The following is a 104,144-nucleotide window of genomic DNA, read 5'->3' as shown; positions in this document are numbered from 1 at the left end:
GTAGGGGCGGCATTTATGCCGTCCTGGTCACGTTCCGCACCTAACCCGCATCGCATTAATACGACAGGGTCGCATTAATGCGACCCCTACGGGGACATCTGTAGGGGCGGCATTAATGCCGCCCTGGTCACGTTCCGCACCTAACCCGCATCGCATTAATACGACAGGGTCGCATTAATGCGACCCCTACGGGGGCATCTGTAGGGGCGGCATTTATGCCGCCCTTGTCACGTTCCGCACCTAACCCGCATCGCATCAAAATGAAAATTATGGTTTTTTTATCGGATTACAGGGTGTCAGAAGCAGTAACAATTTCTTGCAATAGTAATCTAAATGAGTATATTTCTCATTTGCTTTCTTAGCTATGCCTGCTCCAAGTGACCGGCAGGGTGCGCTGACAGATAAACTAAAATGAGAATTAAGGATGGCTATGTCTTCTAAACCGATGCGCGTCCGCGCTGCGGCTGCAACGGCACAACCTGCGCTGAAAATGTCATTGCTGGCGATGCTGATTGCAGCCGGTGTTGCACAGGCGGCGGAACAGACCCTGATGGTGGAAAACAGCGCGTCTGACGTGGAAAATCAGAACGATCGGGATTACAGCATACCGGTAACGCGCGCAGGCACAAAAATGGCGCTGACGGCGCGCGACATTCCTCAGTCGGTATCGCTTATCAGTAAACAGCGTATGGCCGATCAGCAGCTGCAGTCGCTGAATGATGTTCTGTCCAACACTACCGGTATCAGGGGTGTTTCGGCGGATATGGATCGTACCAGTTACTACTCGCGCGGCTTTCTCATTGACAACTATATGGTAGACGGGATCCCGACCGCGTTTGCATCACGCTGGAATCTGGGTGATGCCCAGACCGACATGGCGCTTTATGAGCGGGTCGAGGTGGTGCGCGGCGCGACCGGGTTACTCACCGGGCCCGGGAATCCTTCTGCGTCGATTAATATGGTACGTAAGCACGCTGACAGTAAAACCCCTACCGGATCGCTGGAAGCGAGCTACGGCAGCTGGAATAAACAGCGCTATGTTGCCGATCTCTCTGCGCCGCTCACCCCTGAGGGTAACGTGCGCGGGCGCGTAGTAGCTGGTTATGAGGATAAAAACAGCTTTATTGAACGCTACGGTTTTGAGAAAAAATTCATTTATGGCGTGATAGACGCCGATCTGACTGAGAGCACCACGCTTTCCGCGGGCTACGAATTTACGCAGGTCGATACCGATTCGCCGATGTGGGGTGGGGCGCCGCGCTGGTATACCGATGGCAGCCAGACGCATCTGCGTCGCGGCTATAACACTCAACCGGAGTGGGCTTACAACAATAAAGAGAACCGCAAGGTTTTCGTCAATCTGCAGCAGAATTTTGATAACGGCTGGAACATTACGCTCAACGGCACGCATAACGAAATGCTGCTGGACAGTAAGCAGATCTATCTCGACGGCTATTTCAATAAGGTGACCGGCGCAGGCAGCTCTGCCTACGCGAATTATCCGGTCATCGGCGGAACCGGTTATAACACCGGCAAGCGCAAAGTGGATGCGGTAGATGCCTTTGCCAGCGGCCCTTATGAGCTGCTGGGACGCCAGCATCAGCTGATGCTGGGGGTTAACTACAGTCGTCAGGATAATAAATATTACAGCGCCTGGACCAACATCTCCTCTGCTGAACTGGGTAACTTTAACGACTTCAACGGCAACTATCCGGAGCCTGACTGGTCGCCGCGCGAACCTGCCACGGACAGCCAGCTGGTGCGGCAAAAATCGGTCTATATGGCTACGCGCCTGACGCTCGCCGATCCGCTGCATCTGATTGTCGGGGCGCGATATACCAACTGGAACCGTCAGGGCATTACCTCTGAACTGGAAGAGAACAATACCACGCCGTATGGCGGTCTTATCTGGGACATCAATGACGCCTGGTCAGCGTTTGCCAGCTATACCTCGGTCTTTCAGCCGCAGGATAATCTGGATGCCAGCGGCAGTTTCCTGACGCCAGTTGTCGGTAAAAACTATGAGACCGGGGTTAAATCGGACTGGTTTGATAGCCGTCTGACCACCACGATCTCTCTGTTCCGAACCGAGCTGGATAATGCGCCGGTTGATACCGGACGTTTCAGCGAGAGCGGAAGCGCTATTTATGAAACCACCGATGGCGTTGTCAGCCGCGGCGTTGAATTTGAGATCAACGGTGCGCTGACGGATAACTGGCAGATGACGTTTGGCGGTACGACCTACATAGCAAAAGACAGCAAGGGTGAGGCCTATAACTCCCAGCTGCCCCGTACCTCTTTCAATCTCTTTACGCACTATCGCCTGCCTCAGTTCGATAAACTGACGCTGGGCGGCGGCGTTAACTGGCAGTCAAAGACCTGGAAAGATATCGGCGGACCTGAAGGTAACGGAACCTGGCGTGTGCGTCAGGGAAGTTATGCGCTGGTGGACCTGTTTGCCCGCTACGACGTGACAAAAAATCTCTCCCTGCAGGCCAACCTGAAAAACCTGTTTGATAAAGAGTATGACGAGAATGTGGGCAGCAGCGGCATCGTGTATGGCGAACCGCGCAGTTACTCGGTAACGGCGAGTTACCGCTTCTGATCCCGGCAGGCGCGTTCTGAACGCGCCTCTTCTCCTCAGGCGGCTAATGGTTTATACCCATCGCACTCTGCTCTCCTCTTAGGCTAAAGTGCATTCAGGCTGAATAGATTTTTTAATCTCCGGACAAAGTAACGCACCTTACTGTTTAACGCGGTTATGCATTGATGCGCCTCTTTTGCGTACATCACAGGCGGTCGCATGTATAGGCGTCCGGTTATGAATCAGGTCTGCAGGGTGCGCCTTCGTTTAATGGCATGATAATTAAGAATAATATCCACCATATTTACACTCTCCAGCCCGTTATTAAGGATTGTATCTCTGTCTGGTATCAGATAATGCCAGGCTGGCTAATGTTATCAACGTTAATCAAAAGACGATTTAATAGTCGTTAATTTCAATTGATTGATAATGTCCGCTATGCATTCAGACAGGGAATTTTTAATTAGCAGGCTATAAGTTAGTGCGCTTATTTTAATATCTGCCGTAAAAATAATTAATATAAAATAACATGCTGAAATGATTTTCGGGGAATAATCCGAATAACCAATATGAAGGCTAATAAAGCATTATACTCGTCGGGCGATCTGCAATTTTTAACTTTTTGAATGCCGGGTTTGTAGTGCTTAAAGTTTATGGCCGGAGTATAAAATGAAAATCATCATTAGCGGCAAGGGATATCCCGAAAAAAGAAATATTGTTACTGATGTTAAGAAAACGTATATCGATTTTCACTCCAGAAATATCTGGACGTATATTAATGCGTTTCGTGGGAAAATTCTGAAACGCAATAAGCTGTTTATATTTTCCGCTCCGCTATGGTCAGCCGGTAGCGAAAAAAAGGTAGTTCATCTCTTTAATGAAGTGGCAACCAGCCGCGAGCGCTGGGTGTCAACCTTTGAAACCGAGCTGCCGCGGGTATTGCCGGTACCGGGCGTCGCCAAAACAGCTAATCCGCTGTTAAAAAAGCTGATGTACTATGTTGCAGCACCGGAATGTGCCGGCATTATCGCCATCTCAGAGGCAACGCGAAAAATTGAGCTGAAACTGCTGGACGCTTTTCCCATTGAGCGGGAAGCGATTAGCGACAAACTGCACGTGCTGCATCCGCCGCAGCCGGTGCTCTATGAGGGCGGACGCACGCCAGCGGCCGATAAAATGATCTTCACCTTTGTCGGTAATGAGTTCTACCGCAAAGGCGGAGCCGAAGTGGTAATGGCTTTCTCCGAACTGATGGACGAGGGTGTGATATCAGCTGGCCAGATCGGCGTTAACCTGATCGGCGACATTAAAAAGCAGCATAATATTGCGCATCGTGAGTGGCAGGACGATGCCGCTTTCCATCATCAAATTGAAACCCTGATAGCTGAGCGCTCCGTATTCACCCATCATACTGCATTGTCTAATGATGAGGTGATGCAGCTGCTGCGTGAAACGCATGTCGGATTGCTGCCGACCTGGCAGGATACCTATGGCTTCTCCGTGCTGGAAATGCAGGCGTGCGGCTGTCCGGTGATTACCACTAACGTCCGGGCGCTTCCGGAAATTAATCCGGCTCAGAGCGGCTGGCTTATCAACTGTCCGCTCAACGATATGTTTGAACTGAATGTGGATACGCTGGCGGAGAAAATGGCGCTGCGCATATTAATTGTGTCGCAGCTCAAGGCACATATTAAGGCGATACTTGAAGACCGGATGCGCGTGGCTGATTATTCAGCGGCAGCCGTAAACAGGATCCGTCAGCACCACGATCCGGATAAATTTAACCGCGCGCTCTCTGCCATTTATGGCGCAAAAGATACGCATGGTTCATTTGATCGCAGTGAAGCAGGCGCACTCAAACGCTCTTAATCTTTATCCGACAGCTATTCTTTTTTTAATCTGACTCCTGCAGCTGCTGCAGGAGTTTTTTTATTTCTGTTCCGGCCAGCCGGGTGATATGCGCAAAACAGCAATAGAACTAACAATATGATGTTTTACGTAACGGAATCATAGCCTGCAAACTAAACGCCATATTCATCAGGACAAGGACAGGGCGTATGTCTTACCAATTAAGCGTGCTCGATAAGTCGCCGGTTGCGGCAGGAGAAAATGCGACACAGGCGCTGGCGCGCTCGCTAAAACTGGCGCAGCGGGCTGAGAGCTGGGGCTATAAGCGCTTCTGGGTCGCAGAACATCATAACAGCGAGCAGCTGGCCAGTCCGTCACCTGAATTGCTTATCGCCTGGATCGCCGCGCAGACGCGCACCATACGCGTCGGCTCTGGCGGCGTCATGCTGCAGCACTACAGTCCCTATAAAGTTGCAGAGAACTTTAATCTGCTGTCATCGCTGGCACCGGATCGCATCGATCTCGGCGTCGGTAAAGCGCCCGGCGGTTTGCCGCTTTCAACGCGGGCGCTTCAGCTCGGGGTTAACCCGGCTGAAAAAGGCAGTTTTGCTGAACAGCTGGCGCTTCTCGATAGCTGGCTGAACGCATCTCCCTCCGCTGACGAAGAGACGCTGCGCGCCACGCCACAGTCACCGCACCCCGCCAGCCGGTTTCTGCTGGGTGCAAGCGAAGCAAGCGCCGGGCTGGCCGCAGAGCTGGGCTGGCAGCTGGTGTTCGCTGCGCACCATAACGGCGATCCGCAGCTGATGGCGCGTGTTCTGCAGCACTATCATGCCCACAGCCGCGGCGACCGTGCGCTGGTAGCGGTTCAGGTGGTTGTGGCGGATTCGCCGGCAGAGGCTGAACTGCTTACCGATGCGCTGCGTCTTTATCACGTCAGCGTGAGAAATGGCCCGGCGGTTAACGTTGCCAGTCTGGAACAGGCTGAACGTTACGTACGCCAGGGAGGATACGCGGATTACGTCATAGAGCCGCGCACGCCGTCACTGCTAAAGGGCACGGCTGCACAGGTGCATGCTCAGCTGGAGTCGATGCATCATCGCTACGGCATTGACGAATTTATTATCGATACGCCACTCGCTGACGAAGCCGCCCGGTTTAAATCCCTGGAACTGCTGGCCACCGCGCGACTGGTTGCGGCCTGAGGATAGCGTAATGATCCGCTCCGCTTTTCTTATCTGCTGCTCATTCTGGCATCGCTGCGAGCGATGTTGCCCGGCACCGATCTGATTCTGCCTGCATAACAACGTTTACCTTTTTCGCCCGGCAACCTCTGCGCTGCCGACGGCTCTGCTTTGTCAGGAGTTTATAATGAGTAAAAGAGAATTACGTCTCGGTACGATATTACACGGCGCGTCAGGCAATATGTCCGCCTGGCGGCATCCGGCTGCGCAGGCTGACGCCAGCATCAGTTTTGACTACGCCAGAAAAATTGCGCGCAAGGCGGAAGCGGGCAAACTCGATTTTCTGTTTGTCGCTGACGGTCTCTATATCAATGAAAAATCGATTCCGCACTTCCTCAATCGCTTTGAACCGCTGACGCTGCTCTCAGCGCTGGCGGCGGTCACAGAGCATCTTGGCCTGGTTGGCACCGTCTCAACCTCTTATAGCGATCCTTTTACCATCGCCCGGCAGTTCGCCAGCCTCGACCATCTCAGCGGCGGCCGTGCCGGCTGGAACGTTGTGACCTCGCCGCTGGAAGGATCGGCCAAAAATTTCTCGCGTCAGCAGCATCCGGAACACGCGCTGCGTTACCGGATTGCGGATGAGTATTTGCAGGTGGTGAAAGGCCTGTGGGATTCCTGGGAAGAGGGCGCCTTTGTACGCGACAAGCGCAGCGGTCAGTTTTTCGATCCGGCCAAGCTGCATACGCCCGATCACCGCGGCGATTTCTTTCAGGTGCAGGGGCCGCTGAATATTGAGCGTACGCCGCAGGGGCGACCGATCATTTTCCAGGCGGGCGCCTCCGGAGACGGACGGCGGCTGGCCGCGCGCCATGCGGATGCGATTTTTACCCACCATGCGACCCTGGAAGAGGCGCAGGCGTTCTGGCGCGATGTTAAACAGCAGCTGGCCGAAAACGGACGCGCCGCGGATGACCTCCATATCTTTCAGGGCGTCAGCGTGATCGTCGGTGACGATGCCGCAGATGTTGAGCAGCAGTATCAGGCTACCGCACAGCTGGTCTCAGTGCCGGATGCGCTTAATTATCTGGGGCGGTTCTTTGACCACCATGATTTCTCACGCTACCCGCTGGATGAACCTTTCCCAGAACTGGGTGATATCGGTCAGAACAGCTTCCGCAGCACCACCGATGAAATAAAACGCAACGCCCGCGTGCGCGGTCAGACGCTGCGCCAGGCCGCGCTGGAAGCGGCCACGCCGCGGCCGCTGTTTCACGGCACGCCAGAACAGGTCGCCGATGGCCTGCAGCACTGGTTTGAACAGAAAGCTGCTGACGGTTTCATTATCCAGGGCGGAACGCCCGACACGTTTGAACGCTTTGTCGATCGGGTTATCCCGCTGTTGCAGGCGCGCGGACTAAGCCGGCGCGACTATCCGGGCACCACGCTGCGCGCCAGTCTGGGTCTGCAGACCCCCGAAAATCAGTTCACATCATAATAACGATCAGGATGAATGCTATGCAGAAAAAATCATTGATAGCGCTGCTGTTACTGGGGCTAAGCAGCGCTGCCGGGGCGGAAAACGTCGCCGTTAACGGGCAGCAGGTCAGCGTGGAGGCGAATAAGACGCCCATTAACACTGCAAAAAATGCAGCGGCTATCGCGCAGATCCCGGCCGGACACCGGTTTGCTGTACCTGGCGCGTTTACCGTGGCGGTGGCCGCCCTTAATTCCCCTCCGCTTACGCTGTTCAGCGACGACAACAAAACGCTGCTTGGCAGCGAAGTGGATATGGCGCGTCTGGTGGCGGACAGCCTCGGCCTGAAGCTCAACGTCGTGCCAACCTCCTGGGAAGACTGGCCGCTCGGCGTGGCGTCCGGCAAATATGACGCGGCGATCACCAACGTAACCGTCACAAAAGGGCGCAAAGAGCGTTTTGATTTTGCCACCTACCGCAAAGACTCACTGGGCTTTTATGTGAAAAAGAGCAGCCCAATCGTTTCGCTCAGCAAAGCAGAAGATATTGCCGGCCTGCGCATTATTGTTGGCTCCGGGACCAATCAGGAAGCGATCTTACTGGCGTGGGATCAGGAAAACCGCGCAAAGGGCCTGAAGCCGTTTATCCCGGTTTATACCAAAGATGACGCAGCGCAGACGCTTTCACTGCAGGCCGGACGTGCGGATGCTTACTTTGGCCCCAACGTCATCGGCGCCTGGAAAGCGGCGCTCAACGGGCAGACCAGGCTGGTGGGCAGCGTGGACGGCGGCTGGCCTAAAGCGGCGCACATTGCAGTGACGGTGAAAAAAGATGGCGGGCTGGTGCAGCCAGTCAATACGGCGCTTAACGGCGTGATACAAAACGGCGACTACGACAAGGTGCTGAATCGCTGGGGCGAAGGCATTGAGCGGCTCGACCGCTCGGAAATCAATCCACCGGGCCTGGGCGACTAAGGGGGCAATATGCATTTTTTTCGTGACGTTTCACCCGCAGCGGCAGAGCTGCAGCCGATTATTACCGGCCTGTTTGGTGAATATGCTGCCCGCTATGGCGACTATTTCAGCAGCCAGAATGAGGTGGAGCAGGATGAGTGGTTTCTGCCTGCGCAGGGAGGCCTGTTTATTGTACTGGAGCGGGATGGCGAAATTATCGCCATGGGCGCCTACAAGCGCTTTGACGCACAGACGGCGGAACTGAAACGCATCTGGACGCGCTCCGATCTGCGCCGTCAGGGCCTGGCACTACTGATCCTGCAGGAGCTGGAGCGTCGTGCGCTGCGCGCCGGCTATCAGCGTGTCTGGCTGACCACCGGCTTTCGTCAGCCGGAGGCGGTGCGCCTCTATATCGGCCACGGCTATCAGCCGCAGTTTGCCCTGCTGGAAGATATGGAGATCTACGGCCGGCCGCCGCACGACGGCCGCCTGCGCTTTCTGAAGATAATTGATGTCCACGCTGCGGCACAGGCGAGCTGAGGAGCCGAAAATGAGTGAGACGCAAAAACTGACCGTGGTGCCGGCACGCTATCCGGCGCGCAGCCTGGGCGCCGTGGCGGCGCTGTTTATTCTGGCAGCGGTGGTGGATTCCATCGCGTTCAATCCGCGCTGGGAGTGGGGGGTATTTGCGCGCTGGTTTTTTGCCCCGGTGATCCTGAATGGCCTGGGTCAGACGCTGCTGCTGACGCTGGCGGGCACCGTACTGAGTCTGATTTTCGGCGGTCTGCTGGCGCTGGCCCGGCTCTCCTCCTCGTGGCTGCTGAGTACGCTGGCGTTTGGCTATATCTGGCTGTTCCGCTCGCTGCCGCTGATTGTAGTACTGATCATTCTCTATAACTTCTCCTACCTCTATGACACGTTATCGCTGGGGATCCCGTTTACGCCCTGGTCGTGGGGTCACTTCCAGACCATTAATGTGCTGGGCCAGTTTCCGGCCGCGGTGATTGGCCTGACGCTGGTGCAGAGCGCCTATAGCGCAGAGATTATCCGCGGCGGGTTCCTCGGCGTGGACCAGGGGCAGTTTGAGGCGGCGTCAGCGCTGGGACTCTCTTCTGCGCGCCGGACCTTCCGCATCATCCTGCCGCAGGCACTGCGCGCGATCATTCCAACCACCTTCAATGAAATCATCAGCCTGGCCAAAGGGACGTCGATGGTTTACGTGCTGGCGATGCCAGAGCTGTTTTACACCATTCAGATGATCTACAACCGCACTCAGCAGGTGATCCCGCTGCTGATGGTGGGCGCCGCCTGGTATCTGATTATCACAACGGTACTGTCGCTGTTGCAGCACAGCGTTGAACGCTCGCTGGCGCGCAGCGTAACCCGCGAGCCGCAGCCATCGCGCTGGCGGCAGTGGCGTAATCGTTATTCAACCCCTGCTGTTATTGAGGAGCGCTCTCATGTCCGAAGCCATTGATTATCGCCCGTCCTATGCTGCCGGGGCGGTTACCATCACCGGCGTCAGCAAGTCGTTTGGTAAACACAAAGCGCTGGACGCGGTCTCGCTGTCGCTGGCGCCGGGATCCGTAACGGTTATTCTCGGGCCTTCCGGTTCGGGTAAGTCAACGCTGCTGCGCACCATCAATCACCTGGAGCGGGTCGATGAGGGCTTTATTCAGATTGATGATGACTATATCGGTTATCAGCGCCGCGGCGATAAACTCTATGAGCTTAAAGAGCGGGCAATACTGCGTCAGCGGGTCAACGTCGGCTACGTTTTTCAGAACTTCAATCTTTTTCCGCACCTGACCGTGCTGGAAAACCTGATTGAAGCGCCGATCGCACATCGTCAGCTTACGCGACGTGCGGCGATTGAACGCGCCGGTGAGCTGCTGGACACGGTGGGACTGCGGCATAAAGCTGACGCCTGGCCGCGCCATCTTTCGGGTGGTCAGCAGCAGCGTATCGCGATTGCGCGTGCGCTGATGCTCAATCCGCGCGTAATGCTGTTTGATGAGCCGACGTCGGCACTGGATCCGGAGCTGGTGGGTGAGGTTCTGGACGTCATTAAAAAGCTGGCGCGCTCCGGCACCACGCTGGTGATTGTGACGCATGAGATTGGCTTTGCGCGTGAAGTGGCAGACAACGTGGTGTTTATGGTTGACGGCCGCGTGGTTGAGCAGGGCAGCAGCGTGCAGGTGCTGAATCAGCCACGCCACGAGCGCACCCGACGTTTTCTGGCCCGGGTGCTGTGATGAAGCGGTTCATCCTGACGCTGGTGGCATCCGGCCTGCTGTTTTCAGCCGCGCAGGGCGCGGCGCTGGATGCGGCTAATAATGAAACGGCGATTCATATCGCCGCCGATCCGCAGGCGATAGCCAGAATTCCGGCGAACTATGCGTTTGTTCACCCCGGCTTTCTGACGGTCGCAACCAGCGCCACTAACTCACCGCCCATCGGATTATGGGCGTCAGATAACAAAACGCTGATTGGCAGCGATCCCGATATGGCGCGACTTCTGGCTGAAAGTCTGGGCCTTACGCTAAAGCTGGTGCCCGCCTCGTGGGAGGAGTGGCCGCTGGGCATCAGCGCCGGACGCTATGATGTTGCCATGTTTAATATCGCCGTGACCGAGGAGCGTAAACGCAAATTTGACTTTGCCACCTATCGGGCTGACAACCACGCCTTTGCCGTACGGAAAGGGAGTCCCATCTCTGCGATTACCGGACGTCAGGATGTCGCGGGCAGGCGTATCATTGTCGGGTCCGGTACTAATCAGGAGAAGATCCTGCTGGGCTGGGATGCGAAAAACCGCCAGGAGGGATTAGCGCCGGTGCAGCCTGTCTATCTTAATGATGACGCTTCTGCCACGCTCGCGCTGTTGTCCGGACGCGCCGATGCCACCTTTGGCCCGCAGGCGGTGGCGGCGTGGAAAGCGGCGTCGCGCGGGCAAACAGCGGTTGTTGGTCACGGCCCGTATCGGGCATGGGTGGCCGTCACAACCAAAAAGGGTAACGGGCTGGCCCCGGCGCTGCAGCAGGCGGTTAATCATGCCATCGCCAGCGGACAGTATCAGCAGGTACTGACGCGCTGGGGAGAGCAGGATGAGGCGGTAGCGCAGTCGCAGATCAATCCGCCGGGCATCGTTTATCAGTAAAGACGGGTCGCACTGCGGCCCCGTTTTTCACCCTGATATTTTTTCACCCAGCTTATCACCTCTGCCGCTGGCAGAGGCCGGGCAAAGTAATAGCCCTGGAAGAACTGGCATCCGCGACTGCGCAGGTAGTGAAACATCTCTTCACTTTCAACGCCTTCAGCCAGCACGTTCAGCCCCATTTCGCGCGTCAGCTCAATGGTTTTATGCACCACAATAGCGGCAGATTCATTTTCAAAAATGTGCATAATCAGCGACTTGTCAATTTTAATATCATCAATCGAAAAATCGCTGAGCGATTTCAGCGAAGAGTAACCGACGCCAAAATCATCGATCGCCCATTTTACGCCGAGCTGGCTGAAGTGCGCGATAACAGAGCTGATATGCTGCTGATCGTAGATAAAGGTGCTTTCGGTGATCTCAAATTTAAGCCGCTGTGGCTGGATCCTGTAACGCGAGAGCAGCAGCAGAGTTTCAGCGGTAAAGTCGCGATGCATTAGCTGCAGAGGACTGATATTGACAGAAAACACCAGGCTGTCGCCGTGCCGGAGACTCTCCCAGGCAGCCATATGCTGCAGCGTGCGCTCCATAACCCATCGGCCAATCTCAATCATCAGGCCACTCTTTTCCGCTACCGGGATAAAAACGTCCGGTGAAATAAATCCTTTAACCGGATGTTTCCAGCGCAGCAGAGCTTCAAATCCGATCAGATGTTTACCGGCATCCACTTGCGGCTGAAAATAGAGTTCGAGCTGATCCTGGCTGACAGCGGCAGAGAGTTCGCGCTTTATCAGGTCAGTTTCAGAGTAATCGCCGCGAAAGGTCAGCGCGGTCAACAGCAGAGAAAGTACGGGCACGATACAGTTAACAATGTATAAACTGGCTTCCGCCGGCAGCGCAAAATGAAACGATCCCTGCTGCCAGGTCAGGCCGGTCAGGGTAAAAATGAGGTAACAGGCGAGGCAGATTAGCGGAAATATTTTGCTGAGATAGCGCGGCTGCTGCCGCAGGACGAGTGCCGAGCCGATGGTCAGCGCGATCAGATAATTACACGCAGAAGGTTTAACGGCAGGATGGTCATTGTCCAGCAGCAGCAGAGCTGTAATGATAAACAGCAGCGCATGCGTGACGATCGCCAGATGCCGCTGCAGTTTGCCGTGAAAGGCAACGGCGCAGATATAGAGACCCAGCGCCACGCCCAGATAGTAGAGCGACGGTATTGCTGGCGAACGGCTATGGGCGTTAAGCAGCGCCATATAAATGCCTGAGGTAGTGCTGGCCACCCCCGCAATCAGCAGCGTAAAGCGCAGCTTCTTTTCTGCGCTCTCTCCCTTCAGGCTAAAGGGCAAATTACGTACACGCGAATAGCCCGCAGTCAAAAACGCGATCATCACTCTGCTCTGTAATTGATTAGTTTTATTGTATTCAGGAGCGCTATCTTAGTGCTAAGCGAGACGGCTGTCACAGCGCTTTTTCTGCACGTTGATCTGCTCCGGAGATTTGACATTAGAGATGATATTTATGCGTGGCGGGGGGTTATCGCGCAACTTTTCACGGAAGCGAACCGCTATCTGCCTGCGCTAAATTGCGCGCGCGGTTGTTCCTTCTGCCGGTCACAGAGTAGAATCACTCCCGGCACAGGCGGATGTGCTAAATATAACAACAGGCGGAAAACAGCCGGATCACCTCACTAATGCAGTTTAACCCTACTTAACATTACTGGTTGCAATGAAAATTCGTTTCTTATCGGCTAACGAGCTCAAACTTTCTGAAGTGCGTACCATCCTTGAACCGGTAGGAGTGGAAGTGGTGCCTATCGCGCGGCGGATTGAGGAGATCCAGACGGAAAATGAGGTTGAACTGGTACGCGATAAGCTCACCAAAGCGTTTTCCATTATCGGGCGGCCGCTGTTTGTCGAGCATACCGGCCTGTTTCTGGACGGGCTTAACGGTCTGCCAGCCGGACTGACGCGCATCTTCTGGAGCCGGCTCAATGCCGATCGCTTTACCAAACTGGTACGCGGCCTTGATACGCCCTGCGTGACGGCAAAAACCGTGCTGGGGTATTGCGATGGTCGCAAGATGTATCAGTTTGAAGGACAGCTGCGCGGTCGCATTGCACCAGAGCCGGCCGGGCCGCAGGAGTTTCAGTGGGACTGCGTGTTTATCCCGGAAGGGTATACGCAGACCTTTGCTGAAATGGGCGATCTAAAGAATGAGATCTCCAATCGGCGCCTGGCGCTGGATCGCTTTGCCGCCTTTCTCAAAACCGCGCGGGGTTATGTATGAAGCCTGAACTCAAACGCGCCTACGATGCCGGTAAACTGATCCTGTTTGCCGGTGCCGGCATCTCCCGCAATCTTGGCCTGCCGGAGTGGCACGAACTGATTGCCCATCTGGCAAAAGAGCTGGGCTACGATCCGAAAATATTCAACACCTACGGGACACACCTGTCGCTGGCGGAGTATTACAAGCAGCGCAAAGGCTCACTGGGGCCGCTGCGCAGCTGGATGGATCGCGAGTGGCACCGGCCCGATATCGATGTGCGCAGCTCCGAAATCCATACCATGATCACCCAGGGTAATTTTTCGCGCATCTACACCACCAATTACGATCGCTGGCTGGAGATGGCTCACGAGGCGCACAACGTCCCCTATAGCAAAGTGGCTAACGCCGCCGATCTCGTCTCACTCACTGAAGATAAGCGCCACATCATTAAACTTCACGGCGATTTCGATGACGATACCTCGATTGTGCTGGATGAGAGCAGCTATTTTGAACGTCTCTATTTTGATTCCCCACTGGATATCAAACTGACGCACGACGTGATGGGTAACTCGGTGCTGTTTGTTGGCTACAGCATAAGCGATTTCAACATCCGCCTGCTGTTCTACCGGCTGACTAAAATGTGGGGACGAACCGGACTCGCAACGGCCCGGCCTAAATCGTATCTTTTTACCAATCGCAATAATCCGGTGGCTAAAGAGGTACTGGGGCAGTGGGGAATTGAGATGATTGTCTCGGAAGAGGATGACCCACGAAAAGCGCTGGCCACCTTTCTGGAGGAATTGCTTGCCTGAAACGCGGGCAGACTTGCTCATCGCTGCATAACAGAATATACTGTATATAAATACAGTTAATGAGGTGCATCATGGCAGTCGAAACCAAATATGTTGTAGTCAGAAAAGGTGAAGAGAAGATGACGTTTGCCAGTAAAAAAGATGCCGATGCCTGGGATAAGATGCTCGATATGGCAGATGCCTTTACCGACTGGCTGCAGCAGATCAAGCCAGAGCTGGCGGATGCGGAAGCGGAAACCTGGGGCATGCTGCTGGCAGAGCAGAAAGACGCGGTACAGCATATTCTGCGCACCAGCAAACTGCCTGATGCGGCGGCAGACAAAGACGTTAAATCTGACGTGAAAGAGAGTGATTCTGCCCCTGAAAAAAAGGTGCGCGCGGTTAAAGCGGCCTGATCGTTGTGATGCACCCCGGCGCCGTCTTCCTGACGGCGTTTTGCTGTCGCCTTACTCACCTTTGCTACTTTCTGATTAAGCCTGAAAAAGCCCGGCATGCGGGCCATTTTATCAGTGTGAAAAGAGTGAAAAGGTTCCCGAGTAGTAGCTCACCATCCAGACAACATAAACCAGCCACACCAGTAAAAAACCGGTTAACCCCATTTTACCTGTCATTGTATGCTCCTGTAATCGTAAGGGCGGAAAGCCTGCAGGAGATACGTTGACAGCAGTTGCGCACAAAGTTCTTGCGCCAGATCAACCCGCCAGTGAAATACCTAATTAATCCCCAGGGGCGGCATTTATATGCCAGGGTCGCATAAATGCGACCCCTACGAGCGTTTCTGTAGGGGCGGCATTTATGCCGCCCTGGTCACGTTCTGCACCCAACCCGCACCGCATCAATACGCCAGGGTCGCATGAATGCGACCCCTACGGGCGTTTCTGTAGGGGCGGCATTTATGCCGCCCTGGTCATGTTCCGCACCTAACCCGCACCGCATTAATACGCCAGGGTCGCATAAATGCGACCCCTACGGGCGTTTCTGTAGGGGCGGCATTTATGCCGCCCTGGTCACGTTCTGCACCCAACCCGCACCGCATCAATACGCCAGGGTCGCATAAATGCGACCCCTACGGGCGTTTCTGTAGGGGCGGCATTTATGCCGCCCTGGTCATGTTCTGTACCCAACCCGCACCGCATTAATACGCCAGGGTCGCATTAATGCGACCCCTACGGGCGTTTCTGTAGGGGCGGCATTTATGCCGCCCTGGTCATGTTCTGCACCCAACCCGCACCGCATCAATACGCCAGGGTCGCATTAATGCGACCCCTACGGGCATCGATATTGATTATTTTTTAATCCGGGTGCGGATGCCATCAAGTTCAGCACGGTTGAGCCGATAGAGTGATAAAGGATCGCTGGTGGCCCAGGATGTGGCGCAATTATTGCTCTGATTTGCCAACCCCAGGAGCGCCATCATGGCCACAAAAGCAATTATAACGCGAAAAATGCGTACCCGTACTCAGATGCTGCTGACGGGCGCGGTCACAATTACCCTTGGTTTTGCTATCACCATCGGCGTGCTCAGCCGGCAATCCAGCAGAGAACAGAAGTCGCTGGCGGAAAACTATCTGCAGCAGATTGCGCAGAGTCAGGCATTGCAGATTCAGCAGGAGCTGAGTTACGCGCGCGATGTGGCGCATAATCTGGGACATAGCCTGATTGCGCTGCCGGCGGCAGGGATCAGCGATCGGAAGGTGGCGGACCAGCTTCTTATCTCCACTCTGCGTGACAACCCCGATTACCTCTCCATCTCTGTGATATTTGAACAAAATGCGTTTGATGGCCGCGATGCGGAGTTTGCCAGCCAGCCAGGTGCGGCGCCTCAGGGGCGCTATGCCTACTTTGTCGATCGCGACGACAGCGGCAGCTTCAGGCTGCATCCTCTGGCCTCCATGCTGACGCCGGGCCAGGGCGATTACTATCTGCTGCCGCAGAAAAGCCGTAAGGATACGCTGATTGAACCCTACAGCTACGCCTACAATGGCGTACCTGTGTTGCTCACATCTGTGGCCACTCCCATCATCAGCCAGGGCAAACTCTGGGGCGTAGTGACCTCTGATATCTCACTGGCGGCGCTGCAGGCGCGCGTTAATAAGATCAGGCCCTGGGAGGGCAGTGGCTATGCGATGCTGCTCTCCAGCGGTGGCCGGGTGGTTTCCTATCCGGACCAGACGCAAACCGCGAAACCCTGGCAGGGAGAAACGCATGGGTTCAGCCGTGCCGTTACTGAACAGCATGACGCCATACTGGGGGAAGCGGCGCTGATAACATGGCAGCCAGTGACTATCGGCAGCAGCGACCAGCACTGGTATCTGGGTGTCGTTGCACCGGTGAGCAAAGTGATGGCGGCGGCGCACCGCCAGCTGATGCACGCGCTGATACTGATGCTCATCAGCATCGTTGCCGTGAGTGTGCTGCTGGGATGGGTGTTCAGCCGGAAAGTGCTTAAGCCGATTGGCGGCGAGCCGGCCGAAGCCAAGGCTATTGCGCTGGCGGTGGCCGGCGGCAGACTTGATAACGCGATTCCGCTGGTGTCACAGGATCGCAGCAGCCTGTTTTACGCGCTGCATACAATGCAGACGCAGCTGCGCGATATGGCAAGCCAGATTCAGGACGCCAGCGCATCAGTGCGGCAAGGCGCGGGCGAAATCGCCAGCGGCAACCTCGATCTTGCATCGCGAACCGAAGAGCAGGCGGCTGCGCTGGAGCAGACCGCGGCCAGTATGGAGCAGATTACCGCTACGGTGAAACACAACGCGGCAAATGCGCATCAGGCAACTACGCTGACAGAAAATGCCACGCATATTGCCAGCCGCGGCGAAACACTGGTGGGTGAAGTGGTGCAGACGATGGCGCAGATAGATAACAGCGCGAAAAAGATCGGCGACATTACTGCCATTATCAACAGCATCGCATTTCAGACGAATATTCTGGCGCTCAACGCGGCGGTGGAAGCTGCACGTGCCGGCGAGCAGGGGCGTGGCTTTGCCGTCGTGGCCTCTGAGGTTCGTAATCTGGCGCAGCGCAGCGCCAGCGCGGTGAAAGAGATTGCTGCGCTGATCGAGGAGTCCGGGGAGCGCGTCAGCAGCGGCGTCGGGCTGGTTCAGCGTGCCGGTAAAACCATGACTGAAATGACACAGGCGGTAAACTCCGTGCGCAATATTATCGATGAAATTGTTATCGCATCTGATGAACAGGCGCGCGGCATTAGCCAGGTGACCATTGCAGTGAATGAGATGGATAGCGCTACGCAGCAGAATGCGGCGCTGGTTCAGCAGATGTCGGCAGCAGCAAGCTCACTGGAAGATCAGGCGGCGCAGCTCGCTCACACCGCCGCACGTTTCACATTAAGCTGACTGACGCAGCCCGGCCGCGTGCCGGGCTGCCGTTAGCGCGGCTTGCGCGAAGGCATCATGCGCAGCAGCGTATTGTCCTTAAACAGATAATGATGCGCCAGCGCCGCCAGCGCGTGCAGGCCGATTAACCAGTAACCCAGCGGTACCAGCGTTTCATGCCACTCAATCAGCGTATCGGCCAGGTCGGGATCGGGCGCGGCGCTGACCGGCATCGAAATACCAAATAGCCACCAGTCGCGGCCAAGCCAGAATCGGGAGAGAATGCCCAGCACCGGCAGGGTAATAAACAGCAGGTAGATTGCCAGATGAGTAAGGTGTGCCAGGCCGGTCTGCCAGTGGGCGGGCTTCGGCACAATAGCCGGCGTGCGATGGCGAAACCGCATCACCAGACGCGACAGCATCAGCAGCAGCACGCAGCTGCCAGCAGAGAAGTGCGTCACCACCATAAAGAGACGCTGCCAGGAGCCGCGCGGCGCCAGGCCGCGAAACTCCATCGTGCAATAAGCGAGAACAATCAAAATAAATGTCAGCCAGTGAAGCAGAATCTGCGCGGGGGCATATTTTGTGCTCATTATTCCATTCCATTCGGTACGAAGCGGTAGCGCTACAATAGCCGAAAGCAGAGTGAAAAAAATGCTCTTTCTGCGTCATTGCTGCCTGAAACTCAGCGCCGGGCGACCTGTTGCGCCTCATTGCCTGACTTACCGGCCGCCGCAAGCTCACTGTTGAAATGTGCGGTCAGAACGGAGTAGGTCTCCTCAGCTTTCATACGATAGAGCTGTTCAGAGGGATGAATACAGTCAGGTGACATCAGCGACTGCCACTCTTTCATTTGCAGAATACGCTGATACTGGCGTGCCAGCGGCAGCGACTCGGCGCGCGCCAGTGCGTCCAGCTTCGTGACATAAGGCGCAACGTTCCACTTTTTTGCCCCGCCACAAATCGGGTGCGGCTCCTGCAATACCACCTGTTTACCCTCTTCGCGGGCAATCGCGATCAGCTCCGTCATCACTTTAGTATACTGATCCGGGCTGACAATATATTTCGCTTCGGTATCTTTGAAATGAAAGTGTCGCGCATCGTTGGTTGCGAAGTTAAGCAGGATTATTTTAGCGGGCGAGCGCTGCATCTCTTCACGCCAGCTTTTATTCTTTTTATAGAAGTATTTCGGGTGCAATAAATCCATTGCCTGTGCAGAGGCTGCGCCCTTATTTACCACGCGGATGCCCGGGCCATACTTTTCGCCAAGCCACTTATTTATCAGGGCAATCTCATTGTCTTTGATGTTGATGTTATGTTGTTTGCCATTCTCTCTGACTGCCATTGCGCCCAGCGTACTTGAACCACCGTAAGCTTCAATAATAAAGTTATTACTGGTATCAGGCGTCGTTGCCCATGCGGTATTTTGCAGGATAAATCCGGTAACCAATAATGAAGCAAAACGAATCAGTGAATAAGGCATAGCAAATTTCCCGCCTGGTGAGGCTCAATAATATTTAATGGATCGAATAATTAAAACGTAAAATGTAACCATAACAGCTGTGACGCAGGTCATACAATCTTAAAGCATCAGTGAAAAATCAAAATCAGGTTAATTCTTAAACTCTGGTAATAACGCTGTGAAATTATTTGTCTAATCAGCATGATGTGCATAGTGACTATAAAATATTCTGGACCTGATTTCAGGAGGGGTACAGGGGACTGCTCTGGAGTCTCAGGATGACCACGCTAACCATTTTTATGATTTTCACCTGTCAGGCCAGGATGTAGGAAAAGCGCTCAGGCTAGCGGAGCCGGGCTTCTTTGTCAGTAAGGCCGCCTGCCAGCGCGGCATCAACCCTGTTCAAAGCATTAACTCTCTAACACTTTCAAACAGATAACGCTGCTTTACTGAACAGGTCCGTAAAAAAGTTACAACTTTTACACAATAGCGAAATTCCTAATCGTTAGTCACAGGAATGTATACAGAATTTTCTGGTATTACCCCGTCCACGATTCCCCTATATTCCGCTCACTATCCCCATCAAGGTATGCGATGTGAAAACACAATCCTTTTTGTCCAGCCGAAATATCGGTCTGGATCTGCTGCGTGCCGGGCTAATTCTGGAAGGTGTCTTGTTACATGCCTCAAGAAGTTTGCCCGGCGAGAATCCCTGGTATTATACGGCGCAGCGCGATCCCGCTGAGATATTTACTGCGCTGTTGAGCATGTTTCATACCTTCAGGATGGAAGTCTTTTTCTTTTTATCAGGGATGTTTTCCGCCCTCATTATTCTCCGTAAAGGACAGCAGTTTTTTACCGAGAACCGTCGCAAGCGCGTATTTATTCCGCTTATTTCAGCCTATCTGTTTATTCCGCCACTGATGTATTTTATCTCTGGACAGATAAATGACCGCCCCTACTCGGCGGAAGGCTGGCTGAACAGCTACACCATGATGCATCACCTGTGGTTTCTGGTGTCGCTGAGCATTATGTCACTGGCCATACCCGGCAGCTTTTATCAGTGGAGCGCACGCCAGCTGGGCAAACTCTCACTGCCTGCGCTTATCGCGCTACTGGTTGTGCTGGGTAACGCCTGTTTTGTGCTGAAATTCCTGGTAAAAGGGCGTGGCGAATTTATCGAGCTGATTCCGATTACGGCGCGCTTCCTGGTCTACTACACGGCAGGCTATGCGCTCTATATCAATCGCGAGAAGATTGCGCATTACGCAAACAGTAAGCTGATGAACAACTGGCTGATTGCCGCGCTGGTGGCTGCCGTCTGGGCGGGCTGCTACTACGTTGCGCATAATCATATCGGCGGCGTGGTGAAGTACGTGCCGGTAATGATGGGCAGCGTGCTGTCCGCCATGCTCTCTTACTGGATGGTGTTCACCTTTGAAAAAATCCAGGTTAAAGAGAATCGCATACTGACCGCTATCGTGGATTCAGCACTGATCATCTATCTGCTGCACTATCCGGTGGTGATTGCGTTCTCCTGGCTTATTGATGACTGGCTGCCTGCCAACTATGCCGTTCTGTATGTGCTGATTGACTGTGCTATCGGTATCGGCCTGAGCGCCGTCTGCTACTGGTTCATCAAGCGTTCACGCATTGCCTCTTTCATGTTTGGTCTGAAGCCAAAAGCGAAGAAGGTGCCGGTGCCGCTCGAAGCCCGCATGTAATCCGTTTTGCCCGTCAGCACGCCTGCTGGCGGGCCCTGCTTTATACCGCCCTGAACCCGATTATTCTGACGGATACCGCAAATCCCCGGTCACAATCTGGTAAATGCCTCTCTGAATGTCTACACCTTTCCTGCAATACCACGCCGCCTGCGGATAAGCCGCACGCGTAGTCCGCCCGTCTCGTCGCCAGCGTGGCGATCGGGTATTTCAGGAGTCTGATATGCCTCATTCCTGTTTTACGCCCCTGGCGCTTGCCGGTGTCATTGCTGCCACTCTTGTTGCCTCAGCGCCTGCTTACGCCTGGGATAGCCTGACTGTATTTGGCGATAGCCTGAGCGATGGCGGCAATGTCGGTCGCTTTACGTATGATGGTGCACAGCATCCCCTCTATGACGAAATTCTGGCAGCAGACTCTGGCCTGTCGCTGCGCCCTTCATCGCAGGGCGGAAATAACTACGCTCAGGGCGGCGCCGTGACCGTTCCGGCGCTTAACCCGGCGTTTAATACGCAGGATCAGCTGGCGCGCTGGCTGCAGCGTAACAACGGCCGCGCGGAGCGCAATGGTCTCTATATTTACTGGGCAGGTGCCAATGACATTGCGGCGGCGGTGCTGGCAAATCCGCTGACTGCGCCGCAAACCGTTGCAGCCAGCGCCAGCGCGGCGGCGGCACAGGTTCGAACGCTGCTGGATGCAGGTGCGGGTACGGTAATCGTGCCGAATGTGCCGCAGCTTGGCACAACCCCGCTGATGATTGAGACGGTGCTGCAGCTGACAGGCCCCCTGGCAGATTCAGCGCTGCAGGCGGCGTTTCAGTCGCTGAACGCGACGCCTGTGCTGAGTCAGGCTGCCCGCGAGCAGGCTATTCAGACCGCATTCAGCCGTGCGGCGGGAGAAGTCTCTGCGATCCCTGCCGTACGCGATGCGCTGGCGCAGCAGCTGTTCGCGCTCTGGCAGGTGCTGAGTGAGCAGGTGACGGCACTCTCTGATGGATTTAACCAGCAGGAGGAAGCGGGGCTGGCTGCGCTTAAAGGCAATATCGTGCGTGCTGATATCGCTGGCCTGCTCAGCGAAGTGATCGCGGACCCCGCGCGGTATGGTTTGAGCAACACCATCGGTATGGCCTGCCCGCCAGGCACATCCGCCGCACAGTGTACGTCTGCCACGCCAGGCTTCAGCGAGGCGCAGCGCTTTCTGTTTGCTGACCGGCTGCACCCCTCGCCAGCAGTACATGCGATGATTGCCGATTATATCCGCTCGATTCTCGATGCACCGGCGCTGGTCTCATCGCTCACCGCAGCGCCAGCAGGCGCGGCCCGTGATATGCAAAATACGCTGGAGGGACATCTGCAGCAGCAGCGTCAGCAGGCGCAGAGTACCGGTGAGTTTAGCCTGTTTGGTGGCTACGCCGGGCAGCATGCTGACTATCGCCGCAGCGATCTGCTTACGGGTGATGCCACTCAGGCCAGCCTGACGCTGGGTATGGGATATCAGCTGACCGATAGCTGGCAGGCGGGTCTGGTGCTGTCACGCAGCGACCAGCGCCAGCATCCTGACGATCGTTACTCATACAAGCTGCGCGGCAATCTGGTGGCGCTTTACAGCCAGCTTACGCTGTTCGAGCAGGGCTGGATCAACGCAGACGTGCACTACGGCGATCTCAGCTATGACGCTATTGAGCGCCGTGTTCAAATCGGGCCGGCCACCCGTACAGAACAGGGAAACAGCAGCGGTAAACTGCTGGGCTTTCGCGTGCAGAGCGGCTGGGATTTCCCGCTGACCGCACATCTCTCTACCGGTCCGGTTGTGCGCTATGCGCTCGATTACGCGCGCGCCGGTGGCTACCGTGAAAACGGAGAGAGCAGTACCGCAATGCGTTTTTCCGATCAGACCCGGCATACCCAGACTGGCGCAGCCGGCTGGCGTATCGACACCACGCGGTGGCCCGTCAATCCCTGGGCGGAAATCAGCTACAACCGTCAGTTTGGTGACGCTGAGAGCAGCGTTCGCGGTGGACTAAAATCAACGCGCACGGCTTTTACCCGTACGGTTAGCAATGGCGATGATAGCTGGCTGGAGGCGGCAGCGGGTGCCTCGGTGCCGCTGACTGACGCCGTCAGCGCGTTTACCGGCGTTTCTGCGATCGGCGGCAACAGCGATCGGCGGCAGATAACATGGAATATAGGCATCAATGCCACCTTCTGATCGCTGAGAGCGCCGTCTGCTGCAGATATCCGCTCACGCGGATGCGGCTGGCCGGTACAGCCCGGTGAATAACAGGTATAATCCGGCAGATTAGCCAACAGATTCAGGATCGGACATGACCAAACTTACTCTTCAGGAGCAGATGCTCAAAGCCGGATTAGTCTCCAGCAAAAAAATGGAAAAAGTGCAGCGCACGGCCAAAAAGTCACGCGTGCAGGCGCGCGAAGCGAAACAGGCCGTTGAAGAGAATAAAAAAGCGCAGCTTGAGCGTGATAAGCAGCTTAATGATCAGCAGCGTCAGGCGGTGCTGGAAAAAGAGTATAAGGCGCAGGTAAAGCAGCTCATTGAGATGAACCGCATCACCATTGGCCGGGGTGATATCGATTTTAATTTCACCGATAACAATCTGATCAAAAAAATCACCGTTGATAAAACGACGCAGACGCAGCTTATCAACGGGCGTCTGGCGATTGCCCGGCTGGTTACGGAGAAAAGCGACTACGCCATTATTCCGGCCAGCGTGGCGGATAAAATTGCGCAGCGCGACGCCAGCGCGATTGTGCTCAATAGCGCGCTGAGTCAGGAAGCGCAGGATGAGGACGATCCATATGCTGATTTTAAAGTGCCGGATGATCTGATGTGGTAAGCGCTCTGGCGTTCAGAACGGGGCCGGCAGCTGCAGATGCAGCGGCTGCTGGCTGACCGGATGAACAAACCGGATCCCACTGGCGTGCAGCATCAGACGCGGCGCCTCTTCTGTTCCCGGCAACTGCCGGCCACCATAAAAGTCGCAGCCCAGAATCGGGTAACCCAGCAGCTGGCAGTGCAGACGCAGCTGATGGGTACGTCCGGTTTCGGGCATCAGCATCACCCGCGTCAGCGGCGGCCCTTCAGGCGGGCAAAGGCGTGCAGTCACCTGATAACGCGAGCGCGCCGGTTTGCCCTTTACCGGGCACGCCGACATCAGCGGAAAGTGCGCGGGATCCTTTGCTATCGGCGCATCTATCACGCCTTCATCGCAGGGCAGATGCCCGCACAATAGCGCGGTATAGGTTTTTTCCACCCGGCGCGTACTGAACTGCGCGGAGAGAGCAGCGTTAATCGCTTTGTTCCGGGCGATGATCATCAGGCCGGATGTGCCAAAGTCGAGCCGGTGCACCAGCGAACAGCCGGGATAGCGCTGCAGCAGCCGGTAATGCACCGAATCGCTATTTTGCGGATTCTTACCGGAGAGGCTCAGCAGACCGGCGGGCTTACCTATCACCAGCAGGTGTTCATCCTGCCAGATAACAGTAATCTTTTCATGGCACGGCGGCGCGATAAACGCGTCAAAATCAGCAGTCATAGCGCATCTGTATTGGGCTAACGGATGCTGATGATAGCGAAACCGTGTGCATCAGTCGCGGCTTTTCCAGCGCTGCTGCAGATAGCGTACTGCTTCCTGCGTCTGCGGCTGTGACAGATACCCCTCGCGGAAGAGGATCGTGCCATCAACATCCGGCAGCGACTCATTCAGCTCAATCTGCTTTTGCAGTTCGGGTACCCCATTCTGACGCGTCCAGTCGGGCTCCATTTTAGACGCCACGCCCACTTTATAGAGCGCAACGCCAATGTAGAGCTGCACCGGCGTCGGACGGACCACGTCCGCCCACCAGCGGGTCAGCACGTCATAGCGCGCTGCTGCGCGGGCAAACGGCCAGTAAAGCTGCGGCGCGATATAATCCAGCAGACCACGCTGAACCCAGAGGCGCGTATCGGCGTAGGCCTCGTCGTAGGCGGCTGCCCCGCGCGTATCGGAACCCGCCGGGTCGTGAGAGAGATTGCGCCATACTCCAGCCGGACTGACGCCAAACGCCACGCCGGGCCGCACTTTTTTAATCGTGCGGGAAACCTGTTCAATCAGCTGTAGCGTGTTATTGCGCCGCCAGTCAGCTTTAGTGATAAAACCGGCGCCATATTGCCGAAAAGTCGCGCTGTCATTCAGAGGAGAGGCCGCGGTTTCCGTGTAGAAATAGTCGTCAAACTGCACGCCATCCACGGCGTAGTGCGAAACAACTTCAGCCACGATGCTGGTGATCCAGTCGCGTGCGGCGGGAATACCCGGGTCCAGTACCAGCCGGTCGCTGGCAGTGCGGATCCAGTCAGGATGCAGCACATAGACGCTGGCAGGCTGCTGCGCCAGCGTACGCTGTAGTTCGCGCAGGGTGCCGGGTTTGACGTTAGTCGAGACGCGATAGGGGTTAAACCAGGCGTGCACTTTTATGCCACGCTGATGGGCTTCTTTCAGCAGAAACGCCAGCGGATCGTAGCCGGGACACTCTCCGATATGGCCGGTCAGGGTATCGGACCACGGCAGGATCTTTGAGGACCAGAGCGCGGTACCGTCAGGCTTGACCTGGAAAAACACTGTGTTGATCCCGAGCTGCTTTAACTGGTCCAGTTTTGCGATAAGCGACGCCTGCTGCAGACGCACACGCTCAGCGGGTGCAGCCGTCACCGATGTCACTGGCGGCCAGTCGAGGCGCGAAACGGTGGTGAGCCATACGCCGCGCATCGGCACGCGCCGGGCGTCCGGAGCAGGCGTTACCGGCGGCTTTGCCGCGGGCGGCAGCGGCAGCGGCGTCACCAGCGACTTCGGGGGGGGACCGGCACAGCCTGCCAGTAGCAGCGCCAGCGCAGCGGTGCGCAGCAGCGCTGTCAGATGAAAACGCGATAAACAGGCTATGGTAAACTCCCTTTATAAACGGCTAAAACTGGCGCTGCCATTGTCAGGGCATGCGGCAGAAAGTCAACCTTAACGGGTGGTGCAGTGTCGCCATCCACGCGCGGGAATAAAAAATATGCAATATGAAGATCTCTATCGCCGCATCGGACAGATTATTTATAGCTGCGGGCCTGAGAACGCACGTCAGCTGACGGTACAGGCTGAACTGTTTGCTGATGAGGAGGGGGGACAGTATCAGTTTAACTATCTGGATGAGCAGGGCGAACCTGACTGGTTTGAGCCTGATGCGCGTGCCGTAGGCGACCTGACGGAGGCGCTGAGAGCGTTTCAGCACTATTTCATTGAGCATGAACTGTCACCGGGCCAGCCCGTCTGGACGCACTGCGTGGTGAAAATTGATGTGCCGGAGTCAGCCATCAGCATCGACGTATACTGAAACCGGGCATCCCTGCCCGGCACTGTGACTCAGGAACGAACGGCGACCATTCTGGCGTGGCGGCGTGCCGCGCGTTTGCGGTGTACCAGCCGGCTGGCAGCCAGCACCAGCAGCGTCAGAATAGCGGTTGCGATGATCTCCGGGCGATGCTGCTGATTAAACAGCATGGAGCCCAGCACGCCGATGATAAACACAATGGTTGCCCAGGTGAGTCCCGGGAAGAGCCACATGCGGTAGCTCAGGACCTCACCACGCGCCTCGCGCTTTTTACGCAGCACCAGGTGAGAGGCTGCAATAACCAGATAGACCAGCAGCGCAATGGCTCCGGAGCTGGCCAGCAGGAACTCAAAGACGGCGCTGGGTGCCACGTAGTTGGCAAATACCGCCAGAAACGCCGCTGCGGTTGAAAGCAATACTGCAACCCATGGCGTACCGCTGCGCGTGGTGCGTGATGCGGCCGCGGGGGCATCCTGACGGCGCGACAGCGAAAACAGCATACGCGAGGCGGTATAGAGCGCAGAGTTCAGGCAGCTGCAGACGGCAATCAGTACCACAATATCGACAATCAGACGCGCGTGCGGGATGTTCATTATCTCCATAGCGGTCTGATAAGAACCGGTCTTCATCAGCGCCGGACTGTTCCACGGCACCAGCGAAATCACCAGGAAAATTGACAGCAGATAAAACAGCGCGATACGCCAGATGACGGAGTTAGTCGCCTGGGTGATTTGCTTTTTCGGTTCACGCGACTCCGCTGCGGCAATGGTGACAATCTCCGTGCCCATGAAAGAGAACATCGTGGTCAGAATAGCCGCCAGTACGGCGCTGATTCCGTTTGGCATAAAGCCTTTGGTATCCCAGAGATGTGAGATCCCCTGCGTATTGCTGCCGGGCAGCAGGCCAAATACCGCCAGGCTACCGGCGACCAGGAAGCCGACGATTGCCACCACCTTCAGCAGGGCAAACCAGAACTCAAACTCGCCATAGTTTTTCACGCTGAACAGATTACTGATGGTCAGAAACGCCGTAATCGCCAGGGTATATTCCCAGACGTCTACCTGCGGAAACCAGCCGTGCAGGATAGTGCCGGCGGCGTTAGCTTCAAGCGGGATCACCAGCACCCAGAACCACCAGTAGAGCCAGCCGATGGTAAAACCGGCCCAGCGCCCCAGCGATTTATCAGCATAGGTGGAAAAAGAGCCGGAATCAGGCGAAGCGACGGCCATTTCAGCCAGCATGCGCATAATCAGCACCACCAGCGTACCGGCGGCAATATAGGCGAGCAGCACCGCCGGTCCCGCTTCGGCGATGGCGTGACCGGATCCGACAAACAGGCCGGCCCCGATAACGCCGGCAATAGATAGCATCCTCACGTGGCGCGGCTTCAGGCCTGGTGCCAGTACGTCGGCATTCTGAGCAGTCATAGTTTTTTCTCCGAATCGTCTCTCAGGCGACGTACAGCGCCGCCTGGCGTGAAGGTGGACAAGTCAGGCCTGCAGCGGACAGGCCTGAGGTGCAGCGCGGTTCAACGCTGCGGAGTGAGCAGACCGCCGAGAATATCGAGCGCCTGACGGAACTGCGCGTCCGGAATCGTCAGCGGATAGAGGAAGCGGATGACGTTACCCTGCGGTCCGCAGGTCAGCAGCAGCAGCCCCTGCGCCATCGCCTGCTGCTGCAGCGCCTGCGCACTCTGCGCATCAGCAAACTCCACGGCCACCATGGAACCCAGCGCGCGGATATCGGTAATAGCAGGCTGCGTGGCGCGTATTCCCTGCAGAAATTCGGTCAGCGCAGCGCCAAGCTGTACGGAGCGTTCGCAGAGCTGCTCTTCGGCGATGACATCCAGCACCGCGTGCGCCGCCGCAATAGAGAGAGGGTTACCGGCATAGGTTCCCCCCAGGCCGCCGGGACCGGGCGCATCCATAATTTCTGCTCGTCCGCTGACGGCGGAGAGCGGCATACCGCCGGCGAGGCTTTTTGCCATAGTGATAAGGTCCGGCTCCACGCCATAGTGTTCCATGGCAAAGATTTTTCCGGTGCGGCCAAATCCGCTTTGTACTTCATCAGCAATCAGCAGAATGCCGTGCCGATCGGCCAGCGCGCGCAGCTGCGTCATAAATTCAGGTGGGGCGATATGGAAGCCACCTTCGCCCTGGACCGGCTCCAGCACGATCGCAGCCACATCCTGCGGGGCGATATCCTGCGTAAAGAGGTCATCCAGACTTGCCAGCGCATCTGCTGTGGTGATGCCGGTGACGCTGTTTGGATAACGGGCGTGAAATACGGAGGCGGGCATCGGGCCAAAGTCGCGCTTATAGGGAGCCACTTTGCCGGTCATCGCCATGGTCATAAAGGTGCGGCCATGAAACGCATTGCCAAAGGTGATGATACCGTGACGCCGCGTGGCGGCGCGCGCAACCTTAACGGCATTCTCTACCGCTTCAGCACCGGTGCTGAAAAACGCGGTTTTCACTTTACCGGCGATAGGAACCAGATCGTTAATACGTTCCGCCAGCGCAACATAGTTCTCATAAGGCGTGACCTGGAAAGCGGTATGGGTAAACTTCTCTAACTGATCTTTGATGGCCTGCACGACGCGCGGATGGCGATGGCCGGTGTTCAGAACCGCAATACCGCCGGCAAAGTCGATCCAGCTATTACCTTCAGTGTCGCGCAGCGTGGCGTTTTCCGCCTGCTCAACAAACCACGGGCACAGGTTGCCGGTGCCGCGTGGCAGGGCGTCATCTTTACGTTGTTGCAGCTGGCTGTTTTTACCTTCCATAACCTTTCCTTAGCGATAAGCTTCTTTACAAATCACGACAAACACGCTTATTTATGCCTGCAGCGGCACAGGTTGCCAGAGCCAATTCAACGAAAAAGGATGGAGCCAATTGCGGAGTTTGTATGCCGATCATGTTCTGGAACGTCTGCAATTTGTTGCAGAGGGCACGCTGCAGCAGCGCCTGCTTATCTGCATGCAGCAGGCGATTGCTGAAGGTATTTTCCCGCGCGCCTCGCGCCTGCCCGCCACGCGCGATCTGGCACGCGAGCTGGGGGTATCGCGTAATACGGTGCTGAACGTCTATGAAAATCTCATTGCGCAGGGATACGTCACGGCGCGCACCGGCAGCGGCACCTGGATTGCTGAAACGCTGCCTGAGGGGTGTCTGAACAGCCCGCAGCGCGTTCCTGAGCCTGCTGCCGCGTTGACAAAACCTGCTGCGCTGTCGCGACGGGGGGCAACCCTGCTCGGCCACGCCAACGCCTCACCGTGGCAGTGGGGCGCATTTGTTCCGGGCGCGCCCGATGTGCGTCAGTTTCCGCATAAGCTGTTCAGTCAGATCCAGGCGCGGCTGAACCGCGATCCGGAGATAGAGCGGCTGATCTACAGCAGCAGCGGAGGCTGTCCGCTGCTGCGTCAGGCGCTGGCGGAGTATCTCAGCGTGGCGCGTTCGGTACGGGCGGACGCCGACCAGATTATTATTACCGAGGGTGTGCATCAGGCGGTGGATCTGGTGACGCGCGTGCTGTGCGACGCGGGGGATCCGGTCTGGATCGAGGAGCCGGGCTACTGGGGAACGCGTAATTTGCTGCGCATCAACGGCCTTAAAATCCAGGCGAAAGCGGTGGATGAGCAGGGCATCATTCCCGATCTGACGTCGCGCAGTAAACCGCCAAAAATGATATTTGTGACACCGTCACACCAGTATCCGCTGGGCGTACATCTTAGCCTGGAGCGTCGCAGGCAGCTGCTTGATTTTGCGCGAAAACATAAAAGCTGGCTGGTAGAAGATGACTACGACAGTGAATTTCGTTTTTCCGGCCAGCCGTTTCCGTCGCTGCAGGGCTTTGAGGCGGATGCACCGGTTATCTATATGGGCACGTTCTCTAAAACGCTCTATCCGGCGCTGCGGCTGGGCTATCTGGTGGTGCCAAAAGCGCTGGCACAGCCGCTGCGGCTGGCGGCAGCGGAGCTATACCGGGGCGGTCACCTGCTGATCCAGCGCGCGCTGGCAGAGTTTATTCAGAAAGGGCATTACATGGCGCATATCCGCCGCATGCGCAAGCTTTACAGCCAGCGGCGGCAGTTTCTGACCGGGCTTATCTCCCGCTATCTTGGGGAGGCGTTTATGCCTGCGGTGAACTATCAGGCGGGTCTGCATCTGGTACTGCCGCTGCCGCAGGGGTGTGATGACGTGGCGATAGCTGCGCTGGCGCTCAGGCGCGGCGTGAAGGTGCGTGCGCTGTCGCAGTATTATATGCATCCGCAGGAGAAACGCGGTTTACTGCTGGGATATGCCTGCGTTGACGAGCGTCAGTGTCAGGATGCGTTTGGCGCGCTGAGAGGCTGTCTGCTGGAGGCGGGCGTGATCGCGCGTGGCAGCGGCACGGAAAATCTGGCATAAAAAAAGCCGGCAACCCGTGAAGGTTGCCGGCCTGATGTCAGCCGGAGAATCAGGCGCTCAGCAGCTGATCGGCGGTTTTTTCCACCAGAGCCAGCAGCAGCTTGATATCATCCAGCGTCACGGTCGGATTCAGCAGCGTCAGCTTCAGGCAGGTCACACCCTGATTTTCGGTCACGCCTACGTTAGCGCGGCCCGACTCCAGCAGCACATCGCCGATGCGCTGATTAAACAGGGCAATCTGCGCGATATCGGTGAGCTGCTGCGGACGATAGCGGAACAGCACGCTTGCCAGCTGCGGCTGCATCACCAGCTCCAGGCGCGGTGTCGCTTCAACATACTGCGCCACTTCCTGCGCCAGCGTGACGCCGTGGTCGATAATTGCCGCATACTGTTTCTGACCCAGCGCTTCCAGACCCATCCACAGCTTCAGCGCATCGAAGCGACGCGTGGTCTGCAGCGATTTAGAGACCAGGTTTGGTACGCCCGCCTCTTCATCAAACTCAGAGTTCAGGTAAGCCGCCTGATAACGCATCAGTTCATAGTGACGCGCATCCTTCAGCAGAAATGCGCCGCAGCTGATGGTCTGGAAATATTGCTTATGGAAGTCCAGGGTAACGGAGTCCACCATGTCCAGGCCATCCAGATAGTGGCGATACTTCTCTGACAGCAGCAGCGCGCCGCCCCATGCCGCATCCACGTGCACCCAGATGTTACGTTCAGCAGCAATGGCAGCAATTTCGCGCAGCGGATCGATAGCGCCTGCGTCAGTGGTACCCGCGGTAGCAACAATCGCCAGTACCTGTTCGCCATTCGCTTCAGCCTGCGCCAGTTTGGCCTGCAGATCGTTGACGTCCATGCGCGCAAAGTCATCCGACTTCACCTGAACCACTGACTGATAGCCGTGGCCGAGCAGCGCCATGTTCTTCTGTACGGAGAAGTGCGCATTTTCAGAGCAGAACACTTTCATCTTACGCAGATCGCCGATGATGCCATCCTGCTGCACCGAATGTCCCTGGCGGGCAAAGAAGGCATCACGCGCCAGCATCAGGCCCATCAGATTGCTCTGGGTGCCGCCGCTGGTAAAGACGCCCGCGTCGCCGGCAGCGTAACCCACCTGAGCACGCAGCCATTCAATGAGTTTGACCTCAATGATGGTCGCTGATGGGCTCTGATCCCAGGAATCCATGCTCTGGTTTGTGGCGTTGATCAGAACTTCAGCGGCCTGGCTTACCACCAGGCTTGGGCAGTGCAGATGCGCCACACACTGCGGGTGGTGCACTGACAGGCTGTCTTTCAGGAAATACTCAATTGCGCGCTCAATCGCGGCCTGGTTACCCAGGCCGTCAGGATTGAAGTCAAGCGCAATGCGCTCGCGCAGTTCGGCAACCGTTTTGCCCTGATACATCTCAGGCTGTTGCAGCCACTGCACAACCGCGGCGCTGCTCTGGGCAATCGCCTGCTGATACGCCTCAATGCTCTGCGCAGAGGCGGCCAGAATCGGGTTCACTTCACTCATTTACTTTTCCAGTCAAACAGGTTTGACGCCAGCGCCCAGCAGCGCCTGCTCAAATTTATCCAGGAATACAGCCAGCTCTTCGTTTGTGATAAGCAGGGACGGCAGCAGGCGCAGGACAGAACCGTGACGGCCGCCGCGCTCCAGAATCAGGCCCGCTTCGAAGCATTTCTTCTGCAGCAGCGCAGAAAGCTCGCCATCTGCCGGGAAGCTGCCCATGTGATCGGCTGGCTCATCAGGCTTAACGATTTCGATACCGATCATCATGCCCATGCCGCGAATATGACCGATAACCGGGAAGCGCTGCTGCATCTCTGCCAGCTGTGCTTTCAGCCATTCACCCTGTTCCGCAACTTTGGCAGCAATATTCTGCTCGGTCAGCACTTTCAGGGTAGCCAGACCAGTCGCCATCGCCAGCTGATTGCCGCGGAAAGTACCGGTATGGTGTCCTGGTGACCAGGCATCAAACTGCTTTTTAATGCCCAGCACAGCGAGAGGCAGGCCACCGCCAACCGCTTTTGACATCACGATGATGTCCGGCTCAATGCCGGCGTGTTCAAAGGCGAAGAATTTGCCGGTGCGGGCAAAGCCTGCCTGAACTTCATCCAGAATAAGCAGGATGCCGTGCTCCTGCGTGACTTTGCGAATGCGCTGCAGCCACTCTGCCGGTGCCGGGTTCACGCCGCCTTCACCTTGGACCGCTTCCAGAATAACGGCTGCCGGCTTGCGCACGCCGCTTTCTACGTCATTGATCAGGTTATCGAAGTAGTATGTCAGCGCTTTCACGCCTGTGTCGCCACCGATACCCAGCGGGCAGCGGTACTGGTGCGGATAAGGCATAAACTGCACTTCCGGCATCATGCCGTTAACCGCTTCTTTTGGCGACAGGTTGCCGGTCACCGCGAGCGCGCCGTGCGTCATGCCGTGATAGCCGCCTGAGAAACTGATAATACCGCTGCGACCGGTGACTTTTTTCGCCAGCTTCAGCGCAGCTTCAACGGCGTCCGCGCCGGATGGGCCGGTGAACTGCAGGCAATACTCTTTGCCCTGGCCTGGCAGCAGAGAAAGCAGAGATTCAGAGAATTGATCTTTCAGCGGTGTGGTCAGATCAAGAGTATGTAACGGCAAGCCGCTGGTAATGACATTTTGGATGCTCTGCAGAACATCAGGATGGTTATGACCAAGTGCCAGCGTCCCTGCGCCAGCCAGACAGTCAAGATATTGCTTATTCTCAACATCCGTAATCCACACGCCGCTGGCTTTAGCGATGGCTAAAGGCAATTTGCGCGGGTAACTCCTGACGTTTGATTCAAACTCAGCCTGACGGGCTAAGAATGCGTCGTTGTTTCCGTTGAATGAGCTGGTACCAAAATTATCAATACGGACTTTATCCGTCATCATATCTCTCCTTCAACCGGGGCTCGCAGTGGCTGGCCGATTGACTAATTGAACAAAAAAGTATCAGTAATGTAAAAAGCGCGGCCAATATAGAGCCTTTTGCCTCACATCACAATGATTAATTTTGTGTAGAATTATTTATTCTTTTCATATACGAATCATAACGTTGGACAGAAACTGGCCGCTGTTATTTCTCCGCTAAAATAGCCAGCTTTAAATTATTGAATGAATAAAGAGACTTATACCCGCCAGTGAAAGCCACGGACCAAACGGAACAGGGCGGTCTGGCCGCTGAAAACAGTAGGGTTTGATAAAGATCACAAAAATCAGCGCGCTGCCGCAGGCGATAAGCAGCAGCGCCGGCAGCGACGTCCAGCCAAGCCAGGCACCCAGCGCTGCCATTAATTTTGCATCCCCCAGTCCGATGCCGGGCTGATTTCTCAGCAGCTGATAGCACCAGCCGGTAAAGCGAATCACGCTATACCCGGCCGCTGCGCCGGTAACGGCATCACGAAGCGTACCGGGCATCGCATCACCGGCATGCAGTAGCAGGCCAAGCCAGAGCAGCGGCAGCGTAATCGCATCCGGCAGCAGCAGGTGCGTCATATCGATAAGCGAAAGCGCCAGCAGTGACCATGCCAGCAGCAGTGCGGCAATCAGGCGGCTGTCCGCGGGCAGCAGCTGCATCAGCAGCAGGGCGATCAGCGACGTCGCGGCCTCAGTAACCGGACAACGACAGCTGATAGGGCCATAGCAATCGCGACACCGGCCGCGCAGCAGCAGCCAGCTCAGCACCGGGATCATGTCATACCAGCGCAGGGCGCGTTCACAGTGTATGCAGCAGGAGGAGGGAGCCAGCAGGGAAGTGAACGTGGCCGCCCCGGCGATGTGTCGTGGCAGCCGGTACACCACAACGTTAATAAAACTGCCCGTCGCCAGCGACAGCAGCGTCACCATTACCAGCATCATATTCTCCTCCTTCTCACATGACGTAATTCATCTGCGAGTAACCTACCTGATATCCGGCGAGTGAGGTATTTAAAATCAATATTTTCAGCGAGTTGCAGAAAAAATTGCGCCCCATATCCAGAAAATCAGCGTGTGAAAATCTCAACGGCAGCCCTGCTTTTTGTCATACCGCGCTCTGCACAATTATCAATCAACCCTAAACGCTGAAGAAGTTGGCTGAGTAAACGCTGCAAATTTAATGTTGCGTTAAGTTTCGTTGCTTATGGTGATTACGCAGGAAAAATAGCAGGTGCACTAATGTTTTAGTCGATCGGCTATGTCAGCGCTGAGCAGTGAACGGGCGTGATGTTAATCAGTTTTTCACTATAACACGTTGAGAGTGCGTTGAAGTTGCGCGGAGTGACAGGTGCAGAGTTTATTCCTGCATTGTGGTCAGAGCATAATTGATAAGGTGGATTTATGTCTTTCTTACCCTTTTCGCGTCCCGCTTTGGGCGAAGAAGAGCTGGCCGCCGTCAGTGCGGTGTTCGCTTCAGGCTGGATCACCACCGGCCCGAAAAATGCTGCGCTGGAGCAGGCTTTCTGTGAATTGACTGGAAACCAGCACGCCATTGCCGTCAGTTCAGCGACTGCCGGCCTGCACGTTACGCTGCTGGCGCTGGGCATTCAGCCCGGAGATGAAGTGATCACCCCTTCGCTAACGTGGGTCTCTACGCTCAATATCATCACGCTGCTGGGAGCCACGCCGGTTATGGTTGATGTCGACCGTCATACGCTGATGGTGACGGCACCGCAGATTGAAGCGGCGATCACACCACGCACCCGGGCGATTATTCCGGTGCATTACGCCGGTGCGCCGGTTGATCTGGCGTCAATCTGCGCGCTGGGTGAGCGCTACGCCATTCCGGTGATTGAGGACGCCGCGCACGCTACCGGCTGCCACTATAACGGCCAGCATGTCGGACAGCGCGGCACGGCGATCTTTTCACTGCACGCCATCAAAAATATCACCTGTGCCGAGGGCGGCGTTGTTGTAACGGATGATGCTGAACTGGCCGACCGGGTGCGCAGCCTGAAGTTTCACGGCCTGGGGGTGGATGCCTGGGATCGCAATACGCACGGGCGCAAACCGCAGGCAGAGGTGATAGCACCCGGTTTTAAATACAATTTGCCCGATATCAATGCCGCTATTGCGCTGGTTCAGCTCGGTAAGCTTGAGGCTATCAACCGGCGCCGCCGGGAGATTGCGCAGCGCTACCTGCAGGCGCTGGCGGATACGCCTTTTCTGCCGCTGAAACAGCCGGACTGGCCGCATCAGCACGCCTGGCATCTGTTTATCATTCGCGTGGATGAAGCTACCTGCGGCATCAGCCGCGATACGCTGATGGAGGCGCTGAAAGCGGAGGAGATCGGCACCGGACTTCACTTCCGCGCGGCGCACACGCACAAATATTATCGCGAGCGTTATCCGCATCTTTCCCTGCCTGACACGGAATGGAACAGCGAACGTATCTGTTCGCTCCCGCTGTTTCCTGATATGCAGGATGAGGATGTCAGCCGGGTGATCGGCGCGCTGCGTACGCTGGCAGGAGGCCGCCATGCTGGATGAAAAACCGCTTCAGAAAATCTCTGTGGTTATCCCGGTCTATAACGAAGAGGAGAGTTTGCCGGAGCTGGTACGCCGCACCAGCGCAGCCTGTAGCACGCTGGGTCTGAACTTTGAGATCCTGCTGGTGGATGACGGCAGCAGCGACCGCTCGGCGCAGATGATCGCTGATGCCGCTGATATGCCAGGAAGTCACGTCGTCGGCGTACTGCTTAACCGAAACTATGGTCAGCACTCTGCGATTATGGCGGGCTTCGCCCATGTATCGGGCGACCTGATAATTACGCTGGACGCCGATCTGCAGAACCCGCCCGAAGAGATCCCGGCGCTGGTCAAAGCTGCGCAGCAGGGCTACGACGTAGTGGGTACGGTACGGCAGAACCGGCAGGATAGCTGGTTTCGTAAACGCGCCTCACGCGCCATCAATCAGCTGATCCAGCGCGTGACCGGCAAAGCGATGGGCGACTATGGCTGCATGCTGCGCGCCTATCGCCGGCATATTGTTGACGCCATGCTGAACTGCCATGAACGCAGCACCTTTATTCCCATTCTGGCCAATACCTTTGCCCGCCGCACTATCGAACTGCCGGTCGCACACGCTGAGCGTGAGTTTGGCGATTCCAAATACAGCGTCATGAAGCTTATCAATCTGATGTATGACCTGGTGACCTGTCTGACCACGACGCCGCTGCGCCTGCTGAGCATTGCTGGCAGCCTGATTGCGCTGGCGGGCTTTGCCTTTTCGATAGTGCTGGTGATCTTACGCCTGTTTTTTGGCGCCAACTGGGCCGGCGACGGTCTGTTTATGCTGTTTGCGGTGCTGTTTATTTTTGTCGGCGCGCAGTTTATCGGGATGGGCCTGCTGGGCGAATACATCGGGCGTATCTACAACGATGTACGCGCGCGGCCGCGCTATTTCATTCAGCGGGTGATCCACCCGCAGCAGGAAACTCCTCAGGTTCAGGAAATCAAACCATGAAAACAGTTGTTTTTGCCTATGCGGAAATGGGTTGCGCAGGAATCAACGCGCTGCTGAAAGCGGGTTTTGAGATTGCGGCGATCTTTACGCACACCGACACCGGGGCAGAGAGCCATTTTTTTGATTCCGTCGCGCGCCTCGCCGCTGAGCGCGGCATTCCGGTGCATGCGCCTGAAGAGGTCAATCACCCGTTATGGATTGAACGCATCCGCGCCTTGCAGCCTGACTATATTTTCTCCTTTTATTACCGCGCCATGCTGAGCGACGCTATTTTGGAATGTGCGGCACGCGGCGCGTTTAATCTGCACGGCTCGCTGCTACCCGCCTATCGCGGACGCGCACCGCTTAACTGGGTGCTGGTTAATGGCGAAACGGAAACCGGCGTGACGCTGCACCGCATGGTTAAGCGGGCCGATGCCGGTGACATTGTCACGCAGGAAAAGGTGGCGATCGATGAGCAGGATGATGCGCTGACGCTGCACCGTAAGCTGGTGGCCTGTGCCACACAGTTGCTGGAAGGTACGCTGCCAGCGCTGAAGCGCGGCGAGATTGTAGCCCGGCCGCAGGATGAGGGGCTGGCAACCCGGGTCGGACGCCGCACGCCGGAAGATGGACGTATCCGGTGGGAGCAGAGTGCGCAGCAGGTGAATAATCTGGTGCGCGCGGTAACCTGGCCCTGGCCCGGTGCTTTTGCCTTTGCCGGTACGGTGAAGTTTATGGTGTGGAAAGGACGTGTGCACGCCGGCACGCCGGGTGCCAGAGCCGGGACCGTACTCTCTGTCGATCCGCTGCAGGTCGCCTGCGGCCAGGGCGCACTGGAAATTATCACCGGCCAGTGTGACAACGGCGTGTTTATGAATGGCAGCCAGCTGGCGCAGAGCCTGGGGCTGGTGCCCGGCGCGCTGCTTTACTCTGAGCCGGTGGCGGCTGTTAAACGCCGCACGCGGGTGCTGATCCTCGGGGTGAACGGCTTTATCGGCAATCATCTGACTGAACGCCTGCTGCAGGATGATAATTTTGAGGTTTACGGGCTGGATATCGGCTCTGATGCGATAAGCCGTTTTCTGAACGAGCCGCGTTTCCACTTTGTTGAGGGCGACATCAGCATTCATTCCGAATGGATTGAGTATCACATCAAGAAGTGTGACGTGGTGCTGCCGCTGGTGGCGATTGCTACGCCGATTGAGTACACCCGTAACCCGCTGCGCGTATTTGAACTCGATTTTGAAGAGAACCTGAAAATCATTCGCGACTGCGTTAAATATAAAAAACGCATCATCTTCCCTTCTACCTCTGAAGTGTACGGCATGTGTACCGATCGGCATTTTGATGAGGATAGCTCTAACCTGGTGGTCGGTCCGATTAACAAGCAGCGCTGGATCTACTCGGTTTCCAAACAGCTGCTCGATCGGGTGATCTGGGCCTATGGTGAAAAAGAGGGCCTGCGCTTTACGCTGTTCCGCCCCTTTAACTGGATGGGCCCCCGGCTGGATAACCTCAATGCTGCACGCATTGGCAGCTCGCGCGCCATTACGCAGCTGATCCTCAATCTGGTAGAGGGATCGCCCATCAAACTGGTGGATGGCGGGGCGCAGAAGCGCTGCTTTACCGATATCCGTGACGGCATTGAGGCGCTGTTTCGCATCATTGAAAACCGCAACGGTAACTGTGACGGGCAGATCATCAATATTGGTAATCCTGAAAATGAAGCCAGTATTCGTGAGCTGGCGGAGCATCTGCTGGCAAGCTTTGAGCGCCATCCGCTGCGCGACCGTTTTCCGCCGTTTGCCGGGTTCCGCGAAGTAGAAAGCAGCAGCTACTACGGCAAAGGGTATCAGGATGTGGAGCATCGCAAGCCCTCGATAAAAAATGCGCGCCGGCTGCTGAACTGGGCACCGGATGTGGATATGGATACCACCATCGATAACACCCTTGATTTCTTTCTGCGCACTGTTGAACTGCAGGAAAAGCCATGAAAAAAGTGGGGCTGCGGGTCGATGTTGATACCTGGCGCGGCACCCGGCTGGGCGTCCCGGCACTGCTGGAACAGTTCAGCCTGCATCAGCTGCAGGCGAGCTTCTTTTTCAGCGTCGGGCCGGACAATATGGGGCGCCATATCTGGCGCCTGCTTAAGCCGCACTTTTTTCACAAAATGGTGCGCTCGCGGGCGGCATCGCTCTATGGCTGGGATATTCTGCTGGCCGGTACCGCCTGGCCAGGACGCCACATCGGACGCGGCCAGGCGGACATTATCCGCGCCACCGCCGATCATCATGAGGTTGGCCTGCACGCCTGGGATCACTTCGCCTGGCAGACCTGGGCGGGCGTCTGGTCAGAACAGCGGCTGGCGCAGGAGATCGGGCGGGGCAGGCAGATGCTGGAAGCGCTGACAGGTGACGCCGTCACTTGTTCAGCCGTTGCCGGCTGGCGGGCAGACAGCCGGATTATTGCTGCAAAAGAACCTTTCCATTTTCGGTACAACAGCGACTGCCGCGGCAGCGGCCCGTTTATCCCGCTGCTACCGGACGGTACAGAAGGCACAGTACAGATCCCGGTCACGCTGCCTACCTGGGATGAAGTGGTGGGGCAACAGGTGAGTGCTGCGCGCTTCAACGATTTTATCCTTGAGCGCATGCAGCACGCTGCGGGCACCGCGGTTTACACCATTCATGCCGAAGTTGAGGGGATCGCCGCGCGCGACGCCTTTAGCAACCTGCTCGATCGCGCCCGGCAGGCCGGTATTCACTTCTGTCCGCTCAGCGAGCTTCTGCCTGCCGATCTCTCCACTCTGCCGCGCGCGCCTGTGATACGCGGCCGGATTGCGGGTCGGGAAGGGTGGCTGGGCTGTCAGGCAGAAAACTAATCAGGGAGTTCTGATGCGTACAGGCACCAAAATTACGCTGCTGCTGATGCTGTTTGCGCTCTATTATCTGCTGCCGGTTCCGTTTCGCGATCTGTGGCAGCCCGATGAGCTGCGTTATGCAGAGATCAGCCGCGAGATGATTGTCAGCGGCAACTGGGTTGTGCCGCACTTTTTTGATTTGCGCTATTTTGAAAAACCTGTCGCCGGCTACTGGATAAATAATCTGGGCCAGCTGCTGTTCGGACACACTAATTTTGGCGTCCGCGCCGGCGCGCTGTTCAGCACGCTATGCAGCGGCCTGCTGATTTTCTGGCTGGGATGCCGGATGTTTGCCAGCCGCAACGTCGCCCTGCTGGCCAGCACCGTTTTTCTGACCTCGCTGCTGGTTTACGGAATCGGCACTTATGCGGTGCTGGACCCTGTTCTGCTGCTGTGGCTGACGGGAGCGATGTGCAGCTTCTGGTACGCGGCTCAGGCATGCACATTCCGGCAGCGCTTCTCCGGCTATCTGCTGCTGGGTGCGGCCTGCGCCATGGGGTTTATGACCAAAGGCTTCCTGGCGCTCGCGGTTCCGGTGCTGGCGATTGTGCCGTGGATGGTGTGGCAGCGCCGCTTCACGGAACTGCTGCGCTGGGGGCCGCTGGCGCTGCTGACCGCAGTACTGCTGAGCCTGCCGTGGGCGCTGGCGATAGCGCAGCAGGCGGGAGATTTCTGGCACTATTTTTTCTGGGTTGAGCATATTCAGCGTTTTGCTGAAGAAAACGCGCAGCACAAAGCGCCTTTCTGGTATTACCTGCCGGTGCTGGTTGCGGGCACGCTGCCCTGGCTGGGGCTGCTGCCCGGCGCGCTGATAAGCGGCTGGCAGCAGCGTCGCCAGCAGGCAGGCGTGCTCTATTTACTGAGCTGGGTCGTGCTGCCGCTGCTGTTTTTCAGTATTGCAAAAGGCAAGCTGCCAACCTATATCCTGCCCTGTTTTGCTCCGCTGAGCCTGCTGATAGCAGGTTATGCATCAGGAAACAGCGCACGATTAAACACCGCGCTGCGGTTTAACGGCTGGATCAACCTGCTGTTTGGCGCGCTGACCGCGCTGGCGGTGATAAGCGTACTGGCACCGTGGGGGCTGGCTCACCGGCCGCTCTACAGCAGCGACGAGAAGCTGCGTGCGACTCTGGCTGCGCTCGCTTTTACCGGCTGGGCGCTGGCGGCAGGTGTCAGCCTGCGCACCGGGCGCTGGCAGCTGGCGGCGCTCTGCCCGCTGGCGCTGGTGCTGCTGGTGGGATTTGCTATTCCCGACCGGATACGGGACGCCAAACAGCCGCAGAACTTTGTTCGCCACATAGAGGAGCGGCTTGCGCAGAGCCGCTTTATCCTGGCGGATAATCCCGGCGTCGCCTCGGCGATCGCCTGGCAGCTCAAACGCAGCGATATCTTTTTTTACAGCAGCAAAGGCGAGCTGGAGTATGGTCTCAGCTATGCCGATGCCCGAAAGCGCTACGTTGCCGGAGCGGAGTTTGCCGACTGGCTGCGCGTCCATCGCAGAGAGGGTGGTGTCGCGCTGGTACTGATGCTGGATGCCGGGCAGAAAACGCCGGATGCGATGCTGCCGGTGCCGGATGATGTCTGGCAGCAGGGACGGCTGGTTTATTACAGCTACCGTCGCGCGCCATGAATCTGCTGCTGATTGTTCTGGTCAGCCTGCTCAGCTGTGCAGCCCAGCTCTGTCAGAAGCAGGCCGCGCTGATGGCGTCAGGCGGCAGGCGCATGGCGCTCTGGGTCGCGCTCAGCCTGCTGCTGCTGGGGGCGGCGATGCTGCTCTGGCTGCTGGTATTGCGCAGTGTGCCGGTCAGCCAGGCCTATCCGATGCTCAGCCTTAACTTTGTGCTGGTGGCGGCAGCCGCACGCCTGATCTGGCGCGAAGCCTGTACGCTGCAGCAGTGGCTGGGCACGCTGCTGATTGTCGCGGGGGTGGCGCTGATGGGGAGTCAGCTATGAAAGGTACAGGGCTGGCGCTCGTAAGCGTCGCGCTGGTGACGCTGGCGCAGCTGATGCTGCGCAGCGCGATGATGGAGTTTCCCGCGTTCAGTGCGCTGCTGCAGGGCGGCGCACGCCCTGTGCTGATGCTCTGCGCCGGCCTTGCAGCCTACGGGTTATCGATGCTCTGCTGGCTTGCCGCGCTGCGCTATCAGCCGCTCAGTCAGCTCTATCCGCTACTCAGTCTGAGCTACGTACTGGTCTGGCTGGCTGCTGTCGTTCTGCCGTGGTTTCATGAGCCTTTTCGCTGGAGTAGCCTGGCGGGCGTAGTACTGATTGTGGCGGGCCTGCTGGCGGTATCGCTGCCGCGCGGTAAAAAACAGGACTGCTGATATGCGCTTAGTCAGCACGATACGGGGCTGATGTAAATCACTCAAAGAAGCAGCGGAGCCGCTCAGCCTGATGTTTTAGTATCCCTTCAGTTGCCTTCCAACCCGTACGCATCAGGACTGAATATGACCGGTAAACTAAGCAGCGACCGCCTCTGTATTAATCGAAAAATTGCTCCCGCTCTGAGCATCAGTGAATTTTTTGCGCTGGTGGCAAAGCTGGGGCTGCACAAGGTTGAAATCCGCAACGACATGAAAAGCGGCAGCGTGACCGACAATCTCGGTGGCGCGCAGGTCAGCGCGCTGGCGCGCGAGCACGATCTGACTATCGAAACAATCAATGCGGTTTATCCATTTAACCAGCTCAATGATGAGGTTCTGGCAAAGACCCGCGGCCTGCTGAAAGACGCAGCTGAAAGCGGTGCCAGAGCGCTGGTGCTCTGTCCGCTCAACGATGGTGCGCCGGTCAGCGACGCACAGACTATCGATGCGCTGCAAACGCTGGCGCCGCTGTTTGCAGAATACGGCATTCAGGGACTGGTTGAGCCGCTGGGCTTTCCGCAGAGTTCGCTGCGCTCTGCCGCGCAGGCGCAGCAGCTGATTAAACAGGCCGGGGTGCCGTTCAAAATTGTGCTGGATACCTTCCATCATCATCTTTATGAAGGTGCCGAAGCGGACTTTGCCGGGCACGTCAACGTGCATGAGATTGGCCTGGTTCACCTGTCCGGCGTGACCGATACGCGGCCGGCGGCAGAGCTGACGGATGAAGAGCGTATTATGCTCAGCGCCGATGACAGACTGCAGACAAAACAGCAGGTGGCCCGCCTTGAAGAGATGGGGTATCGCGGGATCTATGCGTTTGAGCCTTTCTCATCGGTGATGGAGAGCTGGAGCGCTGCTGAGATTGAGCAGCAGATCCGCAGCAGTATCGACTATCTCAACCGCTAACCGCAACCGGCTCAGGAAACAGACTATGACACTCAATATTGGCGTAATTGGCACCGGTGCAATCGGTCGTGAACATATCCGGCGCTGCAGTCAGGTGCTGCAGAACGCGCGCGTAGTGGCGCTGAATGATATCGACCGCCGTCAGTGTGAAGAGGTCGCAGCTGCGCTACAGCTGCAGGCGGAGATCTACGACAGCGCGCACGATCTGATTAATGCGCCTGACGTACAGGCCGTGCTGGTGACCTCCTGGGGTCCCACTCATGAAGAGTTTGTGCTGGCGGCGATCAAAGCGGGCAAGGCGGTGTTTTGTGAAAAGCCGCTGGCAGTGACGGCGCAGGGCTGTATGAACATCGTTGAAGCGGAGATGGCCGGCGGTAAAAAACGCGTACAGGTCGGCTTTATGCGACCTTATGACAGCGGCTATCGCGCGCTGAAGCAGGTGCTGGAGAGCGGTGAGATTGGCGCGCCGCTGATGCTGCACTGCGCGCATCGCAATCCGGAGGTGGGTGACAGTTACACCACGGATATGGCGATTACCGATACGCTGATCCATGAGCTGGATGTGCTGCGCTGGTTGCTGAATGATGATTACGTCAGCGCGCAGGTGATCTGGCCACGCAAAACGCGCCACGCCAGTTCACACCTGAAAGATCCGCAGATTGTTCTGCTGGAAACGGCGCAGGGTACGCGCATTGACGTCGAAATTTTTGTTAACTGCCAGTATGGCTATGACATTCAGTGTGAAGTTGTCGGAGAAAGCGGCATTGCCCGGCTGCCGGAACCTGTGGCGGTGCAGACGCGCAGTAACGCAGCGCTCTCTGTGGCCATCCTGACCGACTGGAAAAAGCGCTTTATCGATGCATACGATGTGGAGCTGCAGGCGTTTATCAACAATGTGCTTGCCGACGAGCTGACCGGGCCTTCTGCCTGGGATGGTTATGCGGCGGCGGTGGCGGCAGACGCCTGTGTTGCCGCTCAGAAGAGTGGCGATATTGTTCAGATTACGATGCCGCCCCGTCCGGCTTTTTATCAGTAATCCCGCCTGAACCGCGCGCCTGCTCTGCAGGCGCGCTGCTGTCATTATCTGCTTACAACCCTGCCAGTCTGTTTTTGCGTTTTGTACTCTACATACTAGTACATGATGTGTATCATCCCGCCTTTGCTAATTTTCTGAGTCGTCTTAATGTCAGTACCTCAACTCACGCCGCGCCAGCCCTCAGTCTGGTGGGGCGCTATGATCATCTGTGGCACCGTTGTGGGTGCCGGTATGTTTACGCTGCCTGTGGTTATGGCAGGAAGCTGGTTTGGCTGGGGCGTGCTGCTGCTGTTTATCAGCTGGGGCGCGATGCTGCTCTCCGGCCTGCTGTTTATGCGCGTCAGCCTGCACTATACTGCCGGCGCCGGCTATGACACGCTGGTGCGCGATCTGCTGGGACGCGGCTGGGCAAGGCTCAACGGGTTAAGCATCCTGTTTGTACTGGGTATTCTGACCTACGCCTATATTTCAGCCAGCGGCCCGGTCTATCAGCACTCCCTTAATCAGCTGGGTCTGCCGCTGACAGCGGCCGGTGCGAAAATTGCGCTGACGCTGCTGGTTGCAGGGGTGGTGCTGCTCGGCACGCGTGGCGTGAGCCGGCTTATGACCTTCTGCGTAGTGGCAAAAATTGCGCTGCTTATTATGCTGTTCGGCGGACTCCTGATGCAGGTTGACAGCGCCTCACTGCTGCAGCCAGCGCCAGAAGGCAGCGCTTACTGGCCCTATGCGCTCGGCGTGCTGCCTTTCTGCCTGGCCTCTTTTGGGTATCACGGCAATATCACCGGGCTGGTGAGCTACTACCATCGCGACCGGCGCAGGATCGCGCGTGCGCTGCTGCTCGGGACCCTGATGTCGCTTGCGCTCTACCTGTTCTGGATCGTCAGCACGATGGGAAACCTGCCGCGCAGCGCGTTTCCGGGTATTGTCGCGCAGGGCGGGGATATCGCCGCCCTGATGGCGGCGCTGGGCTCGCATCTGCAGGTGCCGGCATTAACCCTGATGCTGTCGCTCTTTTCCCATTTTGCCGTTATCGCTTCGTTTCTTGGCGTCACCGCAGGATTGTTCGACTATATCGCCGACCGTATGGGGCAGGGCGATACGCGCCGGGCACGGGTGAAAACGGCGCTGCTGACCTTTTTGCCGCCGCTGCTGGCGTCGATTGTCTGGCCACACGGGTTTGTGGCGGCCATCGGCTATGCCGGGTTGTTTGCCACCCTGTGGGCGGTGATCATCCCGGCCTTACTGGCATTGCGGGCAGAAAAGCGCTTCGCCACGCATAAAAAATCCTCGCTGGCGATCATCCTGGTACTGCTATTTGGGGGACTGAACATTGTGGCGTGGCTACTGAGCTGGCTGGAGTGGTTGCCGCTATTTGGCGCAGGCTGACAGGAGAACGCGCTGGTCTGAGGCCAGCGCGTTTTAAAAATCAGTTACCGCGATAGGTTGAATAGCCATACTGGCTTAGCAGCAGCGGTATATGGTAATGCTGATCGGTTTTCTCAAGATTAAAAATTACCGGAATTTCCGGAAAGAAAGTCTGCTGATTAACTGATTTATAGTACTCCCCGGTTTTGAACACCACGCGATAAATACCTGACTGCGCCATTTTATCTTTCGGATAGAGTGCCGGGATCCGCCCCTGCGCATCCGTGGTGGCTTCTGCCAGTTTTGTCCAGTTATCGCCTGCTTTCTGATCCAGTTCTACTTTTACGCCGGCGGTGGGGATGCCGGTCTGCAGGTTGAGCACGTGCACGCTCACCGGGTTTTTCATGGTATCGGCCGCGGCGACGCCAGCGGTGCAAAGTAAAACAGCAGAAAGCAGAAGGTGTTGAGGTTTCATTTCATCGTCCTTTAATGTGAATGCGTGAAATGAAGCATAGAGGCTAAGGGCCGGAGCGCCTCACGCTGGCCGCAATCTGTGAAATTTCCCAGAGGGGTGCGGCAGGCGGAGCGCCTGCCGCAATGGATCACTTGTTGTTCTGTACCAGAGTGCCTTTCAGACCGTGCGGCTCTGAACGCAGATACTGCGGCGGAGCCTTAACGGTGGCGCCCAGCTCAGCGGCAGCGTGCCACGGCCAGTGCGGATCCCAGAGCATCCCGCGCGCCAGCGCAATCAGGTCCGTATCACCGGTGTGCAGAGCCTGTTCCGCCTGCTGCGGATCGGTTATCAGTCCGACACCGATTACCGGGATATCCACCACTTTGCGAATATCGCGCGCAAAAGAGAGCTGATAGCCTGGGCCGATATCGATCTCCTGATCGGGCGACAGTCCGCCGCTGGAGACGTGAATATAAGCACAGCCTGCGGCGGCCAGCTGCTGGCTGAACGCAATAGACTGCTCATTATCCCAGCCGCCTGCGACCCAGTCAGTTGCTGAAATACGCACGCCCACCGGTACTGAATCTGGCAGAGCATCGCGTATCGCCTGAAACACTTCCAGCGGATAGCGCATGCGGTTTTCCAGCGATCCGCCATATTCATCATCGCGCTTGTTACTGAGCGGAGAGAGAAACTGATGCAGCAGATAGCCATGGGCAGCATGCAGTTCAACCAGTTCGATACCGATGCGGACCGCGCGCTGCGCGCTGTCAACAAAGGCCTGTTTCAGGCGCATCAGCTCCTCTTTACTCAGCGCGTGTGGCGCCTGTTCGCCCGACTGGTAAGCCTCTGCGGAGGGAGCCACCGTCTGCCAGCCGCCCTGTTGAGCCGAAAGCTGCTCGCCGCCTTCCCACGGCACGGCACAGGAGGCTTTGCGACCTGCGTGACCCAGCTGGATACCTATTGGCAGGGTTGCCCATGGACGGATATCCTCCAGCACGCTGGCCAGTGCCGCCTCAGTCTCATCGTCCCACAATCCCAGATCGCCCGGCGATATACGGCCGATATCCTCAACGGCTGTTGCTTCGATAATCAGTAAGCCCGCACCGGACAGGGCGAGCTGCCCCAGATGGATACGGTGCCAGGCGGTGGCTTTACCCGCCTCAGCGGAGTACTGACACATGGGCGCAATAATAATGCGATTCTCCAGCGAGAGCTGTCCCAGTTTCGTGGCGCTAAATAACAGACTCATCTTAACCTCATGTTTTCAGGGGATCTCAGGTGAAATAAGTGTAGATGGTCATCGGCGAACGGAGGCGGCCCGGCACAGGGATTCTGTTTCTAAGCGTTAACCGGAAAGATTTGGCTTTCTAGTTACAACATACCATTTTACTATAAATACACCCTCTTCAGCCGCGGCAATGATATCGCCTGGCAGGGCTTACGGTGGCCTTTAATTTACCTCTGAAGCGAGCAGAGATAACGATAAACAGCGGCATCCTGCGGATCCGGCCTGAAGCGCTGGCTATTACGACACTGAGCACAGATGGTACGATAGTGCCGGTTCAGTCCAAGTTCGCATAAAATACGCAGCCAGCCATTGGCTCCGTAGCACTGTTGTTCATAGATTTTTTCCCGCATCTTCTTAACGTCGAGACGCAATAACACAGCATTCAGATCGCTGTACTCAGGATGTTTTTTGGTTTTACCTATCCGGGTAAACATGAAATTGCGCATATAAAAAGGCGCTACGTTCTCTTTAACCTGAATAAGCAGATCGTCTACCTGCTCCACAAAAATCGTATAAATCATAATCCTGAGATAGAGCATAAACACCAGATTGTCCTGCTGCTGCGTCTGCTTGACCGACAGCGTACCCAGCTCTACGACTTTCCGGTTTTCCAGCCCGAGGGCGGCTATCTCTGCACCAAACAGCAGGGAGCAGGGCAGCTGCTGGTTTCGCTGAGCAATCACGCTGATTGTGCCGAGGATCTCCTGTTTTTTACGCGCCAGAAACAGGGTGCTGTCAGGATGAAGCAGGCCTTCGTTATAAAGGAACAGCGCACGCTTGCTCTTGATAATACCGCTACGCTGGTAGGCGCTATGCGTGACTTCCATGCCTTTCAAAAAATCGAGAAAAGCGGTCGCCGGCGCAATATCGATCAGCTTATCGCTATCATTAAGCAATCTGCATAGTTTGAGCGTTCTTTTACTCAGAACGCCATCGGATACTGCGCTGACAGTCACTGATTTCCTTAGCGAATCCACAATTATCCCTGACAATAGATTTTAGTATCGCTAATGTATTCAGGGTATCTAATGATTGGAATTAGTTTTAATCGAAAATTTAGTAATCACTGCTTAAAGCAAAATCTGTTATTCAGCTTAAAGAGCAGCAGCGCCACTGCAGCATTTTATGCTTAATGTTAAGCGGTATGTCGCACGTGCCTGTGGCCTCAGCGCAGTCTTTCAAAGTGTCTGTAACAGATAATACTGGAAAAAACCTGCTGAACGTTCGCTATAGCCGCTTGTCATTTTAAGAGCAATGTTTTTGCCCCGCACATGATTTTCAACATCACAATTCACAGGGGTATGACCAAAAATAATTAAATACCCTTTCTTATTAAGCAGCGTAATCAGTTTATCGATAACAGGTGTTGCCTGATCGTGTCTTATCACTTCATGATTGGCGAAGCGGCAAAAAATAATATCATACCTGTCACGGTCACCGGATTGCATAAAGTCGCTCTGTACAACCTGCGGCAGCTGCTGCCTGGCCTTCAGGACCATTTTTTCCGCGCGATCGGCAGCGAAATAGTTTAGCCGGGGAAGCTTTTGTTTTACTGAGGCAAGGAAGGTTCCGGTAGAGCAGGCCGGATCAAATACGCGGCAGTCGGGAAAAGCAATCTCACGCAGCAAATTTACGGTATGCCGGCGGAAGTGCGCTTCCTGTATGTCCAGCTTCTCCGGTGTACCGGCCATCTGGTCCCAGAATGATTCCGGGCATATAGCCTCATTCCCTTCATCATCCAGCGGCGGCCATGGAAAGTGGATATTGTAATCCGGGCAGGGGGGAAGTAATTTTTCACGCCACGCCGGATCGTCCGGCACTCTGATGCCGAGGGTTATTTCATCTTTGGTTTCATCCAGCGAAATGAGCGGGCCTTTTATCATATCGGGAAGAATGATGCTGTAAGCCACGTGGCTTAACGGCTTTCGTATGCCGGCAAAAATCGATTCAAAGGTTGTCATGATAAAAATATCATGCCGTTCCCGATTCGGGACCCGGATGTAAATTATTCTACTCATATCTGATCCTGATAGCTTCGGCAGGGAATAACGACGTTACCCAAACTGACCAGGGCAAATCGCTCCATACCGGGCATGACGGCACAGGCCAGTGATACGCCGGCAGGATCGCTGTCTATTTCTTTAAGCCATACAGATAATCCGGCCATTTCGCACAGGGTTGTCAGGCGGTGAAGGTGCTCTTGCAGAGTCAGTTCAGCGCGTTTCTCTGGCAGCTCAACGCTGACAGAAGCGAGGCTGCCAAAATCGGCAACAAGGCTGCGATATAATTTTTCATGCTCTCTCAGGTTATGCTGGTGTTTTTCCAGTTCCTCAGTAAAGCAGGTAAAATTATCGGCCAGTTTATGCAGCTGGACCAGTTCTTTGATAGCCCGGGCAACCGCATGGTCAGCATAGATTGAACAGCCAGCGCCGTAAATGTTTATCCCCAGGCGCGGCTTACTCTTACAGTAAGCAAGATAAACAGGAGGCAGTAACGGTTCTGAGGCATCAATAATATTGATTTCATCCTCTAAGGCAGACTGAGCATCATTGAAAAGTTTTTCAGCTGCAGGGGGCAGTGAGTCCGTATTAACAAGTCGGATCTCTTTTTGTACACCATAGAAAAATGTTTTTGCCAGCAGGATACCTGTGCAGTGCCGCTCTATTATTTCCCCGATGGCGTGAATCGCTGCTTCAGTAAAACCATAACCCGCAGCGATACCTGCATTACTGGTATAGCGTCGCGCTGCGCTATAGTCTGTAGTGTCTCCCTGAATGATATGGCTGAAATATTCGCAATCCGTTAAAAAAAGAGGCCAGAGCAGTGACGCACAACCCTTTTTATCTGTAAATTCCACTGCTGCAATTTTGGCGGGTGATGATTTCGCAAGAATAGTCAATGGCAACATCCCGCGAAGTTCTGCCTGCTGAATGACTGACCCGAAGGGATATAACCTGCTTTTCTCTCTGAGTGCCGGAAAGCTTCTGTAATGTTCATAAGCTTCATAGAGTGCACCAACGCTGGCTTCCTCTGCATAGCCTTTACCGCAGCCAGAAATCGGTTTGGTGCCACTTTCCCTGTTTAACAGCGTAACCGTAGCTGAAAGCGTATTGCCAAAGTTGTCATTTTTTATCTGTATATTCTGGCGGGAAAAATAACGCTCTATTGCTTTTCTTGACCGGGTAAGGGTGACAGATCTTTCAGGCAGGATAGTCATGATAAATGTCCATATTAAAGCGGCACAATAATGTGCCGCTGAAATGTTAGTCTTCAGACTGACTCTCTTCATCCGCCTGCGAGGCGGACGCTAACACTTCCTCTTCTTCAATAGTGAGTACGGCTTTGTTTGCATTCTCGCTATTGCTGTTGCTGATGCCTGAGTTCAAATATCCCATGATTAGACTCCTTTATTAGCAAGCTGCTGATTGCGGCGGGGATATATTTAATTAATGTCCATTCTTAATTCAAATCCTGAATAATAGAAATGTGCGCCAGATCAATTTATGTTTACTGAAAATTTTGGCGATTTTATCTTTAATTTTTCATATTATTTTCCCGAAAATATTACCATTTAAAAAATAATTCCTTGCCGCTTTATCGTTCATTTCCCGGGTGATTGATTTTAAAGGTAATATCAGAATTTTTATCTGCGCGGCTATGCCTCTTTTTTTCTAAAGAATTTCCTGATGGAGTTGCATAAATCAATCATTTCTTATTCCAGGGGAGGTCGGGTTCAGTAAGAAAAAATGTTGATTATTTCCCTCGCCATAAAAAAAGACGGCCCGGGGGCCGTCAAACGCCCCAGCGGTGGTTAAACACCGGGGCAGCGAGGTCACACAATGATGAAGAGGTTAGCCTTTAACACCGCCCGCTGTCAGACCGCTGACCAGCCAGCGCTGTGCCAGCAGGAATACCAGCGTAATGGGAATGGCAGACAACACCGCAGCGGCGGCAAAGTCGCCCCAGAGATAGTTCTGCGGATTTAAATATTGCTGCATACCAACGGCCAGCGTATAGCTGTTAACGTCACGCAGCAGCAGCGAAGCGACCGGCACTTCGGTGACCGCGGCGATAAAGGCCAGAATAAAGACCACTGCCAGAATCGGCACCGACAGCGGCAGCAGCACAAGACGAAACGCCTGCCAGGGCGTTGCGCCATCCAGCGCGGCCGCTTCTTCCAGCGAGCCATCGATGGTTTCGAAGTAGCCTTTAATGGTCCAGACGTGCAGCGCAATGCCGCCAAGATAGGCAAAGATTACGCCGCCGTGCGTATTGAGTCCGAGAAAGGGCACATACTGACCCAGCCGGTCAAACAATGCATAGAGCGCGACCAGCGACAGCACCGCCGGAAACATCTGGAAGATCAGCATACCTTTCAGCAGGGTTGCGCGGCCGGCAAAACGCATGCGGGCAAAGGCGTAGGCACAGGTCGTGGATAGCGTCACGATACCCAGCGCGCTTATCGCTGCGATCTTCACCGAGTTCCACAGCCAGAGCAGTACCGGGAAGGGTGGCGGTGTGACGCTGCCATCCGGCTGAGTCACGCTGAATCCCAGCGCCAGCTTCCAGTGCTCCCAGGAGATCTGCTCCGGGATCAGCGAGCCGGTCGCAAAATTGCCGGAACGCAGTGAAATAGCGACCACCATCAGCAGCGGAAACAGGATGGCGGCAATAAAAACCAGCAGCAGCAGATGCGTCAGCAGCAAACGAAGCTTTTGTGATTTGGGTTGTACCATTGCCATAATTTTTCCTCAGTCAAACTTCATGCGCACGGCTTTCAGGTTGATGACCGCCAGTGCCCCGACCAGCATGAAAATCAGCGTTGCAATCGCCGCCGCGAGGCCAAAGTCCTGCCCGCCGCCGCCCTCAAACGCAATACGCCAGGTGTAATTGACCAGCAGATCCGTGTAGCCGGCGGGCGTGGTAGTCCCGATCCGATCCGGTCCGCCGTTGGTAAGCAGCTGCACCAGAACAAAGTTATTAAAATTAAAGGCAAAGCTGGCAATCATCAGCGGCATAAGGGGCTTAAGCAGCAGCGGCAGCGTGATGCGGAAAAAATTCTGCAGCGGACCCGCGCCATCCATCGCGGAAGCCTCATACAGATCGTCCGGGATAGCTTTTAACAGCCCCATGCACAGAATCATCATGTAGGGATAGCCGAGCCAGGTATTCACGATGACCAGCATGGTACGCGCCAGCGCGGGATCGCTGAACCAGGCAGGCTGGACGCCAAACAGCGCCTTGAGCATGACGTTAACTTCACCAAAACTCTGGTTAAACAGCCCCTTGAAGATAAGGATGGAGATAAAAGCCGGTACGGCGTAGGGCAAAATCAGCATCACGCGGTAGATAGCCTTACCGCGCAGCGCTTCCCACTGCACCAGACAGGCCAGCACCATGCCCACTGCAACGGTCAGGATCACCGTCACTAGCGAGAAGATCAGCGTCCAGCCAAAAATGGCGAGAAACGGTTTCTGGATCCCTTCGTCAGTAAAGACGCGAACAAAGTTTTTCCAGCCCGCGTTAACGGTAAATCCAGGGCTCAGTTGTTCACTGCCCCAGCTGCCGTCAGCCGCAATCTGCTGGTAAAACCCCGTGTCCTGATTAGCCTGATAGCGTACGCCAGTTTGCTGATTTTTCAGCACGCCCTGGTGCCCGGTAACATAGAGCGGACGGGTACCCGAGAACTGGCGTAAGGAGCTCATCACCAGCTCACGTCCATCCGGCAACCGGGCACGGATCTGGCTTAGCGCCTGGCGATGCGTGGTGATGACTTTCAGCGTGGCGCGCTGAGTAGCGGGCAGCGGCGCCTGCTGCAGCGTCAGGGTCTGCGCGCCGCCGAAGTCGAACGGCGTGGAGACGTAGCGTTCATCGCTGCTGCTGTCGCTGAGCACCAGCTGCCAGCGCCGATCGGCCGGGTAGAGCGCAAAATTCAGCCCGGCGCCATCCTGATACTGCCTGCCAAGCAGCACCTGCTGCGCCCGTTCCTGCGACAGCTGATTGGTACTGCTGTAATTGGTGAACGCGATAGCGATAGTGCAGGCCAGCGGAAACAGCACAAAAATAGCCATGCCGGCCAGGCCCGGATAGACATAGCGCCAGGCATAAGCGCGGCGATTAGCATAAATCCAGATGCCGGTTGCGCTGACAATCAGCGTCATGAGCGCAAACAGGTACTCTCCCTGCACATACATCAGCACCAGCAGATAGCCGACTAACAGACAGCAGCCGCCAACCAGTACGCCTTTCAGCATCTGGCTGTACCGTTCCGTTTTTCCTGACATGATCCGAAATTCCTCAACAGCTGATAAAAAGCCGGACAGCGCCGGCTTCAGACAGGGTTTACTTGTTCAGACGGGTCTGCGCATCTTTCAGCGCGGCGTCCACGCTCTGGCGTCCTTTCAGCGCGTTAAGGGTGGCAGTGCGCATGGCGTACCAGAAGGCGGACATCTGCGGGATGTTTGGCATGATATCGCCGTTCTGTGCGTTGCTCATGGTGGCGGCGATACGCGGATCTTTCTCCAGAATTGCCTGATACGATTTCAGCGCCACGGCGCCCAGCGGCTTGTCTTTATTGACCGCCTCAAGCCCGCCGTCGGTCAGCAGATAGTTCTCCAGAAACTCTTTTGCCAGCTCTTTGTTGGGGCTGGCGGCGTTGATACCGGCGCTCAGTACACCGACAAAGGTTTTGGAGGGTTTGCCATTGAGCGTTGGCAGGGTGGTCACCCCGTATTTGATGCCGCTCTTGTCGATGTTGCTCCACGCCCACGGACCATTAACCGTCATCGCCGTCTGCCCTTTATTGAATGCCGCTTCAGCGATGGAGTAGTCGGTATCCGCATTCAGCACTTTGGCTTTGACCTGATCCACAAGGAACTGCATGCCCGCTTTCGCCCCGGCGTTATCCACGCCGGTGTCTTTGATATCAAATCCACTTTGCGTAGGTTTGAAAGCATAGGCACCGCCTGCCGCCAGCAGTGGCCAGGTGAAGTAAGGCTCCTGCAGGTTAAACATGATGGCGCTCTTGCCTTTGGCGCGCAGCTGCTTGTCCAGATCGGCGATGGCTTCCCAGCTTTTTGGCGGTTCGGCGACCAGATCTTTGTTATAAATCAGCGAGAGGGACTCGACCGATACCGGATAACCAATCAGCTTGCCGTTGTAACGCACCGCATCCCAGGTAAAGGGAAACAGCTTGTCCTGCACATTTTTGTCAGGTGAGATCTCCGCCAGCAGACCTGACTGCGCATAGCCGCCAAAACGGTCGTGAGCCCAGAAAATGATATCGGGGCCATCACCGGTGGCGGCCACCTGCGGATACTTCTCCTCCATCTTATCCGGATGTTCCACGGTGACTTTGATGCCGGTCTCCTGCTCAAATTTTTTGCCAACCTCGGCCAGTCCGTTGTAGCCCTTGTCACCGTTGATCCAGATAACCAGTTTTCCCTCTTCGATCTTTGCGAGAGCCGAAGCAGAGAACAGCACGGCGGAGAGCGCGGAGAGGGCGAATAAGCGCGAGACGGTTTTCATTGTCATAAGTCCATCCTGTAAACGAAAGCGGGAAGTAAGCGTCCCGTTTATTGTCAGGTTCTGCAGCACGGTTTCATCCTCCTGCTCTCTACGCCTGCAGGCGTAAACGCGTGATCCTGCTTGCAAAAATCCCTGTTTTTATGGGCTGGCGCACACTTTCTCCCGCTTTTTTCTGCGTCTGACATCACAAAAATTTCTTCATCCGGCAGCTGGCAGCCGGCACGCATCCTTTCTCCTCCTCCCGGCTCATCCCCCGTGCATTCACGTTGTGGTGGAGGATGTCAGCGGCTGCCGGGGCTTTCATGATGAGCCACAGAATCGGCCAGCAGTCATATCAGCCAACAGGGCACGTTGAGAGGAAAAGTATTATGGCGAGCGTTGCGTTACGTCATGTCTCCAAAACATGGGGTGAAACCGAAGTCTCGAAAGATATCAATCTTGAGATTGCCGAAGGTGAATTTGTGGTGTTTGTCGGACCCTCCGGCTGCGGTAAGTCGACCCTGCTGCGGATGATTGCCGGGCTTGAAACCATCACTAAAGGCGACCTGCTGATAGGCGGCAAGCGCATGAATGAGGTACCGCCAGCAGAGCGCGGGATCGGCATGGTGTTTCAGTCCTATGCGCTTTATCCGCATCTGGACGTTGCGGAAAATATGTCCTTTGGCCTGAAGCTGGCCGGCGTCAGGCGCGCCGAGATCCAGCAGCGTGTAAACCAGGTAGCTGAGGTGCTGCAGCTGGCGCATCTGCTGGACAGGCGGCCCAAAGCGCTCTCTGGCGGTCAGCGGCAGCGGGTGGCGATTGGCCGGACACTGGTGGCTGAACCGCGCGTTTTTCTGCTCGACGAGCCGTTATCCAACCTTGATGCCGCACTGCGCGTCCAGATGCGCATTGAAATTTCGCGACTGCATAAACGGCTGAAGCGCACCATGATCTACGTTACCCACGATCAGGTAGAAGCGATGACGCTCGCCGACAAAATTGTGGTGCTCGAAGCAGGGCGCATCGCGCAGATTGGCAAACCGCTGGAACTTTATCACTACCCCGCCAATCGCTTTGTCGCCGGATTTATCGGTTCCCCGCGGATGAATTTCCTTCCGGTAAAAGTAACCGCCACCGCAATCGATCAGGTTCAGGTGCGTCTGCCCAACAATCAGCTGGTCTGGCTGCCGGTCGAGAGCACCGGCGTGCAGATCGGCAGCAACATGTCGCTGGGTATCCGGCCTGAGCATCTGCTCTCCAGCGACATCGCCGATGTCACGCTGGAGGGAGAGGTGCAGGTCGTTGAGCAGCTCGGCAATGAAACGCAAATCCACATTCAAATCCCCGCCATCCGTCAAAACCTGGTTTATCGCCAGGAGGACGTGGTGCTGGCAGAAGAGGGCGCCCTGATGGGCATCGGCCTGCCGCCGGAACGCTGTCATCTGTTTCGTGAAGATGGCAGCGCCTGTCGCAGGCTGCATCAGGAGCCTGGTGTGTACCCTGCAAAACAATAAAAGCAATGATCTCAGGAGATAAATAAATGATAACTCTGCGCAAACTCCCCGTGGCGATCGCTATCGCTGCGGGTACCCTGTCCGCCTCCTCTATGGCGGTGGACTTCACCGGTTACGCCCGTTCCGGCATTGGCTGGACCGGCAGCGGCGGTGAACAACAGTGCTTCCAGGCGACCGGCGCACAAAGTAAGTACCGTCTGGGTAACGAATGTGAAACCTACGCCGAGCTTAAGCTGGGACAGGAAGTCTGGAAGGAGGGAGATAAGAGTTTCTATTTTGACACCAACGTTGCCTACTCCGTATCGCAGCAGAATGACTGGGAGGCAACTTCACCTGCCTTCCGCGAAGCCAACGTTAAAGGCAAAAACCTGATTGATGCTTTGCCGGGCTCTACTATCTGGGCCGGTAAGCGCTTTTATCAGCGTCACGACGTGCATATGATCGACTTCTACTACTGGGATATCTCCGGTCCCGGCGCAGGCCTGGAAGATGTTGACCTCGGCTTCGGCAAACTCTCTTTCGCCGCCACGCGCTCATCAGAAGCGGGCGGCTCCTACACCTTCTCCAGCGATCGCATCCGCGACTACGCAACCAGCACCGCGAACGACGTGTTTGATGTGCGCCTGGCGGGTCTGGAGACCAACCCGGATGGCGTGCTGGAACTTGGCGTCGACTATGGCCGTGCTAACGCGCGCGACGGGTATCGTCTGGAGGATGGCGCGTCCAAAGATGGCTGGCTCTTCACCGCCGAACATACGCAGAGCATGCTGAAAGGCTACAACAAGTTTGTACTTCAGTACGCAACAGACGCGCTGACTTCGCAGGGCAAAGGGCTGCCGCAGGGCACGAATATCAATAACGACGGCAAGATGTACCGCGTGCTGGATCACGGTGCCATCTCGCTGGCCGAGCGCTGGGACCTGATGTACGTCGCGATGTATCAGAACACCGACCTCGATAATAATCGCGGCAACGAGTGGTACACCGTGGGCGTGCGCCCGATGTACAAATGGACGCCTATCATGAGCACGCTGCTTGAGCTGGGCTACGACAACGTGAAGTCGCAGCAGGTCGGCGATCGCAACGGGCAGTACAAAATTACCCTGGCCCAGCAGTGGCAGGCGGGCGACAGCATCTGGTCCCGTCCGGCGCTGCGCCTGTTTGCAACCTATGCCAAATGGGATGAGAAGTGGGGCTATAGCAAAAATGCGGATGGCAACCTGACCACGCTGGCCGCAGCTGACAGCACCGGTAACGGCCTGTTCACCAACAGCCGGGGCGACAATGACGAGTGGAGCTTTGGCGCACAGATGGAAATCTGGTGGTAAACCTCAGCGTTACCCTGTAACAGAATGGCCGCACCCGTCGGTGCGGTTCACCGATTAGGCAGCGCTGGCCATTGCCTGGTGCCGGCGCTTCCTCCAGCTATCAGAGATAAAACGATGAAAAAAACGCTTACCGCGCTCTGCCTGAGCGCTGCGCTGCTGACCGGCGTTACGCTGCCCGCTGTCGCTGATATTAATCTGGTGCCGCAGGATCTCTCCACCGCGCCCGCCGTTTCACCTGAAACTCTGCAGCGCCTGAACTGGCAACCTGCTGACACGTCGCGTGCGGTAACCACTCAGCTGAGCGACAGCGGCACCGGAGATGCTCTGCCGGGGATCCGTGGTCCGGTTGCGGCGTATAGTCTGCCAGCCAGTCAGGGTGAGCTGACCGTTACGCTGAGCAGTGAGGTCGCTGACAACCGCGTGTTCGCGCCTAATGTACTGGTGCTCGATGAAAACCTGCGTCCGGCAGCGTGGTTCCCGTCCCAGTTCTTTGCTTACCAGCAGCCGGGCGTCATGAGCGCCGATCGTCTTGAAGGCGTAATGAAACTGACGCCGGTGTCGGGACAGCAGAAAATTTATCTGCTGGTCTTTACTACCGACCGGGATCTGACCCAGACCACCACGCTGGTCGATCCGGCCAAAGCTTATGCGAAAGGCACCGGCCATGCGGTTCCTGATATTCCCGATCCGGTTGCCACACACAGCCAGAGCGGCAGGCTGAAGCTGAAAGTCTCCACCAGTTCCGCGTCCTCTATTCTGGTCGGCCCGCTGTTCGGTTCATCGGCATCGGCTCCGGTTGTGATCGGCAATACTCAGGCGCCTGCGCCCGCTGCCGTGCGTCCCGCCTCTGCCGTGAAACCGGTGCCGCTGGAAAACGACACCGAAAGTTACTTCAATCAGAATATCCGTCAGGCGGTCAGCCAGGGCAACATTGATAAAGCGCTGAAGCTTCTGAATGAGGCCGAGCGACTGGGGTCAACCTCAGCGCGGCAAACGTTTATCAGCAGTGTAAAAGGCAAGGGGTGAACCTGCCCCGACAGTGCTGAGTTGCAGCACCTGGTGCGCTCCGGCGCACCTTTTTTATTGCAGAAACCGCCCCGGTCCGGGGCGTCTGATCAGGGGTGCCGCTGACGCACGTGACTGACCTCCTGCAGCAGGTGCGTAATCCCTTCATCCGTAAACATCGCCTCCAGCGACAGCGTGAGCTTGCGGCGCCAGTTAGGGTAACTGTCCACCGTACCGGGCACGTTTACCGGCCGATCCATATCGAGCCACTCCTCCGGCTGCAGGCCAAGCAGGGCGCTGTTACTGGCCGCCACCAGGCGGTGAACCGCACGGTTTATCGCGCGGCGCATGGGCGCACGGCCGCGCTGAAGCGGATAGCGGTGCGCCAGCGCTCCCTGCTGCTGCAGCGTATGCAGCAGCGCCTTTTTTGCCGCCGCGCGCTCACGGTACAGACCCGCCAGGATCGCTTTATCCGGATAGAGTCCCAGCCTGCTGCCCAGCGTTAAGTCATCACTCTGCCACCAGCCGCGCAGGGTAGGCATATCATGCGTGGTGACAACCGCCATCGCCTGCCGTGGCCAGGCTTCCGGCGCGCGAAACGCGCGCGTTGCCGTCTGCTCAAAGTAGAGCACTTTGTAGGAGTAGACGCCGCTGTCGCGCAGCTTAGCGACAATCGCTTCCGGTACGGTGCCCAGATCCTCACCTATCACCATACAGCGATGGCGCTGGCTCTCCAGCGCAAGAATGGCCAGCAGGGCATCAACCGGATAGTGAACGTAGGCGCCCTCAGCGGCCTTCTCATGTTGCGGGATCCACCAGAGGCGCAGCAGTGCCATTACGTGATCAATGCGCAGCGCGCCGCAGTCGCGCATATTGGCCCGCAGCAGATCGATCCACGGGGTAAACGCACGCATTGTCAGGATCTGCGGATCCATCGGTGGCAGCCCCCAGTTTTGCCCCAGCGGCCCCAGAATATCGGGCGGCGCACCCACGCTGGCCTGCAGACAATAGAGATCGCGTTCGCGCCAGGTCTCTGCGCCATCCTGCGCGACGCCTACCGCCAGATCGCGGTAGAGGCCAACCGGCATCTGCTGCGCGCAGCACACGGACCAGCAGGCCGCGAACTGAGAGGCAGCCAGCCACTGCAGCCAGAGGTAAAAGCGTACTTCGTCGCTATGTTCAATACGAAACGCCAGCACAGCGGCGCTGTCGGGATGCTGATACGCTTCCGGCCAGCTTTTCCAGCCGTACAGCGCAGGATTTTTGGCGCGCTGGTGCGCCTGCAGCGCATCAAACAACGCCTGACTCAGCAGGCTCTGTCCGCCCGCTTTAACAAACGCATCAAATTCCTGCATTACCGGTTCATCCGGCGAACGTCGCCTGAACTGTCTCCAGGCAAGGCGTAAGCCCTCCAGCTTTAGCGCGGTAACGGCGGCGTAATCCACGTATTCGCTGTCACGCGCGGCCGCAAGCCGCTGCTGGGTATCAGGCTGCTGCCACCACGCCTGCGCCGCCTCACTGAGTCTGAAATCCTCCACGCTATTGACGTCGATATAGAGCACATTCAGCCAGCGGCGCGAGGAGGGGCTGTAAGGGCTGGCACCCTCAGGATTAGCCGGAAAGAGGGCGTGCAGCGGATTAAGCCCGATAAATGCGCCGCCGCGCTGCGCGATCTCTGCCGCCATCTGGCGCAGATCGCCAAAGTCGCCGATGCCCCAGTTGTGCTGCGATCGTAGCGTATAGAGCTGCACGCAGCAGCCCCAGAGCTTGTCGCCGGCCAGCAATGCCGGTGGCTCATAGCAGCGCGGTGGCGCAACAATCAGGCTGCAGCGCGACAGCAGCGCCGGCTGCGTCAGGGTCAGCTGATGATAGCCTTCCGGCAGTGCCGGCAACCGCAGCGTTTCACCAGGCTGGCACTCACCTGACCAGAGCTCGCCCGCTTCACTGGTCAGCTCCCATGCTGCCGCCCCGCTCAGCGCTGGCTCTACTACCACGGCTTCTCCGCCACGAAAAATCGCTACCGGGGGCAGCGCTGACGGTGTAGCGAGAGGCGGCTGTATGATCGTGTGCAGCCACTGCTCGGTGGCGGCCGGAATGCGGCGCGGCCTGCCGTGAGCATCAATATATTCCGGCGCGATCAGCGCTGCCGGAGTAAGCGTTGTCATTGTCATCTTCAGCGCACCGCCTGCCAGATTCGTTGCTGATAATCACGAATAGCGCGATCGGCACTGAACATGCCGCAGCGTGCGGTATTCAGGATCGCCGCGCGGGTCCAGGCTTCACTATCGGCCCAGCGTTTTTCTGCATCCTGCTGCGCATTGAGATAGTGACGGAAATCGGCCAGTACCAGATAAGGATCGCCACCCTCCGCCCCGAGACTTTTCACCAGCGCATCAAATGCCGTGCAATCGCCGTCGCTAAACGTGCCATCCTCCAGCGCCGTCAGCACCTGATGCAGCTGTTTATCTTTTTTGCGCCAGACTGCCGGGGCGTAGCCCGCGCTCTTCAGCGCGCTGACCTGCTCCACGGTATGGCCAAAGATAAAGATGTTCTCGTCGCCAACCTCGCGGGCAATCTCCACGTTAGCGCCATCCAGCGTACCGATAGTCAGGGCGCCGTTCAGCGCCAGTTTCATATTGCCGGTGCCTGACGCCTCTTTGCCGGCCGTGGAGATCTGTTCCGAGAGATCGGCTGCCGGGATCAGCCTTTCTGCGACCGAGACGTTATAGTCCGGGATAAACACCACTTTCAGCCGATCGCCCACGCGCGGGTCAGCATTTATCGTCATGGCAACTTTGTTAATGGCATAGATAATATTTTTGGCCAGCGCATAACCAGGTGCAGCTTTTGCGCCAAACAGCATCACGCGCGGCGCCAGGTTGGCCTGCGGATCGCTGACCAGCGTCTGCCACAGCGCAATAATATGCAGTAGCATCAGATGCTGACGCTTGTACTCATGCAGCCGTTTTATTTGTACATCAAACAGCGCGTCCGGATTGATCACAATGCCGGTTTTCTGTTCCACCCACTGTGCCAGATCGCGTTTGTTCTGCTGTTTGATGGCGCGATATTCTGCGCGGAATGAGGCATCCTCTGCCAGCGGCTCCAGCGCGCGCAGCGCGTCGAGATCGGTCAGCCAGGGTTTATTCAGCGAGCGGTCGATCAGTGCAGCCAGTGCCGGGTTGCACTGGTTGATCCAGCGGCGCGGCGTCACGCCGTTTGTCACATTGTGGAATTTCGCCGGCCAGAGCGCGTGATATTCCGGAAAAAGATCCTCTGTCACCAGTTTTGAGTGCAGGGCAGCAACGCCGTTAACGGCAAAACAGGTCACCACGCAGAGGTTAGCCATACGCACCTGATGATTATGCACCACCGCCAGTCTGGCCCAGATGGCAGCATTACCGGGCCACTGCGCCTCAACCTGCTGCTTAAGTGCCGCATTGATGGCATTCACAATCATTATGTGGCGCGGCAGCAGGGTACGGAACAGCGTCAGATCCCAGCACTCCAGCGCCTCCGGCATCAGCGTGTGGTTGGTATAGGCGAAGGTGCGCTGCGTCAGCTGCCAGGCGCTTTCCCAGCTGAAATCATACTCATCCAGCAGCAGGCGCATCAGTTCCGGAATCGCCAGAGTGGGATGCGTATCGTTGAGCTGAATGACTTCGCGATCGGCCAGCGTGTCAATAGCGTGACCCGCCTGCTGATGGCGGCGCAGAATATCCGCCAGCGAACAGGCGCACTGAAAATATTGCTGCATCAGGCGCAGTTTCTTACCCGCCTGATGGTTATCGTTAGGGTAGAGCACTTTAGTCAGCTTCTCTGCATCAATACCCTGCTTTTCCGCCCGCAAAAAATCGCCGTTATTGAACCGCTGCAGGTCAAATGGCTGCGCGTGGCTCGCCTGCCACAGGCGCAGCGGCTGAACCACCCCGTTCTGGTAACCCACAACCGGCAGATCCCAGGCCTCACCCTGCAGCTGAAACGCCGGGATCCAGCAGGTTTTTCCCTGCTCAGTTTTCACCTTGCCGCCCAGATTAACCGTTACCGTCAGCGCCGCATTATGGCGAAACCAGGGGTAGCGATTTCGCCCCCAGTCATCCGGCCGCTCCTGCTGCGCGCCGTCGCTGAAATGCTGCCGGAACAGTCCGTACTGATAATTGAGGCCATAACCGATAGCGGGCTGACCCGTGGTTGCCATCGCATCGAGAAAACAGGCGGCCAGGCGGCCCAGACCGCCGTTTCCCAGCGCCGGATCGATCTCCTGTTCCAGCACATCGCTCAGCGACTGCCCCTGTTGCTGCAGCAAATCGTTCAGCGCCGGGTACCAGCCGAGGTTAAGCAGGTTATTGCCGGTCAGACGGCCGGTGAGAAACTCCATCGAAATATAGTTAACGTGGCGCTGCGGTCCCGCTGCCGGCTGCGCGGGCAGTTCAGCCAGCAGTTCGGCAAGCGCACCGCTCAGGGCATGCCACCACTGCTGCCGGCTCATCGCCTGCGCGTCGGGCAGGCCAAAGCGCTGCCACTGTCGCGTCAGGGCAGCAGTAAAACGGTCGGAATCAAAAGGTAACTGGGTCATGGCTTAAGCATCCGTCAGAGGAAGAGGTCAGCGTGCATTTTGCCTGCGCCGGTTGTGTATCTCCTCCTCCCCGGCACTATTCAGGCAGGAGGATAGAGAGGGAGGAGAGGGTAAGGAAACTCCGAAAGCGTGACAGGAGTGTGATACCCCTCGCTTTTGTTAAGCCGCGCTGCTGAGTTCGCTTGCATTAAGATGGCGTATGGATAACGTGTATGTCGAATAATTACGAAGCGTAAAATAATACTGCGCAGACGTTAATGGAGGAGCGTGCGTCGATGTTGATCCCGTCAAAACTGAGTCGTCCTGTGCGCCATGACGCCATGGTGGTCCGTAGCCGTCTGCTGCAGAAACTGAATGCCGCCGCCGTTTACCGGTTAGTGCTGATTACCAGTCCCGCAGGGTACGGTAAAACCACGCTGATTTCGCAGTGGGCGGCAGAAAAGCGCGACCTGGGCTGGTATTCGCTGGATGAGGGGGATAATCAGCCGGAACGGTTTGCTGACTATCTGATTGCTGCGCTGCAGCAGGCCACTCAGGGCAGCTGCAGCCGCAGTGAATCACTGGCGCAAAAGCGGCACTACGTTAATCTCAATGCGCTTTTCTCGCAGCTGTTTATTGAGCTGGCTGACTATCAGCGTCCGGCCTGGCTGGTTATTGACGATTACCATCATATTACCAATCCGGTTATTCATGAGGCGATGCGCTTTTTTCTGAAGCATCAGCCGGAAAATCTGACCCTGGTGGTGCTGTCGCGCGGTCTGCCACAGCTGGGCATCGCCAATCTGCGCGTGCGTGAACAGCTGCTGGAGCTGAGCAGCCAGCAGCTCGCCTTTACGCACGATGAAGCTAAACAATTTTTTGATAACCGGCTGCAGGCGCCGCTGCCCGGTGAAGAGAGCGACCAGCTGTGTGATGATGTGGCTGGCTGGGCGACCGCACTGCAGCTGATTGCTATCTCAGCCCGGCAGGGCGCAGGCTCAGCGCAGGACTCCGCGCGCCGTTTATCAGGCATCAACGCCAGCCATCTCACCGATTATCTGGTTGAGGAGGTTTTGGATACTGTCGATGCCGATACCCGCCAGTTCCTGCTGAAGAGTGCGCTGCTGCGCTCGATGAATGATGCCCTCGTGACGTCAGTCACGGGTGAAAATAATGGCCGCATGCGGCTGGAGGAGATTGAGCGGCAGGGGCTGTTTTTGCAGCGCATGGATAATGCGGGCGAGTGGTTCAGCTACCATCCACTGTTTGGCAGTTTTCTGCGCCAGCGCTGTCAGTGGGAGCTTAGCGCGGAGCTGCCGGCCCTGCATCGTGCGGCGGCGCGAGGCTGGATGAGGCAGGGTTTCCCGGGCGAGGCGATCCACCATGCCCTGGCCTCGGGTGATATCGATATGCTGCGCGACGTGCTGCTGGAGCACGCCTGGACCCTGTTTAATCAAAGCGAACTGGCGCTGCTGGAGTCTTCCCTGCGGGTTCTGCCATGGCCACTGTTGCTGGAAAACCCGGAGCTGGTGCTGCTGCAGGCGTGGCTGATGCAGAGCCAGCATCGTTTTTCCGAAGTTAACAGCCTGCTGGCGCAGTTTGAACAGCAGCGCTGCTGTGAGATGGATGCCTCCCTGCAGGGCGAGCTGCACGCAATACGCGCTCAGGTGGCCATTAACGATGGCAATGCGGAAGAGGCCGCGCAGCTGGCGCGTCTTGCTCTGCAGCTGCTGCCGGCGTCGAAAAGCTACAGCCGCATTGTCGCGACCTCTGTCCACGGTGAGGTCATGCACTGTAAAGGAGAGCTGGCTGATTCACTGGCGCTGATGCGTCAGACAGAGCAGATGGCGCGGCAGGAAGAGACCTGGCACTACGTTCTCTGGAGCCTGATCCAGCAGAGCGAGATTCTGTTTGCGCAGGGATTTTTACAATCGGCATGGGAGATGCAGGAAAAGGCGTTTCGTCTGGTTCACGAACAGCATCTCGCACAATTTCCGCTGCATGAGTTTCTGTTACGCATTCGCGCGCAGCTATTCTGGGCCTGGGGTCGGCTTGATGAAGCTGAACAGGCGGCTCGCAGTGGTATGCAGGTACTGCGCGGCTTTCCTCCGCAGCAGCAGATCCAGTGTCTGGGACTGCTGATCCAGTGCTCGCTGGCGCGGGGTAATCTGGATAATGCCCGGTCGCACATTACCCGGCTGGAGAATCTGCTCAATAATGGCACGCTGCATATCGACTGGATCGCCAACGCGGATAAAGCGCGTATCCTTTACTGGCAGCTGACCGGGGATAGCGCCAGCGCCAGTCAGTGGCTGCGCGTTACCTCCCGGCCGGCCAGCGCCAATAATCACTTCTTACAGGAGCAGTGGCGTAACGTGGCGCGGGCACAGCTTCTGGCGGGCGATCTGATTCAGGCGGAAGTGATTCTGGATGAGCTGAATGAGAATGCCCGGACGCTTCAGCTCACCAGCGATTTTAACAGCAACCTGCTGCTGCTTAATCAGCTTTACTGGCAGACTAATCGTAAACCCGATGCACAGCGGGTGCTGATTGCCGCCCTGAAGCTGGCGCGCAGTACAGGGTTTATGAGTCAGTTTGTGATTGAGGGCGAGATCATGGCGCAGCAGCTGCGGCAGCTGTTGCAGCTTTCGGTGCTGGAAGAGATAGATGAACATCGCGCCCGCCGCATCCTGCACGAAATTAATAAGTATCACCGGCATAAATTTGCCCATTTTGATGAGGGCTTTGTCAGCCGTTTACTCAACCACCCCGATGTTCCGGAGCTGGTCCGCACCAGCCCACTGACGCAGCGCGAATGGCAGGTGCTGGGTCTGATCTATTCCGGTTACAGCAATGAGCAGATTGCCGGCGAGCTTGATGTCGCCGCCACCACCATTAAAACCCATATCCGCAACCTCTATCAGAAGCTGGGAGTGACCCATCGCAATGAAGCCATGCATGAGGCGCGGTCGATGCTAAGGCTAATGGGGTATGTGTAAACGTCATTAAGCGATACGCAATCCCGCATTACGCGCTATACCTTACCAGTACGCTTTTTTTTACCCATCGGTGAGGTGAAGCATGAGTTCAATCGCATCAGCGACAGAACAGGCCAGCGATCTGTCTGCATTTATCGGAACCCATTTTGTTTATACCTATGACAACGGCTGGAAATATGAGTGGTATGCCCGTAACGCCACCACCTGCGACTACCGTATTCATCAGGGACTGGTAGGGGGACGCTGGGTTACCCATCAGAAGATGCATGCGGTGCAGTTTGCACCCGGTATCTATAAGGTTGACTGGCATGAACCCACCGGCACCTGCGTAAGCCTGCTGTTCGACCTCGAACGTAAACTTATTCACGGTACGATTTTTTTCCCGCAGTGGATCGCCGGGGAGGGGCAGCATCCGGAAAAAACGATCTGTTATCAGAATGAATTCATTGAAGATATGCAGCGTTTTCGTGACGAGGGACCGGCCTATCCCTATATTATTATCCCGGAATTTGCTCAGGTCACTTATATGAAAAATGAGGGGCCGGACAATGACGACGTGATCAACATGGCACCGGGACAGATGCCGGCAAATTACTTTGAAAATAAATAACGCTATAACCGGAATCTCCCACTTTAAGTGACAGCGTCACTTACTGCGGGTTGTTCCGGTTATCAATATAAGTTTTCATTTCCTGACATTATTAACTATTAAAAGCAGTTGGTTACAGGCGTCCTGGCCAGACTTCGCTATGCTCAATAGTGCGCTACGCTAACATTATGTGCCTTTACGCTGCGAGGTAAGAGAAGGATGCTGCTGAGAAAAAAGAAGTTACGTTCGCACAGCGAAGATCGCCTGCTGGCGCTCACGCTGGCGACCACTGCAGGTATACTTAACGCCATGGCATTCGGTGCTTTTGGTTTTTTCCCCTCCCACATGACCGGTAACACCTCCCAAATCTCCGCTGAAGTTTCAGGCTCCGATCTGCAGGATCTGCTGTTTCTGGCCGGCTTAATTCTGGCATTTGTCACCGGCTCAATGATCGCGCGCCTGACGGTTGCCTGGGGTCTTAAACGCAATATCAGGACCATTTTTTGTCAGGTGCTTTTCATTGAGGGACTGCTTCTGCTACTGACGTCAGTGGTGGAGATCCTGTGGTACTCAGAACGTAACAACGGTGAAATCCTGGTCACGCTCGGACTGCTGATGGGGATCCATAATTCCACCTCGACACAGCTCTCGTCTGGTCGCGTACGCTCAACGCACGTAACCGGTACGCTGACCGATGCCGGTATTGCGCTGGGCTCGTTTCTGCGGGCAACGTTCAGCAGCAGCGAAGCGGGGGAGCGCCATCTGCATCGCAAGCTTCTTTATACCCACCTTGTAACCATCTTCTCTTTTCTTACCGGCTGCGTGGCGGGCTATCTGCTGTTCCGGCACTTTGGCTTTAACGCAATGGCTATGCTGGGAATCGCGCTTTCGCTGATTGCAGCAGGCGGCATCGCCCGTACGCTGCATCTTACCGGCGTACGTTTCTGGTAACCCGACAAACTATACAGCACTCCGGTGCTGTTTTTTGCTGATAAAACCGGCAACGCTGGGTGAATTCTGCAGGGTAACCAGTGCTGCAATACCTGCAGAATTCACGCAGCGACGCCGGTTTTTTGAGCTGAAGCGCCACACCCATCATCACAACTCCCGTCAATGCCCTCTTTATAAGTTCATATAAGTCCAATTATATGAAGTTGGTGACTTCAGGCACGCATAACGCGATAAGGCAGAGGGATGGGGCATGAAGCGTGTGTGCTGGCTGGTAAAGCGCTTCCGGTCGCTATACATACATGGCAACCCTGTAACACAAATGCGGAAATCACGTAAGGTGCGCATTCATGCGCACCTGGTTACTCATGCATCTGCTTACGCCGTAGGTCGTCTTTTATCATCCCGTTTAACAGCGGCGAAGAGTTAACTGGCATTTGCATACTCTCCGGTAATGCTGGCGAAATTGCACATATCATTTATGGCCATGCGTTTTCCGGTTCTGATAAAAGCATTTTTACCGCATCAGATTTGTCAATCGGTTTTTATTAAAATATGCTAACGTATAATGAAATTATTTTTTGTTGGAAATAATGTATTGATGAGATAATGTTTGCTGGAAACCCTCCCGTCTTTTTTTGTAAAAATTCTCTAAAGAATTGGCTGGTGCTGCCGATATTAAGGTTAAAGCCCAATTGATAATAAAAAGACGTTAATTGGCTATTTTTCGCTTCAAGGATGAATAAAATGAAATTCAAATTACGATCAGCTCTGCTGATTGCAGCAATTGCGGGCCTTTCCGGCTGTGATAAAAACGATATCGATTGTGATACCAGCTCGCTGCAGGACAGCCTTAGCAAACGCCTTCTCACCGTTTTTGCTGAAAAAGCTGGTAGCAATGAAAGTCTTAATGACCTGCTGAAGCATGTTAAAGTCACCCTCGCTGATTATCATAAGGATGAGGAGCACTCTACAGAAAACATGGCGCAATGTTCCGTCAAGGTTACTTTTACTGACGCGCGCGCATCCAGCACTGCAATAGTCGGAACAGCTAATTATCAGCTGTTGAAAAATGGCGATCGTGATCCGTCAATCAACGATGCTTCCATCTGGGATGGCATTGATCGGAAAAACTTCAAACCTGTTAAAATCGATGAAACCGTTGAGCAAAAAGAATGGCGCGAGCAACAGGAAAAGATTGCAGCCGATAAAGCACGTGCAGAAGAAGCGATAAAAGCGAAAGAAGCAGCAAAACAAGCAGAATTGTTAAAAGAGATTAACTCAGCTAAGCAAAGCAGCAATGATGCGTTTAAAGCGGTAAATAGTGACCAACTTATGCTGTTGTTCCTGGCGAACTCCGGCAGACAAGTCAGTGATGAAGAGAAGTTAAGCCTTCTGAGTGGCCGATGGAATGCTGAGCGCGATCCTTTTAAGAAAAACGACATGAAGCAGTCGGAGCTGGAATCTGCTGAAAACCAGCTTGCCGCATTCAAAGGCATTAAATTGATTAAAATCAGTCGTCTTAATTACCGCATGAATGGTAAAAAAGCGACAGCGGAAAAAAGCATAGTCACCTCAGCTTTTATGAACATGCGTAAACCGGACGATTATGATTTTGACACAAAGAGTTTCCCGATGAACATGTCCGGTTGCAATGATTCGCTCAAATATGGCCCTGAACTTCTTTATAACACGCGGCAAAATGTTAAAGTAAACCTGATTAAAAACGCAGCAGCCTGCAGTTATTCGCCAGCGAATGAAGATGAAGCCCGCCGTATCTCTGGCATTCTGTCAGACATTCCGACGGCTGCGTTCAGCGCAGACAGCACTGCATATCTGCTGATCACGGATTATGATGCCGATAAGGTAGATATCAATACTGTCCTGATTCGCTCTGACGTTGATATCTTCAGTCGTTCAGTGGATGTACTCAATGACAAAGCCCCGGTTTTAACCTGGACTTTGCAGTGATTTTTAGGCATTTAAACTGATAATTAAATTTTGACACTTAATCTTTCAGGCTGCTGCGAAAAATCAATCTTCGTACTGCCTGTTATTAAAGGAATATGGGATGGAAATGTTTAAAATTGCTGCTGTCGCTATTTTTGCCTTATCACTTTCGGGATGCAACAGTGAACCTTCAGAAAGTGATATTCAGCAGGCTGCACAAAAAAATATTGATGATACCAATGCGCAGGCGCGTAAAGTGATGTCCGGCAGCGGTATTAATAGTGAGAACATGCTTACTAAGCTTAACTCATTGCGTAAAATTGCCTGTGATCCAAACGGGAGTAATTCGCAATATAAATGCAAAGTCGAATTAGACATCACTGCGCCGTTTGTTGGAAATCGTAAAAACATTGTCGAACTAAATGTTATCGATGATAACGGCGAGTGGCGCCTGGTTCAGTAAGAGAACCCGCATTCACTACTTTAATAAACCAATAATTTTAACACGACTCTGGAGTATATAATGTCTGAACAGACGCAACCCGTCGATATTCGCCTGCACTCACAAGTTTCTACTATTAAAATCCTCTATATTCTGTTTGTGGTGGGATATTTCACTGGCGGCCTGACATCACTTATTGCGGTCGTTATGGCCTATATGAACCGCGGCGGGTCAACTGACTTTGAGCGTGCGCACTTTGATTATTTGATTAAAATTTTCTGGATCAGTTTTGTCACAATGATTGTTGCGCTGATAACATGGGTCATGCTGATCGGTATGGTCATCGCACTCGCCTGGTTTGTCTGGTCACTCATTAAAATTATCAAGGGTGTTTCACGCCTTGGTGAAGGCAAAATGCCAACGCAGCGTTAAGATACCTGTGGGAGCAGGCTGTCTGGCCTGTTCCCATTGCTAAGCTTTCCTTTTATCTACTCCGCGCCACTCTCTTCTTCAATCAACGTAAACCTTCGGTAGCGCATGAAAAAATGCCGCTTTAAGACCCGCCTGACTATCCTTTTCCCGGAATATGACTGTAACTGGTATTGCCATGTAAATGTCCTATGCTATCACTGCGCTGTGCACAGCAGGCATTAACTACTCAGAGTATTGAGTTAACTTCGCGCCTTTTCAGCGGTTATAAGAGAGGGAACAGAGAGTGATGTTTCATCTGATTTTCAGCATACCGGCTTGGTATGTTATCGCACGCTTCATTTTTCCGCTCGCTATGCCGTTACTTCTGAAAATTGTTTTATCTGTTGTAGTGCTCCTCGCGTCCCAGTATCTGTTGATTAGCCGTTTTACGTCGGGCGGCATCTTCTCACCTGAAATGCCCCGTGCGGTGATTATCCTGTTCAACTGGGCTTTCGGCACGGTTCTGTTTTTGGCGTTTACCCAAATCCTGATTGATGTTGTGGCAGTCAGTTCACTGCTGTTACGGCATCCGCTGGAGATTCCATCGGGAGTACGTTATCTGGCCGCGCTTTTTGCTATGGTACTGGCAACCATCGGCGTCTATCAGGCCATACGCGTTCCGCCAGTGAAAGAGGTGACCATCCGCATTCAGGATCTTCCACCCGCATTTGAGGGCTATCAGCTCCTGCAGCTCACTGACTTACACATCAGCAAATTATTCAACGCTGCATGGACCTCCGCCATGGTTAAGCGGGCGATGGCGCTGGATGCTGACCTGATCCTTGTGACAGGGGATGTCATTGATGGCACGCTGGCAAATCGGAGGGACGACGTTGAGCCGCTGAGAGGCCTGCAGGCGCCAGACGGCGTTTATGCCGTTACCGGCAACCATGAGTATTTTTTTGAGCAGCAACGATGGACCGATCATTTAGCAACACTGGGACTGCAACCTCTGCTGAACAGCCATATGGTCATCACGCGCGATGACTCAGCGCTCGTGATCGCAGGCCTGCCTGATATCTCAGCATCACGCAGAGACGCAATGGCCCCTGATATTGAAAAAGCGCTGAAAGGTGCACCTGATAAGGCTCCGGTAGTATTGCTTGACCATCAACCGCGCAATGCCCGTCAAAATGCGGCTCATCACGTTGATTTACAGCTCTCGGGTCATACTCACGGCGGGCTGATTGCTGGCTTTGATCGGCTGTTTTCGAAACCCAACGCGCGTTTTGTTTCAGGGCTTTATGATGTGGACGGCATGCAGCTTTATGTGAATAACGGAACCGCGCTCTGGCCGGGTATGGCGATAAGGTTAGGGCGCTACTCTGAACTTACGCGCATTACGTTACAACGAAAAGAGTAATCGTCCGCCATTCCTTACGCTGGTGTGGCGGTAGGGGACGCCGTGAGTCTCCATGCCGGGCTCACGGCTGATTGATGATCGGCAGTACAAGTATTACCTGTATGTTCTATTTAACATAATCATGATTATGCGCATTTAAAAGCGTGTAAGGCACAGCGCATATTCGCGCGTGCCTTACACCTTGCCGGATAAGTTTATCTGCACCAGACTATTTCGCCGTCAGCATGCCATGCGGATCCAGCACATACTTGGCGGCTACGCCAGCGTCGAACTGGGCATATCCCTGCGCCGCTTCTTCAAGCGGGATCACTTTGGCATTAACGATTTTCGCAATCGGCAAACGATCGTGCAGGATGGCGTTCATCAGCTGCCGGTTGTAACGCACCACCGGGGTTTGCCCGGTATGGAATGACTGCGCTTTAGACCAGCCGAGGCCGAACTTCAGGCTCAGGGAGCCTTCCTGTGCTGATTTATCGTGCGCGCCCGGATCTTCCGTCACATACAGACCCGGAATGCCGATATTACCGGCCACGCGGGTGATCTCCATCATCTGATTCAGCACCACCGCCGGCTGCTCCTTGCCGGAATGGCCGCGCGCTTCAAATCCGACGGCGTCGATAGCTGAATCGACTTCCGGCGTACCAGTGACCTGCGCAACCATCTCTCCCAGGCGGTCATGCTGACTCAGGTCGATCGGCACAAAGCCCATTTTCCTGGCGTGCTCCAGACGCTCTTTGTTGAAGTCACCTACCATAACCACCGCCGCACCGAGAATCTGTGCTGAGGCCGCCGCGGCCAGGCCAACCGGACCGGCGCCTGCAACATAGGTGGTTGAGCCGACGCCCACACCCGCGTTGATCGCGCCGTGAAACCCGGTCGGTAAAATGTCAGACAGCATGGTCAGATCCAGAATCTTCGCCAGTGCCTGGTCACGGTCAGGGAATTTCAGCAGATTAAAGTCCGCATAGGGCACCATCACATATTTCGCCTGCCCGCCTACCCAGCCGCCCATATCAACATAGCCAAACGCGCCGCCCGCTCGTGCCGGATTGACTGTCAGGCAGACGCCGGTATCGAGTTCACGGCAGCACCGGCAGCGCCCGCAGGCAACGTTAAACGGCACAGAGACAATATCACCGACGTTAAGCATCTCAACGTCAGCGCCCTTTTCGATAATTTCACCGGTAATTTCATGGCCGAGCACCATACCCGCAGGCGCGGTGGTACGTCCGCGCACCATATGCTGATCTGAGCCACAGATATTGGTGGAGAGCACTTTCAGGATCACGGCGTGCCCAATCTTCTTGCCGGCCGGATTAGCAAAGACCGGATCGGCAATATCCTGCACCTCGACTTTGCCTGGCCCCTGATACACCACACCGCGGTTGGAATTTGCGCCCATAAAATCTCCATTATATGTTGATATGCACATTAACTGCCGGACACTTACGAAACCGTAAGATAATAAAGAGTGATGACGCGTTAAATCTAATACGCAATAGTGCGTAATTAAACAGAGAATGGATTACGCGTGCCGGAGTTGTGACTGGCTTCATGAATGCAACAAGTGGATACACAGGAAAACCCATTAAATACATGTAGATAAATATATTAATTTTGAAATACCCGTGTTATGTCGCAAACTGACAGTACAATGTCGCACAGTGATACGCTATTAATTAAAACAGTTATTCGGGCAGGGAATTATTATTATCTCATCTGCCATTTTCCTGCTTATATTTGAATAGAAGATAGCGTAATCAATCGCACGCATTATTTACGGTGCGGCGGTTTCTCAAACCACGGCGTGATCAGTAAATGCGGGATAGCGAGCGCGGCCAGCGCGGCAAACAGTGAACGCACGCCGGCGGTATCGGTAGGATGCATCATAAACATGATCAGTACCGCCAGCAAAATAGCTGCCGTCAGCACCGGCCAGACGGCACGCAGGTAGCCAGCGTAATGTCTGAACCCCAGCAAATCGCGCCGTTGGCGGGTCTGCGGTAGCGCATGCAGGATCAGAAAGCCTACAGAAAAACCGACAAAAGGCGGCAGAAGCAGCAATGCCAGCGTCCCGGCCAGCAGACGCCTGTCGCGCCGTACAATGCCTGTCAGCAACAGCGCTGCGGCGGTAAAGCCGCCCGCTATAGCCAGACCCGCAGTCACGCTATCCGGCATGGCAGATGCCAGCCCGGCCTGATGTAAAATCGTTCTGTACGCTGTCAGATGCAGCGCGGCAGGCGTTGCAATCAGACTGATGCCGCGCGCCAGTCGTTCAGCCAGAGAGCCGTGCGGCGCATCTTCCAGCGCAAAATGGATGGCAGAGGCGAGCAGAAAGCCCGGTAGCGCGATTGCCGGACGCCAGTGCCACCAGAACAGGCACAGCACAATCACTACGCCGTAACCTGCCAGAAAAGCGCACTGCTGTTCGCGCCTGACAATCTCAAGATCGCTTGCACCGTGCGCCATGCCGATAATGCCAATGGCCACGACGGCAAACAGCAGCTGAACCGGCAGCGGGCTGAAAGAGGCAGCCAGAGCTGCCCCCCAGAGCGTCAGCCAGCCGGTATGCTGCCGCAGGATCATACCCGCACGGCACCATCGCGTTTTGCGTAGCGCAACGCTTTTTCCAGATTCGCCGCCGCGTAAAAGGCGTAGAAAACTTTGGCGATAATATCGAGAATCAGAAATGCCCAGATTGAAGCAGGATCAGAAATGATCTTCAGCCCTTCCGGCCCGATCAGAAATACCATCGGATAGATAAACCAGACCACCGTCAGCAGCGCCACGTTTTTGTTATAGGCGCCTGCCAGTGCGCTGCCCCGCTCCGCCGCCATCGTACGCAGCGGTCCCCACAGCAGATAGATCACGCCGAGGAATGCAGCGCAGGACCAGAGATACCAGACCCATTTTCCTGCTGCGGTTTCCGCCAGCGAGGAGACAAGGCCGGTCACAATCATCATCACATCCAGCACGATAATAGCGGTCAGAAAGCCGCCCGTCTCGCCTGGCTTGCCATGCTCATGAAAGGCCAGCATAACCAGCCCCGCCAGCAGAATCGGCGTGGTCACAGACCAGTCAGCATAACGCGCCATATAGACCGTCGTGCCGCTGTCCAGGGTGAGGTTGCCATAGCCAAACGCCATTGCCAGATACGCCGTAGCGGCAATAAAAGGCACTGATGCATGCATCAGGGTGTGGTGACGGGAGGGAAACGTTTTACTGCCGGTGGCGTAAATCGCCAGTGATGCAAGCGCCATCACTGAAAATCCAATGAGAAATGCAGTCTGATCCATGTTGATTGCTCCTGTACAGCGGCGTCATTATCACGCCCGCTGCGCTGCCATAGAAAATTAAAAGGTAATGTTATATTCCGGGAGAGAATACGCTTAAAGTATATGGCGCTATTTGTATTGTGCCATTATTCAAAGCCATGATGGTCTTCAGGATAAAGAACTGGCAAAAAGTATCGTCCTCCGCGGGACATTATTTGTTTTTAATCAGGCATAAAATGTAATTTTTTATGTAAAGAAGAGTATACAAAATAGACACTTGCGGTTTAATGAAACAGAAAATTAATTAATTTACTTTAAAATCAAAAATATAAATAGATGCTGCTGCACCAGCCTGATGTAGTGCACAAAAGGGATTGATGCAGGAAATTTATTTACCTGCATCTCTGATTTTCATTTTCTGCTATCAAAGCAATAACGCTGCTTTAGCGTGCAATAAACCTTTCGGGGAAGTCGGGAGAGAGGTGCTTAACGTCGTCATAGCGGCCAAAAAGGCGATAGCGGTTGCGGGCAATAAGGTTATATATCGCGTTGCTTACCGCATCGGAGAAATAACGCAGCAGCGCAAAAATACGCCAGCGACTGTGAAGGTTTTTCATTACGCGACAGATTGCCTGGGCGCGCAGCCAGTGTCCGTTTTCACCAATCAGCACGATGGTGCGGATATCGTCAACGGGCATGCTGACATGACGCAGCAACGTTTTGCCCTCCTCACTCTGCACGGTGGCAAACCGTACCCGCCGATCCAGCCGGTGTCGCAGCAAAAATGCCACCCAGCCATTGCAGAGTTTGCACACGCCGTCGTAAAGCACTACCTGTTCACCAGGCCTGAGATAGGGAATAGTCATGTGAGCGCCCACGGGATGAAGCGGCGGCATCTTCCTGACGCCGCCAGCCTGCATTAATCGATCAACTTCTCCAGGGAAAGCGGCAGATCGCGAATGCGCTTGCCGGTTGCGTGATAGACAGCGTTACTGATAGCCGCAGCCATGCCGACAATACCCAGTTCGCCCACCGCTTTGCCGCCCATCAGCGTGGCGTGATGATCCGGTTCACCCACGTCGATAGTGATAATCTCCGGCACGTCAGCGTTGACCGCAATCAGATAGTCAGCGAGATTATTGTTCACGATGCGGGCGTTACGCGGATCGACCGCTCCACCCTCCAGCAGCGCCTGCCCGAGCCCCATGACCATTCCGCCAATCCACTGGCTGCGTGCAAGTTTGGGGTTGTAGAGCCTTCCGCTGTCAAAGGCAGAGACCATACGTCTGACGCGCACCGTACCGAAATCCTCGTCAACGCGCACTTCAACAAACTGGGCACCCCAGCTGTGTGAAGAAAATTCTTCCGGCGTGGTCATTCTCGACATCGAGTGCACCGCTTTATCACGCTCCTCTGCACTTTCGTCCGGCTTAAAGGTACCGTCCGTTACCGCCAGCGTCTCTTCACCGCTCAGCCGCACCAGATCGCCCAGCGATACCGCCCGCTCCGGCTGACCTTTCAGGCACACGCCTCCTGCGCAGAGCGTCAGCTGCTCAGCGTCGGTCTGCGGGAACGGCGCATCGGAAGAAGCGCCTGCCAGCGCGTAGAGCCGGTCACGCAGCGCCACCGCCGTCTTATGCACGGCACCGGTCAGGTTGCCGGCCAGCTGCGAACCGCCCGCCACGCCGGCACGCGGCAGCCGGGTATCACCCAGTTCAACTTTAATGCGGGTAGAGTCAAGACAGAGCACTTCTGCCGCAGTCTGCGCCAGAATGGTGTAGGTTCCGGTGCCGATATCAGCACCTGCACTCTGCACCACCAGCTCACCCTGACTGTTGAGGATCAGGCGCGCCTCAGCCGGGGCTTTGTTTACCGGATAGGTTGCCGTTGCCATGCCCCAGCCTATCAGCTCGCGGCCTTCGCGCATTGAGCGCGGTGCCATAGTGCGATCTTTCCAGCCGAACGCTTCAGCCGCTGCGCTGTAAGCCTCTTTCAGACGGCGCGTACTCCACGGCAGATTTTCCTGCGGATCCTGTTCTGCATAGTTGCGCAGACGCAGCTCCAGCGGATCGATACCCAGCGCATAGGCCATCTCATCCATCGCCACCTCAAGTCCGAACGCGCTCGGGTTCTCGCCGGGCGCACGCATCCAGCCTGGCGTAACGGTATTGATAGCAGCCACATAATGACGCGAATAGACGTTTGGCACATCGTAGATACGTCCGGTGACTTTGTTCGTCCCTTCCGCGAACGTGTCAATGAGCGAGGTATCGCTCAGTCCTTCATGCAGGATCGCCAGCAGTTTTCCATCCTGTGCGGCACCCATCTCAATAGTCTGCTGCGTCGCCGGACGACCGCCCAGTCCGGTAAAGGTCTGCGGGCGCGACAGCGCCACTTTCACCGGACGCGTCAGCGCGCGCGATGCCACGCAGGCCAGCGCCACATGGGTATAGGGCACGGGTTTTGATCCAAAACCGCCGCCCACATAGGGAGAAATCACCCGAACCTGCTGCTGCTCAATGCCGAGCCATTCAGCTATTTCAGTCTGTGCTCCCATCACCCACTGGCTTGGCTCCCATACCGTGAGCGCATTATCCTGCCATGAGGCGATGCAGGCGTGCGGTTCCATCGGCATGTTATATTCACGCGGTGTGGCGTAGCAGCTTTTGATTTTCACTTCTGCCTGCGCCATCGCCTGCTGCGCATTACCCATTTCAACGGTAGCGCTCTCCTGGCGCTCTGCTGCCGGATCGTCCATCCAGACCAGCGGCTTCGCTTCCTCATAGCGCACTTTCACGAGGCTGGCAGCCCAGGTCGCCTGCTCAAACGTTTCTGCCACCACCAGCCCGATGTTCTGACCGTTATGAATGATTTTGTCATCCTGCAGCGGTGTGTAGGTAGACTGCGCCGCGCCGCCGTCAGCAATGGCGGTGGGCTTGTTGATCTTCAGCGGATTGAGATGGGTATAAATCGCCACTACGCCAGGCTGCTGTTCCGCCTCTGCGGTGTCAATATCCGTCATCCGGCCGCTGGCGATAGTGGACTGCACCACCACGCCATACAGCATATTCTCAGGCTGATACTCCGCCGCATAGCGCGCGGCGCCGGTGACTTTCACCACACCGTCGCCCCGACTGCGTCCGGCACCGAGTGCCTGATAGTTCTGTTCCTGCTTGTCCATACAATTTCCCCGTTACGCCTTGCCGCCAGCCTGAAGTAGTGCACGTGCAATCACGCGCGGTGTCAGCACTTTTTTGTGCTGATTCTGCGGCAGGGTTTTCGCATCCTGCACGATACGCTCTGCGGCACGACGCAGCGTCTGTTCATCAAACGGCTGGCCGCGCAGCGCCCCTTCCACCTGCTGCGCCCGCCAGGGTTTTGTCGCCACGCCGCCGACGGCGATACGCACGTCGCGGATCCGGTCGCCATCCAGCTCAATACCGACGGCAGCGCTGGCGGCAGCAAACTCATACGAGCTGCGATCGCGCACCTTCAGGTAGTGTGAATGTTTCAGCGCGGCGGTGCGCGGCAGTTCCACCGCGATAATCATCTCATCGCTGGCGAGATCGTGCTCGAGATGCGGCGTATCGCCGGGCAGCAGATAGAACTGATCGATCGGGATACGGCGCTCCCGCTGTGTGGCATTGCGCACGATAACCACGGCATCAAAGGCGGTCAGTGCGACAGCCAGATCGCCCGGATAAACCGCAATACAGCTGTCACTGGTACCCAGAATGGCGTGGTTGCCGTTAATGCCCTCCAGCGCGGCGCAGCCCGAGCCCGGATTGCGCTTATTACAGGCGCTGAACGTATGCGGATCGCGGAAGTAAACGCAGCGGGTACGCTGCAGCAGGTTGCCGCCGATGGTGGCCATGTTACGCAGCTGCGGCGACGCCGCCTGCCACAGGCTGTGATAAATCGCCGGCGCTTCACGCTGACACTCTGCGTGATGCTCCAGTTCACTCATGCGCGTCAGCGCGCCAATGCGCAGGCTGTCAGAGCTGAACGCAATTTCCCGCATCTCCTGCAGGCCGCTGATATCCACCAGCGCTGCAGGCTGTTCCACGTCACATTTCATTAAGTCAATCTGCGTGGTGCCCCCTGCCAGAAACCGGCTGCTGGCACGCTGCTTCTGCTGCAGCGCCTGTTCAGGGCTGCTCGCCGCAAGGTAGTCAAACGGATTCATCGCGCCTCCGAACTGAGATCGGCGGCGGCCTGCTGAATAGCGTCGACGATATTAGGATAAGCACCGCAGCGGCAAAGATTACCGCTCATATATTCCCGGATCTCATCGGCAGATCCGGCATGTCCTTCGGCAATGCAGGCGGCGGCAGACATGATCTGCCCCGGCGTGCAGTAGCCGCACTGAAACGCGTCATGCTCCATAAAACGCGCCTGAACCGGATGCAGCGTGCCATCAGGTCGCGCCAGACCTTCAATAGTGGTGACCTGCTGCCCGTTGGCCTGTACAGCCAGCGTCAGGCAGCTCAGCACCCGCTTGCCATTGATATGCACGGTACAGGCGCCGCACTGGCCCTGATCGCAGCCCTTTTTTGTACCGGTCAGCGTCAGGTGTTCACGCAGCGCGTCCAGCAGCGTCACGCGCGGGTCGACGCTAAGTTCAATGGGCTGCCCATTGACTTCGAGGTGCAGTTGTATGTTTTCTGACATGGCTCATTTCCAATAGTGAAAGAATCGATCGGGATGCGCGTTTAGGATCTCTTAATAGCGTGCGCACCCGCTAAGTCTAGACGCTGAGCGCATTTCGGAAGGCGTTGTCAGAAAAAAGGACAAACTTTGTGAGGGATTAGCGCAAAAATGCCATAGCGCAAAGGGCTATGGCTGCCGGAACGGGCTTACTGGCGTGCTGCAAGGCCATTTTTATGGCGCACAATGTCCGCCATAATCGATAGTGCGATTTCTGCCGGCGTTTTGCTGCCAATATCCAGCCCCACCGGCGCGTGAATGCGCGTCAGCTGCTCAGGGGTCAGTCCGGCGATCTCCTCCAGACGCGACAGCCGCCGGCTGCTGTTGCGCTTCGAGCCCATCGCGCCGAGGTAAAATGCCGGCAGCATCACCGCTTCCATCATCGTCAGGTCATCGATTCGCGGATCGTGGGTCAGTGACAGAATCGCCGTTGCGCTGTGACACCCCTCACGCTCCAGATAACGGGCCGGAAAACAGCGTATAATCCGCACGCCAGCCTGTAACTCCGCACCCATATTCTCCAGCACCTCATCGCGATGCTCGCAGACCAGCGTCTCAAACCCCAGCGCCTGCGCAAAGTTGGCGCAGTAAATGCCTACGCTGGAGAGACCGGCGATAATCAGGCGCGGCGGCGCAGAGAGCGTCAGCGTAACCTGGTTGCCAGTAATGTGCGCTGCGGTCTGCTGCGTATAGGGGTGCGTCTCTATGCCGGCGCAGGGGTGCGGCAGCAGCAGCGTTTTACTGATGGCTTCGGCCCGAACCAGCGCATCGTGCATCTGACGCAGATAGTGAATGGATGCCGCTCCCTGCGGCAGCTTTTCCACCAGAATATCCAGCACGCCGCCGCATGGCAGTGCCCGGTCAGGCGTCAGCCCGCCATCGCCATAGCGCACAACAGCGCTCGCCTCGCTGAAAGCATCTGCTGCTATGCGCTGGCGAAAATCCTCCTCCACACAGCCGCCGGAGAGCGAGCCGCAGAAGTGTCCATCGGCGCGGATCGCCATCATGGCGCCCGGCGGACGCGGCGAGGAGCCAAAGGTGCTCAGTACGGTACAAAGCCATACCGGATGTGCTTCTGCCCAGTGCTGCGCGGTTTCAAGAACCTGCACATCAAGGTGATACATGAATTGCTCCGTCGTAATGTCCCCCTTTTTTACCTGCAGGGACCTGAATCTTCCTATGAGTAAATGTCACATTTGGCGTTTCGTCTAATCGGCGCGGAATTTTTCCCGCCCGTGACGTTTACCGGCCCCGCCCGCTGCGTCACAATAGCCGGTTCGTATAACGCAACCCTTTACAGGAGTGGTATGAAACCTCTGTTTGTCTACGGTACGCTGCAGCCCGGGCACGATAACGCCTGGCTTCTGGAGCAGATAGGCGGCGAGTGGCTGGCCGGCAGCGTCAGCGGCACCTATTATGCGCGGGGCTGGGGCGCTGCCGCGGACTTTCCCGGCGTGGTGCTCTCACCAGAGGGCGCGCGCGTACCGGGCTATCTGTTTTTCTCGCCGCATCTCGACGCGCACTGGCCGATGCTCGACGCGTTTGAAGAGGGATACGATCGCGTGCCCGTAACCGTGACCACCCATCGGGGTGAGCAGATTAGCGCCTGGGTTTACGAGCTGCAGCCCGCGACAGAGTAACTATCCTTATCGGATCAGCTGATAAGGAGAGATTATGATTACGCTCTGTACTGCCTGCGGCACCTCTTACGCCGAACCGGCTCCCCGGCGCTGTCCCGTCTGTGAAGATGAGCGCCAGTTTATTCCGCCAGGCGGACAGCGCTGGATAGCCCAGGCGGATTTACGCGCCGCACATACCAACCGATGGCAGCAGCACCTGCCCGGACTGCTTTCGCTGCAGAGCGTGCCGGCATTTGGTATTAACCAGCGCGCTTTTCTGCTCTGCACCCCGCACGGCAATATTCTCTGGGACTGCATCGCTCATCTGGATGACGCCACCGAAACGCTGATCCATGCGCTGGGAGGCGTGCAGGCGATCGCTATCTCCCATCCCCACTACTACACCACGATGCAGGACTGGGCCGCCGCTTTCAGCGCCCCCGTCTGGCTGCACGCCAGCGACAGAGAGTGGATCATGCGCGACAGTCCGTGGATCCGGTTATGGCAGGAGGAGGAGCATGACCTGCTGCCTGGCGTTACGCTGCTGCGTCTTGGCGGGCACTTTGCCGGCGGCACGGTGCTGCACTGGCAGCGCGATTCGGGCGTGATGCTGAGTGGCGATATTTTGCAGGTGACGCCGGGCGCGGATGCCGTGTCGTTTATGTGGAGCTATCCCAACATGCTGCCGCTCTCTGCCCGGGTGGTGCGCGACATGATGCAGCGGTTGCAGAACCGGCATTTTGCCCAGCTTTACGGCGCATTTGACGGCCGTGAGATCCTGCAGGATGCCGATAGCGCCGTCGCACGTTCCGCGCAGCGCTATCTCAACTGCCTGAAGTAGCGCATAACTTATGCAGTAAAAGCATAAGCCACCTGTTAATTATGGATGTACAGACGTCTGGACGTATATTATAGTCCGGGACTGACAAGAATAAGGATGCTGCAAACATGAAAAAACATTTACTGACCGCGCTGCTGGCCGCTTCTGTTACGCTGCTTAGCGCCTGCGACAATAATAACGACGAAAAAATCAAAGTTGCGATCAACAGCGGCCCGGATGAACAGCTCTGGCAGACAGTGAAGCAGGTCGCCCATGACAAATATAAGCTGGATGTTGAGGTGATTGCGTTTAACGATTATGTGCAGCCCAACGAGGCGCTCTACAATAAAGACGTGGATGCAAACGCCTTCCAGAGTCTGCCCTATCTTGAGATGCAGTCAAAAGAGCGCGGTTATAAATTTGCGGTAATCACCAATACCTTTGTATTCCCGATTGCCGGCTACTCACGCAAAATTAAAAGCCTGAACGAACTGCCGGATGGCGCGACGATCACGCTGTCAAATGAAGCCACCACGCTGGGTCGCAGCCTGCTGCTGCTGCAGGCGCAGGGCCTGATTAAAGTGAAACCTGAAGCGGGTCTGCTGCCTACCACGCTGGATATCACTGCTAATCCTAAAAAGCTGAAGTTTGTTGAAGTTGATACGCCGCAGCTGGCACGCACGCTGGACGATCCGCAGGTCTATCTTTCCATCATCAATAACAACTTTGCGGCACTGGTAAATCTCTCCGCCTCACGCGACGGTATGTTTATGGAAGGTAAAGCATCGCCATACGTCAATGCCATTGTGGCGCGTGAAGATAATAAAGAGAGTGCGAACGTGCAGAAACTGAAAGAGGCCTTCCGCTCGCAGCCGGTACTGGATAAAGCCAACGAGATTTATAAAGGCGATATTATCAAAGGCTGGTAAGCCTGAACCGCATGCCGCCCTGACGGGCGGCTTTTTTATGGCTGGTAAACGCGCAGCGATATAAAAAACGCGTAAAAATTTGCGCTCCCGGCGTAAAAATGGTGTGTAAATATTCGCCATCCTCTCCCTGCCTGCGCCGAAAACCGCTATCTTCGCCGCTATAACTCCGGCGCTGAAGAGACCGCGCCTCTCTGTTAACCTGAGCAGGAAATTCATGAAACACCCGCACAAAGCCTCGCTGCCTGCCGGCATGCTGGCTGCTGCCGGTATCGTCTTTGGTGATATCGGGACCAGCCCGCTTTATACCCTGAAAGAGTGCCTGTCGATTCTGCCCGACGGCAGCGTCACACCGGCTGCCGTCATGGGCTTTTTATCGCTCATCTTCTGGGCGCTGACGCTGATTGTTACCCTGAAGTATGTCTGTTTCGTCATGCGCGCGGATGATGACGGAGAGGGAGGCATCCTGACGCTGATGGCGCTGGCGCGACGCGGCGTCAGCAGCAAAGCGGGGCACGCTGTGATGCTGGCCGGTCTCATCGGCGGCGCGTTCTTTTATGGTGACGGGGTGATCACCCCGGCAATTTCGGTGCTCTCCGCCATTGAAGGCATTGAAGTGGTTTCACCGGCGCTGGAGCGGTTTGTGGTCCCGCTGGCGCTGGTTATTCTGACGCTGCTGTTTGTCATTCAGCGCCAGGGCACTGAAAAGGTCAGCCGCATATTCGGGCCGGTAATGTTTGTCTGGTTTGCCGCCATTGCGCTGCTCGGCGTACGCGGCATTTTGCTTAACCCGCAGGTGCTTCAGGCGCTGAGTCCGCACTATGCGCTCGACTTTTTGCTGAGCCACTCTGCGCTGTCGCTGGCGGCGCTCGGCATGGTGGTGCTGGCCGTCACCGGTGCCGAGGCGCTCTATGCTGACATGGGGCATCTGGGTAAAACCCCTATCCGCCTCGCCTGGCTGGTTATCGCTATGCCGGCGCTGGTGCTTAACTATTTTGGTCAGGGCGCACTGGTGATGGCGAACAGCGCCGCGATCAGTAATCCCTTTTACCTGCTGGCGCCGGCGTGGGGGCAGATCCCGCTGATTGTGCTCTCGACGCTGGCAACGGTTATCGCCGCGCAGGCAGTGATTTCGGGCGTCTATACGCTGACGCATCAGGCGATACGGCAGGGCTTTCTGCCGCCGATGCGCATTATCTTTACCTCGCATACCGAGTCAGGTCAGATCTACATTCCGGTCGTGAACTGGCTGCTGTTTACCGCCGTGATGCTGGTGGTAGTGGCCTTTCGTGAGTCGTCGGCGCTCTCCTCTGCTTACGGCATTGTCGTGACCGGTACAATGGTGATCACCGCCGGGCTGGCAGGCGTGGTGGCGCAACGCAACTGGCGCTGGCCGCTGCCGCTGGCGGGGCTGTTCCTGCTGATGATGCTGTGCATCGACGTGCCGCTGTTTATCGCAAACCTGATGAAGCTGCTGTCAGGCGGCTGGATCCCGGTGCTGCTGGCGCTGACCATGATGGCGCTGATGCTTATCTGGAGCAGCGAGCGCAACCGGCTGATCCGGCGTCTCGACAGCAGTCAGGCCAGCCTGCTGGCGCTGGTCAGCTCGCTGGAAAAAAGCCCGCCCAGCCGCGTGGAGGGCACCGCCGTGTTTCTGGCGCGTAAAGAGTTTGAGATCCCGCAGGCGCTGCTGCACAACCTTAAACATAACCGCGTGCTGCACCGTCGCGTCGTGCTGCTGCATATCCGCACCGTCGACACGCCGCGCGTGCATAACCAGCAGCGTATAACGCTGACGCCGCTTTCCGCCTCCTTCTGGCAGGTCACTGCCGCCTATGGCTGGCGTGAAACGCCGTCGATGGCTGAGATCCTGCACCTGTGCGGGCTGGAGGGCTTTGGCTGCTCGGTCAATGAAGCGTCTTTCTTTACTTCCCACGACACGCTGGTGATGAAACAGCGTCGTGGTCTGGCGCGCCTGCGCGGCGGCATTTTTCACTTTTGCCAGCGCAATGCGCTGCGCGCTCATGAACAGTTTCATATCCCGCCCAACCGCGTCATTGAACTGGGTGGTCAGCGCGAGTTTTGATCGGGTAAGTGCACCAAAACACAGCATAAACCTGTAAGCAGATGCAACCAGGTTGCTGTAAGAGTGACAAAGTTGTGGCAGAATTTTTCTTAACAACTTATTAGCAATTAAAGCTAAACCAGACGGCGCGGCAGAGTGTTTAGTCACTCTGTCGCCCGCGCTTTTTAAGCCGGGCAGAAAAATGCATAACGAACCCATATCGTGCAATTCTCTCAGGAGCAGGCCTATGAAAGCGTTAATCAATGATGTTATCTCTATTTTTACCCCGCAGGATATTCAGCCGGTGCTGGTGCGTGCCGATCTGACGCCACAGCAGATCGCTTCGCTGCGCCCCACCAGCGTAACCAGCGTGAGCTGGGCAACCTCAATGGAAGATCTGACCGATGCGGTGGTTAAAAAGACGCTGGCCGCCGGGGCGGCGGGATATCATATCAGTGATGTGGAGTCGCATGAGCCGGCGCATGACGGGCACCCGGTGCTGGCGGCGAAAGCGACGCTCTATCACACCGGTGATGAGATTGCGCTAAACGGCTAACGCTCTGCGCCTGCTGAATAACCGGCGGGCGCAATTATCCGCACTTTTATTTGCTTTAAGTTCAGCCTGTGGTTATAAAGAATAACCGCGCAACAGAAGCGGTTATCCTGCTGATATTGACATCGCCTCTCCCGCCTTATTTGCTGCTTATTTAACCTGAATATAATTATGTAACTTAATTAATCCGCGTAAATAGTTAAATAACTAAAAACAGGTTAATCTTTCCGTAACAATATTTTAATTTGCCATCCGAATTTTTAACGTTCATCTGCATTGAATAAAGAACAGGACTGGCATGAATCAGACCAAAAAAATTGTGTGTGCGCTTTCGCTGACCGCACTGCTTGTTTCTTCAGCGGTTCACGCTGAGAACGCACCAGAAAAAACCGACGTGCTGCTGATTGGCGGCGGGATCATGAGTGCCTCTCTGGGCACCTGGCTGCAGGAGCTGCAACCGGGCTGGAAACAGCTGATGGTTGAGCGTCTCGACGGCGTGGCGATGGAGTCGTCCAATGGCTGGAACAATGCCGGTACCGGTCACTCTGCTAACATGGAGCTGAACTACACGCCAGAGCGTGCAGACGGTTCAATCGACGTTAGCAAAGCGCTGGAGATCAACGAATCATTCATGATCACCCGCCAGTTCCTGACCAGCCAGGTTGAGCGCGGTGTGCTGCACGATCCGCGTTCGTTCATCAACTCTACGCCGCACATGAGCTTTGTCTGGGGTGATAAGAACGTTGAGTATCTGACTAAACGTTACGCCGCGCTGCAGAAAACCACCCTGTTCCAGGGCATGAAGTTCTCAACCGATCACAAGCAGATTGAGCAGTGGGCACCGCTGGTGATGGAAGGCCGCGATCCGGCACAGAAAGTTGCTGCGACCTGGACACCGGTCGGTACTGACGTCAACTACGGTGAAATTACCCGTCAGCTGATCGGCAGCCTGAAAAAAGATCAGAACTTCACGCTGGAAACGTCGTCTGAAGTGACCGATTTCAAACGTAACGGCGATAACTCCTGGCACGTCACGATTAAAGATGTGAAGAGCGGTAAAGATCGCAGCGTTGATGCGAAGTATGTCTTTATCGGTGCCGGCGGCGCGGCCATCAAGCTGCTGCAGAAAACCGGCATTCCGGAAGCGGATAATTACGGCGGTTTCCCGGTAGGCGGCTCATTCCTGATGACCGAAAACCCGGAGATCACCAGCCGTCACCTGCAGAAAGTGTATGGTCAGGCTTCCGTAGGTGCACCGCCGATGTCGGTTCCGCATATCGATGCGCGTAACCTCGACGGTAAAAAAGTGGTGCTGTTCGGGCCGTTCGCCACCTTCTCAACCAAATACCTGAAAAATGGTTCGCTGTTCGATCTGCTGAGCGCGACCACCACCAGCAACGTTATGCCGATGACCCACGTGGGTATCGATAACTTTGACCTGGTGAAATATCTGATTGGTCAGGTGATGCTGAACGATGACGACCGCTTTGCCGCGCTGAAAGAGTACTATCCGAACGCGCGTAAAGAGGACTGGAAACTGATCCAGGCGGGTCAGCGCGTACAGATCATCAAGAAAGATGCGGACAAAGGCGGCGTGCTGAAACTCGGTACAGAAATTGTCACCGATCAGCAGAAAACCGTGGCGGCCCTGCTGGGCGCGTCACCGGGTGCTTCAACCGCTGCGCCTATCACTCTGAACGTAATGAAATCGCTGTTCCCGCAGCAGTTTGCTTCACCGGAGTGGCAGGAAAAAATCCGTACTATCGTGCCGAGCTTTGGCCAGAAACTGAATGGCAATACCGCGCTGACGCAGCAGGTGTGGGATAACACCGCGTCTGTACTGCAGCTGACCAAACCACCGGTCATCAATATGAGCGAGCAGCAGGCCGCGCCGATGCAGGCTAAGCCGCGCGAAGAATCTGCTAAACAGGATATGGCGCTCTAATCGCGACCACCCCTGAATCCCGAGCCGGACACTGTCCGGCTTTTTTTATGCCGGTAATCCGTTAGCGGAGCGCGCAAAATAGCTGTTGAGCAGTCGCCAGAGATAGTGCGCAGCGGGCGTCATACGGTGATCGGCGCTGTGCAGCAGCTGACACTGACTCTCGCGCGCAATGCGGTGATCGAGCGGTATCGCGACCAGCCGATCGCAATCGTGAATGCTTCTCAGCGTCTGCGGCGTCATAAACGCCACGCTCTGCCCGGCCAGCGCCAGAGAAACGGCGCTGGTAAACAGGTTACAGCTACAGGCGGGCGTAAAGATGAGTCCTTCACTCCTGAACATGGCATTCAGATAGCGCTGGAGACCAAACTGCTCATCCATGCCGATGAGCCGGTGCTCAGCCAGCTGTGACAGCGTAACTTTATCCAGCGCGGCCAGCGGATGTGAGGGGGGCACGACCGCACAGATCGGACCGCGCCTGAAGCTGTTACAGCGGAGTCCGGGCGGGCCGGAGGGGCCAAAACTCACCGCCATATCCACCTCACCTTTTGCCAGCAGCGTCAGCGTGGTCTGCATATCTCCCGACTGAATATTCACAAAAACCGCCGGGTAAGCCTGAGAGAACTCGGCAATAACGTGACGGATCACTTCGTCTGCCATCCCCTGGCCCACGCGCAGCGTAACGCTGCCGCCGCGCATATGGCGCATATCCTGCAGCTGCCGCTCCAGCTGACGGCGGCGCTGACTGGTCAGCGCATAATCCTCTGCCAGCAGTTTACCCGCATCGGTCAGGACCACATTTCTGCCGCGTCGTTCCAGCAGCGGCAGCTGCAGCGCGCGCTCCAGCTGCGCCAGCTGGCGGCTGATGGCGGAAGCATTGACGCCCAGCGCATCTGCAGCGCGGCGGATCCCGCCGTGCATTCCGACCTCATACAGGTAGCTTATCGATTTTTCGGGATAGCTGGATAATGTCATACTTTCCGCTTATCTGTTGATCTGAGAGCAACAATAATAGCCAGCGCAGCTTATTTTTCTACCGTGTTTTTTCTGCGCATACTGCCTGTGCAAACCCGACAGACAGGAAAACTATAAAATGAAAGCGATTACTCTTTATCTGGAACAGCATGCCGCAGATATTCTGGCGGACATAAAAACGCTGGTGGCGGCTGAATCTCCCTCTGATGACAAATCTGCCGTTGACGCCTGCGGTGAAGTGCTGCAGCAGCTATTTCAGCAGCGTCTTAACGTGCGTGCGGAAATAACACCGCAGCAGCACTATGGTAATAACCTGAAATTTTCGCTGGGCGGACAAACGCCGCAGAGCACCATTATTGGCCATTTCGATACCGTCTGGAATAAAGGCGAGCTTACGCTGCGTGAAGAAGAGGGACGCCTGTACGGCCCCGGCATTCTCGATATGAAAGCGGGCCTGGTGCAGGCGATCTGGGCAGTACGCGCACTGCAGCAGCTTGATCTGCCAGGCTGGCAAAATGTGGTGTTTCTCTGCAACAGTGATGAGGAGCTGGGCAGCCCCGGTTCGCAGCAGTGGATTGAAACCCACGCCCGGGGCTCCGCCCAGGTCTTGGTTGTCGAGCCAGCGGTAGCGGGCAGCGGCGCGCTGAAGGTCGCCCGCAAAGGCACCGGCCGCTATGACCTTACGCTGACCGGCCTGGCGGCGCACGCCGGCAACAATCCGGAAGAAGGTGCCAGCGCGGTGCTGGAGATGGCGCAGCAGATTCTGGCGCTGCACGCGCTCAACGCGCCCGAACGTGGCACTACGGTCAACGTCGGCGTTGCCAGCGGCGGCAGCCGGGCGAACGTGGTGGCGGATCGCGCGCGTCTGGAAGTGGATACGCGCGTCACCTCTGAAGAGGAGGCGGCCCGCCTGCACGCGGCAATTATGCAGCTCCAGCCGCATGACCCGCGCGTGACCCTGCATATCAGCGGTGAACAGGGGCGCCCGCCCATGCGCCAGAGCGCGGCATCACGCGCACTGTTTGCCCGCGCGGCGCACATCGGTCGTCAGCTGGGCCTGACGCTGGAAGGCGCCTCCGTGGGCGGCGGCAGCGACGGCAACTTTACCGCCGCACTCGGGCTGCCCACGCTGGATGGGCTGGGCGCCACCGGTGCCGGTATTCACGCGCGGCATGAGCATATTATTGTTGCGGAGGTGGTGCAGCGTACGGCGCTGCTGGCTGGCCTGCTGAGCGGAGAGACGCCATGACACAGATATCGCTGGAAAAACCGGACAGGGCTGTGCGCCAGCGGGAGGGCCTCAGCCCCTACCTGCTGCTGTTTATTATTCTGGCGCTGGCCGCCGTGGCGACCTGGATTATACCGGCGGGCGTCTACGATTATGAGACGCGCGACGGCATTAAGTTTGCCGTCAAAGAGAGTCTGCATGCGGTGCCGCAGAGCGGTGTGCTGCCGCTGGAGATCTTTATGGCGATCGCTGCGGGCATGGTTAAACAGGCCCCCATTATCTTTCTGATCCTGTTTACCGGAGGCGTACTGGCGGTAATCGAGAAAACCGGGGCGATAGCGACGGCTCTGCAGGCGCTGTCGCGCAGCAGCACGCTGAGTGATACGCGCATCATCATTATTTTCGCCGTGATTTTCTCGCTGCTCGGCACCACCGGCGTGGTCGTCAATGCGGTGGTCGCCTTTGTGCCGATCGGACTGCTGGTGGGGCGCTCACTCGGACTCTCCCCTATGCTTGGGGCCTCGCTGGTCTATCTGACCTGCGCCGCCGGATATAATGTCGCGATCCTGAATCCGGCCACCACCGGGCTGACGCAGCATCTGGCGCAGCTGCCGCTGTTCTCCGGCATGCTGCTGCGCGCCCTGACCTGCCTGCTGTTTGTGGTCAGCGCCGCGCTTTATCTGATCCACGCCGTGCGCCGTGCGCGTAAAAACGGTGAGTGCCGGCCCGCTATGTCTGCCGCTGCGGAGAGTATTGCTCCGGTAACCGGACGACATAAGCTGATTCTGGCGACCACGGCGCTGGCGCTGCTGCTCTTTATTGCCGGTACGGTGCGCTATCATTGGGGCACCCGTGAGATGTCAGCGATGTTTATTCTGCTGACTATTATCGTCGGACTGATGGGCCGTCTCTCAGGATCGGACATTGCCAACACCTTCCTGGCAGGCTGCGCCACGCTGGTCAAAGGGGCGTTTATCGTGGGGATGGCCGCTGCCATTTCACTGGTGCTGCAGCAGGGCAATGTCCTCGACCCGATCGTCGGATTTCTTTCCGATCTGCTGGAGCCGGTGCCCGCCTGGCTGGCAACGATTGGCATGTTTATCAGCGCCGCACTGATCCACTTTGGTATCTCATCCGGCTCGGGAGAATCGGCGCTTCTGATCCCTATTTTCTCACCGCTGGGCGATAACCTTGGCCTGACGCGCCAGGTGATGGTGCAGTCGGTACTGCTGGGTGAAGGGATCGTCAACTGTATGAGCCCGACGTCCGGCGTGCTGATGGCGGTGCTCGCCACGGCAGGCGTTTCATTCGGTCAGTGGCTGCGCTTTGTTGCCCCGGTCATCGCAATCTGGTTTGTGATCTGTGTGGTGATGCTGCTGACAGGGGTCGCTATCAACTGGGGGCCGTTCTGACCCGACACTTTTCAGGCAGCGCCGCCTGATACCAGGCGCTGCCGTATCCGGTGGCGGGGATCCGCTTATTTAGCGCGATCCTGTTTTCCCCGACGCCATATTGTTCTGGATCATCATTTATTTATTTATTTATAAAAAGACGAACGTTAAAAATAGATATCAAGCTTCTGTGAGCCGTGACGATAGTAAATTGACGGCAGAGCACGCGTACCGCCTCCCTCTGACCTGCATTTCATTATCTCACTAAAGGTGAATTTTATGGGCCTTGCTCACTCCCTCTCAAATATTAAAATCGGAAAGAAACTGGGAGCCGGTTTTATTATTGTGATAGCCGCCTCACTGGCAATCACTGTTATCGCATTTGATTGTTTTCGCAGCATTAAAGATAACTCAGCCCGGCGCACCGTGACGGTTGAGATGGTGAATACGCTCAGTAAAGCACGGCTGAATCGCACTCTGTATCAGTACACGAAAGATGAGCAGTTTGCCGTGCGGAACGTTGAGGCGCTGAAAGAATTTACCGCGCTTTATCAGCGTCTGGAAAGCTTTAGCTGGAACGCAGAGGGGCTGCAGAAAGTGAACCAGTTGGGTGAACTGATGCACAGCTATCAGGATCAGCGCGAAAAATTTATTGCCGCCGCTAAAGAAACCACCACGGCCTTCAGTGTAATTACGCCTGCCGCGCTGATTAAGCTGGCACATCAGCTGGAGTCGCTGAATCGCGGCCTGACGCCAGAGACCGCGCCGCCGGTTATGCAGCTTACGGCGACCCTCTACGATACCGCTAATATTGAAGAGAACTTCCTGAAAAATCCCGGCGAAACCAGCAGAGACGCCATAGCGGATAAATTTATCACCATCACCACCCTGACCGAACTGCTCGACAGTTTTAATCAGGGGGATATCACTACCGCAACGCAGGCCGTGCTGGCCGCGGTCAATCAGCAGCGCCCCGCCCTGGCGCCCTACCTGAACGCTTTTAACAGCGAGAAAAGTGAATCCATCATCCTGACGGGCGCGGCTGAGCGGCTGAATGCGGGCGTGGCAGATATGTTCAGCTATCAGTCGCAGCTTTCTGCCTCGTTTATCAAAGGCGCTGAGTGGCGCATCGCTATCGCTGCCGCGATCTGCGTGGTGCTGAGCCTGCTGATTGCCTGGCGCATTACGCGCAGCATTACGCACCCGCTGCGTGAAACGCTCAGCGCGGCGCAGCGCATTGCCGCAGGCGATCTGACCACGTCGCTGAAAACCACCCGTGGCGATGAGCTGGGAGAGCTGATGCAGGCGGTTGACAGCATGAACCATAGCCTGCAGACGATTATCGCTAACGTGCGCAGCGGCGTCAGCAGCGTGGCGCGCGCCTCCGCAGAGATTGCCGCCGGCAATACCGATCTCTCTTCCCGCACCGAGCAGCAGAGTGCTGCCGTGGTGCAGACCGCCGCGAGTATGGAACAGCTGACCTCTACGGTGAAGCAGAACGCTGAGAATGCGCATCACGCCAGCCAGCTGGCGGCCGACGCCTCCGGCAATGCTGGCCGCGGCGGCGAGATTGTTCGCGACGTGATCGCTACCATGAGCGGTATCAGTCAGAGCTCCGGTAAAATTGGTGAAATCATCAATGTCATCAACAGTATCTCGTTCCAGACCAATATCCTGGCGCTGAACGCAGCGGTTGAAGCGGCTCGGGCCGGAGAACAGGGACGCGGTTTTGCCGTGGTAGCGGGCGAGGTCAGAAACCTGGCGCAGCGCAGCTCCGTGGCGGCAAAAGAGATTGAGACGCTGATCCGTGAGTCACTGGATCGCGTCAGCGACGGCTCAGCGCTGGTGGATCGTGCCGGTACGACAATGAATGATATTGTGCAGTCGGTGACGCAGGTGCGCGACATTATGGGTGAGATTGCCGCCGCCTCTGATGAACAGAACCGGGGCATTTCGCAGATTGCGCAGGCGATGTCGGAGATGGATACCACCACCCAGCAGAATGCGGCTCTCGTTGAGGAGTCTTCTGCCGCAGCAAGCTCGCTGGAGTCGCAGGCGATTGAACTGGAGAAAACCGTGGCCATCTTCCGTCTTTCCGCGGAACAGGAAAATGCCGCCCGGGTTGCTCCGAAGCCCGTGCTGACGCCGTCGCCGGCTAAACCCCGGCCTGTGGCCACAGCGGACGCCAGCTGGGAAAGCTTTTAACCTGCGCCGACCAGAAAAAAGCCCGTAAGCGGATAAACCAGCTTACGGGCTGTATGTTTGCCGGCGTCAGGCTGTACGCCGGCCACCTATTATCCGATCAGAAATCGTAACCCACGGTCGCAACAATTGAGCGCTCAGCGCCCCAGTAGCAGTAGCCCGTGCCGTAGCAGGCGGCGACATATTCCCGGTCGGTGAGGTTATTGGCATTAACCTGTACATAAGCCCCTTTCAGCTGGCTGTTCCAGGCACCGAGATCGGCGCGGACCGACGCGTCAAACAGAGTGGCAGAAGGCAGGCGCCGGGTATTTTCATTATCAGCCCACTGTTTGCCGATGTAACGCACGCCGGCACCCACGCTCAGACCATAGTCAAACTGATATTTACTCCAGAGCGAAGCCATAGAGTTGGGGGTGACATATGGCGTGTGGCCATCGTTGCCATCCACCGAATCTTTATACCGTACGTGACTGAGGGTGTAGTTAGCGATGGTGCTGAGACGCGGCGTCAGCTGGGTATGCGCCTCCAGCTCCAGCCCCTGTGAATGCACTTTACCGGCAGGCACAAAATAAGAACCCTGCACAATACGGTTGCCGACATCTTTCTGCGTAAGATCGTACACCGCTGCGGTGTAGAGATCGGAGGTCCCCGGCGGCTGATATTTCACGCCCGCTTCATACTGCTCTGCGGTAGTGGGTTTCAGCAGGTTGCCGTTCTGGCCCGAGAGCGACTGCGGCGTAATAGCCTGGCTGTAACTCACATAAGGTGAGACACCGTTGTCAAACGCATAAAGCAGCGCGGCACGCCCGCCCACGTGGTCATCCTGACGCCGGTTTTTGGTTGCCCGATCGTAATTTTCGGTCTGCGACACAATACGATCATAGCGGCCCGACAGATCAAGATGCCACTTATCCCAGACCATCTCATCCTGCAGGTAGACGCCGGTCTGATAGTAGTAGCGCTGCGAGCGGGTGAAATTAAACACGTCGTTGGCGCCCACTGAAGCCCCGGTCCGCGCATTCAGCTGGCTGGCGTAGCCGCTTGCGTCATGCAGGTCATTTTTATACTGGTGATATTCCGCGCCCAGCACCACTTTATGGTCTACTGCGCCGGTGGCGAAATCTGCTTCCAGCTGATTATCGATCGCGTACGCTTTCAGCGATGAGCGCGAGCCGGAGTAGTAGCGGTTCAGCAGATCTGAACTGTTCCCTGTCCAGCCGATTTGATACACCTGATCGAGATCGACGTTTGAGTGAGAGTAGCTGGCATTAGAGCGGAACGCCCAGGTGTCATTAAAGCGGTGGGCAAATTCGGCGCTGTAGATCTGCTCGCGGCGTTTGAACTGGTCGAGTGAGCTCTGGCCGTCGTAGAAGCCATTGCTCAGCTTATAGCCGTTGTGTTCGGTGATGCTGCCCTCACCCGGCACCGCGCTGTGGTAGCCGCCTGACGGATCTTTCTGCAGATAGGCGCGCAGCAGCAGCGAGGTATCTTCCGACGGCTGCCAGAGCAGCGAGGGTGAAATCGCATATTTCTCCTCCCGCGTGTGTTCGTACTGGGTATCGCTGTTGCGCGTAATACCGGTCAGGCGGAACGCCAGCTGATCGTTCAGCGCATCGGTGTAGTCAAAGGCGGCTGAGCTGGTGTTGTTGTTACCCGCCGAGAGACGGAAATGCCCTTCCTGCCGGAACTGCGGACGTTTTGACGTCTCCATCACCAGCCCGCCCGGCACCGTCTGACCATAAAGCGCAGATGAAGGACCTTTAATCACATCGATACGCTCCAGGAACCAGGGATCAACCTGCAGCACGTTATAGCTGCCGGGATCGCTCATGAGTCGCAGGCCATCCAGGAAGACATTGTCGACATCGCCACCGTGGAAGCCGCGCAGTGATACCGTATCGTAACGCGACGCCGCACCGGCGAAGTTTGTAAAGGCGCCTGCGGTATAATTCAGCGCCTGATTTACGCTCATCGCGCCCTGATCTTCCATCTGCTGACGCGTCACCACTGAAACGGCCTGACCGGTAGTGATCAGCGGGCGATCGGTTTTAGTCGCGCCCTGGCTGGTTTTCGCCGTATAGCCGGTGGTGGGAGTCGTAGCCGTTTCAGCCGGCTGCGCGGTGACAACCAGAGTCTCAGCTGCATACAGCAGCGGTGATGCAGATAATGCGACGGAGCAGAACAGAACAGAACGCTTCAGAGTAAAAGGCACTCGCATGGTTAATTCCCTTAAAAACACGCAGTTCTCTCCGGTGCAGCCGGAGAGCCGATGGATGCCAGAGGCAATAGTAATGCTAATATTAATGAGAATTATTATCTTTTTGATAGTGGCATTTCAAGATGTGTCTGCAGTTAAATTTTCTGCCGGAAACCGGTTAAAAAGTGGGGGAATGGCTGAAAAGCGAGCCGCAGCTCGCTTTAGATAAATGCGTCAGGCCTGCTGCAGCGCGGGCTGCCGCCGCCGGTTTTCACGCAGAAATGCGCGGATCAGCCCCAGCCAGAGCAATCCGCAGGCCAGATTAATCAGGCTAAAGCCGGTACTGTAAAAGCTAAAATAGGCGTATTTTGCCGCTTCAATGCCGAGTGCAAAAATCAGAATTGTTACCATACCCACCATCGCTGCCACGCTGCCCTTGCCCGCCTGGCTGGAAAAAAGCGTCATACGATAGAGTCCGGCATTAACCAGTCCGGTGCCAAAACCGTAAAGGCTGAGGCCGGCGGTCAGCCACAGATAGCTGTGCCGATCGACTATGGTCGCGACTGCCGCCAGCGCAAGACCCGCTACCACTGGCCAGGCTCCCAGCTGCAGCGGTCGCTGGATCGGCAGCCGGCTGCTGAGGCGCCCCAGCGTCAGGTTACCGGCGATCATCGCCAGAAACACCGGCAGCTGCAGCAGCGCATACTCCATACGGCTCAGGCCGGCATCGTGCATCAGAATAACCGGCGACAGCGCTACCCAGGCGAGGCAGGGAATGGTCACCAGGCCGATTGCCAGCGAGCCGCGCATAACCTGGCGATCGCGCAGCAGCTGCCAGTAACCCCTGCCCAGCGCGCCGGGAGAGATCGAGCGCGTACGATCCCCTGCGGTTTCCGGCATAGTGCACCACAGGCCCAGCAGGGCCAGCGCCGTCACGCCGCCGAAGAGCCAGAACAGGGTGCGCCAGTCGCTGATAGTCAGAAAAGCGGCCCCGGCCAGCGGCCCGGCCAGCGGAGCCAGCAGCGCGACGTTTGCCATCAGCGCCATGATCTTCACGCTCAGCGCTTCACTGAACGCCTCCTGAATAGCGGCGTAGCCTACAGAGCCGATAAAGCACAGGCTGACCCCCTGCAGAAAGCGCAGCAGTACGAACTGCTCAATGCTCTGCACCCAGTGGGTGGCAATGCAGGTCAGCATAAAAAAGGCGACGCCGCTGAGCAGCACCGGACGCCGCCCGATGCGATCGGAAAGCGGCCCCAGCAGCCACTGCAGCATCATACCGCCGATCAGATAGGCGGTTAGCGAAGCGGAAACCCACTCAGGTCCGGCACCAAACTCCTCAGTGACCAGCAGCATGCCGGGCTGGATCATGTCATGCGCGATATAGGTGGCGAATTCAAACAGTACCAGCGAGAGCGGAAAAATTATGCGGCGGCGCGTGAGCTGCGACACCGGTTCATATAGGGCCATTACCGATCCTTACCCGTTTCAGAATGATAAAAAACGCGGTTGCCGGAGCAACCGCGTCACAGATGTCAGCCAGCGAACGCCTTATCAGCGCCAGCGGGCAATCGGGTTATCCAGCGTACCGGCAAACTTGAGATTTTCCGCCGGGTCGGTGAGGTTAATCATCTGCTGATTATTCGCCAGCTGCAGCCGGTTAAGGCAGGAGCGGGTAAACGCCGGGGTAAACATATCAAAGCGTGCAAATTTAGCTGCCAGCTGCGGATGCGCCTGCTGATACTCTTTCACGCACTGCGCTACCGCCTGCCAGAACTGATCCTGCGACAGCGTACCGGCGTCGTGCAGAATGGCGCTGATAAAGCGGAAAATGCAGTCGAATACGTCGGTAAAAATCGACAGTAACTTGAGATCGTCCGGCACATCCACTGCCAGTCGGCTCACTTTTTCCGGCAGCTGCGCGTCCGGATCCATGACGGCAATCTCTTCACCAATATCTTTCATGTAGGCGCTGACCGGCACATTATTCTCCAGCAGCACGATCAGGTTTTCGCCGTGGGGCATAAACACTAAATCGTGCTGGTAGAAGCAGTGCAGCAGCGGGCTGAGATAGCAGTTCAGATAGCGCGCCACCCACTCTTTTGCCGGCAGGCCTGAGTCAGCGATCAGCGCTGGTAACAGCGCCTGCTGGTGGTGATCAACATGCAGGAGTGCGGCCATCGTCATCAGGCGCTGACCCGGCTGCAGGCGGGCTGCCGGATTATCCCGCCACAGCGCAGCAAACATCTTTTTATAGGCGGAATCGCCGCTGATGGCCTGCTCGTAGTAACGGTTGTGATAGCCCACCGCCGCAACCTCCCGCAAAATACGGAAATCACAGCGCTGCAGCCACGCATCCCTGCTGACCAGCTGTTCCAGCCACTCGTTAATCGCGGGCGTGGTCGCCATATAATAGGGTGAGAGACCGCGCATAAAGCCCATGTTAAGCACCGACAGCGCGGTTTTGACGTAGCGCTTCGCGGGCTGACTGCGGTTAAAGAAGGTGCGGATCGATTGCTGCGCCTGATAGCGATCGTCGCCCTCGCCGAGCCAGACGATATCCTGCTGAGCAATATCGGCCGCGAATACTGTCAGCAGTTTGTTTTGCCACTGCCACGGATGCACCGGCATCAGGATATACTCATCCGCATTCAGCCCGCGCGCGCTCAGCTGCTCTGTAAACCGCGCCAGAGTCTCCGCGCCCAGCTCATCACGCATCAGCTGCTCATAACTCAGCGTACTCAGACTGGAAAAATGGGCGTTGCGCTGATGTACCGCAACCCAGATAAGCTGGACCGGTGCGGCGGCCTCTGGCGCAAAAGCGAGATAATCGCGGGCGTCAAAACCAATGCGGCCATTATTGGCGACAAAACAGGGGTGCCCCTCGGTCATTGCCGCCTCAATGGTCTGGAAATCAGCGTGCACCAGAGCCTGCGCATCCGGATTCTGCTTCTGCAGCTTATAGACGCTGCTGCTGAGCGTGCTGCTGATCTCTTCCATATAGGTTGCCAGCAGCGCCTGCGGAATGCCGATTTGCTGATTAAACTCCACGATAAACTGCAGCGCATCCAGCGTCAGCGGCCGGCCATTTTCCTGCTTCAGCAGTGACGCGGCGTCAATATTCCAGTGGTCCAGCGCCAGACGTTCTGCGCGGAACTGATAATGTGCTTCGCCGCCCGGTACGGCCAGCGTATAGCAGCCTGCGCCGTTTTCAACGGGCGTAACCAGCTTTTCGTGGGCAAACTCGCTTATCGCTTTGCGGATCAGCATCCGGTTTGCCTGTGCCCAGTTATCGCCCGTAAGGTGGGATCCTGTCAGCAGCGCAGAGGGGGTGTTCATGGTCAAAATATCCTGCTCCAGAGCCTGTTGATAATCTTCCCGCTGGCAAAACGCCAGCCAGGCGGTTTTATGCCCGAGATCGAGCGTGTGCTGATAGCGAAAGCCGGCCCGTTTATTCAGCCGGTGAATTTTCTCATTGCGTACGTCAGGCTCCACCACCACGCGTCCGACCTGCGGCAGACTGAACAGGTATCCCATGGCAACGGTAAAGACCTGCCAGCTGAACTGCGGAATGGGTGTGCTGGCGGGCGCAATCAGAATATGCATCCCGTAATCATCGGGCGCGGCCGGATAGAACCGTCCGATTTCATCCTCGCTGGCGCGGTAGCACTCCATCAGAAACACCGGCTGCCCTTCACAGCAGCCAATCAGGGCGGCGTGGGGATTATTTGCGGTCAGCCCGTGATAAAAAGCGGCGACCTGCTCCAGGGTGTCGTTCTGCATGCCCCAGAAACGGGCGTAGTCGCGCGTTACCCAGCTGTGGATCAGTGCGGCATCGGCGGCCTGCATCGGGCGCAGGCTAAAGGTGCCTGCCGGTCGCTGAACGCGGTAAATCATCTCTGTGCTCATGTCAGCGCTCCGTCTGTGCCGGGAAAGTCTGAAACGCGATCTGCCGCTCTACCGGATAAACTTCGCGTCCGGTAATTTCGCGTAAAATAACGGAGTTGCGATAGCAGGCCATGCCGAGATCCGGCGTCACAAAACCGTGCGTATGCAGCTCTGCGTTTTGCACAAAGATTTGATTGTGATGATCGATGCTGTAATTACGCTGCACATCGTAGCGCCCCTGCTCGTCCCAGCGCAGCCGCTGACTGATGCCTTCGATAAACATCGGCGGACGGTAGTGATAGCCGGTTGCCATCACCAGCCCTTCGGTACGACGGGTAAAGGCGCACTCCTGCTCCTGCTGCCAGAGCGAGAGTTCAAACTCCCCTGCCGGCAGCCAGCGCAGATCGGTCAGCGCTGAGTGTGTGAAGAGATTGACGTCGAGCGGGCCGTCGAGCTGTTTGACGTACATCAGATCATAAATATCGTTGATCAGGCTGCTGTTGATACCTTTATAGAGATTCTTGTGGTCTGCATTCAGCCGGTCGCGCTTCGCCGGCGGCAGCGCATGAAAATAGTCCACCCACTCCGGTGAGGTCATCTCCAGCGTCAGCTTGGTGTACTCCAGCGGATAGAAGCGCGGCGCACGGGTGATCCAGTTCAGCTGATAATCAAACCGGTCGATATCGCTGAGCAGGTCATAGTAAATTTCAGCCGCGCTCTGACCGCTGCCCAGCACGGTGACAGACCGCTTCTGCTGCAGCTCTGCTTTGTTTTTCAGATAGTCGCTGGAGTGCGTAATACGCTGACGATGCGGCTGACTGCACTCCGGGAGCCAGGCCACCGGACCGGTGCCGAGGATCAGATGACGCGTCAGCCACTCTTCGGTCGCGCCGCTCTGACTATTCACCGCCTGAACGCGATAAACCGCCCGCTCCGCATCATAACTTACGTACTCAACGTGACGGTTCCAGCGCAGGTTACTGAGGCGCTCGCAGGCCCACTGGCAATACTGGTTATACTCTTTACGCATCAGGAAAAAATCTTCCCGGATGTAGAATGAGTAGAGTTTTCCTTTCTCTTTCATGTAATTCAGCAGGCTGTAAGGGCTGGTGGGGTCAGCCAGCGTCACCAGGTCGGCCATAAATGGCGTCTGCAGGTGTGCGCTTTCCAGCATCATGCCGGTGTGCCAGTCAAAACCCGCATTCTGATCGAGAAATACGCCGTTGAGTCCCTCTACCGGTTCGCTGAGACAGGCCAGTCCAAGGTTGAACGGGCCGATACCGATGCCTATAAAATCGTAAACGGTGTTATTCATAACAGAGTTCTCACTGATTTGCCGCGTGGAGCGCGGTCGTGCGCAGCTGTTCGCGCCCGTAATGCGCAACCAGGTTAATCACCTCTTCCAGATCTGCCGCGGTGGTGGCAGGATTTAACAGGGTGAATTTCAGATACTGCCGGCCGTCGACTTTCGTGCCTGCCACAATTGCATTGCCGGAACGGAACAGCGCCTTGCGGATCGCAGCGTTGATATCGTCGAGCTGCGGGCCGCTGAGCGACTGGCGCGGCACAAAGCGGAAGATTTGCGTGGTGAGTTCTGGTGCGTGCAGCACCTCGATTGCCGGATGCGCGCGCAGCAGCTGATGCGCACGCTGTGCAAGGTCAATCAGCGAGTCAAACGCTTCACCCAGCGCGGCCGGGCCCATGACGCGCAGCGTCAGCCACATCTTCAGTGCATCAAAGCGACGCGTGGTCTGAATACTTTTGTTGACCAGGTTTGGCGTCCCTTCCTGCTGCGCGCTCAGTGGATTGAGGTAGTCAGCATGGTGCGTAACATGTTTCAGATGGTCTTTGTTACGTACAAAGAACGCCCCGCAGCTTACCGTCTGGAAGAACGATTTGTGGTAATCAACGGTGACTGAGTCTGCCTGTTCAATACCGCGCAGACGCTGGCGGTGCTGTTCTGAAACCAGCAGACCACAGCCATAGGCGGCATCAACGTGCATCCATAATCCATTGCGCTGACACAGCGCGGCGATCTTTTCCAGCGGATCGATGCTGCCAAAATCGGTGGTGCCGCTGGTTGCTACCACCGCAATCGGGATCAGCCCCTCTTCGCGGCAGCGCTGGATTTCGTGCTCCAGCATACCCGCATCCATACGGTAATCGGCATCATGGTCAACCGGCACAACGGCATCGTAGCCCAGGCCGAGGATCGCCATCGATTTCTGGATACTGAAATGACTCAATTTAGACGTGAATACGCGCCACTTACCGGCGGTTTCAGGCAGGCCGCGATATTTGATCAGATGCCCCGGATGATGCGCCTCGCACCAGCTGTCGCGAGCCAGCAGCATTGCCATCAGGTTTGACTGCGTACCACCACTGGTGAAAATACCGTCCGCAGCGGCGGGCAGGCCGATACGCTCCAGCGTCCAGTCGATAACTTTTTGCTCAATTAGCGTACCGCCGGCACTCTGATCCCAGGTATCGACAGAACTGTTGACGGCGGCCATCACCTGCTCTGCCATTAGCGACGGCAGGACGACCGGGCAATTCAGATGCGCAACATATTTAGGATGGTGAAACCAGACCGCATCGCGCAGATAGAGCTGAGACAGCTCGGCCAGTGCAGCTTCGTTATTGCCCAGTGGAGAATTAAGATCCACACTGCGGAACTCGTTTGCCAGCTCGTGCGGCAGAATACCGCTAAACGGCTTTTCTACGCCCTGCACCGTCTGGGTCAGTAGCTTAAGCACCTCCTGCGTCTGTCCGGCCCAGGCATCAAGCTGACGATCGTTAAAAAGCCAGCTCTCCGGCGCGCCTGACTGCGGCTCAGAGGTTACGATTGGTAATGATTGCGCAGATGAACGTGTAAACATAATCCTTTCCTGTTACTAAAAATCTTTAAATCCTGCTGACAAATAAGACAACAGGTGTCATAGGCTCTGTTGCTTCTGCAAAAATCTAAAAAATAATAATTTATATATATCATTAACATACGCCATCATTTGGCATACGTGGGCAGACCTGTATAAGTCGGCCTTAAAATTTGAATGAGATTATAAATGATAATTATTATCATTCAATAGGGTAATTTCAGTAAATTTTACATCAGCGTTTCTGAAGGATGAATTTGTGATCTTTGTCACAATTCCGTTTGAGGCGTATAAAAATACCTCTTTCACTATGTGGTTTTCCGCCTCCCGGATGATGACCGGGAGGTAAAACGTGGTGCAGGGCTTATCTGGCGGAGGCATTAAAGAGGATGTAATATAAGTGTTGCTAAACCGGAACAGGTGTGGCTTAATAGCGTCATCGGTTTGGAATACAGACCTTATGAAGCAGTTTTAGTAAAGCAGTCCTCAGTTCAAGTGTTATCCACAGATACCCCTTCTTCATGAGCCTCCTCCTAAGTGCCCAATAAGTAACGCTCTGATACAGGCCACCATCGCCATAGTTTATGGCTCATCAATTAAGGAAGTATCTATGTCTAACAAAATGACTGGTTTAGTAAAATGGTTCAACGCAGATAAAGGTTTCGGCTTTATCACTCCTGAAGATGGCAGCAAAGACGTGTTCGTACACTTCTCTGCAATCCAGAGTGACAGCTTCAAAACCCTGGACGAAGGCCAGAAGGTCTCTTTCACCATCGAGAATGGTGCTAAAGGTCCAGCTGCTGCTAACGTTACCGCACTGTAAGCTGCGCTGACGATCGGCAGCGCTTACGATAGCGATGAAGACAGTAGTCTGAGCAGTTAAATGCTGCTGATAAAAAAACCCGCCTTGTGCGGGTTTTTTTGTGCGCGCGTAACCGGGCTAAAAAGAGCCCGACACCCGGCAGGGCGTATCGGGTTGGCACAAGCGCCAGTGAAATTCGCGACTTAGAAAAGTACGCAAACGCACTATAACACAGGTTTCCCGCCGTCTCATTTTACTGACCTGTAAATGTGTGTGGCAGCGCTGCTACTTCTTCTTGCTGATAAGCGATTTCAGATCGGCAAACGGGTTATATGTCGCGGCACCCACTTCATCCTGCGCATCCTCTCCCGCCACCACTCGCGTACCGTACTGATCGGCTTCGGTATATTTTGAATGTTCATGATCGTGGCAGTAGAGACAAAGCAGCTCCCAGTTGCTGCCATCTTCCGGATTGTTGGTATGATCGTGATCGATATGGTGTACCGTCAGCTCGCGCAGGTTTGAGTAAACGAACTCCCGCGCACAGCGCCCGCACACCCACGGATAAATTTTAAGTGCTTTCTCACGGTAGCCGCTCTCCAGCCGCGAGTAGTTTTTCGGAATAACTGCCATTAATGTATGCCTGTACTTAGCGT

82 protein-coding genes and 1 pseudogene are annotated in these 104,144 nt (G+C 56.1%); 47 read left to right on the top strand and 36 right to left on the bottom strand.

Annotation, left to right across the window (positions count from 1 at the left end; translation table 11 throughout):
- The first annotated feature begins 430 nt into the window (after window positions 1-430).
- The 8 genes and pseudogenes from fhuE to B4056_RS09715 all read left to right on the top strand — a co-directional run bounded on the left by fhuE (window position 431) and on the right by B4056_RS09715 (window position 11,203).
- Window positions 431-2,605 (top strand): ferric-rhodotorulic acid/ferric-coprogen receptor FhuE, encoded by a 2,175-nt coding sequence (fhuE, locus tag B4056_RS09750; protein ID WP_094110868.1) that lies wholly within the window; start codon window positions 431-433, stop codon window positions 2,603-2,605.
- Between the two features lie 648 nt (window positions 2,606-3,253).
- Window positions 3,254-4,453, top strand: coding sequence for a glycosyltransferase (locus B4056_RS09745; RefSeq protein ID WP_094110869.1), 1,200 nt, complete (start codon window positions 3,254-3,256; stop codon window positions 4,451-4,453).
- Window positions 4,454-4,641: 188 nt separating this feature from the next.
- Window positions 4,642-5,637 (top strand): MsnO8 family LLM class oxidoreductase, encoded by a 996-nt coding sequence (locus B4056_RS09740; protein WP_288654540.1) that lies wholly within the window; start codon window positions 4,642-4,644, stop codon window positions 5,635-5,637.
- A gap of 166 nt (window positions 5,638-5,803) precedes the next feature.
- Window positions 5,804-8,067 (top strand): annotated as a pseudogene (locus B4056_RS09735) (NtaA/DmoA family FMN-dependent monooxygenase).
- 9 nt (window positions 8,068-8,076) lie between these two features.
- Window positions 8,077-8,586, top strand: a complete 510-nt coding sequence (locus B4056_RS09730; protein ID WP_094110873.1) for a GNAT family N-acetyltransferase — start codon at window positions 8,077-8,079, stop codon at window positions 8,584-8,586.
- Window positions 8,587-8,596: 10 nt separating this feature from the next.
- Window positions 8,597-9,523, top strand: coding sequence for an amino acid ABC transporter permease (locus B4056_RS09725; protein WP_288654539.1), 927 nt, complete (start codon window positions 8,597-8,599; stop codon window positions 9,521-9,523).
- Entirely contained in the window at window positions 9,507-10,301 is a 795-nt protein-coding gene (locus tag B4056_RS09720; protein ID WP_040113455.1) for an amino acid ABC transporter ATP-binding protein, read from the top strand. The genes B4056_RS09725 and B4056_RS09720 overlap by 17 nt, the downstream gene beginning before the upstream one ends.
- The gene (locus tag B4056_RS09715) at window positions 10,301-11,203 is read left to right on the top strand and encodes an ABC transporter substrate-binding protein (RefSeq protein WP_094110874.1); all 903 of its coding nucleotides are present in this window, start codon (window positions 10,301-10,303) and stop codon (window positions 11,201-11,203) included. The genes B4056_RS09720 and B4056_RS09715 overlap by 1 nt, the downstream gene beginning before the upstream one ends.
- Here the strand turns inward: B4056_RS09715 and B4056_RS09710 are convergent.
- On the bottom strand, window positions 11,197-12,591 hold the full coding sequence (locus B4056_RS09710) for an EAL domain-containing protein (protein ID WP_094110875.1): 1,395 nt from the start codon (window positions 12,589-12,591) through the stop codon (window positions 11,197-11,199). The genes B4056_RS09715 and B4056_RS09710 overlap by 7 nt on opposite strands.
- A gap of 337 nt (window positions 12,592-12,928) precedes the next feature.
- Here B4056_RS09710 and B4056_RS09705 point away from each other — a divergent pair, with 337 nt between their 5' ends.
- The 4 genes from B4056_RS09705 (at window position 12,929) to B4056_RS09690 (ending at window position 17,636) form a co-directional block, all read left to right on the top strand.
- A complete protein-coding gene (locus B4056_RS09705) occupies window positions 12,929-13,489 on the top strand; it encodes a non-canonical purine NTP pyrophosphatase (RefSeq protein ID WP_040113457.1) in 561 nt (186 codons plus the stop codon).
- Entirely contained in the window at window positions 13,486-14,280 is a 795-nt protein-coding gene (locus B4056_RS09700) for an SIR2 family protein (RefSeq protein ID WP_034829783.1), read from the top strand. The genes B4056_RS09705 and B4056_RS09700 overlap by 4 nt, the downstream gene beginning before the upstream one ends.
- A gap of 71 nt (window positions 14,281-14,351) precedes the next feature.
- Window positions 14,352-14,675, top strand: coding sequence for a YebG family protein (locus B4056_RS09695; protein ID WP_094110876.1), 324 nt, complete (start codon window positions 14,352-14,354; stop codon window positions 14,673-14,675).
- A gap of 1,020 nt (window positions 14,676-15,695) precedes the next feature.
- Window positions 15,696-17,636 carry a methyl-accepting chemotaxis protein gene (locus B4056_RS09690; RefSeq protein ID WP_288654534.1) on the top strand — a complete coding sequence of 647 codons (1,941 nt, stop codon included), beginning with the start codon at window positions 15,696-15,698 and terminating at the stop codon, window positions 17,634-17,636.
- A gap of 32 nt (window positions 17,637-17,668) precedes the next feature.
- On the opposite strand, the gene cybB is transcribed toward B4056_RS09690, so the two are convergent.
- Both cybB and B4056_RS09680 read right to left on the bottom strand, forming a co-directional pair.
- Window positions 17,669-18,208 carry a cytochrome b561 gene (gene cybB / locus B4056_RS09685; protein ID WP_071668312.1) on the bottom strand — a complete coding sequence of 180 codons (540 nt, stop codon included), beginning with the start codon at window positions 18,206-18,208 and terminating at the stop codon, window positions 17,669-17,671.
- Between the two features lie 92 nt (window positions 18,209-18,300).
- The gene (locus B4056_RS09680) at window positions 18,301-19,098 is read right to left on the bottom strand and encodes an SGNH/GDSL hydrolase family protein (RefSeq protein ID WP_052246545.1); all 798 of its coding nucleotides are present in this window, start codon (window positions 19,096-19,098) and stop codon (window positions 18,301-18,303) included.
- 575 nt (window positions 19,099-19,673) lie between these two features.
- Between B4056_RS09680 and B4056_RS09675 the strand changes: the two genes are divergently transcribed.
- The 3 genes from B4056_RS09675 (at window position 19,674) to B4056_RS09665 (ending at window position 23,650) form a co-directional block, all read left to right on the top strand.
- Entirely contained in the window at window positions 19,674-20,801 is a 1,128-nt protein-coding gene (locus B4056_RS09675; RefSeq protein WP_040113461.1) for an acyltransferase family protein, read from the top strand.
- A 220-nt stretch (window positions 20,802-21,021) separates the two neighbouring features.
- Entirely contained in the window at window positions 21,022-23,004 is a 1,983-nt protein-coding gene (locus B4056_RS09670) for an autotransporter outer membrane beta-barrel domain-containing protein (RefSeq protein ID WP_094112281.1), read from the top strand.
- A 115-nt stretch (window positions 23,005-23,119) separates the two neighbouring features.
- Window positions 23,120-23,650, top strand: coding sequence for a DUF2058 domain-containing protein (locus B4056_RS09665; RefSeq protein ID WP_094112280.1), 531 nt, complete (start codon window positions 23,120-23,122; stop codon window positions 23,648-23,650).
- Between the two features lie 12 nt (window positions 23,651-23,662).
- Here B4056_RS09665 and B4056_RS09660 read toward each other — a convergent pair whose 3' ends face one another.
- Both B4056_RS09660 and B4056_RS09655 read right to left on the bottom strand, forming a co-directional pair.
- Complete coding sequence (locus B4056_RS09660) at window positions 23,663-24,349, bottom strand: RluA family pseudouridine synthase (protein WP_094112279.1); 687 nt, start codon at window positions 24,347-24,349, stop codon at window positions 23,663-23,665.
- Window positions 24,350-24,400: 51 nt separating this feature from the next.
- A complete protein-coding gene (locus B4056_RS09655; protein ID WP_288654560.1) occupies window positions 24,401-25,729 on the bottom strand; it encodes a glycoside hydrolase family 10 protein in 1,329 nt (442 codons plus the stop codon).
- Window positions 25,730-25,844: 115 nt separating this feature from the next.
- Here B4056_RS09655 and B4056_RS09650 point away from each other — a divergent pair, with 115 nt between their 5' ends.
- A complete protein-coding gene (locus B4056_RS09650; protein ID WP_040113465.1) occupies window positions 25,845-26,165 on the top strand; it encodes a hypothetical protein in 321 nt (106 codons plus the stop codon).
- Between the two features lie 29 nt (window positions 26,166-26,194).
- On the opposite strand, the gene gabP is transcribed toward B4056_RS09650, so the two are convergent.
- Both gabP and gabT read right to left on the bottom strand, forming a co-directional pair.
- Window positions 26,195-27,589, bottom strand: a complete 1,395-nt coding sequence (gene gabP / locus B4056_RS09645) for a GABA permease (protein WP_150034812.1) — start codon at window positions 27,587-27,589, stop codon at window positions 26,195-26,197.
- A gap of 101 nt (window positions 27,590-27,690) precedes the next feature.
- Window positions 27,691-28,947: a 4-aminobutyrate--2-oxoglutarate transaminase gene (gene gabT / locus B4056_RS09640; RefSeq protein WP_094112253.1), complete on the bottom strand. Its 1,257-nt coding sequence runs from the start codon at window positions 28,945-28,947 to the stop codon at window positions 27,691-27,693.
- A gap of 109 nt (window positions 28,948-29,056) precedes the next feature.
- On the opposite strand from gabT, the gene B4056_RS09635 reads away from it, so the two are divergent.
- Window positions 29,057-30,571, top strand: coding sequence for a PLP-dependent aminotransferase family protein (locus B4056_RS09635; RefSeq protein WP_211279587.1), 1,515 nt, complete (start codon window positions 29,057-29,059; stop codon window positions 30,569-30,571).
- Window positions 30,572-30,620: 49 nt separating this feature from the next.
- On the opposite strand, the gene B4056_RS09630 is transcribed toward B4056_RS09635, so the two are convergent.
- From B4056_RS09630 to B4056_RS09620, 3 genes are all read right to left on the bottom strand, one after another.
- A complete protein-coding gene (locus tag B4056_RS09630) occupies window positions 30,621-32,087 on the bottom strand; it encodes a pyridoxal phosphate-dependent decarboxylase family protein (protein WP_094112252.1) in 1,467 nt (488 codons plus the stop codon).
- Window positions 32,088-32,099: 12 nt separating this feature from the next.
- On the bottom strand, window positions 32,100-33,482 hold the full coding sequence (locus B4056_RS09625) for a diaminobutyrate--2-oxoglutarate transaminase (RefSeq protein WP_288654559.1): 1,383 nt from the start codon (window positions 33,480-33,482) through the stop codon (window positions 32,100-32,102).
- 213 nt (window positions 33,483-33,695) lie between these two features.
- Window positions 33,696-34,451: a prepilin peptidase gene (locus tag B4056_RS09620; protein ID WP_094112251.1), complete on the bottom strand. Its 756-nt coding sequence runs from the start codon at window positions 34,449-34,451 to the stop codon at window positions 33,696-33,698.
- Between the two features lie 459 nt (window positions 34,452-34,910).
- Between B4056_RS09620 and arnB the strand changes: the two genes are divergently transcribed.
- The 10 genes from arnB (at window position 34,911) to B4056_RS09570 (ending at window position 45,628) form a co-directional block, all read left to right on the top strand.
- On the top strand, window positions 34,911-36,059 hold the full coding sequence (arnB, locus tag B4056_RS09615; RefSeq protein WP_094112250.1) for a UDP-4-amino-4-deoxy-L-arabinose aminotransferase: 1,149 nt from the start codon (window positions 34,911-34,913) through the stop codon (window positions 36,057-36,059).
- Window positions 36,049-37,035 (top strand): undecaprenyl-phosphate 4-deoxy-4-formamido-L-arabinose transferase, encoded by a 987-nt coding sequence (arnC, locus tag B4056_RS09610; protein ID WP_094112249.1) that lies wholly within the window; start codon window positions 36,049-36,051, stop codon window positions 37,033-37,035. Before arnB ends, arnC begins: the two co-directional genes overlap by 11 nt.
- Window positions 37,032-39,011: a bifunctional UDP-4-amino-4-deoxy-L-arabinose formyltransferase/UDP-glucuronic acid oxidase ArnA gene (gene arnA, locus B4056_RS09605; RefSeq protein WP_094112248.1), complete on the top strand. Its 1,980-nt coding sequence runs from the start codon at window positions 37,032-37,034 to the stop codon at window positions 39,009-39,011. Before arnC ends, arnA begins: the two co-directional genes overlap by 4 nt.
- Window positions 39,008-39,898 (top strand): 4-deoxy-4-formamido-L-arabinose-phosphoundecaprenol deformylase, encoded by an 891-nt coding sequence (gene arnD, locus B4056_RS09600; RefSeq protein ID WP_071668322.1) that lies wholly within the window; start codon window positions 39,008-39,010, stop codon window positions 39,896-39,898. Before arnA ends, arnD begins: the two co-directional genes overlap by 4 nt.
- Window positions 39,899-39,911: 13 nt before the next feature.
- A complete protein-coding gene (arnT, locus tag B4056_RS09595) occupies window positions 39,912-41,567 on the top strand; it encodes a lipid IV(A) 4-amino-4-deoxy-L-arabinosyltransferase (protein WP_150034815.1) in 1,656 nt (551 codons plus the stop codon).
- Window positions 41,564-41,890 carry a 4-amino-4-deoxy-L-arabinose-phosphoundecaprenol flippase subunit ArnE gene (gene arnE, locus B4056_RS09590; protein WP_040113474.1) on the top strand — a complete coding sequence of 109 codons (327 nt, stop codon included), beginning with the start codon at window positions 41,564-41,566 and terminating at the stop codon, window positions 41,888-41,890. Before arnT ends, arnE begins: the two co-directional genes overlap by 4 nt.
- The gene (gene arnF, locus B4056_RS09585) at window positions 41,887-42,261 is read left to right on the top strand and encodes a 4-amino-4-deoxy-L-arabinose-phosphoundecaprenol flippase subunit ArnF (RefSeq protein WP_113655226.1); all 375 of its coding nucleotides are present in this window, start codon (window positions 41,887-41,889) and stop codon (window positions 42,259-42,261) included. The genes arnE and arnF overlap by 4 nt, the downstream gene beginning before the upstream one ends.
- A 123-nt stretch (window positions 42,262-42,384) precedes the next feature.
- Window positions 42,385-43,206: a TIM barrel protein gene (locus tag B4056_RS09580; RefSeq protein ID WP_108569862.1), complete on the top strand. Its 822-nt coding sequence runs from the start codon at window positions 42,385-42,387 to the stop codon at window positions 43,204-43,206.
- 25 nt (window positions 43,207-43,231) lie between these two features.
- Entirely contained in the window at window positions 43,232-44,242 is a 1,011-nt protein-coding gene (locus B4056_RS09575) for a Gfo/Idh/MocA family oxidoreductase (RefSeq protein WP_108569861.1), read from the top strand.
- Between the two features lie 147 nt (window positions 44,243-44,389).
- Window positions 44,390-45,628 (top strand): aromatic amino acid transporter, encoded by a 1,239-nt coding sequence (locus tag B4056_RS09570; RefSeq protein ID WP_094111582.1) that lies wholly within the window; start codon window positions 44,390-44,392, stop codon window positions 45,626-45,628.
- Between the two features lie 40 nt (window positions 45,629-45,668).
- Here the strand turns inward: B4056_RS09570 and uraH are convergent, their stop codons facing one another.
- The 9 genes from uraH to malE form a co-directional block, all read right to left on the bottom strand.
- A complete protein-coding gene (gene uraH, locus B4056_RS09565) occupies window positions 45,669-46,082 on the bottom strand; it encodes a hydroxyisourate hydrolase (RefSeq protein WP_071668326.1) in 414 nt (137 codons plus the stop codon).
- A 127-nt stretch (window positions 46,083-46,209) separates the two neighbouring features.
- Window positions 46,210-47,313: an NADH:flavin oxidoreductase/NADH oxidase gene (locus tag B4056_RS09560; protein ID WP_094111583.1), complete on the bottom strand. Its 1,104-nt coding sequence runs from the start codon at window positions 47,311-47,313 to the stop codon at window positions 46,210-46,212.
- A 206-nt stretch (window positions 47,314-47,519) separates the two neighbouring features.
- Window positions 47,520-48,308: an N-acyl amino acid synthase FeeM domain-containing protein gene (locus tag B4056_RS09555; protein WP_128083807.1), complete on the bottom strand. Its 789-nt coding sequence runs from the start codon at window positions 48,306-48,308 to the stop codon at window positions 47,520-47,522.
- 222 nt (window positions 48,309-48,530) lie between these two features.
- Window positions 48,531-49,313, bottom strand: coding sequence for a class I SAM-dependent methyltransferase (locus tag B4056_RS09550; RefSeq protein ID WP_288654523.1), 783 nt, complete (start codon window positions 49,311-49,313; stop codon window positions 48,531-48,533).
- A gap of 53 nt (window positions 49,314-49,366) precedes the next feature.
- On the bottom strand, window positions 49,367-50,569 hold the full coding sequence (locus tag B4056_RS09545; RefSeq protein WP_288654521.1) for a YcaO-like family protein: 1,203 nt from the start codon (window positions 50,567-50,569) through the stop codon (window positions 49,367-49,369).
- 46 nt (window positions 50,570-50,615) lie between these two features.
- Window positions 50,616-50,747, bottom strand: a complete 132-nt coding sequence (locus B4056_RS09540) for a hypothetical protein (protein ID WP_255402130.1) — start codon at window positions 50,745-50,747, stop codon at window positions 50,616-50,618.
- A gap of 456 nt (window positions 50,748-51,203) precedes the next feature.
- Window positions 51,204-52,094, bottom strand: coding sequence for a maltose ABC transporter permease MalG (gene malG, locus B4056_RS09535; protein ID WP_094111587.1), 891 nt, complete (start codon window positions 52,092-52,094; stop codon window positions 51,204-51,206).
- Between the two features lie 9 nt (window positions 52,095-52,103).
- Window positions 52,104-53,636, bottom strand: a complete 1,533-nt coding sequence (gene malF / locus B4056_RS09530; protein WP_150034819.1) for a maltose ABC transporter permease MalF — start codon at window positions 53,634-53,636, stop codon at window positions 52,104-52,106.
- Window positions 53,637-53,694: 58 nt separating this feature from the next.
- Complete coding sequence (gene malE, locus B4056_RS09525; RefSeq protein WP_113655338.1) at window positions 53,695-54,885, bottom strand: maltose/maltodextrin ABC transporter substrate-binding protein MalE; 1,191 nt, start codon at window positions 54,883-54,885, stop codon at window positions 53,695-53,697.
- Window positions 54,886-55,247: 362 nt separating this feature from the next.
- Here malE and malK point away from each other — a divergent pair, with 362 nt between their 5' ends.
- The 3 genes from malK (at window position 55,248) to malM (ending at window position 58,726) form a co-directional block, all read left to right on the top strand.
- On the top strand, window positions 55,248-56,372 hold the full coding sequence (gene malK, locus B4056_RS09520) for a maltose/maltodextrin ABC transporter ATP-binding protein MalK (protein ID WP_040113486.1): 1,125 nt from the start codon (window positions 55,248-55,250) through the stop codon (window positions 56,370-56,372).
- 26 nt (window positions 56,373-56,398) lie between these two features.
- Window positions 56,399-57,700 (top strand): maltoporin, encoded by a 1,302-nt coding sequence (locus tag B4056_RS09515; RefSeq protein ID WP_040113487.1) that lies wholly within the window; start codon window positions 56,399-56,401, stop codon window positions 57,698-57,700.
- 114 nt (window positions 57,701-57,814) lie between these two features.
- Window positions 57,815-58,726, top strand: coding sequence for a maltose operon protein MalM (malM, locus tag B4056_RS09510; protein WP_288654510.1), 912 nt, complete (start codon window positions 57,815-57,817; stop codon window positions 58,724-58,726).
- An 89-nt stretch (window positions 58,727-58,815) separates the two neighbouring features.
- Here malM and malQ read toward each other — a convergent pair whose 3' ends face one another.
- Complete coding sequence (malQ, locus tag B4056_RS09505) at window positions 58,816-60,876, bottom strand: 4-alpha-glucanotransferase (RefSeq protein ID WP_414693141.1); 2,061 nt, start codon at window positions 60,874-60,876, stop codon at window positions 58,816-58,818.
- 2 nt (window positions 60,877-60,878) lie between these two features.
- Window positions 60,879-63,281 (bottom strand): maltodextrin phosphorylase, encoded by a 2,403-nt coding sequence (gene malP, locus B4056_RS09500; protein WP_288654508.1) that lies wholly within the window; start codon window positions 63,279-63,281, stop codon window positions 60,879-60,881.
- Window positions 63,282-63,556: 275 nt separating this feature from the next.
- Here malP and malT point away from each other — a divergent pair, with 275 nt between their 5' ends.
- The 7 genes from malT (at window position 63,557) to B4056_RS09465 (ending at window position 72,022) form a co-directional block, all read left to right on the top strand.
- Window positions 63,557-66,259: an HTH-type transcriptional regulator MalT gene (gene malT, locus B4056_RS09495; RefSeq protein WP_288654507.1), complete on the top strand. Its 2,703-nt coding sequence runs from the start codon at window positions 63,557-63,559 to the stop codon at window positions 66,257-66,259.
- 82 nt (window positions 66,260-66,341) lie between these two features.
- Entirely contained in the window at window positions 66,342-66,869 is a 528-nt protein-coding gene (locus B4056_RS09490) for a phenolic acid decarboxylase (protein WP_040113491.1), read from the top strand.
- A 198-nt stretch (window positions 66,870-67,067) separates the two neighbouring features.
- Window positions 67,068-67,799, top strand: coding sequence for a YoaK family protein (locus B4056_RS09485; RefSeq protein WP_040113492.1), 732 nt, complete (start codon window positions 67,068-67,070; stop codon window positions 67,797-67,799).
- Between the two features lie 744 nt (window positions 67,800-68,543).
- Window positions 68,544-69,767, top strand: a complete 1,224-nt coding sequence (locus B4056_RS09480; protein WP_288654505.1) for a hypothetical protein — start codon at window positions 68,544-68,546, stop codon at window positions 69,765-69,767.
- Window positions 69,768-69,867: 100 nt separating this feature from the next.
- Window positions 69,868-70,209: a hypothetical protein gene (locus B4056_RS09475; protein WP_288654504.1), complete on the top strand. Its 342-nt coding sequence runs from the start codon at window positions 69,868-69,870 to the stop codon at window positions 70,207-70,209.
- 60 nt (window positions 70,210-70,269) lie between these two features.
- On the top strand, window positions 70,270-70,620 hold the full coding sequence (locus B4056_RS09470) for a DUF4870 family protein (protein WP_094111594.1): 351 nt from the start codon (window positions 70,270-70,272) through the stop codon (window positions 70,618-70,620).
- A 286-nt stretch (window positions 70,621-70,906) separates the two neighbouring features.
- The gene (locus B4056_RS09465) at window positions 70,907-72,022 is read left to right on the top strand and encodes a metallophosphoesterase (RefSeq protein WP_094111595.1); all 1,116 of its coding nucleotides are present in this window, start codon (window positions 70,907-70,909) and stop codon (window positions 72,020-72,022) included.
- A gap of 208 nt (window positions 72,023-72,230) precedes the next feature.
- On the opposite strand, the gene fdhA is transcribed toward B4056_RS09465, so the two are convergent.
- The 8 genes from fdhA to B4056_RS09425 all read right to left on the bottom strand — a co-directional run bounded on the left by fdhA (window position 72,231) and on the right by B4056_RS09425 (window position 81,128).
- Window positions 72,231-73,424 (bottom strand): formaldehyde dehydrogenase, glutathione-independent, encoded by a 1,194-nt coding sequence (gene fdhA, locus B4056_RS09460; RefSeq protein ID WP_071668338.1) that lies wholly within the window; start codon window positions 73,422-73,424, stop codon window positions 72,231-72,233.
- Between the two features lie 371 nt (window positions 73,425-73,795).
- Window positions 73,796-74,608 (bottom strand): Brp/Blh family beta-carotene 15,15'-dioxygenase, encoded by an 813-nt coding sequence (locus B4056_RS09455; protein ID WP_094111596.1) that lies wholly within the window; start codon window positions 74,606-74,608, stop codon window positions 73,796-73,798.
- Window positions 74,605-75,318 carry a bacteriorhodopsin gene (locus B4056_RS09450; RefSeq protein ID WP_288654500.1) on the bottom strand — a complete coding sequence of 238 codons (714 nt, stop codon included), beginning with the start codon at window positions 75,316-75,318 and terminating at the stop codon, window positions 74,605-74,607. Before B4056_RS09450 ends, B4056_RS09455 begins: the two co-directional genes overlap by 4 nt.
- A 422-nt stretch (window positions 75,319-75,740) precedes the next feature.
- Window positions 75,741-76,163, bottom strand: coding sequence for a thiol-disulfide oxidoreductase DCC family protein (locus tag B4056_RS09445; RefSeq protein ID WP_113655354.1), 423 nt, complete (start codon window positions 76,161-76,163; stop codon window positions 75,741-75,743).
- A 53-nt stretch (window positions 76,164-76,216) separates the two neighbouring features.
- A complete protein-coding gene (locus tag B4056_RS09440) occupies window positions 76,217-78,478 on the bottom strand; it encodes a xanthine dehydrogenase family protein molybdopterin-binding subunit (protein ID WP_113655334.1) in 2,262 nt (753 codons plus the stop codon).
- Between the two features lie 12 nt (window positions 78,479-78,490).
- Complete coding sequence (locus B4056_RS09435) at window positions 78,491-79,483, bottom strand: FAD binding domain-containing protein (protein ID WP_094111600.1); 993 nt, start codon at window positions 79,481-79,483, stop codon at window positions 78,491-78,493.
- On the bottom strand, window positions 79,480-79,968 hold the full coding sequence (locus B4056_RS09430) for a (2Fe-2S)-binding protein (RefSeq protein WP_288654498.1): 489 nt from the start codon (window positions 79,966-79,968) through the stop codon (window positions 79,480-79,482). Before B4056_RS09430 ends, B4056_RS09435 begins: the two co-directional genes overlap by 4 nt.
- Before the next feature lie 185 nt (window positions 79,969-80,153).
- Complete coding sequence (locus tag B4056_RS09425) at window positions 80,154-81,128, bottom strand: XdhC family protein (RefSeq protein ID WP_288654497.1); 975 nt, start codon at window positions 81,126-81,128, stop codon at window positions 80,154-80,156.
- Between the two features lie 183 nt (window positions 81,129-81,311).
- On the opposite strand from B4056_RS09425, the gene B4056_RS09420 reads away from it, so the two are divergent.
- The 6 genes from B4056_RS09420 to mqo all read left to right on the top strand — a co-directional run bounded on the left by B4056_RS09420 (window position 81,312) and on the right by mqo (window position 87,932).
- The gene (locus tag B4056_RS09420) at window positions 81,312-81,644 is read left to right on the top strand and encodes a gamma-glutamylcyclotransferase family protein (RefSeq protein ID WP_094111601.1); all 333 of its coding nucleotides are present in this window, start codon (window positions 81,312-81,314) and stop codon (window positions 81,642-81,644) included.
- Window positions 81,645-81,678: 34 nt separating this feature from the next.
- Window positions 81,679-82,464 (top strand): MBL fold metallo-hydrolase, encoded by a 786-nt coding sequence (locus tag B4056_RS09415; protein WP_094111602.1) that lies wholly within the window; start codon window positions 81,679-81,681, stop codon window positions 82,462-82,464.
- 107 nt (window positions 82,465-82,571) lie between these two features.
- Window positions 82,572-83,372 carry a MetQ/NlpA family ABC transporter substrate-binding protein gene (locus B4056_RS09410; RefSeq protein WP_040113501.1) on the top strand — a complete coding sequence of 267 codons (801 nt, stop codon included), beginning with the start codon at window positions 82,572-82,574 and terminating at the stop codon, window positions 83,370-83,372.
- Between the two features lie 214 nt (window positions 83,373-83,586).
- On the top strand, window positions 83,587-85,455 hold the full coding sequence (kup, locus tag B4056_RS09405; RefSeq protein WP_104085645.1) for a low affinity potassium transporter Kup: 1,869 nt from the start codon (window positions 83,587-83,589) through the stop codon (window positions 85,453-85,455).
- A 226-nt stretch (window positions 85,456-85,681) separates the two neighbouring features.
- Window positions 85,682-85,990 carry a DUF1471 domain-containing protein gene (locus B4056_RS09400; protein WP_040113505.1) on the top strand — a complete coding sequence of 103 codons (309 nt, stop codon included), beginning with the start codon at window positions 85,682-85,684 and terminating at the stop codon, window positions 85,988-85,990.
- Window positions 85,991-86,285: 295 nt separating this feature from the next.
- Window positions 86,286-87,932, top strand: coding sequence for a malate dehydrogenase (quinone) (mqo, locus tag B4056_RS09395; RefSeq protein WP_288654495.1), 1,647 nt, complete (start codon window positions 86,286-86,288; stop codon window positions 87,930-87,932).
- Window positions 87,933-87,977: 45 nt separating this feature from the next.
- On the opposite strand, the gene B4056_RS09390 is transcribed toward mqo, so the two are convergent.
- On the bottom strand, window positions 87,978-88,904 hold the full coding sequence (locus B4056_RS09390; protein WP_288654493.1) for a LysR family transcriptional regulator: 927 nt from the start codon (window positions 88,902-88,904) through the stop codon (window positions 87,978-87,980).
- A gap of 118 nt (window positions 88,905-89,022) precedes the next feature.
- Between B4056_RS09390 and B4056_RS09385 the strand changes: the two genes are divergently transcribed.
- The 3 genes from B4056_RS09385 (at window position 89,023) to B4056_RS09375 (ending at window position 93,728) form a co-directional block, all read left to right on the top strand.
- Window positions 89,023-90,153 carry a M20 family metallopeptidase gene (locus tag B4056_RS09385; protein WP_094111605.1) on the top strand — a complete coding sequence of 377 codons (1,131 nt, stop codon included), beginning with the start codon at window positions 89,023-89,025 and terminating at the stop codon, window positions 90,151-90,153.
- Window positions 90,150-91,544 (top strand): YfcC family protein, encoded by a 1,395-nt coding sequence (locus B4056_RS09380; RefSeq protein ID WP_040113509.1) that lies wholly within the window; start codon window positions 90,150-90,152, stop codon window positions 91,542-91,544. The genes B4056_RS09385 and B4056_RS09380 overlap by 4 nt, the downstream gene beginning before the upstream one ends.
- Window positions 91,545-91,802: 258 nt before the next feature.
- Complete coding sequence (locus B4056_RS09375) at window positions 91,803-93,728, top strand: methyl-accepting chemotaxis protein (RefSeq protein WP_288654492.1); 1,926 nt, start codon at window positions 91,803-91,805, stop codon at window positions 93,726-93,728.
- 97 nt (window positions 93,729-93,825) lie between these two features.
- Here the strand turns inward: B4056_RS09375 and B4056_RS09370 are convergent, their stop codons facing one another.
- From B4056_RS09370 to B4056_RS09350, 5 genes are all read right to left on the bottom strand, one after another.
- Entirely contained in the window at window positions 93,826-95,943 is a 2,118-nt protein-coding gene (locus B4056_RS09370; protein WP_150034828.1) for a TonB-dependent siderophore receptor, read from the bottom strand.
- 213 nt (window positions 95,944-96,156) lie between these two features.
- Window positions 96,157-97,392: an MFS transporter gene (locus B4056_RS09365; RefSeq protein ID WP_288654490.1), complete on the bottom strand. Its 1,236-nt coding sequence runs from the start codon at window positions 97,390-97,392 to the stop codon at window positions 96,157-96,159.
- An 84-nt stretch (window positions 97,393-97,476) separates the two neighbouring features.
- Window positions 97,477-99,831, bottom strand: coding sequence for a GNAT family N-acetyltransferase (locus B4056_RS09360; protein WP_094111610.1), 2,355 nt, complete (start codon window positions 99,829-99,831; stop codon window positions 97,477-97,479).
- Window position 99,832: 1 nt separating this feature from the next.
- A complete protein-coding gene (locus tag B4056_RS09355) occupies window positions 99,833-101,125 on the bottom strand; it encodes a lysine N(6)-hydroxylase/L-ornithine N(5)-oxygenase family protein (RefSeq protein ID WP_104085642.1) in 1,293 nt (430 codons plus the stop codon).
- Between the two features lie 10 nt (window positions 101,126-101,135).
- The gene (locus tag B4056_RS09350) at window positions 101,136-102,689 is read right to left on the bottom strand and encodes a pyridoxal phosphate-dependent decarboxylase family protein (RefSeq protein ID WP_094111612.1); all 1,554 of its coding nucleotides are present in this window, start codon (window positions 102,687-102,689) and stop codon (window positions 101,136-101,138) included.
- A gap of 607 nt (window positions 102,690-103,296) precedes the next feature.
- Here B4056_RS09350 and cspE point away from each other — a divergent pair.
- Window positions 103,297-103,509 (top strand): transcription antiterminator/RNA stability regulator CspE, encoded by a 213-nt coding sequence (cspE, locus tag B4056_RS09345; RefSeq protein WP_071668354.1) that lies wholly within the window; start codon window positions 103,297-103,299, stop codon window positions 103,507-103,509.
- A 264-nt stretch (window positions 103,510-103,773) separates the two neighbouring features.
- Here the strand turns inward: cspE and yajD are convergent, their stop codons facing one another.
- Window positions 103,774-104,121, bottom strand: a complete 348-nt coding sequence (yajD, locus tag B4056_RS09340) for an HNH nuclease YajD (protein ID WP_065647414.1) — start codon at window positions 104,119-104,121, stop codon at window positions 103,774-103,776.
- Window positions 104,122-104,144: the final 23 nt, after the last annotated feature.

This window comes from Pantoea sp. UBA7232 (assembly GCF_002473195.1).
In the GTDB taxonomy this organism is placed as follows: Bacteria; Pseudomonadota; Gammaproteobacteria; order Enterobacterales; family Enterobacteriaceae; genus Pantoea; species Pantoea eucrina.
Note: the sequence above shows the minus strand (reverse complement) of the source record. Positions and strands in the feature narration are given on the sequence as shown.

Excerpts from the sequence above, each read along its gene's own strand:
- B4056_RS09355 (WP_104085642.1), bottom strand. The coding sequence starts at position 101,125 with ATGAATAACACCGTTTACGATTTTATAGGCATCGGTATCGGCCCGTTC.
- B4056_RS09435 (WP_094111600.1), bottom strand. The coding sequence starts at position 79,483 with ATGAATCCGTTTGACTACCTTGCGGCGAGCAGCCCTGAACAGGCGCTG.
- B4056_RS09705 (WP_040113457.1), top strand. The coding sequence starts at position 12,929 with ATGAAAATTCGTTTCTTATCGGCTAACGAGCTCAAACTTTCTGAAGTG.
- B4056_RS09745 (WP_094110869.1), top strand. The coding sequence starts at position 3,254 with ATGAAAATCATCATTAGCGGCAAGGGATATCCCGAAAAAAGAAATATT.
- B4056_RS09465 (WP_094111595.1), top strand. The coding sequence starts at position 70,907 with ATGTTTCATCTGATTTTCAGCATACCGGCTTGGTATGTTATCGCACGC.
- B4056_RS09575 (WP_108569861.1), top strand. The coding sequence starts at position 43,232 with ATGACACTCAATATTGGCGTAATTGGCACCGGTGCAATCGGTCGTGAA.
- B4056_RS09740 (WP_288654540.1), top strand. The coding sequence starts at position 4,642 with ATGTCTTACCAATTAAGCGTGCTCGATAAGTCGCCGGTTGCGGCAGGA.
- yajD (WP_065647414.1), bottom strand. The coding sequence starts at position 104,121 with ATGGCAGTTATTCCGAAAAACTACTCGCGGCTGGAGAGCGGCTACCGT.
- mqo (WP_288654495.1), top strand. The coding sequence starts at position 86,286 with ATGAATCAGACCAAAAAAATTGTGTGTGCGCTTTCGCTGACCGCACTG.
- malF (WP_150034819.1), bottom strand. The coding sequence starts at position 53,636 with ATGTCAGGAAAAACGGAACGGTACAGCCAGATGCTGAAAGGCGTACTG.
- B4056_RS09480 (WP_288654505.1), top strand. The coding sequence starts at position 68,544 with ATGAAATTCAAATTACGATCAGCTCTGCTGATTGCAGCAATTGCGGGC.
- arnE (WP_040113474.1), top strand. The coding sequence starts at position 41,564 with ATGAATCTGCTGCTGATTGTTCTGGTCAGCCTGCTCAGCTGTGCAGCC.
- B4056_RS09695 (WP_094110876.1), top strand. The coding sequence starts at position 14,352 with ATGGCAGTCGAAACCAAATATGTTGTAGTCAGAAAAGGTGAAGAGAAG.
- B4056_RS09550 (WP_288654523.1), bottom strand. The coding sequence starts at position 49,313 with ATGACAACCTTTGAATCGATTTTTGCCGGCATACGAAAGCCGTTAAGC.
- malP (WP_288654508.1), bottom strand. The coding sequence starts at position 63,281 with ATGACCCAGTTACCTTTTGATTCCGACCGTTTTACTGCTGCCCTGACG.
- uraH (WP_071668326.1), bottom strand. The coding sequence starts at position 46,082 with ATGAAACCTCAACACCTTCTGCTTTCTGCTGTTTTACTTTGCACCGCT.
- B4056_RS09725 (WP_288654539.1), top strand. The coding sequence starts at position 8,597 with ATGAGTGAGACGCAAAAACTGACCGTGGTGCCGGCACGCTATCCGGCG.
- arnD (WP_071668322.1), top strand. The coding sequence starts at position 39,008 with ATGAAAAAAGTGGGGCTGCGGGTCGATGTTGATACCTGGCGCGGCACC.
- gabT (WP_094112253.1), bottom strand. The coding sequence starts at position 28,947 with ATGGAAGGTAAAAACAGCCAGCTGCAACAACGTAAAGATGACGCCCTG.
- B4056_RS09410 (WP_040113501.1), top strand. The coding sequence starts at position 82,572 with ATGAAAAAACATTTACTGACCGCGCTGCTGGCCGCTTCTGTTACGCTG.
- B4056_RS09400 (WP_040113505.1), top strand. The coding sequence starts at position 85,682 with ATGAAAGCGTTAATCAATGATGTTATCTCTATTTTTACCCCGCAGGAT.
- B4056_RS09420 (WP_094111601.1), top strand. The coding sequence starts at position 81,312 with ATGAAACCTCTGTTTGTCTACGGTACGCTGCAGCCCGGGCACGATAAC.
- B4056_RS09580 (WP_108569862.1), top strand. The coding sequence starts at position 42,385 with ATGACCGGTAAACTAAGCAGCGACCGCCTCTGTATTAATCGAAAAATT.
- malK (WP_040113486.1), top strand. The coding sequence starts at position 55,248 with ATGGCGAGCGTTGCGTTACGTCATGTCTCCAAAACATGGGGTGAAACC.
- fdhA (WP_071668338.1), bottom strand. The coding sequence starts at position 73,424 with ATGGGCGCAAATTCCAACCGCGGTGTGGTGTATCAGGGGCCAGGCAAA.
- malM (WP_288654510.1), top strand. The coding sequence starts at position 57,815 with ATGAAAAAAACGCTTACCGCGCTCTGCCTGAGCGCTGCGCTGCTGACC.
- B4056_RS09430 (WP_288654498.1), bottom strand. The coding sequence starts at position 79,968 with ATGTCAGAAAACATACAACTGCACCTCGAAGTCAATGGGCAGCCCATT.
- B4056_RS09385 (WP_094111605.1), top strand. The coding sequence starts at position 89,023 with ATGAAAGCGATTACTCTTTATCTGGAACAGCATGCCGCAGATATTCTG.
- B4056_RS09630 (WP_094112252.1), bottom strand. The coding sequence starts at position 32,087 with ATGAGTGAAGTGAACCCGATTCTGGCCGCCTCTGCGCAGAGCATTGAG.
- B4056_RS09365 (WP_288654490.1), bottom strand. The coding sequence starts at position 97,392 with ATGGCCCTATATGAACCGGTGTCGCAGCTCACGCGCCGCCGCATAATT.
- B4056_RS09360 (WP_094111610.1), bottom strand. The coding sequence starts at position 99,831 with ATGAGCACAGAGATGATTTACCGCGTTCAGCGACCGGCAGGCACCTTT.
- B4056_RS09730 (WP_094110873.1), top strand. The coding sequence starts at position 8,077 with ATGCATTTTTTTCGTGACGTTTCACCCGCAGCGGCAGAGCTGCAGCCG.
- B4056_RS09455 (WP_094111596.1), bottom strand. The coding sequence starts at position 74,608 with ATGATCCTGCGGCAGCATACCGGCTGGCTGACGCTCTGGGGGGCAGCT.
- gabP (WP_150034812.1), bottom strand. The coding sequence starts at position 27,589 with ATGACTGCTCAGAATGCCGACGTACTGGCACCAGGCCTGAAGCCGCGC.
- B4056_RS09440 (WP_113655334.1), bottom strand. The coding sequence starts at position 78,478 with ATGGACAAGCAGGAACAGAACTATCAGGCACTCGGTGCCGGACGCAGT.
- B4056_RS09450 (WP_288654500.1), bottom strand. The coding sequence starts at position 75,318 with ATGGATCAGACTGCATTTCTCATTGGATTTTCAGTGATGGCGCTTGCA.
- B4056_RS09620 (WP_094112251.1), bottom strand. The coding sequence starts at position 34,451 with ATGATGCTGGTAATGGTGACGCTGCTGTCGCTGGCGACGGGCAGTTTT.
- malG (WP_094111587.1), bottom strand. The coding sequence starts at position 52,094 with ATGGCAATGGTACAACCCAAATCACAAAAGCTTCGTTTGCTGCTGACG.
- B4056_RS09625 (WP_288654559.1), bottom strand. The coding sequence starts at position 33,482 with ATGACGGATAAAGTCCGTATTGATAATTTTGGTACCAGCTCATTCAAC.
- arnT (WP_150034815.1), top strand. The coding sequence starts at position 39,912 with ATGCGTACAGGCACCAAAATTACGCTGCTGCTGATGCTGTTTGCGCTC.
- malQ (WP_414693141.1), bottom strand. The coding sequence starts at position 60,876 with ATGACAATGACAACGCTTACTCCGGCAGCGCTGATCGCGCCGGAATAT.
- arnF (WP_113655226.1), top strand. The coding sequence starts at position 41,887 with ATGAAAGGTACAGGGCTGGCGCTCGTAAGCGTCGCGCTGGTGACGCTG.
- fhuE (WP_094110868.1), top strand. The coding sequence starts at position 431 with ATGTCTTCTAAACCGATGCGCGTCCGCGCTGCGGCTGCAACGGCACAA.
- arnA (WP_094112248.1), top strand. The coding sequence starts at position 37,032 with ATGAAAACAGTTGTTTTTGCCTATGCGGAAATGGGTTGCGCAGGAATC.
- B4056_RS09380 (WP_040113509.1), top strand. The coding sequence starts at position 90,150 with ATGACACAGATATCGCTGGAAAAACCGGACAGGGCTGTGCGCCAGCGG.
- B4056_RS09720 (WP_040113455.1), top strand. The coding sequence starts at position 9,507 with ATGTCCGAAGCCATTGATTATCGCCCGTCCTATGCTGCCGGGGCGGTT.
- kup (WP_104085645.1), top strand. The coding sequence starts at position 83,587 with ATGAAACACCCGCACAAAGCCTCGCTGCCTGCCGGCATGCTGGCTGCT.
- B4056_RS09350 (WP_094111612.1), bottom strand. The coding sequence starts at position 102,689 with ATGTTTACACGTTCATCTGCGCAATCATTACCAATCGTAACCTCTGAG.
- B4056_RS09650 (WP_040113465.1), top strand. The coding sequence starts at position 25,845 with ATGCAATATGAAGATCTCTATCGCCGCATCGGACAGATTATTTATAGC.
- arnB (WP_094112250.1), top strand. The coding sequence starts at position 34,911 with ATGTCTTTCTTACCCTTTTCGCGTCCCGCTTTGGGCGAAGAAGAGCTG.
- cspE (WP_071668354.1), top strand. The coding sequence starts at position 103,297 with ATGTCTAACAAAATGACTGGTTTAGTAAAATGGTTCAACGCAGATAAA.
- B4056_RS09570 (WP_094111582.1), top strand. The coding sequence starts at position 44,390 with ATGTCAGTACCTCAACTCACGCCGCGCCAGCCCTCAGTCTGGTGGGGC.
- B4056_RS09690 (WP_288654534.1), top strand. The coding sequence starts at position 15,696 with ATGGCCACAAAAGCAATTATAACGCGAAAAATGCGTACCCGTACTCAG.
- arnC (WP_094112249.1), top strand. The coding sequence starts at position 36,049 with ATGCTGGATGAAAAACCGCTTCAGAAAATCTCTGTGGTTATCCCGGTC.
- B4056_RS09660 (WP_094112279.1), bottom strand. The coding sequence starts at position 24,349 with ATGACTGCTGATTTTGACGCGTTTATCGCGCCGCCGTGCCATGAAAAG.
- B4056_RS09545 (WP_288654521.1), bottom strand. The coding sequence starts at position 50,569 with ATGACTATCCTGCCTGAAAGATCTGTCACCCTTACCCGGTCAAGAAAA.
- malT (WP_288654507.1), top strand. The coding sequence starts at position 63,557 with ATGTTGATCCCGTCAAAACTGAGTCGTCCTGTGCGCCATGACGCCATG.
- B4056_RS09670 (WP_094112281.1), top strand. The coding sequence starts at position 21,022 with ATGCCTCATTCCTGTTTTACGCCCCTGGCGCTTGCCGGTGTCATTGCT.
- B4056_RS09665 (WP_094112280.1), top strand. The coding sequence starts at position 23,120 with ATGACCAAACTTACTCTTCAGGAGCAGATGCTCAAAGCCGGATTAGTC.
- B4056_RS09700 (WP_034829783.1), top strand. The coding sequence starts at position 13,486 with ATGAAGCCTGAACTCAAACGCGCCTACGATGCCGGTAAACTGATCCTG.
- B4056_RS09470 (WP_094111594.1), top strand. The coding sequence starts at position 70,270 with ATGTCTGAACAGACGCAACCCGTCGATATTCGCCTGCACTCACAAGTT.
- malE (WP_113655338.1), bottom strand. The coding sequence starts at position 54,885 with ATGACAATGAAAACCGTCTCGCGCTTATTCGCCCTCTCCGCGCTCTCC.
- B4056_RS09475 (WP_288654504.1), top strand. The coding sequence starts at position 69,868 with ATGGAAATGTTTAAAATTGCTGCTGTCGCTATTTTTGCCTTATCACTT.
- B4056_RS09560 (WP_094111583.1), bottom strand. The coding sequence starts at position 47,313 with ATGAGTCTGTTATTTAGCGCCACGAAACTGGGACAGCTCTCGCTGGAG.
- B4056_RS09710 (WP_094110875.1), bottom strand. The coding sequence starts at position 12,591 with ATGATCGCGTTTTTGACTGCGGGCTATTCGCGTGTACGTAATTTGCCC.
- B4056_RS09540 (WP_255402130.1), bottom strand. The coding sequence starts at position 50,747 with ATGGGATATTTGAACTCAGGCATCAGCAACAGCAATAGCGAGAATGCA.
- B4056_RS09515 (WP_040113487.1), top strand. The coding sequence starts at position 56,399 with ATGATAACTCTGCGCAAACTCCCCGTGGCGATCGCTATCGCTGCGGGT.
- B4056_RS09375 (WP_288654492.1), top strand. The coding sequence starts at position 91,803 with ATGGGCCTTGCTCACTCCCTCTCAAATATTAAAATCGGAAAGAAACTG.
- B4056_RS09485 (WP_040113492.1), top strand. The coding sequence starts at position 67,068 with ATGCTGCTGAGAAAAAAGAAGTTACGTTCGCACAGCGAAGATCGCCTG.
- B4056_RS09680 (WP_052246545.1), bottom strand. The coding sequence starts at position 19,098 with ATGCCTTATTCACTGATTCGTTTTGCTTCATTATTGGTTACCGGATTT.
- B4056_RS09370 (WP_150034828.1), bottom strand. The coding sequence starts at position 95,943 with ATGCGAGTGCCTTTTACTCTGAAGCGTTCTGTTCTGTTCTGCTCCGTC.
- B4056_RS09390 (WP_288654493.1), bottom strand. The coding sequence starts at position 88,904 with ATGACATTATCCAGCTATCCCGAAAAATCGATAAGCTACCTGTATGAG.
- cybB (WP_071668312.1), bottom strand. The coding sequence starts at position 18,208 with ATGAGCACAAAATATGCCCCCGCGCAGATTCTGCTTCACTGGCTGACA.
- B4056_RS09490 (WP_040113491.1), top strand. The coding sequence starts at position 66,342 with ATGAGTTCAATCGCATCAGCGACAGAACAGGCCAGCGATCTGTCTGCA.
- B4056_RS09425 (WP_288654497.1), bottom strand. The coding sequence starts at position 81,128 with ATGTATCACCTTGATGTGCAGGTTCTTGAAACCGCGCAGCACTGGGCA.
- B4056_RS09415 (WP_094111602.1), top strand. The coding sequence starts at position 81,679 with ATGATTACGCTCTGTACTGCCTGCGGCACCTCTTACGCCGAACCGGCT.
- B4056_RS09445 (WP_113655354.1), bottom strand. The coding sequence starts at position 76,163 with ATGACTATTCCCTATCTCAGGCCTGGTGAACAGGTAGTGCTTTACGAC.
- B4056_RS09715 (WP_094110874.1), top strand. The coding sequence starts at position 10,301 with ATGAAGCGGTTCATCCTGACGCTGGTGGCATCCGGCCTGCTGTTTTCA.